Source organism: Streptomyces sp. NPDC058086 (genome assembly GCF_042885015.1).
In the GTDB taxonomy this organism is placed as follows: Bacteria; Actinomycetota; Actinomycetes; order Streptomycetales; family Streptomycetaceae; genus Streptomyces.
The window spans coordinates 62,517-147,818 of sequence record NZ_JBHVST010000018.1; the positions used below are offsets into that span (position 1 = coordinate 62,517).

The 85,302-nt window shown below is 69.3% G+C and carries 76 protein-coding genes, 1 tRNA gene and 2 pseudogenes; 33 read left to right on the forward strand and 46 right to left on the reverse strand.

Features of this window, described 5'->3' with window-relative positions; all coding sequences use genetic code 11:
• The first annotated feature begins 436 nt into the window (after positions 1-436).
• From acs to ACFVWD_RS16850, 5 genes are all read left to right on the forward strand, one after another.
• Positions 437-2,437, forward strand: coding sequence for an acetate--CoA ligase (gene acs, locus ACFVWD_RS16830; RefSeq protein WP_389596832.1), 2,001 nt, complete (start codon positions 437-439; stop codon positions 2,435-2,437).
• Between the two features lie 631 nt (positions 2,438-3,068).
• Positions 3,069-4,466 carry a Na+/H+ antiporter NhaA gene (gene nhaA, locus ACFVWD_RS16835; protein WP_389596834.1) on the forward strand — a complete coding sequence of 466 codons (1,398 nt, stop codon included), beginning with the start codon at positions 3,069-3,071 and terminating at the stop codon, positions 4,464-4,466.
• 205 nt (positions 4,467-4,671) lie between these two features.
• Positions 4,672-5,148 carry a phage holin family protein gene (locus ACFVWD_RS16840; protein ID WP_389596835.1) on the forward strand — a complete coding sequence of 159 codons (477 nt, stop codon included), beginning with the start codon at positions 4,672-4,674 and terminating at the stop codon, positions 5,146-5,148.
• Positions 5,145-6,095 (forward strand): alpha/beta fold hydrolase, encoded by a 951-nt coding sequence (locus ACFVWD_RS16845; RefSeq protein ID WP_389596836.1) that lies wholly within the window; start codon positions 5,145-5,147, stop codon positions 6,093-6,095. Before ACFVWD_RS16840 ends, ACFVWD_RS16845 begins: the two co-directional genes overlap by 4 nt.
• Before the next feature lie 150 nt (positions 6,096-6,245).
• Positions 6,246-6,425 carry a hypothetical protein gene (locus ACFVWD_RS16850; protein ID WP_075033566.1) on the forward strand — a complete coding sequence of 60 codons (180 nt, stop codon included), beginning with the start codon at positions 6,246-6,248 and terminating at the stop codon, positions 6,423-6,425.
• Positions 6,426-6,458: 33 nt separating this feature from the next.
• Here ACFVWD_RS16850 and ACFVWD_RS16855 read toward each other — a convergent pair whose 3' ends face one another.
• From ACFVWD_RS16855 to nth, 3 genes are read right to left on the reverse strand one after another with little or no spacing between them, the layout of a single operon-like run.
• Entirely contained in the window at positions 6,459-7,658 is a 1,200-nt protein-coding gene (locus ACFVWD_RS16855; RefSeq protein ID WP_389596838.1) for a MarP family serine protease, read from the reverse strand.
• Positions 7,659-7,671: 13 nt separating this feature from the next.
• Positions 7,672-8,532, reverse strand: coding sequence for an NUDIX hydrolase (locus tag ACFVWD_RS16860; RefSeq protein ID WP_389596839.1), 861 nt, complete (start codon positions 8,530-8,532; stop codon positions 7,672-7,674).
• 52 nt (positions 8,533-8,584) lie between these two features.
• Positions 8,585-9,613 carry an endonuclease III gene (gene nth, locus ACFVWD_RS16865; protein ID WP_389596933.1) on the reverse strand — a complete coding sequence of 343 codons (1,029 nt, stop codon included), beginning with the start codon at positions 9,611-9,613 and terminating at the stop codon, positions 8,585-8,587.
• 435 nt (positions 9,614-10,048) lie between these two features.
• On the opposite strand from nth, the gene ACFVWD_RS16870 reads away from it, so the two are divergent.
• Entirely contained in the window at positions 10,049-10,723 is a 675-nt protein-coding gene (locus ACFVWD_RS16870; protein ID WP_006382668.1) for a Crp/Fnr family transcriptional regulator, read from the forward strand.
• A gap of 154 nt (positions 10,724-10,877) precedes the next feature.
• Here ACFVWD_RS16870 and ACFVWD_RS16875 read toward each other — a convergent pair whose 3' ends face one another.
• The 4 genes from ACFVWD_RS16875 to ACFVWD_RS16890 form a co-directional block, all read right to left on the reverse strand.
• Entirely contained in the window at positions 10,878-11,708 is an 831-nt protein-coding gene (locus ACFVWD_RS16875; RefSeq protein ID WP_389596840.1) for an MBL fold metallo-hydrolase, read from the reverse strand.
• Positions 11,705-12,574, reverse strand: coding sequence for an NUDIX hydrolase (locus ACFVWD_RS16880; RefSeq protein WP_389596841.1), 870 nt, complete (start codon positions 12,572-12,574; stop codon positions 11,705-11,707). Before ACFVWD_RS16880 ends, ACFVWD_RS16875 begins: the two co-directional genes overlap by 4 nt.
• A 108-nt stretch (positions 12,575-12,682) precedes the next feature.
• Entirely contained in the window at positions 12,683-13,153 is a 471-nt protein-coding gene (locus tag ACFVWD_RS16885) for a RidA family protein (RefSeq protein ID WP_389596842.1), read from the reverse strand.
• A complete protein-coding gene (locus tag ACFVWD_RS16890; RefSeq protein WP_075033571.1) occupies positions 13,150-13,311 on the reverse strand; it encodes a DUF4177 domain-containing protein in 162 nt (53 codons plus the stop codon). The genes ACFVWD_RS16885 and ACFVWD_RS16890 overlap by 4 nt, the downstream gene beginning before the upstream one ends.
• Before the next feature lie 94 nt (positions 13,312-13,405).
• On the opposite strand from ACFVWD_RS16890, the gene ACFVWD_RS16895 reads away from it, so the two are divergent.
• Together ACFVWD_RS16895 and ACFVWD_RS16900 are read left to right on the forward strand one after the other, a co-directional pair.
• Positions 13,406-14,383: an ArsA family ATPase gene (locus ACFVWD_RS16895; RefSeq protein ID WP_389596844.1), complete on the forward strand. Its 978-nt coding sequence runs from the start codon at positions 13,406-13,408 to the stop codon at positions 14,381-14,383.
• Entirely contained in the window at positions 14,380-15,813 is a 1,434-nt protein-coding gene (locus ACFVWD_RS16900) for an ArsA family ATPase (protein ID WP_389596845.1), read from the forward strand. Before ACFVWD_RS16895 ends, ACFVWD_RS16900 begins: the two co-directional genes overlap by 4 nt.
• Positions 15,814-15,956: 143 nt before the next feature.
• On the opposite strand, the gene wblA is transcribed toward ACFVWD_RS16900, so the two are convergent.
• Positions 15,957-16,295 carry a transcriptional regulator WblA gene (wblA, locus tag ACFVWD_RS16905; RefSeq protein WP_028799159.1) on the reverse strand — a complete coding sequence of 113 codons (339 nt, stop codon included), beginning with the start codon at positions 16,293-16,295 and terminating at the stop codon, positions 15,957-15,959.
• A gap of 408 nt (positions 16,296-16,703) precedes the next feature.
• Between wblA and ACFVWD_RS16910 the strand changes: the two genes are divergently transcribed.
• The gene (locus tag ACFVWD_RS16910; RefSeq protein WP_389596847.1) at positions 16,704-19,007 is read left to right on the forward strand and encodes a transglycosylase domain-containing protein; all 2,304 of its coding nucleotides are present in this window, start codon (positions 16,704-16,706) and stop codon (positions 19,005-19,007) included.
• 318 nt (positions 19,008-19,325) lie between these two features.
• On the opposite strand, the gene ACFVWD_RS16915 is transcribed toward ACFVWD_RS16910, so the two are convergent.
• A complete protein-coding gene (locus ACFVWD_RS16915; protein WP_067374383.1) occupies positions 19,326-19,790 on the reverse strand; it encodes a GatB/YqeY domain-containing protein in 465 nt (154 codons plus the stop codon).
• Positions 19,791-19,942: 152 nt separating this feature from the next.
• Here ACFVWD_RS16915 and ACFVWD_RS16920 point away from each other — a divergent pair, with 152 nt between their 5' ends.
• From ACFVWD_RS16920 to ACFVWD_RS16930, 3 genes are all read left to right on the forward strand, one after another.
• On the forward strand, positions 19,943-20,869 hold the full coding sequence (locus tag ACFVWD_RS16920) for a metallophosphoesterase (protein WP_389596849.1): 927 nt from the start codon (positions 19,943-19,945) through the stop codon (positions 20,867-20,869).
• Positions 20,870-21,140: 271 nt separating this feature from the next.
• Positions 21,141-21,941 (forward strand): Pr6Pr family membrane protein, encoded by an 801-nt coding sequence (locus ACFVWD_RS16925; protein WP_389596851.1) that lies wholly within the window; start codon positions 21,141-21,143, stop codon positions 21,939-21,941.
• A 28-nt stretch (positions 21,942-21,969) separates the two neighbouring features.
• Positions 21,970-22,043, forward strand: a tRNA-Pro gene (locus ACFVWD_RS16930).
• 83 nt (positions 22,044-22,126) lie between these two features.
• Here ACFVWD_RS16930 and xerC read toward each other — a convergent pair.
• The 16 genes from xerC to ACFVWD_RS17010 form a co-directional block, all read right to left on the reverse strand.
• Positions 22,127-23,308 carry a tyrosine recombinase XerC gene (xerC, locus tag ACFVWD_RS16935; RefSeq protein ID WP_389596853.1) on the reverse strand — a complete coding sequence of 394 codons (1,182 nt, stop codon included), beginning with the start codon at positions 23,306-23,308 and terminating at the stop codon, positions 22,127-22,129.
• A gap of 73 nt (positions 23,309-23,381) precedes the next feature.
• Entirely contained in the window at positions 23,382-23,591 is a 210-nt protein-coding gene (locus ACFVWD_RS16940) for a helix-turn-helix domain-containing protein (protein ID WP_382288220.1), read from the reverse strand.
• A 181-nt stretch (positions 23,592-23,772) separates the two neighbouring features.
• Positions 23,773-24,918 carry a DUF3631 domain-containing protein gene (locus ACFVWD_RS16945; protein WP_389596854.1) on the reverse strand — a complete coding sequence of 382 codons (1,146 nt, stop codon included), beginning with the start codon at positions 24,916-24,918 and terminating at the stop codon, positions 23,773-23,775.
• Positions 24,915-25,268, reverse strand: a complete 354-nt coding sequence (locus ACFVWD_RS16950; RefSeq protein WP_389596856.1) for a hypothetical protein — start codon at positions 25,266-25,268, stop codon at positions 24,915-24,917. The genes ACFVWD_RS16945 and ACFVWD_RS16950 overlap by 4 nt, the downstream gene beginning before the upstream one ends.
• Positions 25,265-26,179: a bifunctional DNA primase/polymerase gene (locus ACFVWD_RS16955; protein WP_389596857.1), complete on the reverse strand. Its 915-nt coding sequence runs from the start codon at positions 26,177-26,179 to the stop codon at positions 25,265-25,267. Before ACFVWD_RS16955 ends, ACFVWD_RS16950 begins: the two co-directional genes overlap by 4 nt.
• Before the next feature lie 88 nt (positions 26,180-26,267).
• On the reverse strand, positions 26,268-26,777 hold the full coding sequence (locus ACFVWD_RS16960) for a hypothetical protein (RefSeq protein ID WP_389596858.1): 510 nt from the start codon (positions 26,775-26,777) through the stop codon (positions 26,268-26,270).
• 19 nt (positions 26,778-26,796) lie between these two features.
• Positions 26,797-27,264 (reverse strand): hypothetical protein, encoded by a 468-nt coding sequence (locus tag ACFVWD_RS16965; protein ID WP_389596859.1) that lies wholly within the window; start codon positions 27,262-27,264, stop codon positions 26,797-26,799.
• 14 nt (positions 27,265-27,278) lie between these two features.
• On the reverse strand, positions 27,279-27,473 hold the full coding sequence (locus ACFVWD_RS16970) for a hypothetical protein (RefSeq protein WP_389596861.1): 195 nt from the start codon (positions 27,471-27,473) through the stop codon (positions 27,279-27,281).
• Positions 27,474-27,493: 20 nt separating this feature from the next.
• Complete coding sequence (locus ACFVWD_RS16975; protein ID WP_389596863.1) at positions 27,494-27,745, reverse strand: hypothetical protein; 252 nt, start codon at positions 27,743-27,745, stop codon at positions 27,494-27,496.
• A 140-nt stretch (positions 27,746-27,885) separates the two neighbouring features.
• Positions 27,886-30,120, reverse strand: coding sequence for a cell division protein FtsK (locus ACFVWD_RS16980; protein ID WP_389596865.1), 2,235 nt, complete (start codon positions 30,118-30,120; stop codon positions 27,886-27,888).
• A gap of 84 nt (positions 30,121-30,204) precedes the next feature.
• Positions 30,205-30,414 (reverse strand): hypothetical protein, encoded by a 210-nt coding sequence (locus ACFVWD_RS16985; RefSeq protein ID WP_389596867.1) that lies wholly within the window; start codon positions 30,412-30,414, stop codon positions 30,205-30,207.
• Between the two features lie 74 nt (positions 30,415-30,488).
• Entirely contained in the window at positions 30,489-31,427 is a 939-nt protein-coding gene (locus tag ACFVWD_RS16990; protein WP_389596869.1) for a hypothetical protein, read from the reverse strand.
• Positions 31,424-32,326, reverse strand: coding sequence for a DUF2637 domain-containing protein (locus ACFVWD_RS16995; protein ID WP_389596870.1), 903 nt, complete (start codon positions 32,324-32,326; stop codon positions 31,424-31,426). Before ACFVWD_RS16995 ends, ACFVWD_RS16990 begins: the two co-directional genes overlap by 4 nt.
• Positions 32,323-32,769 (reverse strand): Pycsar system effector family protein, encoded by a 447-nt coding sequence (locus ACFVWD_RS17000; protein ID WP_389596872.1) that lies wholly within the window; start codon positions 32,767-32,769, stop codon positions 32,323-32,325. The genes ACFVWD_RS16995 and ACFVWD_RS17000 overlap by 4 nt, the downstream gene beginning before the upstream one ends.
• A complete protein-coding gene (locus tag ACFVWD_RS17005; RefSeq protein ID WP_371645990.1) occupies positions 32,766-33,032 on the reverse strand; it encodes a DUF6284 family protein in 267 nt (88 codons plus the stop codon). The genes ACFVWD_RS17000 and ACFVWD_RS17005 overlap by 4 nt, the downstream gene beginning before the upstream one ends.
• A gap of 123 nt (positions 33,033-33,155) precedes the next feature.
• Positions 33,156-33,320, reverse strand: coding sequence for a hypothetical protein (locus ACFVWD_RS17010; RefSeq protein ID WP_389596873.1), 165 nt, complete (start codon positions 33,318-33,320; stop codon positions 33,156-33,158).
• Between the two features lie 366 nt (positions 33,321-33,686).
• Between ACFVWD_RS17010 and ACFVWD_RS17015 the strand changes: the two genes are divergently transcribed.
• Complete coding sequence (locus ACFVWD_RS17015; protein ID WP_389596874.1) at positions 33,687-34,082, forward strand: GntR family transcriptional regulator; 396 nt, start codon at positions 33,687-33,689, stop codon at positions 34,080-34,082.
• 216 nt (positions 34,083-34,298) lie between these two features.
• On the opposite strand, the gene ACFVWD_RS17020 is transcribed toward ACFVWD_RS17015, so the two are convergent.
• Positions 34,299-34,877 (reverse strand): flavoprotein, encoded by a 579-nt coding sequence (locus ACFVWD_RS17020; protein WP_206697734.1) that lies wholly within the window; start codon positions 34,875-34,877, stop codon positions 34,299-34,301.
• Positions 34,859-36,094: a helix-turn-helix domain-containing protein gene (locus tag ACFVWD_RS17025; RefSeq protein ID WP_382020360.1), complete on the reverse strand. Its 1,236-nt coding sequence runs from the start codon at positions 36,092-36,094 to the stop codon at positions 34,859-34,861. Before ACFVWD_RS17025 ends, ACFVWD_RS17020 begins: the two co-directional genes overlap by 19 nt.
• Positions 36,095-36,624: 530 nt before the next feature.
• Here ACFVWD_RS17025 and ACFVWD_RS17030 point away from each other — a divergent pair.
• Positions 36,625-37,566, forward strand: coding sequence for a hypothetical protein (locus ACFVWD_RS17030; RefSeq protein WP_389596875.1), 942 nt, complete (start codon positions 36,625-36,627; stop codon positions 37,564-37,566).
• Positions 37,567-37,584: 18 nt separating this feature from the next.
• Here the strand turns inward: ACFVWD_RS17030 and ACFVWD_RS17035 are convergent, their stop codons facing one another.
• From ACFVWD_RS17035 to ACFVWD_RS17050, 4 genes and pseudogenes are all read right to left on the reverse strand, one after another.
• Complete coding sequence (locus tag ACFVWD_RS17035; RefSeq protein ID WP_389596877.1) at positions 37,585-38,739, reverse strand: hypothetical protein; 1,155 nt, start codon at positions 38,737-38,739, stop codon at positions 37,585-37,587.
• Positions 38,736-39,263 (reverse strand): DUF4365 domain-containing protein, encoded by a 528-nt coding sequence (locus ACFVWD_RS17040; protein ID WP_389596879.1) that lies wholly within the window; start codon positions 39,261-39,263, stop codon positions 38,736-38,738. The genes ACFVWD_RS17035 and ACFVWD_RS17040 overlap by 4 nt, the downstream gene beginning before the upstream one ends.
• A gap of 627 nt (positions 39,264-39,890) precedes the next feature.
• Positions 39,891-40,217, reverse strand: a pseudogene (locus tag ACFVWD_RS17045) (transposase); the annotation flags it as partial.
• A 249-nt stretch (positions 40,218-40,466) separates the two neighbouring features.
• On the reverse strand, positions 40,467-43,388 hold the full coding sequence (locus ACFVWD_RS17050) for a BTAD domain-containing putative transcriptional regulator (protein WP_389596881.1): 2,922 nt from the start codon (positions 43,386-43,388) through the stop codon (positions 40,467-40,469).
• Between the two features lie 418 nt (positions 43,389-43,806).
• Between ACFVWD_RS17050 and ACFVWD_RS17055 the strand changes: the two genes are divergently transcribed.
• The 3 genes and pseudogenes from ACFVWD_RS17055 (at position 43,807) to ACFVWD_RS17065 (ending at position 46,329) form a co-directional block, all read left to right on the forward strand.
• Positions 43,807-44,319, forward strand: a complete 513-nt coding sequence (locus ACFVWD_RS17055) for a hypothetical protein (protein ID WP_389596883.1) — start codon at positions 43,807-43,809, stop codon at positions 44,317-44,319.
• 706 nt (positions 44,320-45,025) lie between these two features.
• Positions 45,026-45,526: pseudogene (locus ACFVWD_RS17060) on the forward strand (hypothetical protein); the annotation flags it as partial.
• Between the two features lie 332 nt (positions 45,527-45,858).
• A complete protein-coding gene (locus ACFVWD_RS17065) occupies positions 45,859-46,329 on the forward strand; it encodes a GNAT family N-acetyltransferase (protein ID WP_389596885.1) in 471 nt (156 codons plus the stop codon).
• A gap of 279 nt (positions 46,330-46,608) precedes the next feature.
• Here the strand turns inward: ACFVWD_RS17065 and ACFVWD_RS17070 are convergent, their stop codons facing one another.
• On the reverse strand, positions 46,609-46,683 hold the full coding sequence (locus ACFVWD_RS17070) for a 50S ribosomal protein bL37 (RefSeq protein ID WP_100661309.1): 75 nt from the start codon (positions 46,681-46,683) through the stop codon (positions 46,609-46,611).
• Between the two features lie 592 nt (positions 46,684-47,275).
• A complete protein-coding gene (locus tag ACFVWD_RS17075; RefSeq protein ID WP_389596887.1) occupies positions 47,276-48,061 on the reverse strand; it encodes a calcium-binding protein in 786 nt (261 codons plus the stop codon).
• Positions 48,062-48,332: 271 nt separating this feature from the next.
• On the opposite strand from ACFVWD_RS17075, the gene ACFVWD_RS17080 reads away from it, so the two are divergent.
• The 3 genes from ACFVWD_RS17080 to ACFVWD_RS17090 all read left to right on the forward strand — a co-directional run bounded on the left by ACFVWD_RS17080 (position 48,333) and on the right by ACFVWD_RS17090 (position 52,180).
• Positions 48,333-49,751 (forward strand): hypothetical protein, encoded by a 1,419-nt coding sequence (locus ACFVWD_RS17080; RefSeq protein WP_389596889.1) that lies wholly within the window; start codon positions 48,333-48,335, stop codon positions 49,749-49,751.
• Positions 49,752-49,887: 136 nt separating this feature from the next.
• Positions 49,888-50,565 carry a TetR/AcrR family transcriptional regulator gene (locus ACFVWD_RS17085; protein WP_389596891.1) on the forward strand — a complete coding sequence of 226 codons (678 nt, stop codon included), beginning with the start codon at positions 49,888-49,890 and terminating at the stop codon, positions 50,563-50,565.
• A gap of 94 nt (positions 50,566-50,659) precedes the next feature.
• Positions 50,660-52,180: an MFS transporter gene (locus tag ACFVWD_RS17090; RefSeq protein WP_389596893.1), complete on the forward strand. Its 1,521-nt coding sequence runs from the start codon at positions 50,660-50,662 to the stop codon at positions 52,178-52,180.
• 65 nt (positions 52,181-52,245) lie between these two features.
• On the opposite strand, the gene ACFVWD_RS17095 is transcribed toward ACFVWD_RS17090, so the two are convergent.
• Genes ACFVWD_RS17095 through ACFVWD_RS17120 form a run of 6 tightly spaced genes read right to left on the reverse strand, consistent with a single transcriptional unit; the run spans position 52,246 to position 60,039 of the window.
• Complete coding sequence (locus tag ACFVWD_RS17095; RefSeq protein ID WP_389596895.1) at positions 52,246-53,361, reverse strand: zinc-binding dehydrogenase; 1,116 nt, start codon at positions 53,359-53,361, stop codon at positions 52,246-52,248.
• Positions 53,358-54,164: a phytanoyl-CoA dioxygenase family protein gene (locus ACFVWD_RS17100; protein WP_389596897.1), complete on the reverse strand. Its 807-nt coding sequence runs from the start codon at positions 54,162-54,164 to the stop codon at positions 53,358-53,360. Before ACFVWD_RS17100 ends, ACFVWD_RS17095 begins: the two co-directional genes overlap by 4 nt.
• 51 nt (positions 54,165-54,215) lie before the next feature.
• Positions 54,216-54,974, reverse strand: a complete 759-nt coding sequence (locus ACFVWD_RS17105; RefSeq protein WP_389596899.1) for an SDR family NAD(P)-dependent oxidoreductase — start codon at positions 54,972-54,974, stop codon at positions 54,216-54,218.
• A complete protein-coding gene (locus tag ACFVWD_RS17110; protein WP_168494062.1) occupies positions 54,958-55,929 on the reverse strand; it encodes a TauD/TfdA family dioxygenase in 972 nt (323 codons plus the stop codon). The genes ACFVWD_RS17105 and ACFVWD_RS17110 overlap by 17 nt, the downstream gene beginning before the upstream one ends.
• Positions 55,926-56,120 (reverse strand): MbtH family protein, encoded by a 195-nt coding sequence (locus tag ACFVWD_RS17115; protein ID WP_389596900.1) that lies wholly within the window; start codon positions 56,118-56,120, stop codon positions 55,926-55,928. The genes ACFVWD_RS17110 and ACFVWD_RS17115 overlap by 4 nt, the downstream gene beginning before the upstream one ends.
• Positions 56,121-56,124: 4 nt before the next feature.
• Positions 56,125-60,039, reverse strand: a complete 3,915-nt coding sequence (locus ACFVWD_RS17120; RefSeq protein WP_389596902.1) for an amino acid adenylation domain-containing protein — start codon at positions 60,037-60,039, stop codon at positions 56,125-56,127.
• A 301-nt stretch (positions 60,040-60,340) separates the two neighbouring features.
• On the opposite strand from ACFVWD_RS17120, the gene ACFVWD_RS17125 reads away from it, so the two are divergent.
• Positions 60,341-61,132, forward strand: a complete 792-nt coding sequence (locus tag ACFVWD_RS17125; RefSeq protein ID WP_389596904.1) for a BTAD domain-containing putative transcriptional regulator — start codon at positions 60,341-60,343, stop codon at positions 61,130-61,132.
• 40 nt (positions 61,133-61,172) lie between these two features.
• Here the strand turns inward: ACFVWD_RS17125 and ACFVWD_RS17130 are convergent, their stop codons facing one another.
• Positions 61,173-62,957: a phosphatidylglycerol lysyltransferase domain-containing protein gene (locus ACFVWD_RS17130; protein ID WP_389596906.1), complete on the reverse strand. Its 1,785-nt coding sequence runs from the start codon at positions 62,955-62,957 to the stop codon at positions 61,173-61,175.
• A gap of 395 nt (positions 62,958-63,352) precedes the next feature.
• On the opposite strand from ACFVWD_RS17130, the gene ACFVWD_RS17135 reads away from it, so the two are divergent.
• The 8 genes from ACFVWD_RS17135 (at position 63,353) to ACFVWD_RS17170 (ending at position 73,230) form a co-directional block, all read left to right on the forward strand.
• A complete protein-coding gene (locus tag ACFVWD_RS17135) occupies positions 63,353-63,721 on the forward strand; it encodes a hypothetical protein (protein ID WP_389596907.1) in 369 nt (122 codons plus the stop codon).
• 365 nt (positions 63,722-64,086) lie between these two features.
• The gene (locus ACFVWD_RS17140) at positions 64,087-64,797 is read left to right on the forward strand and encodes a DUF5819 family protein (RefSeq protein WP_389596908.1); all 711 of its coding nucleotides are present in this window, start codon (positions 64,087-64,089) and stop codon (positions 64,795-64,797) included.
• Positions 64,794-65,843 carry a hypothetical protein gene (locus ACFVWD_RS17145; protein ID WP_389596910.1) on the forward strand — a complete coding sequence of 350 codons (1,050 nt, stop codon included), beginning with the start codon at positions 64,794-64,796 and terminating at the stop codon, positions 65,841-65,843. Before ACFVWD_RS17140 ends, ACFVWD_RS17145 begins: the two co-directional genes overlap by 4 nt.
• Positions 65,836-67,086 carry a M23 family metallopeptidase gene (locus ACFVWD_RS17150; RefSeq protein WP_389596912.1) on the forward strand — a complete coding sequence of 417 codons (1,251 nt, stop codon included), beginning with the start codon at positions 65,836-65,838 and terminating at the stop codon, positions 67,084-67,086. Before ACFVWD_RS17145 ends, ACFVWD_RS17150 begins: the two co-directional genes overlap by 8 nt.
• A gap of 115 nt (positions 67,087-67,201) precedes the next feature.
• Entirely contained in the window at positions 67,202-69,184 is a 1,983-nt protein-coding gene (locus tag ACFVWD_RS17155) for a protease pro-enzyme activation domain-containing protein (RefSeq protein ID WP_389596913.1), read from the forward strand.
• Positions 69,181-70,611, forward strand: coding sequence for a phytoene desaturase family protein (locus ACFVWD_RS17160; protein WP_389596915.1), 1,431 nt, complete (start codon positions 69,181-69,183; stop codon positions 70,609-70,611). Before ACFVWD_RS17155 ends, ACFVWD_RS17160 begins: the two co-directional genes overlap by 4 nt.
• A gap of 116 nt (positions 70,612-70,727) precedes the next feature.
• Entirely contained in the window at positions 70,728-71,159 is a 432-nt protein-coding gene (locus ACFVWD_RS17165) for a (2Fe-2S) ferredoxin domain-containing protein (protein ID WP_389596917.1), read from the forward strand.
• 112 nt (positions 71,160-71,271) lie between these two features.
• Positions 71,272-73,230: an NAD-binding protein gene (locus ACFVWD_RS17170; protein ID WP_389596935.1), complete on the forward strand. Its 1,959-nt coding sequence runs from the start codon at positions 71,272-71,274 to the stop codon at positions 73,228-73,230.
• Positions 73,231-73,529: 299 nt separating this feature from the next.
• On the opposite strand, the gene ACFVWD_RS17175 is transcribed toward ACFVWD_RS17170, so the two are convergent.
• Positions 73,530-75,386, reverse strand: coding sequence for a prolyl oligopeptidase family serine peptidase (locus tag ACFVWD_RS17175; protein WP_389596919.1), 1,857 nt, complete (start codon positions 75,384-75,386; stop codon positions 73,530-73,532).
• A gap of 153 nt (positions 75,387-75,539) precedes the next feature.
• Between ACFVWD_RS17175 and ACFVWD_RS17180 the strand changes: the two genes are divergently transcribed.
• Entirely contained in the window at positions 75,540-76,376 is an 837-nt protein-coding gene (locus tag ACFVWD_RS17180; protein WP_389596921.1) for an SURF1 family protein, read from the forward strand.
• Here ACFVWD_RS17180 and ACFVWD_RS17185 read toward each other — a convergent pair.
• From ACFVWD_RS17185 to ACFVWD_RS17200, 4 genes are all read right to left on the reverse strand, one after another.
• Positions 76,346-77,575: a hypothetical protein gene (locus ACFVWD_RS17185; RefSeq protein WP_389596923.1), complete on the reverse strand. Its 1,230-nt coding sequence runs from the start codon at positions 77,573-77,575 to the stop codon at positions 76,346-76,348. The genes ACFVWD_RS17180 and ACFVWD_RS17185 overlap by 31 nt on opposite strands.
• Positions 77,572-78,147: a SigE family RNA polymerase sigma factor gene (locus ACFVWD_RS17190; protein ID WP_389596937.1), complete on the reverse strand. Its 576-nt coding sequence runs from the start codon at positions 78,145-78,147 to the stop codon at positions 77,572-77,574. The genes ACFVWD_RS17185 and ACFVWD_RS17190 overlap by 4 nt, the downstream gene beginning before the upstream one ends.
• Positions 78,148-78,944: 797 nt before the next feature.
• Positions 78,945-80,003, reverse strand: a complete 1,059-nt coding sequence (locus ACFVWD_RS17195; protein ID WP_389596924.1) for an aspartate-semialdehyde dehydrogenase — start codon at positions 80,001-80,003, stop codon at positions 78,945-78,947.
• 34 nt (positions 80,004-80,037) lie between these two features.
• Positions 80,038-81,315 carry an aspartate kinase gene (locus ACFVWD_RS17200; protein ID WP_101399547.1) on the reverse strand — a complete coding sequence of 426 codons (1,278 nt, stop codon included), beginning with the start codon at positions 81,313-81,315 and terminating at the stop codon, positions 80,038-80,040.
• 298 nt (positions 81,316-81,613) lie between these two features.
• Between ACFVWD_RS17200 and ACFVWD_RS17205 the strand changes: the two genes are divergently transcribed.
• Positions 81,614-82,411, forward strand: a complete 798-nt coding sequence (locus tag ACFVWD_RS17205) for a response regulator transcription factor (RefSeq protein ID WP_389596925.1) — start codon at positions 81,614-81,616, stop codon at positions 82,409-82,411.
• Complete coding sequence (locus tag ACFVWD_RS17210; protein ID WP_389596927.1) at positions 82,408-83,703, forward strand: sensor histidine kinase; 1,296 nt, start codon at positions 82,408-82,410, stop codon at positions 83,701-83,703. Before ACFVWD_RS17205 ends, ACFVWD_RS17210 begins: the two co-directional genes overlap by 4 nt.
• On the opposite strand, the gene ACFVWD_RS17215 is transcribed toward ACFVWD_RS17210, so the two are convergent.
• The gene (locus ACFVWD_RS17215) at positions 83,669-84,169 is read right to left on the reverse strand and encodes an SgcJ/EcaC family oxidoreductase (RefSeq protein WP_389596929.1); all 501 of its coding nucleotides are present in this window, start codon (positions 84,167-84,169) and stop codon (positions 83,669-83,671) included. The two genes, ACFVWD_RS17210 and ACFVWD_RS17215, sit on opposite strands and share 35 nt — an antisense overlap.
• Positions 84,170-84,372: 203 nt before the next feature.
• On the opposite strand from ACFVWD_RS17215, the gene ACFVWD_RS17220 reads away from it, so the two are divergent.
• Positions 84,373-85,080 (forward strand): TSUP family transporter, encoded by a 708-nt coding sequence (locus ACFVWD_RS17220; protein ID WP_389596939.1) that lies wholly within the window; start codon positions 84,373-84,375, stop codon positions 85,078-85,080.
• Positions 85,081-85,302 lie beyond the last annotated feature (222 nt).

The window sequence follows — 85,302 nt, forward strand, 5'->3', positions numbered from 1 at the left end:
GCGGGCTGTTTTTCTTTCTTTGGGGGGGCCTGTTTTTTTGGGCGCCCCCCCTCTTCCCGGCGCCGCGCGTGGCCCCGGGGGGGGGGGCGCGGCCCCGGTTGGTGGGGCGCGCACCACGCCGTACGTATGGATGCGGCGGGTATATAGGCGCAGGGCGCCCTTGCGGGGGCCGAGCGCGGGGGCCGGGTGTGAGGGCCGGCGTGGGGCCGGGTGTGAGGGCCACGACACGCCCGGGCGCCGCATGTGTCATGGCGTCCACGTGGGGGGCGGTCGCGGGATTGGTTGGCGGGTGAACCCGCGTGTCTGTCCGTACGTGGCTCGGAGTGCGTACCCCATGCGTGCCTGGTACGTGCTTCTGAAGGGACCTCAGCTCCTCGACAGGTCTAAACCAATTTGAGATCGGCCCTTGTCATCGAGGCCCCCGGTCTGATGAGCTGTGGCCTGGGACACAACGGACACCCTGGGAAAGGGAGATGTCGTGAGCAACGAAAGCCTGGCCAACCTGCTGAAGGAAGAGCGCAGGTTCGCGCCGCCCGCCGACCTGGCGGCGAACGCCAATGTCACCGCGGAGGCGTATGAGCAGGCCAAGGCTGACAGGCTCGGCTTCTGGGCCGAGCAGGCCCGCCGGCTGACCTGGGCCACCGAGCCGACCGAAACGCTGGACTGGTCGAACCCTCCGTTCGCGAAGTGGTTCGCCGACGGAAAGCTGAACGTCGCGTACAACTGCGTCGACCGGCATGTGGAGGCCGGGAACGGCGACCGGGTCGCCATCCACTTCGAGGGCGAGCCGGGTGACAGCCGGGCGATCACCTACGCCGAGCTGAAGGACGAGGTGAGCAAGGCCGCCAACGCACTGATCGAGCTGGGCGTCGGGAAGGGCGACCGGGTCGCCGTCTATCTGCCGATGATCCCCGAGGCCGTCGTCGCGATGCTGGCGTGTGCACGGATCGGCGCGGCGCATTCTGTCGTCTTCGGCGGATTCTCCGCGGACGCGATCGCCACGCGCATCCAGGACGCGGACGCCAAGCTGGTCATCACCTCCGACGGAGGTTACCGACGTGGCAAGCCGTCCGCGCTCAAGCCGGCCGTCGACGACGCGGTGAACCGGGTCGACGGGGTCGACAAGGTGCTGGTGGTGCGGCGCACCGGGCAGGAGGTCGACTGGACCGAGGGCCGCGATGTGTGGTGGCACGAGATCGTCGAGCGGCAGTCGGCCGAGCACACGCCGGAGGCGTTCGACGCCGAGCAGCCGCTGTTCATCCTCTACACCTCCGGGACCACGGGGAAGCCGAAGGGCATCCTGCACACCTCGGGCGGGTACCTCACGCAGGCCTCCTACACCCATCACGCCGTCTTCGACCTCAAGCCGGAGACCGACGTGTACTGGTGCACGGCCGACATCGGCTGGGTCACCGGGCACTCGTACATCACGTACGGGCCGCTTTCGAACGGTGCGACGCAGGTGATGTACGAGGGGACGCCGGACACGCCGCACCAGGGGCGGTTCTGGGAGATCGTGCAGAAGTACGGGGTGACGATTCTCTACACGGCGCCCACCGCTATCCGTACGTTCATGAAGTGGGGGGACGACATCCCCGCGAAGTTCGATCTCAGCAGCCTGCGGGTGCTGGGGTCCGTGGGTGAGCCGATCAACCCCGAGGCGTGGGTCTGGTACCGCAAGCACATCGGCGGCGACCGGACCCCCATCGTGGACACGTGGTGGCAGACCGAGACCGGCGCGATGATGATCTCGCCGCTGCCGGGGGTCACCGAGACCAAGCCGGGGTCGGCGCAGCGGCCGTTGCCGGGGATCTCGGCGACCGTGGTCGACGACGAGGCGCGGGAGGTTCCCAACGGGGGTGGCGGGTACCTGGTGCTCACCGAGCCGTGGCCCTCGATGCTGCGCACGATCTGGGGCGACGACCAGCGGTTCCTCGACACGTACTGGTCGCGGTTCGAGGGGAAGTACTTCGCCGGGGACGGGGCGAAGAAGGACGAGGACGGGGACATCTGGCTCCTCGGGCGGGTCGACGACGTGATGCTCGTGTCCGGGCACAACATCTCGACGACCGAGGTCGAGTCGGCGCTCGTCTCGCATCCTTCGGTCGCCGAGGCGGCGGTGGTCGGTGCGGCGGACGAGACGACGGGGCAGTCGATTGTCGCGTTCGTGATTCTGCGGGGGACCGCTTCCGCGGAGGATGCCGGGCTGGTGGCGGATCTGCGGAATCACGTGGGGGCGACGCTGGGGCCGATCGCCAAGCCGAAGCGGGTGTTGCCGGTGGCCGAGCTTCCCAAGACTCGGTCCGGGAAGATCATGCGGCGGTTGTTGCGTGACGTGGCGGAGAACCGGGAGCTGGGGGATGTCACGACGTTGACGGACTCCACGGTGATGGATCTCATCCAGGCGAAGCTGCCGGCGGCGCCGAGCGAGGACTGAGGGTTTCCCCCACCCGTCCCTTTTGAGTGTGGGGGCACTAAGTGCCCCCACACCCCCCAACCTCGCGGGGCTCCGCCCCACACCCCAACCCCTGCGGGGCTCCGCCCCTGCACCTCACGCAGGGCTCCGCCCCACACCCCCATACGTCGCGACGCTCCGCCCCGTGCCCAGCGGCGCCGGACTCCGCGCGCACCTCGCACAGGGCTCCGCCCTCTCATCTGGGGGCTCATGAGGTCTCCGGCGCGTCGGCTATCACCGCTCCGGCCTCCCCTCCGCCCCTCTGGGCCTCGCGTCGCGTCCGTTACCCGGCCGTGGGCCCGCTCCCCGTACGCCGTGTCCCGGGCAGGCTCTCGCAGGTCCGTGCGGCATGACCGTGGGCCATCATGTCCAGCCCTCATTGTGTCCAGCCCCCGTTGTGTCCAGCTCTCGTTGGTGCCGAGGCGCGCCCCGCACGTCCGCGCGGGCGCCCATCCCCCTTGCGCACCATATGTTCGCAATGCGAAATATCTCGCTGTAATGGCAAGGTAAAGTAGTGACCTCAGGGTGTGCCGGGAAGTCTGGTCGGCGGTGTCGTCAGCGATCCCGTGTGGCGGCCGTCAGCGAGCAGCCGTAACGACCCGGAGGTCCCGCCGTGGCCACGCCCAGCGCCAACAACCGCAAGCTCCTCGGGCGCCTGTCCCTGCCCGAGCGGAACTTCGTCGCGGAGGCGTTGCGGACCGAGACCGTCGGTGGGGTGCTGCTGCTCGTCGCGGCGGTTGCCGCGCTGGTGTGGGCCAACACGCCACTTCGGGACAGTTACGTCGCCATCAGCCACTTCCATCTCGGGCCCTCCGCGCTCGGGCTGAACCTGTCCGTTCAGCACTGGGCGGCGGACGGACTGCTGGCCGTGTTCTTCTTCGTCGCCGGTATCGAACTCAAGCGCGAGCTGGTGGCGGGGGATCTACGGGATCCGAAGGCCGCGATACTGCCCGTCGTCGCGGCCGTGTGCGGAATGGCCGTGCCCGCGCTGGTCTACACCCTCACCAATGTGATCGGGGGCGGATCCCTCGGTGGGTGGGCCGTACCCACCGCCACCGACATCGCCTTCGCCCTCGCCGTACTCGCCGTGATCGGCACCTCCCTGCCGTCCTCCCTGCGCGCCTTCCTGCTCACCCTCGCCGTCGTCGACGACCTGTTCGCGATTCTCATCATCGCGATCTTCTTCACCGACCACATCGACTTCGGCGCGCTGGGCGGGGCCGTCGTCGGGCTCGGCGTGTTCTGGGTACTGCTGCGCAAGGGCGTACGCGGGTGGTACGTGTATGTGCCGCTCGCGCTCGTCATCTGGGGGCTGATGTACAACAGCGGCATCCACGCCACCATCTCCGGCGTCGCGATGGGGCTGATGCTGCGCTGCCACCGGCAGGAGGGCGAGGAGCACTCACCCGGGGAGCACATCGAGCATCTTGTCCGGCCCCTTTCCGCCGGGCTCGCCGTGCCGCTGTTCGCGCTCTTCAGCGCCGGGGTCGTCGTCTCCGGCGGGGCGATCGGTGACGTGTTCACGCGGCCCGAGACGCTCGGTGTCGTGCTGGGGCTCGTCGTCGGGAAGGCCGTCGGCATTTTCGGGGGGACCTGGCTGGCGGCCCGGTTCACCAGGGCCTCGCTCAGTGAAGATCTCGTCTGGCCCGACGTCTTCGCCGTCGCCTCCCTCGCCGGAATCGGCTTCACCGTCTCGCTCCTCATCGGCGAACTCGCCTTCAAGAACGACCCGGTACTCACCGACGAGGTCAAAGCCGCCGTACTGATCGGCTCGCTCATAGCCGCCGTACTCGCCACCTCGCTGCTGAAGGTACGCAACGCCAAGTACCGTGCGCTGTACGAGGCCGAGGAGCTCGACGAGGACAGCGACGGCATCCCCGACATCTACGAGCAGAACAACCCGGCGTACCACCTGCGGATGGCCGAGATCCACGAACGGAAGGCCGCCGAGCACCGAAGGCTTGCCGAAGTGGCGGGCGGGGCAAGCGAGGAGAACGACGGTCCGGCATGATCTGAGCAGAACCGGATGGTCAGAACCAGATGGTCAGGACCGGACAAGTCAGGACCGGACAGTCAGGACCGAACGGTCGGCAGTGGAGGGTACGGACGCTGGAGCAGCCAGGGCCGTGCCGGCACCGTTGGCAGCCAGACCGTAGAGATCAGCCCGTAGAGATCAGCCCGTACAAAGCAGGCACATACAGAAGAGGGAGTCCGCGATGAGCGCACCCGACGGCAGCCCGGTCGGCGCCGAACGCAGCATCGGCCAGTTGTTCGCCTCGGCGACGACCGAGATGTCCGCACTGGTGCACGACGAGATCGCGCTGGCGAAGGCGCAGCTCAAGCAGGACGTCAAGCGCGGCGCGGTCAGCGGCGGCGCGTTCTCCGCGGCCGGAGCGGTGCTGATCTTCTCCCTCCCGATGCTGAACTTCGCCCTGGCGTACGGCATCCGGACCTGGAGCCACTGGAATCTCGCGATCTGCTTCGTCCTGTCGTTCGCCGCGAATGTGCTGGTCGCCGCCGTCCTCGCGCTGATCGGCCTGGCCTTCGCAAAGAAGGCGAAGAAGGGCAAGGGCCCGCAAAAGGTCGCCGCCTCGGTCAAGGAGACCGCGGGTGTGCTCCAGAACGCCAAACCGCATCCCCGGACCGTCCCTGTAAGTGACGCGGTCGAGGTTGTGGCACGCTCGACGTCATGACGGACCCCGCCACCCCTTCGGCGCAACCCACCTCAGTCGTGCGGCTCGACGTCCCCGGCGGGAGAGAAGTGACCCACCGGGACGTCGCCGCCAACGGCGCCCGCTTCCACATCGCCGAGATGGGCGACGGGCCGCTCGTCCTGCTGCTGCACGGCTTCCCGCAGTTCTGGTGGACCTGGCGCGGGCAGATGGTGGCGCTCGCGGACGCGGGCTTCCGGGCCGTGGCCATGGATCTGCGCGGCGTCGGCGGCAGCGACCGCACGCCGCGCGGTTACGACCCCGCCAACCTCGCGCTCGACATCACCGGGGTCGTACGGTCCCTCGGGGAGCCCGACGCCGCGCTGGTCGGACACGACCTGGGCGGCTATCTGGCGTGGACGGCGGCCGTGATGCGCCCCAAGCTCGTCCGCCGGCTCGCCGTGTCGTCCATGCCGCATCCGCGGCGCTGGCGCTCGGCCATGCTCTCCGACGTCAAGCAGTCGGCCGCGGGTTCGTACATCTGGGGGTTCCAGCGGCCCTGGATCCCGGAGCGCCAACTCGTCGCCGACGAAGGCGCCCTGGTGGGCCGTCTGGTACGGGACTGGTCGGGGCCACGACAGCCGGACGACGAGGCCGTGGAGACGTACCGCCGCGCCATGTGCATCCCGTCGACGGCGCATTGTTCGATCGAGCCCTATCGGTGGATGGTCCGTTCGATGGCACGGCCGGACGGGATCCAGTTCAACCGGCGCATGAAGCGGCCGGTTCGGGTGCCGACGCTGCATCTGCACGGATCGCTCGATCCGGTGATGCGGACGCGGAGCGCGGCCGGTTCCGGGGAGTACGTCGAAGCGCCGTACCGTTGGCGGCTGTTCGATGGTCTCGGACACTTCCCCCACGAAGAGGACCCCGTGGCGTTTTCAACCGAATTGGTCAACTGGTTGAAGGATCCCGAGCCCGACCGGTGACCCGTCGGTGACTGTCCGATTGCGGCCCGTGGCCCGCCCGGTATGCGGACGGGAACGCCTGTCCTACGAACAGCCAAATGCCTCGCGCATAGGCCAATTGGGGGGCTCGGACGCGGTTATCGACCTTGGGGCAGGGGCACACGTCGGGGTATGGGCTGGACGCACGACTACAGTGACGCACCACGCAACCGCCGCTCGGCGACGGGCCTGAGCTCCCATCAGAGGGGCACCCCGCAGTTGCCGGGCGCGGACCCCCAAGTGGGGATCCCGCGCATTTTGCGCCGCCGGGCCCGCTGGGTCTCGGTACGGCTGCGTCACCCACGAGGCTGAGCCCCCGCACACCGCCGCGCGTCACCCTTCTTCTCAGAGCGCGCAGCTGTCGCTGTCCACCTGCTGATCGGCCGTACGGCCCTTGGTGGCGTCCGGCTGGACCTCGTCCGCTGTGAGCGCGTACCCGGTGTTGGCGTCGTCGAGGGACTTCGCGAAGACCACTCCGTACACCTTGCCGTCGGGCGTGAGCAGCGGGCCGCCAGAGTTGCCCTGGCGCACGGTCGCGTAGAGCGAGTAGACGTCGCGGCGCACGGTTCCGCGGTGGTAGATGTCCGGGCCGTTGGCCGTGATGCGGCCGCGCACGCGCGCGGGCTGGACGTTGTACGCGCCGTTCTGCGGGAAGCCGGCGACGATCGCGTTGTTGCCGCTGGTCGCGTCCTTGGCCGTGAACTGGAGGGCGGGCGCGCGCAGGTTCGGTACGTCGAGTACGGCGATGTCGCGCTCCCAGTCGTACAGGACGACCTTGGCGTCGTACTTCCTGCCCTCGCCGCCGATCTGGACGGTGGGCTCGTCGACCCCGCCGACCACGTGCGCGTTGGTCATCACACGGCGGTCGCCGAAGACGAAGCCGCTGCCCTCAAGGACCTTGCCGCAGCTCTGCGCGGTGCCCATCACCTTGACGATGGACTTCTGGGCGCGGGTGGCGACGGGGCTGTTCGCGAGCGCCGGGTCGGGGGGCCGGACGTCGGTGATGGGTTCGTTGGCGAACGGGCTGAAGACCTGCGGGAAGCCGTTCTGCGCGAGGACCGAGGAGAAGTCGGCGAACCAGGTGTCGGCCTGGGACGGCAGGGCGCTGGAGACGCCGTGGAGCACCTTGGAGCCGCGGACCTCCTTGCCGAGCGTCGGCAGCGTCGTGCCCGCGAGGGCCGAGCCGATCAGCCAGGCGACCAGGAGCATCGCGACGACATTGACGAGGGCGCCGCCGGTCGCGTCCAGGGCGCGGGCCGGGGACCAGGTGATGTACCGGCGCAGTTTGTTGCCGAGGTGGGTGGTGAGGGCCTGGCCGACGGAGGCGCAGACGATCACGACGATCACCGCGACCACGGCGGCGGTCGTACTCACCTTGGTGTCGTCGGTCAGGGCACCCCAGACGACAGGAAGCAGATAGACGGCGACGAGGCCGCCGCCCAGGAACCCGATCACCGACAGGATGCCGACGACGAAGCCCTGGCGGTAGCCCACGATCGCGAACCACACGGCGGCGACCAGCAACAGGATGTCCAGCACGTTCACGGGGGCCACCCTGTCATGCGCGCCAGTCGAGCGGGACCTGCTTCTCGCGGTCCCAGGGCAGCTCCCAGCCCGCGTAGTGCAGCAGACGGTCGATGATCCCCGCGGTGAAGCCCCAGACCAGGGCCGATTCGACCAGGAATGCCGGACCTCGGTGACCGCTGGGGTGCACGGTCGTCGCACGGTGGACGGGGTTCGTGAGATCCGCCACGGGGACCGTGAAGACCCGGGCCGTCTCGGCCGGATCGACCACGCCGACCGGGGTCGGCTCGCGCCACCAGCCCAGGACCGGGGTGACCACGAAACCGCTCACCGGGATGTAGAGCTTCGGCAGCACGCCGAAGAGCTGGACGCCGCTGGGGTCCAGCCCGGTCTCCTCCTCCGCCTCCCGCAGCGCGGCCCGCAGCGGTCCGTCGGCCTTCGGGTCGCCGTCCTGCGGGTCGAGGGCGCCGCCGGGGAAGGAGGGCTGCCCCGCGTGCGAGCGCAGGGAGCTCGCACGCTCCATCAGCAGCAGTTCGGGGCCGCGGGCGCCCTCGCCGAAGAGGATGAGAACGGCGGACTGCCGCCCCGCGCCGTTCGACGGCGGCAGGAAGCGGCTCAGCTGGAGCGGCTCCACGGTCTCGACGGCGTGCACCACCGGGTCGAGCCAGGCGGGCAGGCCGTCCTTGGTCACCACGACCTGGCCGTTGTGCGAGTCGGGACCATCGTGTGTGCGGTGGTGCGCGCCGGGTCCGTCGTACGTGCGGTGTGTGCCCGTCTCGTTCCGCGTGCCGTGTGTGCCCGTCTCGTCTTGCGTGCCGCGCGTGCCCGTCCCGTTCTGTGTGCGGTCTGTGTCCGGCTCGTCGTGCCTGCTGTGCGTGTTGCTCGCGTGCGTCATCGCCACCCCCGTTCTGTTCTCCCCAACGCCGGGCGGCGCCGTGTTCGTTCCGTCATCCGGCGCCCAGTGCGGGTGCCGGGATGCCGCCCGCGTCCAGGTAGGACTGCGGCGGGTTGAGGCGTTGGCCGGGGAAGCCGCCCTTCTCGTACTTCAGGAGCTTGCGCGCCTTCTCCGGGTCCGTCTCGCCCTCCCCGTACGCGGGGCAGAGCGGGGCGATGGGGCAGGCGCCGCACGCGGGCTTGCGGGCGTGGCAGATGCGACGGCCGTGGAAGATCACGTGGTGCGAGAGCATCGTCCACTCGCTCTTCGGGAAGAGCGCGCCGACGGCGGCCTCCACCTTGTCCGGGTCGGTCTCGTCGGTCCACTGCCAGCGGCGCACGAGCCGGCCGAAGTGGGTGTCCACGGTGATGCCGGGGCGCCCGAAGGCGTTGCCGAGGACCACGAAGGCGGTCTTGCGGCCTACGCCGGGGAGCTTGACGAGGTCTTCGAGGCGGCCGGGGACCTCGCCCCCGAAGTCCTCCATCAAGGCCTTGGAGAGCCCTATCACCGACTTGGTCTTGGCCCGGAAGAAACCGGTCGGACGGAGGATCTCCTCGACCTCCTCCGGATTCGCCGCGGCGAGGTCCTCGGGCGTGGGGTACTTGGCGAAGAGCGCCGGAGTCGTCTGGTTCACCCGCAGGTCGGTCGTCTGGGCCGACAGGACCGTGGCGATCACCAACTGGAAGGGGTTCTCGAAGTCCAGCTCCGGGTGGGCGTACGGGTACACCTCGGCGAGCTCGCGGTTGATGCGGCGGGCGCGGCGCACGAGAGCGGCGTGGGACTCGACAATCGCCTTCTTGGGGGCAGCTTGGGCGGGGGCCGCCTTCTTGGCCACAGCCTTGGCAGGCGCCGCCTTCTTGGAAGCGGCCGTCTTGGCAGGCACCGCCTTCTTGGAAGCGGCCGTCTTGGCAGGCACCGCCTTCTTGGAAGCGGCCGTCTTGGCAGGCACCGCCTTCTTGGAAGCAGTCGCCTTCTTGGAAGCGCTCGCCCCCTTCTCGGACGTGGCTGTCGCCTTGCTGGACGTGGTCGCCGCCTTCTTGATCGTGGCCGTCGCCTTCTTGGCCACGCCCGTCGTCTTCCCGGTCGTGGCTGTCGCCTTCTTGGCAGACTTCTTCGCGGCCTTCTTCGCGACCGGCTTCACCGGCGTCGAATTTGTCGCTTTTGTCGTTTTCATACTTCCGGCGGGACTCTGTTCGCCCACAGCGGAATCGCGACGTACAACCACCCGCCCAGCCCCCTTGGCCTGTGCTCTCACCGGCGATTTGGACACCCGGCCAGCCTAAAGCCCCCCACCGACATCCGCCCCGGACCCAGAAGATCAGCCCCCAATTGGCCCCCTGCCGCACTGCCCGGCACGCCAGTGCGGCAGACTTGTGACTGATCACACTGTTTGGACCGTCCAGCAAGATGGGGAACACGGTCCCCTGGTATCACGGGGGAACAAGATCCCCTGAGCAGGTCGACAAGGAGAGAACTCGTGGACGACGTTCTGCGGCGCGCCCCGCTCTTCGCGGCGCTCGATGACGAGCAGGCCGCGGAGCTCCGCGCCTCCATGAGTGAGGTGACCCTCGCACGCGGCGACGCTCTCTTCCACGAGGGCGACCCCGGGGACCGCCTCTACGTGGTCACCGAGGGCAAGGTGAAGCTTCACCGCACCTCACCCGACGGCCGCGAGAACATGCTGGCCGTCCTGGGCCCCGGTGAGCTCATCGGCGAGCTGTCGCTGTTCGACCCGGGTCCGCGCACGGCGACCGCCACCGCGCTGACCGAGGTCAAGCTGCTCGGCCTCGGCCACGGCGACCTCCAGCCCTGGCTGAACGCGCGGCCCGAGGTGGCTGCCGCGCTGCTGCGCGCAGTCGCCCGGCGCCTGCGCAAGACCAACGACCAGATGTCCGACCTGGTCTTCTCGGACGTGCCCGGCCGCGTGGCCCGCGCGCTCCTGGACCTCTCCCGCCGCTTCGGCGTGCAGTCGGAGGAGGGCATCCACGTCGTGCACGACCTGACGCAGGAGGAGCTGGCCCAGCTGGTCGGCGCGTCCCGCGAGACGGTCAACAAGGCGCTCGCCGACTTCGCGGGCCGCGGCTGGCTCCGCCTGGAGGCCCGCGCGGTCATCCTGCTGGACGTGGAGCGCCTCGCGAAGCGCTCGCGCTGACCGCACCGCGCGCCGGCTTTCGACGCACCTGAAGGGCCCCGCTGCACAGCGGGGCCCTTCTCGTATCGCCGGTTCCCGTGTCGCCGGTTCCCGTGTCGTCGGTTCCCGTGTCGTCGGTTCCCGTGTCGTCGGTGTCGCCAGGGCGCCCGAACGTCTAGATGAGGCCGTGTTCCCGGAGGTAGTCCATCTGCGCCCGGACCGACAGCTCCGCCGCAGGCCACAGTGAGCGGTCAACGTCCGCGTACACGTGCGCGACGACCTCGGCCGGCGACCGGTGGCCGTTCTCGACCGCCGTCTCGACCTGGGCCAGGCGGTGAGCGCGGTGGGCGAGGTAGAACTCGACGGCGCCCTGGGCGTCCTCCAGGACGGGCCCGTGCCCCGGCAGCACGGTGTGCACGCCGTCGTCCACGGTGAGGGACCTGAGCCGCCGCAGCGAGTCGAGATAGTCGCCCAGACGGCCGTCGGGGTGGGCCACGACGGTCGTACCGCGGCCGAGGATGGTGTCACCCGTCAGGACGGCCCGATCGGCCGGGAGATGGAAGCACAGCGAGTCGGCGGTGTGGCCCGGAGTCGGTACGACACGCAGTTCGAGGCCGCCCACGGTGATGACGTCCCCGTGCGCCAGTCCCTCGTCCCCGAGCCGCAGCGCCGGATCCAGCGCCCGCACCTTTGTGTCCGTCAGTTCCGCGAACCGCCCGGCGCCCTCGGCGTGATCGGGGTGCCCGTGCGTCAGCAGGGTCAGCGCCACCCGCTTCCCCGCCTTCTCGGCGGTGTCCACGACATTGCGCAGATGTACGTCGTCCAGGGGCCCGGGGTCGATCACCACCGCCAGGTCGGAGTCCGGCTCGGAGACGATCCAGGTGTTGGTGCCGTCCAGGGTCATCGCGGACGCGTTGGGCGCGAGCACATTGACGGCGCGCGAGGTGGCGGAGCCGGAAAGGACCCCGCCTCGCGGCTGGCCGGGGAGGGCTGCGGCGTCGGTCATGCGGGGGCTCCACCGGTCGGGATGTGCTTGGTGAACTCGTCGTGGCCCGGCCAGGCGAGGACCACTTCGCCGTTCTCCAGGCGGGCCTTGGCCAGGACGGGGGTCAGATCACGGGCGGGCGCGGCGGCGAGGACGTCGGCGGCGCTGTCGTACGGGATGAGCTGGCGCAGGGTCGCGACCGTCGGCGGCATCATCAGGAGCTCGCCCTTGTCGTACCCGTCCGCCGCGTCCGCGGGGCGGATCCAGACCGTACGGTCGGCCTCCGTGGAGGCGTTGCGGGTGCGCTGGCCCTCCGGGAGGGCGGCCACGAAGAACCAGGTGTCGTAGCGGCGGGTTTCGAACTCCGGGGTGATCCAGCGGGTCCAGACGCCCAGGAGGTCGGACCTGAGCACGAGTCCGCGGCGGTCGAGGAACTCGGCGAAGGAGAGGTCGCGGGCGACCAGGGCCGCGCGGTCCGCCTCCCAGTCTTCGCCGGTGGTGTCGCCGACGACGGTGTCCGGGGTGGGTCCGGCCAGCAGAACGCCGGCCTCCTCGTACGTCTCGCGGACCGCCGCGCAGACGACGGCCTGGGCGGACGTCTCGTCGGTGCCGAGCCTTTTCGCCCACCACGCGCGTGTGGGGCCCGCCCAGCGGATCTGGTGCTCGTCGTCGCGTGGGTCCACGCCGCCGCCCGGGTACGCGTACGCGCCTCCGGCGAAGGCCATGGAGGCGCGTCTGCGCAGCATGTGCACCACGGGGGTGGTGGGAGTGTCCTTGAGCAGCATGACGGTGGCCGCGCGCTTGGGGAGTACCGGGGTCAGCGTGCCCTCCGCGAGCGCGCGGATCCGCTCGGGCCACTCCGGTGGATACCACTGCCCATTCGCCATGGCCGGAGGCTATCCCGAGCCGGGCGAATGTTCGAGGGGCCCATGGGGATCTCCGGGCCGGGGGCGGGGGCGGCGGGGGCGAAGAAAACCGCCGCCGGTCCCGACCGCCTACACCGCCGTCAGCTCCACCTGGATCTCGACCTCGACCGGGGCGTCCAGCGGGAGGACGGCCACGCCGACCGCGCTGCGGGCGTGGACGCCCTTGTCGCCCAGGGCCGCGCCCAGGAGCTCGCTCGCGCCGTTCAGGACACCGGGCTGGCCGGTGAAGTCCGAGGCCGAGGCCACGAAGCCGACGACCTTCACGACGCGCGCGATGCGGTCGAGGTCGCCCGCGACGGACTTGACCGCGGCCAGCGCGTTCAGTGCGCAGATGCGGGCCAGGTCCTTGGCCTCCTCGGCCGTGACCTCCGCGCCCACCTTGCCGGTGACCGGAAGCTTGCCGTCCACCATCGGCAGCTGCCCCGCGGTGAAGACGTACACGCCGGACTGCACGGCGGGCTGATAGGCGGCCAGCGGCGGAACGACGCCCGGCAGCGTCAGACCGAGCTCCGCGAGCTTCGCCTCGACGGCGCCGCTCATGCCGACTTCTCGCGCTTCAGGTAGGCCACCAGCTGCTCGGGGTTGTTCGGCCCGGGCACGACCTGGACGAGCTCCCAGCCGTCCTCGCCCCAGGTGTCCAGAATCTGCTTCGTGGCATGGACGAGCAGCGGCACGGTTGCGTATTCCCACTTGGTCATGTCGCCGACTGTAGTCGTTGCCGCGAGGGCCTCGCGCGCACGTTGTCCACAGCCTCCTGCGTAGTACGGCGGCGGACTGGTTAGGCTCGAAGACGTGAGCAGGCTCCAGGTCGTCAGCGGCAAGGGCGGTACCGGCAAGACGACGGTAGCCGCGGCCCTCGCGCTCGCCCTCGCGACCGAGGGCAAGCGCACCCTCCTCGTCGAGGTCGAGGGCAGGCAGGGCATCGCGCAGCTCTTCGAAACAGAAGCGCTGCCCTACGAGGAGCGGAAGATCGCCGTCGCTCCAGGGGGCGGGGAGGTGTACGCCCTCGCCATCGACCCCGAACTGGCCCTTCTGGACTACCTCCAGATGTTCTACAAACTGGGCGGCGCCGGCCGCGCCCTGAAGAAGCTCGGCGCCATCGACTTCGCGACCACCATCGCGCCCGGTCTCAGGGACGTGCTCCTCACGGGGAAGGCGTGCGAGGCCGTCCGCAGGAAGGACAGGAGCGGGCGGTTCGCGTACGACTACGTCGTCATGGACGCGCCACCCACGGGCCGCATCACCCGCTTCCTGAACGTCAACGACGAGGTCGCGGGACTCGCCAAGATCGGGCCGATACACAATCAGGCGCAGGCCGTGATGCGCGTCCTGAAGTCGCCGGAGACGGCGGTGCACATGGTGACGCTGCTGGAGGAGATGCCCGTCCAGGAGACCGCGGACGGGATCGCCGAGCTGCGGGCGGCGAAGCTTCCGGTGGGACGGATCATCGTGAACATGGTGCGGCCCGCGCTCCTGGACGACGTCGACCTGGAGCTCACGGCCGCCGTCGCGCGCAGCGCGATCGCCAAGTCGCTCTCGGCGGCCGGGCTCGGCGGCGCCCGCCGCGGCGGGAACGCCGAGCGGCTCGTCGGACCCCTCCTGGAACAGGCCGAGGAGTACGCCGAGCGGCACACCCTGGAGCGCGAGCAGCGGGCCGTCCTGACCGAGCAGGACCTCCCACTGCACGAACTTCCCCTGCTCGCCGAGGGAATGGACCTGGCGGGCCTGTACGAGCTCGCCACGGAATTGCGCACTCAAGGGATCTCATGAGTCTGGACCCGGCCCGCGTACTCGACCTCGACCCACTGCTCGACGACCCCGACACCCGCATCGTGGTGTGCTGCGGTTCGGGCGGCGTCGGCAAGACGACCACGGCGGCGGCCCTGGGGCTGCGCGCCGCCGAACGGGGCCGCAAGGTGGTCGTTCTCACCATCGACCCGGCTCGCCGGCTCGCCCAGTCGATGGGCATCGACTCCCTCGACAACGTCCCGCGCCGTGTGAAGGGCATCGACGACTCCGCGGGCGGCGTGCTGCACGCCATGATGCTCGACATGAAGCGCACGTTCGACGAGATCGTCGAGGCGCACGCGGACGGCGAACGGGCGGCCGTGATCCTGAACAACCCCTTCTACCAGTCGCTTTCGGCGGGCTTCGCGGGCACGCAGGAGTACATGGCGATGGAGAAGCTGGGGCAGCTGCGGGCGCGGGACGAGTGGGACCTGATCATCGTCGACACGCCGCCGTCCCGCTCGGCGCTCGACTTCCTGGACGCGCCCAAGCGGCTCGGGTCCTTCCTCGACGGACGGCTGATCCGGCTCCTGACGGCCCCGGCGAAGCTGGGCGGGCGTGCGGGGATGAAGTTCCTGAACGTCGGGATGTCGATGATGACCGGCACCCTGGGAAAGCTGCTGGGGGGACAACTCCTGAAGGATGTGCAGACGTTCGTGGCGGCGATGGACACGACGTTCGGGGGCTTCCGTACGCGCGCGGACGCCACGTACAAGCTGCTTCAGGCGCCCGGGACGGCGTTCCTGGTGGTGGCAGCCCCGGAGCGGGACGCGCTGCGCGAGGCCGCGTACTTCGTGGAGCGGCTGGCGGCCGAGGACATGCCGTTCGCCGGTCTCGTACTCAACCGGGTGCACGGCAGCGGTGCCGCCCAGCTGTCCGCCGAGCGGGCGCTCGCGGCGGCGGAGAACCTCGATGCCGAAGCTGCGGAAGATCTTGAATCCACGGCTGTAGAAAATCTTGACGACGCCCGCATTGTGGATCAGGAGGGCGGGAAAGCTGGACTTCGTAACTCTCCCGACACGTACGGCAGTTCAGAATCTCCCGCTTCCGAGACATCAGCTCCCGACGGCTCCGAAGGTCCAGCCGGCTCCGACGGTTCCGATGAAGGCTCCCCCGCCGCCACGGACAGCACAGACGCCACGGACAGGACCGACGCACCGACCGACACGACGCCGCACGGGCACCGGACCGTCGAACAACTCACCGCAGGCCTGCTGAGGCTGCACGCCGAGCGCATGCAGCTGCTCTCCCGCGAGCAGCGCACGCGTGACCGTTTCGCCGCGCTCCACCCGGAGGTGGCGGTTGCCGAAGTGGCCGCGCTGCCCGGCGACGTACACGATCTCGCAGGACTGCGGGACATCGGAGAACGGCTCGCGGCCAACCGGCCGGAGCTGCCTGAAACCGGCGCCTGAGCGGCGCCGTCCACGGGCCCGGGGCCGGCCCTGAGTCATGAACTCGTGGCCGGGCCTGAGATGGCCTGAGGCGAGTGGGTCCGAGGCGGGAGGTGGGTCCGACGCGGGCCGAGGTGGCCCGCGGGACGCCTTCCGTGGCGCCCTCAGCCCACCGCCGCGTAGCGCTCGTACACCTCTTCCTCGTCGAGGGGCAGCAGGCCCGCGCCGCGCTCGTACTCCGTACGCGCGGTCTCCAGCAGGCGACGCCACGAGGTGACGGTGGGACGCCTGCGCAGCAATGCGCGACGCTCCCGCTCCGTCATGCCACCCCACACGCCGAATTCGACGCGATTGTCGAGCGCATCGGCGAGGCACTCCGTGCGTACCGGACATCCGGTGCACACTGCCTTCGCCCTGTTCTGCGCTGCTCCTTGAACGAACAGTTCATCCGGATCGGTAGTGCGGCAGGCCGCCTGCGCACTCCAGTCGGTTACCCAGCCCATACCGGCGCCGTCCTCTCCCGAATCGAGGCTCCCCCACGGCGGCAGCGGCATATTCACCGCCGCCAGTTGAGGACGTTACGGAAGGCAGGCACAGCGCAACACCCCCTGCGGGCCCAATCTTGAATGGCCCGAACGGACTATGCGTAAGCGGCAGATCACCCGGGGGAGTGAGCGGCGGACATACGTGAGTATCCCGGCAAACCGGGATAGTTCAGTTGAGTCACAACGGACGCCAGGTGACGCATGAGGCTGATTCGGACACGACCTCCCCAAAAAAGTTGGGGAACCTCCGGAACGATTCGGGGTCGCCGGACGTATTGATACGTGGCCATACTGCTGTGACAGTTGAGAGCAGCTTAGGCCAAGGCATATACGCGTGTCCGGCGAATGAGAACGTAGGCTGCCCCTATGCCAAAGAAGCGCTCGGGCGGTGGTCTGTCGCCAACGCAGCAGGCCGCCAAGTTCCTCGGTGTCAGCGTGCTCGCTGGAGCAGTCATGGCCGGAATCGCGCTGCCCGCAGCGGGCGCGCTCGGTCTCGCGGCCAAGGGTTCCGTCCAGGGGTTCGACGAGATTCCCGACAACCTGAAGAGTCCCGCGCTGAGTCAGCGCACCACCATCCTGGACCGCAAGGGCGGTCAGATCGCGACGGTCTACTCGCGCGACCGCACGGTGGTCGACCTCAAGGACATCTCGCCGTACATGCAGAAGGCGATCGTCGCGATCGAGGACTCCCGCTTCTACCAGCACGGCGCGATCGACCTGAAGGGCGTCCTGCGCGCCCTGAACCAGAACGCGCAGAACGGCGGGGTCGCCCAGGGCGCCTCCACGCTCACCCAGCAGCTGGTGAAGAACTACTTCGTGGAGGAGGCCGGCGACGACCCGACGAAGGTCGCCCAGGCCACCCAGCAGACCCTCGGCCGCAAGGTCCGCGAGCTCAAGTACGCGATCCAGCTGGAAGAGAAGCTCGGCAAGAAGAAGATCCTCGAGAACTACCTGAACATCACGTTCTTCGGCGAGCAGGCCTACGGCGTCGAGGCCGCCGCCCAGCGTTACTTCTCCAAGCCCGCCAAGGACCTGAACCTGGAGGAGTCGGCGATGCTCGCGGGCATCGTCCAGTCGCCCAGCCGGTACGACCCGGTGAACGACGAGGCGGAGGCCACCAAGCGCCGCAACACCGTGCTGCAGCGCATGGCCGAGGTGCACGACATCTCGCAGCAGGAGGCCGACAAGGCCAAGGAGGCGAAGCTCGGCCTGAAGGTCAGCCAGCCGAAGAACGGCTGCATCACGGCGGTCAAGGGCGCGAGCTTCTTCTGCAAGTACGTGGAGAACGTGTTCCTCAGCGACCCGGTCTTCGGCAAGACCAAGGAGGCCCGGGCAAAGGTCTGGAACCAGGGCGGCCTGACCATCCGTACGACGCTCGACCCGCAGGCGCAGCAGTCGGTGCAGTCCTCGATCAAGTCCCACGTCAACAAGTCGGACTCGGTCGCCACGGCGGCCACCCTGGTCGAGCCGGGCACCGGAAAGATCGTCGGCATGGGCCAGTCGAGGCCGTACGGCTACGGGAAGAACGAGACGGAGTACAACTACTCGGTCGACCGTGACATGGGCGGTTCGAACTACGGCTTCCCGACCGGTTCGACCTTCAAGCCGTTCGTGGCCGCGGCCGCGCTGGAGGAGGGCCGGCCGGCGACCCAGCAGTACCCGTCGCCGTACGAGATGGCCTACCCCAGCCCCGTACAGACGTGCAGCAGCAAGCCCTGGACCAACCTGACCAACGAGAAGCTGTCGAACGAGAGCACCGAGGAGAAGGGCCCGTACGCGCTGAAGACGGCGATGGCCAAGTCGGTCAACACCTACTTCGTGCAGATGATCTCGGACATCGGCATCTGCCCCGTGGTGAAGATCACCGACAAGCTGCACGTCGTGCAGGGCAATGGCGACAAGCTGCCCGAGGTGCCCGCCATCACCCTCGGCTCCAAGGGCATCTCCCCGCTGACCATGGCGAGCGCGTACGCCACCTTCGCCTCCCGGGGCATGTACTGCACGCCGATCGCCATCGAGTCGATCACCCAGAAGGCCGACGGCAAGGAGAAGTCGCTCGAGGTCCCGAAGTCGACGTGCTCGCGGGCCATGTCCGAGAAGACCGCGGACACCGTCAACACGCTGCTCCAGGGCGTGATCGACTCCGGTACGGGTCAGCAGGCCGGCCTCTCCGACCGCGACAACGCCGGTAAGACGGGTACGACGGACGAGCGCAAGAACGCCTGGTTCGTCGGGTACACGCCGAACCTGTCGGGCGCGGTCTGGGTCGGCAGCCCCAAGCAGAACGTCAAGATGACGAACATCCGCATCGGCGGCGTCTACCACGACCTCGTCTACGGCGGTCAGGTGCCCGGCCCCATCTGGAAGGACGCCATGACCGGCGCCCTCTCGGGCAAGGACTCCCCGTCCTTCAACCTCGTCGACATTCCCGACGAGAAGCCCAAGGACAACGGCCACGGCCCGGGCGACGGGAACAACGGCGACAACAAGGGCAACGCGAACGGTGGGAACACCACCAACGGCAACACCATCAACGGGAACACGATCAGCGGCAACACCATCAGTGGCACCACCGGTGACACGAACGGTGGCGGGTTCCCGACGCCTACGTTCTCGATCCCCTCGGGCTTCATTCAGGGTCAGAACGGCAACGGGGGTCGTCACGGGTAACCCACCCCGTCACGCCCGCTGACAGAGAGCGGCACCGCACAGTCGTCGGCCTCGGCGCTCCCCCGGTCGGGGGGAGGGCCGAGGCCGACGGCTTTCGGTGGGCGGGCTGGTACGGGTACGGGTGCAGGTACTTGTACTGGTGCAGGTACTCGTACGGGTGCAGGTACTCGTACGGGTGCAGGTACTCGTACGGGTGCAGGTACTCGTACGGGTACGGGTACGGGTACGGGTTCTGCGTCTGCTACTGGTGCTGGTCGTCTACTGCTGCTACTGGTTCCGGTCGTCTACTACTGCTACCGGTTCTGGTCCCTCTTGGGCTCAGCCCGCGAGCAGCTTCTTGACCACGGCGGCGACACGGCCGCCCTCGGCCTGCCCCGCGACCTTCGGGTTCACGATCTTCATGACCTGACCCATGGCGCGCGGCCCCTCGGCACCCGCCGCCCTGGCCTCCTCGACGGCCTGCCCGACGATCTGCTGGAGCTCCTCGTCGGACAGCTGCTTGGGCAGGTACGCGGCGAGGACTTCCCCCTCCGCCTTCTCCCGCTCGGCCGACTCGGGACGCCCGCCCTGCGCGAAGGCGTCCGCGGCCTCGCGGCGCTTCTTCGCCTCGCGGGTGATCACCTTCTGTACTTCGTCATCGGAGAGCTCGCGCTTCGTCTTGCCCGCGACCTCCTCCTTGGTGATCGCGGTGAGGGTCAGCCGGAGCGTCGCGGAGCGGAGCTCGTCGCGCTCCTTGATGGCGGCGTTGAGGTCTTCCTGCAGCTTCGACTTGAGCGTGGTCATGCCGTCGATTGTCGCAGGTGTGGTGCGGCGGTCGCCTGCTGATTTCAGCGCCGTGCCCGGGACGCGCCGTCGATGGGCGTGAGGCTGTCCACAGGTTCGAGGTCGTCCACAGGGGTGCACGCGGAGCTGACGGGGTCTGACACGATGGACGTATGCGCGCGCGATACGGAGTACCCCTGGGAATCACGGCGGTGGGCGCCGCCGGACTGTTGTACGCGGCGGGTTTCGAGGCCCGCTCGTTCCGCCTCCGACGGGTCACGGTCCCGGTCCTGCCAGCAGGCATGCGGCCGCTCCGCGTCCTCCAGGTCTCCGACATCCACATGGTGAGCGGCCAGCGCAAGAAGCAGCGCTGGCTGCGCTCCCTGGCCGGGCTGCGCCCCGACTTCGTCATCAACACCGGGGACAACCTCTCCGACCCTGAGGGCGTCCCCGAAGTCCTGGACGCCCTCGGCCCGTTGATGGAGTTCCCCGGTGCGTACGTCTTCGGTTCGAACGACTACTACGGCCCCAGACTCCGCAACCCCGCCCTGTACTTGCTGGAGAAGTCCCATGGCCGTCACGGTCTGAACGGCAACAAGCCGGTCGTGGGCGCCATCCACAACCCGTGGGAGGACCTGCGCGACGGCTTCGACACGGCGGGCTGGCTGAACCTGACGAACACCCGGGGGGTGCTCAAGATAGAAGGCGCCGAGATCGAGCTGACCGGCCTCGACGACCCGCACATCAAGCGGGACCGGTACGCGCGCGTGGCCGGCGGGCCGTCGGAGTCGGCCGACTTCTCGATGGGCGTGGTCCACGCCCCGTACCTGCGTACGCTCGACGCGTTCACGGCGGACGGCTACCCCCTGATCCTGGCCGGTCACACTCACGGGGGCCAGCTGTGCCTCCCCTTCTACGGCGCCTTCGTCACCAACTGCGACCTGGACACGGACCGCGTGAAGGGCCTGTCCACGCACACGACGGAGGGGCAGACGTCGTACATGCACGTCTCGGCGGGCTGCGGTACGAGCCGCTACACGCCGGTACGGTTCGCATGCCCCCCGGAGGCGTCACTGCTGACGCTGGTCGCTAGGCAGTAGGTCGGACGGCGGTAGGTCGGACTGAAGCGGGTCGGCCGGAATGTGCGGCGGTCGAGCGTGGGGGGCGATCGGAAGCGGCGTCCAGTGCGGCGGCGACGGGCAGGTCGATCGGGTCGTTCGGGTCAGCCGCGTCGTTCGGGTCGTGCGGGTCGTGCGGAGCGTTGATATTGCTGCTGCTGTTGCTGTTGCTGGGGTGCGAGTCCACGCTCGGCCGTCACCCACCCGGGTGACCCATATCGCCCGATTCACCCCCCGCGCTTAGCGTGGGGACATGATCGCCCCGCTCCCCAGGGACATACCCGACCTGCCCGCGATACCGGGCATCCCTTCGCCGACCCCCTTCATAGTCCCGGCGACGGCAGTGGTGGCCCCCGTGCGTCGCCCGCTGGTGGCCATCTTCCGCCTCCTGATCGCCCTCGTCGCGGCCGCGGGCGTGGCCATCGAGATGCGCCTGGGCAGTCCGCTCCACGTGCTCAGCTACTTCACCATCCAGGCCAACCTGCTGGTGGCGGTGGTCTTCGCCGCCTCGGCCCGGCGGGCATGGACGGCGCGTCGCCCGCTGCCCGCGGTCCTCACCGGCGGCACGCTGCTCTACATCTCGATCACGGGCCTGGTCTACCACCTGATCCTGGCGGACCCGTCCAGCGGCTTCTCCATGACCGGGGGTATCGCCCCGCCCACCGGCTGGCAGGCGGTGGCGAACCAGATCCTGCACACGGCGACCCCCATCGCCGCGGTGATCGACTGGCTCCTGCTGGCCCGTCCGGCGCCATTCGCCATCCGGCATGCGACGACGTGGCTTGTCTACCCCCTCGCCTACCTGGTCTTTTCTCTCGTCCGCGGAGCGATGCTGCCGCCGGGCACCCCGGCGCGCTACCTCTACCCCTTCGTGGACGTCGACCGGCACGGCTACGTGGGCATCCTCGGCAACACCGCGATCCTCGGCGTCGCCTTCTACGCCCTCGCCCTCCTCGTCATCGCTCTGGACCACGTCCGCCCCGACCCGTACCGCTACCGCGGCCGACGCCCCGAAAACCGGATTTCGTCTCCGGCCACCAGTGGGCTAAAGTAAACGACGTCGCCGCGAGAGCAGCGACAATCGGGGTGTAGCGCAGCTTGGCAGCGCGCTTCGTTCGGGACGAAGAGGTCGTGGGTTCAAATCCCGCCACCCCGACGCTGGTCAGAGGCCAGGTAGTAAATTTACTACCTGGCCTTTGTCGTGCCCGGGGGGCCAAACAGGGGGCCAAAGGGTTCGGGTCAAGCCCCGAGCGCGTCCGCCTCTCTGTCGTCATCGGCAAAGATCTCGTCCATCGCTTCGGCCCCCTCAGTGATCACCGGACGGAGCTGCTTCCGGTAGACCGCTTCCGTCGTCGCCTGGCTGCTGTGACCGACCAGGAGCGCGATCCGCTCCAGCGGGATCCCATGATCCGAGAGCAGGGACACGAAGCTGTGCCGGAGCTCCCGCGGCGTCCACTCCGGCTCCAGTCCAGCCTTCTTCACGATGGCCTTGAAGTCGCGTCGGACGTTGGCGGCGTCGAGCGGCTCGCCGCTCCGGGTCGTGAAGACTCGGCCGGCCGGACTCCACTCCATCCCCTTCGACGCCCGCTCCTGCTTCTGCCACCTCAGATGCTCTTCGAGGACCTCGACGACCTGCTTCGGCAGTGCGATAGTCCGGCGGCTCTTCCTGGTCTTGGTCTCGCCATGCTTGCGCACCGAGCGCCACACCGCGACGTGGGGCGGCACGCCCTCCTGCGGCGACAGGTAGACGTGATCCCAGGTGAGCGGTCGCGCTTCCTCCGTGCGAACGCCGCTGAGAAGCGAGACCACGAGATAGGCGTACAGCCGTGATCCGCGCGCGGCGGCCAGTACAGCCTTCGCCTGCTCCAAATTCAGAGCTTTGCTCTGACGACCGGGTCGCCCCTCCGGCACGGTCACCAGAAGCGCCACGTTCCGCACGGCCTTGTCCCTGCGCTGAGCATGCTGGATGGAACGGCGCAGGACAGCGAGCAGGTCCCGGAGGCTCCGAGTCGCAAGCCATTCGGCCCTGTCGTCCAACCAGTCGTCGACGTCGTCCGCGCTTAGGTCCTTCAGCTTGGCCTTGCCGATCAGCGGAATCAGGTGCTTGTTCGCCAGTGTGCGGTTCTTACTGACGGTCTGGTCATCGCGCCCCTTCAGGCCGCGTTCGAGCCAGTCGTTCACCGCTTCCGCCACGGTGTAATTGGCGGGCGACTTAACGCCGGTCTGCATCTCCTTCTTCAAGTCCCGGATCTTCGTCCGGACTTCGGTCTTCGTCTTGCCGTACACCTTCGGTCGGCGGCGCTTGCCATTCGGGGCGTGTCCCAGAGAGACAGCCCCCACGAATCGGTTCTTCGCCGGGTCCCAATAGATCGTGTCCTCACCGTGGCCTGCCCTGCGGGCGCGCTTCGGGGTCTCGGTCATGCTGCGGTGCGCCTCCAAGAAGCAGGTCCGCACCCTGAAGGGTGCGGCCCTGCTGAGATGGGTGGTGGGGAGTTCAGGCGGTGGCTTCTGCCTCGCGCTTGAGGAGTTCGACGTACTTCGCGATGTACTCAGGCGGCACGAGTCGGCGACGACCGATGCGAACGGTCTGGAGTCGTCCGAGACGTATTTCCTCGTAGACCATCGAGCGGCCAATCCTGAGAGCTTTCGCAGCCTCTTCGGGCCGGTAGAGGAGTTGTTCAGCCGGTGCAGTGGCGGTGCTCATGCGGTGGTGTGCCTCCTCGGCGGGGAGTCGGGGGCTCGTGACCCCCTCCCGTCAGGTCCGCTACATCCGCTACCGCCGCTACCGCGCAGGTCAGGGGCCTGTTCGAGGTAGCGGGAAGGGGTAGCGGTAGCGGCGGGGTAGCGGGTGGCGATGCCGGTTGCCGCTACCCCGTCGCTGCTGGTCAGGCGGTGTTTTCCATGCCGAGTAGCGGAGGTAGCGGACTTTCCGGGGGTGGGGGGCAGTAGCGGGCCCATGCGTCCCAGAGATCTGCGGCGTAGTAGCCCTTGAGGACGCTTCCGGCGGTCTTGATGTTGCGGGAGGCGATGGGCTCGTTGTCGCCGGTCATGTACTCCGAGAGCATCTTCGACAGGCGCCGGTTGTCGAGCGGCTTGCCCTGGAGATCGGCCCAGGGTGCGTCGTCGAGGGCGTTGAGCCGGTCGAGGATGGCGATCGTGGGCAGGCGGTCGATGCCGACCATGACGTGATCACGCAGGTCGGTCAGCAGCCGGATACCGAGACTGCCTTTGTCGTTGGCCCTGGACGCGGTCACCAGCGCGACGCATGCCGCGCGGGCCCGTTCGGGCCAGTCGCCGCCGGCCGCGTCGGCGATGGCGAGCAGGGATTCCCACACGTCGGCGGGCCGGTCGGTGACGCCGTCGGGCATGTCGGGCCAGGCGCCCATGACGAACCCGCGGGCGTGTTCGGCCCATTGGGCGAGGCGGTCACGGAGCTTGTGTCCCTCTGCTTCGTGGATGCGGGCGCGGAAGGCTTCCACGCGTTCGTTGCGGGCCCGTCGGCGCATGCGGATAACGATGGAACGGGTCATGATCGTGTCGGGCAGGTTGCCGAGTCCGGCGACCGCGACCCCGCAGTACGAGGGGAACGCCTGGACGGTCTGGTTGCCGCCGTCGCCGATGCACCGGTAGGTGACGCCGGTGCGGCGGTGTCCGGCGTTGAGGAACCCGCGCAGTTCCTCGTTGTCGCCGGCCTTGGGACCGAAGACGGTGTCGATTTCGTCGAACAGAATCGTGGGCCGGCCGTTCGGATTGGACACGGACCGGAACAGGGCGGCGGCGGACGCGTTGACGGCCGTCATGGGCTCGGGAACGAGGGTTTCCACGACTTCCAGCGCCCGCGACTTCCCCGAGCCCGGCTCCGGGGATAGGAACGCGAGGCGCGGGGTGGAGTCGAAGCAGTCGAGCAAGTGAGCGTGCGCGTCCCACAGCGCGACGGCGACGTAGGCGGCCTCGTGCGGGAAGACGTTGAAGCGGCGGTGGAAGGTTTCCACCTCGTTGAGCAGCGCGGCCCCGTCGATGGTGTCGGTCATGCGGCGGTCCTCCCTTTCTGGGGAGTGCGGAGCGGGCAGGTGTCGCGGTGGGCGGTGTGGTCCTCGATCAGGGCCAGTACGCGGGCTTTGCCGACGGCGCTGCGGTTCCTGCCGCACAGGCATTTCGAGGTGGCGGTCGGTACGGCTCCGCGCGGGGCGCAGATGTGCAGCCACGCGACGGGGTAGCGGCCGTCTCCGGTCTGCGGGTCAGGGCGAACGGCAATGGGGACGCCTTCGGCGACGCCCTTCGGCTCGCCCACGGCCGGAGTGTCCACAGGCTGTGGAGCGGCGTGCGGCGTGGTCGTGGTGGGGGTGATGCTCTTCAGAGGGGGGCCGGAAGGGGCGGTCATGCCGCGTCCCGCCGGCGCTGGTTGTGGGCGATGGACCAGTTGAGGGCGCTGCGGAGGGTGGCGCGGCACTGGGACGGCGGCAGTCCCACCGCCTCGCCTGCCTCCTGAAGAGCCTGCTCGACCTCGTGCCGGGGGAGGTCGCCCCACGCGATGAAGCGCCCCATGGCGCGCGCTGCCCGGAACAACCTCGCCTCGCGCTGGCCGAGTTGGGCTCCGGAGACGTTGCGGACCTCGTTGCCGAGCGCGGTATCCGCGTATCGGCGGGATTGTTCCGTTACGGGCGCTGCGGGGGCCTGTACGGGCTTGGGGGCCGGTTTCAGGATGCTCAGCAGCCACGAGGGCAGAGAAGCCGCCACGGGGCCGCTGACGGCTTCGTAGGGTCCGGCGGGGGTGATGCTGCCCGCGGCGACGACGTAGCCGCCCCATGCTCGGGTGTCGACCAACGGGGCGATCGTTCCTGCCGTGTTGGTCAGCCGCACCCCGGACGGCGCGGTGAAGTACAGGTGCTGGCCGCCGCTCGCGGTCCGGGTCCGGTAGGTGTCGGGGACGGCGTGGCCGGTGCGCTCGCAGAGCGCCTCAAAGGTCGCCGCGCCGTCAGGCGCGTCCCCATTGCCGTTGTCCTTGGGCATGTCGAGGTCGACGACCAGCAGCCCGGAAGGACCGGTAGCGATACCGACGTTGAACGCGCCCTGCGACCAGGTGGCGCGGATGCGCTCGGGGTCGGTTGTCGCGCGCTGCTCCCACTTCCGGTGGCCGCCCTCGCACGCTCCGGTGACCGGGCAGGTGGCCTCTCCGTGGAGGGCGGGGCGCTTGGTGCCGGGACGGAGCGGGAACACGTGCCAGTCGCGGTCGGCAGCGTTCAGCGCGGCGGCGAGTAAGGCCTCTCGCCGATTGTCGGTCGGTTGGGTCATGCTGGAGACCTCCACAGGTCTGTAGTGGGCAGGTGGACAAGGGCGGCCCCGGTTCTTTGGCGAGATGCGGGGGCCGCCCTTGGCGTAGCTACTGGTTCTGGGCCCAGAGGGCGTATTCCTGGCGGACGTAGCCGCACGGTTCGGCGGCGGCCCTCGGCTGCACCGCCCGGACCGGTCCGTCGTGGTGACCGCCGTTGCCGTCGCGGTCGTAGTCGACGAGCCGGCGAGCCGCTTCCGTGGCCACCTCGTCGGCGTCGCCCGTGATGCCGTCCTGTTCGTCGCGCAGCGCGATGCGGTCCAGCAACGCGGCCTTGCGCAGCCAGTACTCACGACCCGAGACCTCGCCGCTCGGCTTGTCGACGGCCGTACCGACGGTCCATCCGATCTCGCGGACGACGCTCGGGGCGAACGCGTACGCCGCTTCCGGAGTGGGCCACGGTCCCGGGTCGGCGCGGTGGTCGGCCCTGACGTAGAAGCGGTGCTGCTTGCCGTCGCGGGTGGGGCAGACGGTGACGGTGCCGGTCGTGAAGGTCTTGTCCAGTGCGGCGACGATGCGGTCGGTGTCGGCCGGGTCGCAGATGATGCGGATGTCGAACATGGTGCTCCTCTCGGGTTGGTCAGCCGTGGAAGTGGTTGCGCTTGAAGACGGCCTTGCGGATGTTGACCGTGGTCCCGCCGCGGTGGCCGCTCGCGCCGAAGACCTGCACGGCGACCCAGCCGCCGAAGATGACGGCGGCGAGGATGATGAGCTGGTGAATCAGCACGGCGAGTGCAGCGATGAACGTGGTGAGCAGCACCAAGCCACCGCACACCGCGCCGAACCCGATCCCCCCGAGCGCGATGTTCACCGCCGCAGGGGAGACAGCCGGCTTGGCGGCGACCGGTTCGGGCTTGGCTGACTCGATGGCGTAGCCGGTGACGACGCGGCCGTCGGGCAAGACGATGCTCGCCACGGCCGGGATGGCGTCGAGGTGCACGGGCACGAGCGGCATCGTGTGCGCGGAGGTGATCGGGGCGGGGTGGTGGACTTCCACGGCCGTCGGCTCGTATCCGGCCGGGCGGTGGTACGCGGTGGGTTCGTTCACGTCCTGGTCTCCCTTCAGCGGCCGGCGCCAGCGAGGGCGCCGGTGACGGCGGTGACGAGTTGGTTGACGGTGTCGCCGGCTCCGGTGCCGGCGAGGTAGAAGCCGAAGAGCACGGCGGCGACGGCCGCGCCGGCACCGAGCGCCCGGAAGCGCAGCAGCAGCGCGAGCACGGCGGCGAGCAGCAGCACGAGCGGGATGGTGATGACCATGGGTCCTCCCCTGGGGGTGGTCAGCGGGTGCCGGCGCGGTAGGTGCGCGCGGCGCGGTTGTAGATCCAGCGGCCGATGCGTATGCGCTTGCCGGTGGCCTGGCAGCGGCGGCAGTCCTTGCCGCGCTTGAGGCGTCCCTTGCGGTCGGTCTTGAAGGCGTGGCCCATGCCGTCGCACTTGCGGCAGTCGCCGAACGGGCTCAGCCAGCACTTGGCGCTGTAACTGAATGTGACGGTCAGCAGGAAGGTGGTAGCGAGGACGGGAAGGCTCATCAGGGGCCTCTCGGGCGGGTTTCGAGGGTTTTCGCAGGTGGGCCGCTAGGTGCTAGCGACCTGATCAGGGGCGATTTTGGTCGCTAGCAGGGTTGCTACCGGTAGCGACCCCTGCCGCTACCGGTAGCAACCCCTGGGACCTATCCGGCGTCCCGCTTCTTGTTGCGCTCCGTAATCGCTGTGGCGAGGTCCTCGCGCTTGATTCCGCGCTTGTTGACCTGTTCGCCGTCGATGCGGCGGCTGATCTGAAGCGTGCCGACGCCGAACGGCTTGAGGGCGTTGGAGAGGGCTTCGGCCTTGGGCTTGGGCTCCAGCTCGGCCCATGCGCCGTAGGCCTCGGGGCGCAGGTCGGCGAGGCGGTCGACGATGGTCTCGGACCACACCTTGGCTTCGCCCTTGCCGAGCACCTGTGCGACGTCGTCCAGGATGGTGGCGGACACTTCCGGGGCCGGGGCTTCGCCGGCCGCGTCGCCGGAGAGCGTGCCCTCGGCCTCGCGCAGCGCGGCGGCGCGGGTCAGGATGCGTTCGGCGTCGCGGCCGTCGGCGAGGTAGGTCCGCACGATCCCGGAGTCGTCGGACATTCCCTTGAGCAGGCCCACGCCCTTGTGGGACTTGAGCAGCTTGGACGCGTCCAGACCCTCGGAGTACGAGCCCGCACCGAGGATGGTGTCGGAGACCTGGTAGGCGCCGACGCGCAGCGCGAACCGCGCTTGGTGCTGGTCGCGCAGCTCCGAGGGGCACGCCTTGTCGTCCGGCTTCTGCGTGGACGTCATGACCGAGACGCCGACCGCCGGGGCGACCCGGGCGAGGTAGACCAGGAGAGAGAGGATCTCCTTGCCGTGCTCGGGGTGCTGCAAGTACTCCTGCACCTCATCGATCACGAACAGGATCAGGGGCATGTTCAGCTTCTTGTCCCGGCTGATCTCCGGGGTGAGCTTGCCCTCCGGGCAGACGTGCAGCGGCAGTTCGGAAAGCCGGTGGTACCGGTCCTCCACGTCCGCCTTCAACTCGCGCAGCGAGGTCAGCAGATGCCCCACCGGGTCGAACCCGTTCTTCGGCACGATGCCGAACGCGATGCGGTGGGCGACCAGCGCGAACTTGCGCCAGTCCGGCGACGCCTTCCCGTCGAACACGTACAGACGTACGTACGGGTCCAGCGCGGCAGCAAGCGCGATCGTGCGGGCAGAGAACGTCTTGCCCTGCCGAGGGACGGCGCCGACCAGCAGAGACAGCCACAGCAACGTGGCCATGACCGGGTTGCCCCGCTCGTCCACACCCCACGGGAACGGCTTCCAAAAGTCCACCCGAGTCGCCCCCAGCAACGGCGACTTGCCGGACGGAACGGCGAGCGGGTCACGGTCGGCGATCCAGTACGACACCCGCCGGCCGCTCGTCTCGTCCTTGTCCAGGAAGAGCTGAGTGGGCGCGATGTCCATGCCGGACGCGAGCCGGGCATGAGCCTTGACGGCATCCTCGAACGTCTTGCCGTACGGCAGATCCACCACGACGCGCCACCCGTCGCCGTCCCGACCGATCGGCCGGGGGAACGCAATCGACTGATCCTTGGTCGTCAGTCCGGACGCCTCATGAGCGCGGATGACGATGTCCGAGGACAACCTGCGCTTGCGGAACGTCACCTTGGCCATGTCGATCAGCGGCCGGTCCGCCGGGGCGCCGACCACACCGAGCGTGGTGGTCAGTGTGGCCACGGCCAGCAGGAGCAGCCACGACGGCGCCATGACGAACAGCGTCAGGGCGGCGGCGAGGCCGACGAACCCGGCGATCGTGGCGACGATCCCGCGCAGCCTCACACGGTCGTTGCGCTGCCGCGACAGCTTCAGATACTCGGCCGCGTCGTCAGCGGCCACGGCCGCGAGACGCAGGGGCTTGCCTTCCGAGTCGAACACCCACCGGCCGATCGCGGCCGACCAGCGCCACGCACCGCGCGGCGAGTACCACAGCACCTTCGGCGTGTAGATGCACGGCAGACGAACCGCGTGGAAGCCGACCACGGCAGAGTAGTGGCGGACCGCCCACCTGCGGACGGCTTTGCGCTGGTCGGGCAGCTTCACCCAGTCCGGCAGCACCGCAAACCGCGCCTTGTCCTTGGCCTCCATCCACTCCGCCACCGAGGGCGGGTAGACCTCCCGTGGCGGGTCGACCGTGGCACCCTCGGTGAGTCCTTCGGCCTCGGGGTCGTCGGTGTCGGGGAGTTCGGCCTCCCACTCCCCCGGCTTCACCACGCCCTCGGCAGGCAGCTCCGGGGCGGGGGCCGGGTCGGTGTCCTTCTTGAGCGGGAACGGCAGCACGTCGGCCGTCCGCTCGCCGGTGTCCTCCGGCTCGTCGGGGGGCGTGAATACGGTGGTCTCGGTCACGATGTATCTGCTCCTTCACGGGAGTCGAGGGCCCGACCGGTTGCTGTGGAAGGTGGGCGGTCGGGCCCAGCGGCGAGGGGTGGTTCAGGCGGGCAGCAGCGCGATGTCCGCGAGGCGGCCCTTGCAGCCGTTGGCGCCCAGCCAGGCGCCGATGTCGCGCAGGGCCCGGGCGCGGCAGTAGCCGTGCGGGCCGGTGACAGTGCCGGAGGCGAACGCGCGGCCCTGGCCGGGCACGGTCACCCACGCGTGCCAGGAGTAGGCGACGACGTGTGAGGCGTTATTGGTGCTGGTCACGGCGGTACTCCTCGGTGGTCAACGTGTTCAGGCAGCGCGCTGTTCGTCGTCGGGGTAGGCGCAGGGCACGCACATCAGGCGGCCTCGGGGTCGCTTCCGCGGCAGGACCAGGGCGAACAGCCGAGCGCGGCGCCGTCTTCGGCTTCCGCGTCGGCCGCGGCGTCGAACAGGTCGCCTTGCCGGTCGGCCCACTCACGGCGGGTCACGTGGTCGATGGGCGCCTGATCCAGCGGCAGCAGGCTGCGGTGCAGATACGGCTTGGCCTTGATGCCCCTCAGCTGGGTGTCACGGAGTTGCCGGTCAAAGTCGACCGCGTCCGCCCACTCCTCTGGGTAGTCGTCGCGCAGCTCGCGCCACTGCCGGTTGCCGTGGAAGGGGCAGCCGATGCACGCCGACTTGGGCGTCTCGCCCCAGCCGTGCGAACGCAGGTAGCGCAGGCAGTCGCTGCGCGTCCAGCCCTCACGGCCGTCCGCGGCGCCGTCCAGGTCGAGCAGCGGGAAGGCGTTGCGCAGGTACTTCACGCTGGCGTCCTTGGCCCGCTCGAACTCATCCCGGCTGATGCCGATGGCCTGCTCGACGAACACTCCCCGCGGTACCGGCTTGGGGTGCGGATAGCCGAGCATCGTGCGCACTGCGGCCTTGATGGGCTTGACCTTGTATTCCTCTGTGCACTGGCGCCGTACCATCGCGGCCCGTGTGCCCTCGCGGTCGATGACGAAGACCGGGATGCGGACGAACGAGCCGGGGTTGAGGGAGTCGGCGCGCAGGTTGCCGCTCACCCGCTGGGCATTGCCGCCCTCCACGCGCACGCGGTGGATGGGGATACCGGCGGGCTGGGCAATCTCGCGCTCCAGCCGGTCAAGGTGTTCGTAGACGCGGGCCGGTTCCCATCCGGTGTCCGCGAAGATTGCGGCATCCCACTTCGGCAACCGGCCCTCAGCCGCAAGCATCAACAGCGTGGTGGACTGCACCCCCGCACCCAGCGAGAGCACCCGTAGCCGCGGCGCCGTCATGCCGTCACCTCCTCACCCTGCGCGGCCCGATCGGCCCGCAGGGTCTCGCGCAGCGTCCGGGCGTTCTTCGGCGACGTGTGCACCGCGAGCCGGATCCCCTCGGCTGTCAGCTTCGCGTCCGGCCAGTCGGCGGTCACCGTGCGTGCTTCGGCGAGCAGTTGATCCGGCGTGCGCTTGGGTTGGCTCGATCGGGCAACCTCGGGAACCCGACCCGTCGCCCGGCGAGGGCGAGTCGACTCGGCCGCGGCCACCGGGCGCCGCTCGATCGCGGGGGCGGGAGTCGGGGCGGGGGTGGTCGGGACGGGCTTGAGGGGGAGAGTCGACTTCACGAACTCCACGGCCACCGGATCGGACATCCGCACCGAAGCCACGGGAACGGGCTGCGGGGTCGATTCCGCGAGGTCAGCCGTAGACCGATTACTCATGGTCTCGGACGATTCCTCCGCATTCGCGACCGGAGTGGGGATCGGGGCGGGGCGGTGGTGCAGCACCTTCGCGACCAGATCCGAGCCGAAGTAGATCGACCCGACCGGAAGCGAGGTGGCCAGCAGCACGAGCGCCCAGTTCGCCGGATCCCAGTCCGCGAGCCGTCCCCAATCGACCGTCCGGCCGTGCAGCTCGGGAACGAGCCCGTGGACGTAGTTGAGGACCAGCGAGGCGAGCGTGTAGGTGCCCAGCACCCGCAGCGCGAACGTCCGGTCACGGCCGGCCAGAACGAGAGTGGCGACCAGGGCGAGGGCCATGAGGCCGTCGACCACGAACGGGTAGAGCGTCGCGGCGGTGTGGTCCGCACCGATGGCGTTGGCGATGTCCCGCAACGCGTTCCACGAGACCCGGAACGCCATCGCGACGACCGCGACCAGCGCCGTCACCAGCAGGATCCTGCCCGTGCGGTTCATGCCGCACCCCCGAGGGCGAGCAGGGCCGCGAGGATGAGCAAGGCGCCGCCCGCGCGGGTCAGATGAACCGCGCGCCGCAGACCGGTGAACTTGGCGACGGCGATCCGGGACAGTCCCGCGATGTCCGCGGCCTGGTCGCCGGCGAGGGTGGCGCTGATCTCCTCGGCCGTGAGCGTCGCCCACAGCGGGAAGCCACGGCCACCGCCCAGGTTCGGCCGGACCGCCCGCAACAGCAGATCAGCCGCGGCGACCAGCAGCCCCATCCCGAGCCCGCCCACGACGTATGCGGGGACGGTCAGCGGGACGTCCTTGGCGACCGTCCACGATCCGGCGAGGACGGCGCCGACGAACGCCAGCAGCAGGCCGGTCTTGGTGTCGGTCCGCGCGATCTCCGCCTTCACCTCAGCGTGCGCGGCGGCGAGGTTCCCTTCTGGGGCGCTCACGCTCCCACCCCCGGAATGCGCATCGTGGTCATGTTCGCCAGCGCGAGGCGAGCGGTCAGCACCTTGCGGCGGGCCCGGCGGATGCGCCGCTGGTCCAGCTCGGTGGGGGTGCGGTCCAGCGTGATGATCTGCGCGTCCAGCAGCTCGACTTCCGCCCGGATCACGGGCATCTCGTGTGCGATGGCGTCCAGCTCTGCGAACGTCGGCTCGCGGTCGAACTCGTCGGCGGTAACAACCGCCTGGTCAGCACCGATGTGCTTCATGGGTCGTGGTTCCTCTCAGGGTGGTACGGCCCGAAAGCGCCCCCGGAGCAGCAACTCCGGGGGCGCGCGCCGTTGGTGGTGAAAAGCCGCGTGAACCGCGACGGTGAAGTGAGCTAGGCGGTCCTACTCGCCGTCGGTGTCCTCGGTGCTGGCGCCGCCGCCCATGACCACGTCGCCGTGGACGACGCCGCCGGACACGGCCACCTGATCGCCCAGGACCACGGAGCCGCCGAACGTGATGTTGCTGTCGCCGAAGTTGAAGACGGCGCCGCTCTTGCTGTCGCTCATGTGCTTCTCCTCTGTGCGTTGCGGACTTCCGCAGCGAGCTGCGGTGGATGGGTGGTCTCTCTTTCGGGGACGCGGCTGCCGGTTCAAGGAACAGCTCGCTAGGGCCCCGTTGTAGGCAGAAACCTTCTGCCATCCGGACTGCCAAGGGATCGCCTGAAACAGGCGACTGTCCGGTGCCCTCCCCCCGTCCGATGCGGGGCTCCTGGTCGTGCGGTCTTGCAGGTCAAGCAGTTGCGAACACAGCCGGTGAAGCCCTTCCGGGCCGCTCGTTCCGACGCAAGTTCAGATTGACCTAGGTCAATCTAACTGTCAAGGGGATCCACTGGAGGAGCTGAGATTGACCTAGGTCCGGTTATTCTCGAAGCCATGGACCAGAGCCCCGAAGCGCCCAAGCAGACGCCCACGGCCAAGGAGATTGCGGCGGAGTACCGCGAGAAGATCACGGGCCCCGACCGCGAGTACGCCCCGGGCGACCAGCTCCCCGCAGCCCGCAAGCTCGCCAAGGAGCTTGGCGTGCAGCTCATGACCGTTCAGAGCGCGTTCGGTCAGCTCCGCGATGAGGGGCTGGTCCTCACTCAGCAGGGCCGCGGAACGTTCGTCCGCGATCCTTCTGTGCCCCTCGGCACAGAGCCGGGTAGCAGCCCGGCATTCACTGCCTTGGCGGCAGAGCTCAGCACGATTCACGACGCCCTCCACCTACTCGGTCAGCGTCTGGATCGGCTTGAGCGGCTTGTGGGTAGCGAGACTCCACCGTCGCAGTGAGTTCGTCCGCGCGCCTCAGCAGGCGTTCGACCTTGACGCGCGCCTCGCTCAAACTCGCCTTAATGAAAGCGAGTTCAGCAGGAGTCATGCCTTCCAGCTCGCCGCTTCGCTCATTGATCCCTGGCATGCCAATGAGCATGTGGCCGGGAACGGCAGAGGACCCGGACAGACTGTCCGGGTCCTCTTTCGTTGCAGGCTAGGAGGGTTGACGACTCGTCACCGAGTGGCCTCGTCCACTGCGTCCAGCACTGCCGCCCACGGGAGCTCACGCCCCGCCGGCGCTTCTCGTGGCTCGTACAGCGGCCACACGTCGGGGCCGTAGACGACGTGCACGCCTCCAGCCCGGAGGGTGTCGATGTGGCGCTGCCATGCCGGGTGGCGGGCGTGCGCCGCGTTCACCCGCGGGAAGACAACGACGGGCAATCCGAGAGTGCCGATAGCCTCGCCCACCTGCGTCAGTGCCTGGTTGTCCATCAGGCCCGTCGCAAGCTTGGCCACCATATTGGCCGATGCGGGGGCGACCACGTAGCAGTCAACCGGCGGATGCGGTCGAGTGTCGCCGGGCAACCGCGGCTCGTCGCGCACGGGGAGACCGGTCAGCTTTTCTAGCCGCTCAACCTCGCCGCTCAACCGCAGCCACTGCCCCGCAGTCGGCGTCAGCGTGACGGCCACCTGCCATCCCCGCTCCATCGCGGGCTCAACGAGACCGGTACGCAGTGCTTCTACGCCTCCAGCCGCGGACCCGACGACTCCGAGCACCCCGCGCTTGCCTGAACTCACTGCACCGCCCTGCACCGTTGAGCCATCACGAACACCTCGGACGAACGGGAGCCACCAGTAACTGGAGACTGTTTGATCAGGTCCCGCAGTGTCTCGCGCACCCTGGGATTGTTGCGTACGAGCTGCGGCGATGTGCGCTCAGCGGTACGCAGCTCCGCGAACGCCTCATCGCCTTGTCCGGCGAGCGACAGGGCTCGCGCAAAGTCGATTCGGTGCGACACGCTGCGCTCCTGCGGCATGTGGTCCACGTTGATCCGCCCGTGTTCCACGACGTACGACACGTTGTCGAGGTCCAGCTCAACAGACAGGCGGTGGAGCAGGACGTTCGTGGGGCCAAAGCCGGTCTGCCAGTAGTTCTCATCCGACCCGAGGTCGTCCGCAAGTTCTTCGGCTCGGTCCAACAAGCCCGTTGCGGTGGGACGGTCCTGGTGGCGTGCTGCCGCCACAGCGGCGCGCAGATGAATCATCCCCAGCAGGCTCAGTGCCGCCGGGTCGCTCTCAGCGACCCGCGACGACAGCCATGCTGCGGCTGTGTTGCCCAGCTCCAACGCGTCGTCATACCGCCCGTTGGCCAGCAGGGCGTGTGTGCCGGACCGGGCGGCCGACGCCAACACAAGCGGGTCGTCCGACTCGTCCGCAGCCCGCATCGCGCGCTCGGCAGCAAGCCATGAGATGTCCGACTCGCCGATCTTCGCGAGCGTCGTTGCTGCGAGGTGGTGCGTCCGAGCCGACACCGCCCAGCAGTCGCTACGGTCCTCACCGCGGCGCGCCGCTCGCTCCTCAAGCTCCTGCGCCGTCTGGAGAAGCGCGGGAAGAGCGGCGATGACGCTGCCAAGTCGCCCACCCTGGTAGTCGTTCCATGCTTGCTCCACACGCACAGCCACGGGGGCGGGCGTCGGGAGCTGCACCTCGGCTTCACGGCCGAAGAGCAAGCGCGACAGGCGCCGCGGGCTCATGAGCGCGTCGCGCACGGCCGGCACGTCGTCCTGCTGCCTCTCGTCCTCTACAAGCACGGTCTGACCGAGCAAGTCTCCGAGGGGCACGCGCAGGATGCGCGACAGCTCAGCGAGCATGTCGATACGGGGCGGCTTCCGGCGCCCAGTTTCGATCTTGGCCAACCAGTCAGTGCTGTAGCCGACCAGCCCAGCCAGAACCTCTTGCGTGTAGCCGCGGCGCTTACGGTAGAACGCGATCCGCTCGCCGATGCTGAGGTGATCTCCGAGACCACGCATTGCGTGCTGCCTCCTGCTGGTTGGGGGCCGGTTTCACGGTACAGAGCCGGTGACGAGGCGGGTAGTTCGCCTTGCTCACCGTTGCAGCCAGTACAAGCGTGACGCGCCCAAAGCGAAGAGACCCGGACACAGTGTCCGGGTCTCTGATCTCGTGTTTCCCGCTCGCCGATGCGCAACGCAGAAGCCCGCGTCACTCTGGGCGTCACTGCGGCACGCGAGGGACTTGGAGCAGGCACTCACCATGGGCGAACGGGCCCTCGAAGGGGATCGGCAGTCGGTGCCATCGCTCATCATGACCAGCCGGGAGCTAGCTGCCGAGATGAAGCGCCGGTATGCCGCAGAACCTGCAGCGCGGGACTACCTCGCACGACTGCATGCCGTCGGCCAAGAGAAGCCCGGGTTCCTACCTCAGTGAACGCTCACGACGGCACTATGCAGGATCGGGAACAGGAACTCGCTCTGGAAGATCTCTAGCAGCCCGCGGAGTAAATCTGCTGCAGGCACGGGGCGAGCGCCGGTACCGTCTCGACATGGCATCTTCGCTCACCTTCGACAACCTTCTCGCTGGGGCTAGGAAGTTCGCCGATTCCGCTTTGGATGCGCACGCCCACGACGACGACGAGGTTTTCGTCCTTCACGCCGGTGTAAGCATCGAGCGGCTAGCCAAAGCGGCATTGGCTAAAACCACTCCCTTCCTCCTTATGGAGATGAAGGGAAACGACGACATGCTTCTTCATTTCGCGGGTCTGCAGGAGACGCCCCGCGTGCGCACGATTGGGGCATCCGGAGCCATCGCGAGGCTCAAGAAGATGGGCTGCTTGCCGCAGCGGGATTCTGAGCTGGACGATCTGATCGAGTTGCGAAACGGCGTCGCCCACTTTGAGGCGGGAACACCGAACGACTCGGACCCCCTTGCCACCTTCGCTCGCGTGACGAATCAACTGCTCGATCACCTCCAGATAGATCATCAGGAGTATTGGGACAACTGGATCGACATCGTGAGGATCGCCATCAACGAGTTGATCGAGAAGGTGGAGCGAGATGTATCCCGCCGAATCCAACAGGCTCGCTATCGGCTCGAAGAACGCTTCGATGATCTCCCGGACGGGTCCCTTCTTTCTTTCGCATCCCTCAAGGAGAGAAGTACCCACTATGGGGTTTGGATCGACAACAACAGCGATCTCGTAATTAATCACCGACGCCCCTGCCCAGCATGTGATCACGCTGGTGTCCTGGTAACCGGTCGGCCAGTAATGATCAGCCAGAATGGTCCTGGGATGGCCGAGGCAGTCCAATTCTGGTGCGGGGTCTGCGACCTCGCGCTCGAAGGCGCAGAGGCACTTAAGGCTGCGGGCTTCGACATAGAGGTTCCGCTGGTCAAAGAGGACGGCAGTCGCCTCTTCACGCCAGAGAACGAGATTCGGATGCATAGCGCTCTTCCGCAATCCGCCCTCAAGCCCACAATCACCTAGTGAGAACTAGAGATATTTTCAGGGTACTTCCGGACGGACAATGAACCCTGACGGGTTTTGCAGAAGATACCTGTTACCGCGCCTGACGAGGCTTCCGGTCACTGACACGGTGGCACCACTCTCATGGGCGCGAGTTGCTAGAGAATAGTCATCCTCGGTCAAATCGAGCCAGACGCGGCGCAGGCGATCATTCATGCCACCTTCGATGATCCCCGCGATGCTAATTTCACCCGCCCCGAGTGCGCCTTCCCTGTGAAGCCTGACCACTGCACCCACAACTGTGACGTCGTCTTCTGGAGCCGCAGCCCTCATCTCTTGAGCAGCCTCGCGCAGGACAACTACCTGATCCCGGTTCAGACTGATGGGCTCCGTCGGCTCGACCGGACGCGACAAGGCCCAGGAGAAATCGATTCGCGCTTCCCCTCCTTCTCTCGAAGTAAATCCAGAAATAGCCTCACAGAGGTTGGCATTGACGCCCTTTTCCGCACGGCGCGTAAAGGCATCGATTCCCTCTCGCCGTTGAATAATGTCATCAGCAGCCCAAACAGCTTCTCGCGTGGCTTCCATAAGCTTGAGGGAGACGCGGCGCTCAAACGGCTGACTCAACAACCTTATCTGCGGGTGATCGATCTCGATCTCGGTCTGCCCAATTCGCGGGGGCACCGGAATGTAGACGGTGAGGATATAGCTGCCCTCGAAGGTCGGCCCCAGGCGCACAGTGCGCATAAATTCTAGAGCCTTAGTCGGCTTACGAGCAGGTTGAACCAGTCGAGGTTGATCGGCGCTCTCCGACACGGCCCCAGCCAGGACCCATTGCCGCAGACTCTCAAAAGCCTTCACACCTTCATCGATTGGCGTGGTCCCAGGGTCGGCATCCGGGTCCGTGTGCACGTACTGCACATCCGCGTCGGAGATGGAGATCTCAAGGGAGATTTGGGTCTCGCTCCTCCCCTCAGCAGCGGAAAGAGTCTTGAGCAACTGTCGAATGTAAGACAGGTAGCCCCGCATCTGCCGATGCCGGGGCACGAACGCTTCGTAAGACTCGTCATGGGATACCCACAGAGTCCCACCCTGATCTTCCTGCGGGAACCAGCCGCGGGATGCCAAATAGAGGGAGATACGTTGCGGATCACTCGCTTGAGCGAAGTGAAATCCTCCAAGGTCGGTAATCATCCCGCAACCCTCCCTTCTTCCGGCGCATCGCCTTTAACTAAGCGAGTCAAACTTTCAACGGTGAGCAAATTCCCCTTGGGGACATGAACTGATTTACTCGACTGAAGGTCCGGATCAACAGGATCGCGGTCCATTAGGTCGACCCAATAAATGGCGTGGTGGAAATTACTCGACAGTTCGCTCGAGAGTACATAAGCAGCTTTCGAAGCAGGCGTGTGAGCCAAGAAGAGGTAGCGCCTGGTCGGCAGGTCCACACCCACTCGCCCGATCAAGTCATTGTAGTTCTTCACGGGGATTGGATAAGAGAAAGAATCCCCCACATAGGTAGGATTGCAACAAGACTTCACTTGCGCTTCGATCAGCGGATATCGCATCGTCTGGACTTTCCCAGGAAAACCGATCTGGATGTCGACACCATCAACATCGAGACTTCGCTTTCCTGGGTTCAGGCCCGCCGCGCAAGAGAGCGCCCAGACGAGTCCTTCAGCAAAGTGCCCCTGCCAAACCTCGCTGTTCAGCCCCACCCATTGCCCCCTTGCCGCAGATCGCAGCACTACCCCTTGACTGACCATAGTCATCGAAGGATGACGATCAGCGCAACGGGGCTGGAAGACAAGAAAGGATGATCTTGCCATCTGGGGCTCCGACCACGGCACTACCTCTTGGACTGATGGCACCCCAGTGTGGCGGTTCCTTTTGCTTCTCGCGCGCTCGCACCGGGCCTGTCACTCCTTCGGGCGCAGACGGCTATGTGCGTGTCGCCACTCAGCCGTCCCCCTCCCTTCGACACGCAGTCAACTGAGGTCGGATGGCTAGTCACCAGGGCGGACGCTCGGTCAGAGTGCGACAGGCAGGGGGCCAAACAGGGGGCCAAATGAGGCAGCCGCGCGGAGACCGTCCCGGACGCTAATGGACGATGCCGGAGCCGAACGGGCAGGTCAGTGAACGCGAAGCAAGGTCACGACGGGTGCCGATCGCGTTCGGGACGAAGAGGTCGTGGGTTCAAATCCCGCCACCCCGACAGCTGAAACACCAGGTCAGGCCCGGTTTCCGGAAACGGAAACCGGGCCTGATGCGTTCCCTGGACCGTCTTGGGAGTGAGCGGGGAGTGGATCATTACACGCACCCAGGGGGCACCATAAAATTGGGCGACGCAGCCAGTTGCTCACATCCACCGCAAGCATGATCCGCCCGTCGGCCGCCCGCGGCAGCGGCGTGGAGGCAAGGAGCCTGCGCAGGCGGCGCGGCTCCAGCCAGCCGTGATTGACCGCGTCGTACATCGCCCCGTGTCCACGCCGGTGCTCGGCCGTGAGCGTCAGCTCGGCCGGCGATGTCACCGGACCGTCCGCACACAGCACCGCGTCGGTGAGCTCGAAGAGCGCATCCGCCCGGGTGTAGAGGCAGTCGTAGAACTCGACACGAAACCGGGTGGTGCTGGTGCGGAACGTGCGGGTGATGAAGCTGGCGGACCGCCGCATCCTGGTGGACTCGATGGCCGGGGACTCCGTGGTGACAGCGGAGGCGGTGAGCGTCCCGTCGTCAACGGCGCGCAGCAGGAGCCGTGCGGTGTCGTTGTCAACGTAGACACCCGCGGCCTCGGGGTCGGTGGTGTCGACGCCCTTGTCCGTCTCGGAGCCGCGGAGGAAGCGCAGCATCTGGTCGGGCCCGACGGGGCCTTCGAAGCTCTCGGGCAGCGCACGCCAGACGGCACGGCGGACCCCGCCAGGTCACGGCGACGATGGTGGCGCTGTAGCCTTCGTCTGGTTCACGTCGCCGATCGTCTGCCATAACCGCAGCGCCCGCCCGCGGTGCTGGTGCGCCAAGTCGTGGACGCCGGCGGCGGCGTCCAGGTCGCCGATCAGTTGCCAGCACGCGGCCTCGTCCTGGCGGTCGCCGTGCCGGTGGAACAGGTCCGCCGCGCGTTCCAACGCCGGGCTCGCCCGGTCCCGGTCGTGCTGACCGGCGTAGACGCGGCCGACTTCCAGCAGCGTGTACGCGGCGCACCGCTCGTCGGCCAGTTCCTCGAAAGTGGCCAACGCCTGCCACAGGCAGCGCAGCGCCTCGTCCGGATCACCGCGCCGATCGTGCAGCCGGCTGAACCGCCGCAGCACGACCGCCACCCGATGCCCGTCGTCGAGCGCCCTGGCCTGCCGCAAGGCCCCGTCGAACCAGGACTCCGCCTCGTCGAGTTCGCCCTGCATGAGCCGCATCACGGCCATCGAACAGGACAGCTGCGCTTCGAGGTGCCGGTCGCCCTCACCGACCGCGATGGCCAGCGCCTGCTCGATACGATCGACGGCTTCGTCGTAACGACCCTGCACCCGGCTGACCGTGCCCAGCATCGCCACCGACAACGCCTCGCCGCGCTTGTCCCCGCCGTCCTGGCACAGCCCGACGGAGGACTCCAGGGCACGGGTCGCCCCGTCGAACTCGTCTCGGTAGATGTGCAGCTGGCCAAGTCCGCGCAGCAGCACCGATGCGCCGCGCACGTTGCCGGCGGCCTCGGCCGCGTCCAACGCGATCCGGTGCCCGTGCTCCCAGTCCTGATACAGGCACCGGTGGTCGTAGTAGGTCACCGGGCCGGCCGCCAGCTCCCAGGCCAACTCGTCCAGTCCCCAGTCCACGGCCAGTTTCACCGCGCCGAGCAGGGTGTCGCGTTCCACGTCGAACCAGCCGACCGGGTCGGCCATCAGCCGGTCCACGACCGTGTCGGGTAACGACCGGCGCGGCGCCGAACCGGACTCGCCGACCAGCAGCCCGGCCGGCAGCCGATCGGTGCCGCGCCCGGCCAGATCGAGCCAGGCGGACAGCACCCGGACAATCGCGTCCCTCTTGTCCGCCGCCGGCAGCTGGGCGGCGATCTCCACGGCACAGGTCCTGATCAGGTCGTGCAGCCGGTAGCGCGGCTGGCCGATGGCGTCGGTGGCGGTCAGCCGCACCAGGCTGGCGTCGACCAGGGTGTCCAGCACCTCCTCGGCGTCCGAGCGGTCCAGCAGCGGGCCGAACACCCAGCCGGGCAGGGTGTAGGCGCCGAGCAGACCCAGCAGGCTCAGCGCGCGCACCGCGTCGGCCGGCAGCAGCCGCAAGCTCAGTTCGACGCTGGCTCGCACGCTGAGATCCCCGATCCTCAGCTCGGCCAGCCGCCGGGACTCGTCCTCGATCCGTTCCCGCAGCACCCGCAGCGACCAGGCCGGGCGGCCGGTGAGCTTGGCGCTGGCGATCCGGATCGCCAGCGGCAGGTTGCCGCAGCAGTCGAGGATCGCGTCGGCCTCCGCCGGTTCCCGCTCGACCCGCCGCCGCCCGACGATGCCGGTGAACAATTCCCGCGCCTCTGCCGGGCTCAGCACGTCCAGGTCGATGTGCCGGGCGCCGGGAAGTTGCGTCAGCAGAGTGCGGCTGGTGATCAACACGGCACAGCCGTCGGCCCCCGGTAGCAACGGCAGCACTTGATCGGCGTGACCGGCATCGTCCAGCACCACCAGCATCCGGCGGTCCGCCAGCAACGACCGGTAGAGCGCGGCCCGTTCGGACAGGCCGTTCGGGATCGCGCTGCCGGCGATCGAGAGTGCACGCAGCGCCTCGGCCAGCATCAGCGCCGGGCCCCGCGGCTCGTCCGATGTCCCGGCGAGGTTGAGGTAGAGCTGGCCGTCGGGGAAGGCGGCGCTCGCCAGCCGCGCGGCGTGCGTCACCAGACAGGACTTGCCGACACCGGGACCGCCCACGATGACGGCCACCGGGGCCCGGTCCGGCGCCGACGCGTCGAGTAATCGGGCGACCTGGGCCAGCGCGTCGGCTCGGCCCACGAAGTCGGGTACATCGAGCGGCAGTTGACGCACCGGCATCGCCATAACCGGTTCGGTGGCCGCCGCGCCAGGACTTTCCGGTCGTGTGTCCGAGGGACCGCTCGCAGGGGCAGAGGCCGCCAGGGCGGGATCGGCGACCAGGATGCGCCGATGCAGCGCCTGGATCGGCGGGGTGGGGTCGACGCCGAGTTCGCCTGCCAGTGTCTGGCGCAGCCGCTCGTACACCTGCAGCGCCTCGCCTTGTCGCTGGCACCGGTAGAGGGCGACCATCAAGTGTTCAGCGACGTGCTCGTCGTAGGGGTGCTCGCGTAGCAGGGCGGTCAGCTCCTCGATGACCTCACGATGACGCCCCAGGTCGAGTTCGATGCTCAGGCACTGTTTGTGCGTGGCCGCGCGTTTCTCGTTCAGCCGTGCCGCATCGAGCTCCAGTACCCGGCTGGAGATGCCGACCAGGGCGTTACCGCGCCAGCAGGCCAGCGCGCGCCGCAGCGCGACAGCTGTCTCGAACGGGGCCTTGTGCCGTTCGGCGAGGTACCGCTCGTGGTCGAACTCCAGTAGGTCGAGCTGATCCGGGGCCAGGTGGATCTGGTAGCCGCCGCGCCGCGTGCTGATCAAGGAGCCGGGTGCTCCGCACGCGGCAAGGTTGCGGCGCAGCCCGGAGAGAGCGTCCTGGACCTGGCGGACCGCGGTGGCGGGTGTTTTCCCGTCCCACATCACGGCGACGAGCCGTTCCCTGGCGACGACGTTGTTGGCGTCGACCAGAAGCGCGGCCAGCATCTTGGCCTGCCGCGGTCCGTCGAGCCGGACCTCGCGCCCGGTGATCTGGGCGTGTAACGGCCCCAGCACGCCAAATCTCATGTTCCCCCCGGCACTTCACAATCAGCGCCGATTCCCTGGCTGACCTGGCACTAGGACGAATCTAGGACGGCCGACGGACCCGTGTCCATAGCGTCACCGTGGGGCACTCAGCCGTTCCCGTGCAACGAAAGGAACAGCAATGAAACGTTCGGTCAAGGCAGTAGTGGTGGTCGCGACGACGGCCGTCGCCACTGTCACCTCTACCGGAGTGGCCCAGGCCCATGGCTGACCGATGGGTTGGTAGGACCGCGGCTTCTCACCGGCCAAGCGGCAACGCCCAGCCGAGGCAGCACGGTCGATCTGAGCCGAAGTTCGTCACCGACGCAGGAGTGCGCCGGATGAGGAACGAGGCTCACGCTCGTTGGTCTCGCGAACTACGCCAAAGCGTCGACACTGGAAGGTACTTATGAGTTTCAAGAAGGCACTCACCGTCTCGGCAGCCGTTGCGGCCTCCCTGGCCGGCAGCCTCCTCACCGCGTCCGGCGCCCATGCCGCCACCCCGTCGTCCAGCACCGTCGTCTCCCCGGCGTACAGCGCACACGCGTGCCGGTCATGGACTACGCACGACTACGCGTACGTCACCGGCAACGTCTGGATCGACTCCTGCTACTACGTCGAGAACAACGGTTACACCATCTCCGCCACGATCCCGTTCGAAAACTACTCCACCAGCACCGTCGAGTACTGCGCGCACGCGATCGACGTCAACACCGGCCGCTGGGCTCACGACTTCGGTTGCGACTACCCGACCAACGCCTCGTCCGGTACGGCTTACCCGGGAAGGTACGGTGGAGCGGCCGGGTACAGCCAGTACTGGAATGCGCCGGCGGGCACCTACGTGGTCTCGGCCGGGTTCTGGCTCAACGGCCATTACTACGGCGACGTACAGAGCCCGAGGACCACCATCGGAGCGCACTAGCCCCACCAGGGCCGAGCGGGCGCCGTTCCGAGGCACAAGGCTGGTGGCCGCCCGCCCGTTCAGCAAAGGGTCCTGGCCTGAAGACGCCGTCCTAGCGCCGCTGGCGAGGCGATCGGCGAGAACCTCCACAAGGGCCTGACGCCTCGCCCCCTACAGCCTGTCCTGTGACCACCGTGCCCTGCGTGGCACGGTGGTCACCGGCTACGGGCCCAAACGCGCCTCGTACGACAAGTAGTGACTGCCAATCAGCCCAAGCCGGGGTGACATCCCCTTCAGGGGGTTCCTCCGCCTGTACGCCCCCCCACACACACACCGCACCGTTCGGCGCCGACGCGGATCGAGGAGAGGCGGGATCCTTGGTCGACGCGACAGCGGTCCGGATGTGACCGGCTCCACGGATCTCTCAAGCTCACGCGACGAGACCGGCGCCACCGGCCCGCAACTCAAGCGGAAGCTGACCGAAAACACGCGGCGCCATGAGTTGTCTCTCCGAGCGCTGATCTGGTGACCTGTCCGTACGCTGCGCGGTTGGTCCGCTACTGCGTCGTGACCCTGCCAGCTGTGGCTCCCGTCGACGAGGTTCCGGCACCTGACCAACGCCTTAACCGCAGGTCAGCCATATAAGTTGAGTTTTCCGGTCCGGATGTCGAGGTGTGGGGGGAAGTAAGGGGTGGAGGCCTTGAGTTCCGACTCAGGAAGTGACTGACGGCGGGCCAAGAACGTGCCTGCCCAGTTCGCCGTCCTCACAGCGGTGTCGCAGGTCCTGATCCCTGAAGCACGGCGCTCGCGGCCCGCCCCGGTGTCCAGAGGCCTGTACGACCTGGCCCAGTGGCAGCGCCGGTGGGAGCGCGCGGTGGCCGACCTCATCGGCGACCACGCCGCGACATCCGCGGAAGAGGAGGCGCGACACCAGGCCGAAGCCCCGACTGTTCCGGGTGTGTGCCCATACCGGGGGCTGGCTTCGTACCGTCATCATGACGCCCGCTGGTTCTTCGGCCGAGAGCGGAGTACGGATGCCCTCATCGCTCAGCTCCACGCAGCCGAGAAGACGGGTGGCCTGGTCATGCTCGTGGGCGCCACAGGGGCGGGAAGATCCTCCCTGCTGAACGCGGGCCTGGTGCCCGCACTGCAGATTCGAGGAGGCCTTCACCCTCTGCTGGCCGGCGACCACGGGGACGAAGAGGTCGTGGGTTCAAATCCCGCCACCCCGACAGCTGAATAGCAGTTCAGAGGGCCCTTACCGGATCGGTAAGGGCCCTCTGGCGTTGCCGCGTGTCTATCTGCGTACCCCCACACACACGATCACGTCATGGCCGGGCCGCATACACGGGCGTCATTGCAGACTGTGCCCCTTGCGTGTCTCGGACGTGGTCACAGCCCGGCGTGCCAGTCCCGCTTCAGATCGCCCGTGTCGAATACGCTGCGAAGACGTCCAGTCCGGCGTCCTCGACAACGCGTACGCACAAGGGAATGCCGCCCGGTGGCGGCTCTTCACGTCGGTCCGGATGGCGCGGCTGCCGGATGCGGAAGGGGTGTGGCATGAGGTCCCCAGGTGTGCATCTACGGGAGATCACCGACGCCAACCGGGATGCCGTTCGTGCCCTCCGGGTCCGACGGGACCAGAAGCAGTTCGTCGCCTCCGTGTCCAGGTCGCTCAAGGAGGCGGCAAAGAAACCGGAGGCCAATCCCTGGTACCGCGCCGTATACCGTGGCGACGAGCCAGTCGGTTTCGTGATGCTGTCGTGGAAGCCGCCGGCCGGTCTTTTCAAAGGGCGGCACTTCCTCTGGCGCCTCCTCATCGACAAGCGGTACCAGCGGCGAGGGGTCGGCCGGGAGGCGCTCACGCAGATCGCCGCCCTGGTTCGCGCGGACGGCGCCACCGAGCTGCTGACCAGCTACGAGCCCGGTGACGGCGAACCGTGGCCCTTCTACCAGAGGTTCGGGTTCGAGCCCACCGGGGAGACGGACGACGGTGAGATCGTGCTGCGGCTGACCTTCCCCGCCGGGTGAGCTCACATGGGAAACCGCGGACGGTTTTGACCGCCCGCGGTCGCATCACGAAGAAGCTGGTGGGCAGGCACCTGGAAGTCGATGCCCCGTGCGCGCAGGTTCGAACGTTCCCTGCCCGACCCCCTGGCCGACCTTGGAAGGGCGCGCTGTCTCCAAGAGCCGGCCTCGGTCTCGTCGGGTCCGGCTCTTGCCGTGCTCCCGCACCGCTGCGGGATCCCGGTCCTTGGCCTCAATCCGGGCGGCGAGGACATGGGACCCGCAACCGTCTGCTCGGTTGGATCAGGCGTTGGGACGCTTGCCGTGATTGGCCTTCTTCTTCTTACGGGCCCGTCGCTTGTTCCCTCGCTTGGCCATGGTGCATATCTCCCTAATCCAGTACTTTCTACGCCTTCGCCAGTCTAGATTTGGAGCGGCGTGTCCGCATCAGCGGTGCCGCGGGTACAGCGCCCACATACCGGCGCTCCGCCACCCCGGAGCAATCACTGGCCTCTGTCGAACGCGCGTCGAAGCCGCCCAGGCCGAGTGATCGTTCCCTGGGCCGTCTCCGGGCCGTGCTAGGCCCTGTCGTCAAATTCCCGTCTGCCCCGCGACGCCATGCACGGCCCGCCCTCCGGGCGGACGACGGGAATGTGACGACAGGACCTAGGCCGCCCGAGGACACTCAACGGAGACCAGCAGTGACAGACGAGCCACAGCCGCCGGCAGCTAACCCCCGCAGAGCAGTACGGGCGGCTCGCCGCTGTGCTGGAGAAGGACCACGCGGTCCCCGGCGCAGCCGCGATCTTCGACCAAGCGCTGTCGTGCGGGCCGGCCACGACTGTCGCTCACCAGTGGCCCGGGCAGTCTCACCGGATCGGTGAGGGCCCTCTGGCGTTCGATCGACGTCGACGACTCTCCACGATCGACCTGATCAGGGTGAGGAGACTCGACCGCTCTCAGTACGTGGCTATCGGACGTCCACGAAGTCGCCGGCCGCGTTGACCGCCGGAGTCGTCGTCGTGCCCGCGAAGCTGTAGCGGAAGTAGCCGTCGGTGGAGGCGATGACGGTCGTCTTGAGGTTGCCCGTCGAGTTGGTCTTGATCGTCTTCACCGTGGTGTAGGTGTTGCTGCCCTTCTTGCGGAACTGCAGCTTCACCGACTGGTTCGTGTAGCCGTGGTACTTGTTGTCCTCCCAGTTGGCCCGGGAGAGCTTGCCGGTGACCGTGATGGTCTTGCCCTTCTTCACCGGCTCCGGCGAGGCGTTGACCGTCAGCGTCGAGTAGCGCTGCACCTTGAACGTGGTGGCCGCGTCCCGGTGGATGTAGTCGTAGTCATGGGCGGAGACCAGCGTGGCGAGGTCCCAGGTGGCCGCCGCGCTGTTGTTGACGAAGCCGGTCGCCGCCTGGGGGTCGAAGGTCAGCGTGCCCGTGCAGGTCGACGTGGTGGCGCTCGCCTTGACGCACGTGATGTCGCCGTCGTCGTACCAGATCTGCGCGAAGTTCGGCTTCGGACCGAAGGCGCTGATGTAGGTGGTCTCGGCGATGCCAGAATCGTCCGACGCGGTCACGGAGACCTTGGCGGTCACCACCTTGGTGGTACCGACCACGACCGGCTTGCCGCCGTTGACGACGACCTTGTCGATCGTGATGTTGCCCGAGCCGCCGTCTTCCGCCTGGGCGGCGGTGGCACCGAATGCGGGGGCGACCAGCACGACGCTGGTGCCGAGCAGGGCAAGGCGCGTGGTTGCGCGCATGGATGTCCCCCTATGGAGTCCTGGTTGATCACAGGGAGCGTACGGCGTTGGCCAACGGTTCACCACGGTGTTGTTTCGACGCAGGAGGGGCCGGTGAGGGTGACGCATCCCCCTGTGCGCTACGGTAACTCGCTTTTGTCGCGCACCTATGGGGGGTTTGATGCGACGAACCACAGCAGCCGCGAGTGTCGTCACCGTACTCGTGCCGCTTCTCCTGGCCGGCGCTTCCACGGCGTCGGCCGCAGCCAAAGGGTCAATCACCGTAAGGACGTTGGACCGGAGCGGCAAGCCGGTTTACGCCCAAGTGGCGGTCTACAACACGAAAACGAACGACTTCCGCTACATCGACAGCAACAAGGCGACGTCACTGCCCAACGGCAGCTACGAACTCGTCACGTCCTTCACCGACGCCGGGGATGACGGCGCCACCGTCGGCGGCCACAGTGTGACGGTCTCCGGGTCCACGAAGACCACGTTCGACGCCCGGAAGGGCCGCCCGGTCAACGTCTCGCTCAGCCCGAAACCGGGCGGCGGATACGACCACACGGTCAGCGCGTACGTCTGCGCCTCCGACAACAGCCCCGCCACCATGGGCATTTCGGCGGAGGCAGGTGACCTGTACGTCATCCCGACGAGCAGCAAGGCGTACGAGGTGTCCTACGGCACCGCGTACCAGCCACAGTCGGCGACCGGCGGGGACTTCTGGCTGGCCTCCGCCACGCACAGGGGCGGCGTGCCGTCCGGGGTGTCCGCGACACTCAAGAAGTCCGGGCTGACCACCCTCAAGGTGTCTGCCCGTTCCGGCCCCGACAGCGGACAGGCGCAGTTCTCGTTCAGCTACCAGTCGACGGGCGGCGACGGCTGCTCGATGTCCACGAACTCGCTCTGGTTCCAACGTGACCTGCCCAACTCCTTCAGCGTCCACCTCCCGCCGGGCGAGTGGAACGTGGGCCAGCAGAGCCACGACTTCATCTACGACGGGTTCCACAAGTACGCGGCAGGCAGGACGACCTCGCTGGCTCTCGGCCACGCGGTCTGGGGGCCTGGCGGGCGGCTGCCCAACACCTGGTATCACCAGCTGTACTTCGGGTCCATCAACATGTTCGCCGACCCCACCCTTCCTGCCGGCGGGACGCTGGCCGCCGGCACCGTGAAGCTGACCCACGCGGGCAAGACGCTCTACTCGCACAACTACGGACGAGGGGAGGACGTCGACGGGCAGCCACGGATCCCCGGTGCGGGCTGGTACACGCTCAGTGAAACCGGTCATCGCAGCCTGCCGTCCGGTTCGCTGTCGACCGACTCCAGCCTCAGCCTGCACTTCTACGCGGATCCCAGCAAGAACCAGCAGATCCGGGACTACATCACCCGGTTCTGGCCCGAAGCGCTCAACAGCAGGAACCAGGCGGCTCCCGGGTCGACCACGACCGTCGCCCTGGGTATACAGCGCAACGGCACGGACGACAGCACGGTGCGTCAGTTGTCGGACAGCGTGAAGTCCGTGCATGCCTGGTACACCACCGACAACGGCGCCCACTGGCACGCCGCCACCGCGAAGCTGTCCGGCGGCAAGTGGACCATCGCCGTCCACAACCCGGCCTCCGGCCACGTCGGCCTGCGCTCGACGGTCACCGACACCCACGGCGACAGCTCGACGACCACGGTGTACAACGCGTACGCCGTCAGCTGAAGGCTCCCGGACCTGCCCCCTGTCACACGGGCCGGTCCGGACGCCACAGCCCGGCTCCCAGGTTCAGTACGCGATGAACTAAATATATGGCGCATTCAATACACAGTGCATTCAATACACTGTGTATCGTGAATCCGTGAGTACACCAGACGCCGTGCCCGGACGAGAGACCCGCCCGCCCCGCCGCCGCGTGCACACCCGTGCGCGGCTGCTGGAGTCGGCTGAACGCGTCATCGTGGAGCACGGCTACGCCCAGACGACGATCGAGGACCTCTGTGCCGCCGCGGGGTACACGCGAGGCGCGTTCTACTCCAACTTCAGCGGCAAGGACGACCTGGTCCTCGCGCTCTTCGATCGCCACTCGGCGGACCGTCTCGACCAGTTGGAACGGCTGCTCGACGGGTCCGGTGCCGTCTCGGCCGAGGGCGTGGCCCGGGCGTTGCTGGAGGTCGACGCGCTGGAGCGGAACTGGATCCTGCTGTTCCTGGAGTTCCGCATCCACGCCGCCAGGGATCCGCGGCTCGGCGCCAAGCTGGACGAACACGACCGAGCCGTCCGGGACGCCCTGGCAGAGCTGCTCCAGCGGTGCTGTCCCGGGGTGGCCCGCGGGGTCGCGCCGGTCGGCGGGGTCGCGGCCACCCTGCTCGCCATCCGTGAGGGCATCCTCGCGCGGACGGCGGGCGAGGGACCGGGTGCGCGGGAAGCGCTGGAGGCCGCGGTCGCGACGCTCTCGGCGATCCTTCCCGAACTCGGCATCGCGCCGGCCCCCGCAGCCCCGGAGCCGGAGTCAGCAGCCCCGGAGCCGGAGTCGTAGGGCGCGCGGGCATCGCCCTGCACATGGCTTGACGTCAGGGGCACCGGTCACGGGCCGGCGCCCGGTTCCCCCTACTTCCGCGAGGGATCACACAATGCAAGGGACGCCGCCCCGTCCGGACGCCGGACGGGCAGACTCCCGGCGCTGGAAAGCGCTGATATTCATCGCACTTGCCCAGCTGATGGTCGTCCTCGACACCACGGTCGTCAACATCTCCCTGCCGTCGGCGCAGCACGACCTCGGTATCTCCGACGGCAACCGCCAGTGGGTCATCACCGCCTACTCGCTGGCCTTCGGCGGGCTGCTGCTCTTCGGCGGCCGCATCGCCGACCTGGTCGGGCGCCGCCGTATGTTCATCATCGGCCTCGTCGGCTTCGCGGGAGCCTCCGCGCTGGGCGGTGCGGCGGTCGGCACGGCGACCCTACTGGCCGCCCGCGCGCTGCAGGGAGTGTTCGGGGCTCTGCTGGCGCCGGCCGCCCTGTCCCTGCTGGCCGTGACGTTCAGCGAACCGAAAGAGCGTGCCAAGGCGTTCGGCATCTACGGTGCCGTCTCCGGTGGCGGCGGCGCGCTCGGACTGATCCTCGGCGGTGTGCTCACGCAGTATCTGAGCTGGCGCTGGGCGCTGTACGTCAACATCCCCTTCGCGGTCGCCGGGATCGTCGGCGCCGTGACCGTGATCCGCGAACCCGCCGATCGGCCCCCGAGGTCCCGGCTGGACATCCCCGGAGTCCTGCTGGCGACCGCTGGTCTGGTCTCGCTCGTCCTCGGCTTCTCACAGGCCGAGACGCACGGGTGGCACGCGAACGTCACCGTGACTCTGCTGGTCGCCGCGGTGCTCCTGCTCGCCGTGTTCGTCGTGGTCGAAAGCAGGGTCGCGACGCCGTTGCTCCCCCTGCGGGTCGTCACCGACCGCAACCGCGGCGGGGTGTACCTCTCCCTCGGGCTGTCCGTCATCGGGATGTTCGGCCTCTTCCTCTTCCTCACCTACTACCTGCAGGTCGTGAAGGGCTACACCCCCTTCGCCACCGGACTCGCCTTCCTCCCGATGATCGTCGGCATGGTGACCGGGTCCACCCAGATCGGCTCCCGGCTGATGAACGTGCTGCCGCCCCGGCTGCTGATGGGCACGGGCTTCCTGGTCTCCGCCCTCGGCATCCTGATGCTGACCCAGCTCCGGGTCGAGAGCTCGTACGTCTCTGTGGTGCTGCCCGCCCAGGTGCTGCTCGGGCTCGGCATGGGAACGGCCTTCATGCCCGCGACGAGTCTGGCCACGCACCATGTGCAGCCGCAGGACGCCGGCGTGGCCTCCGCCATGGTCTCCACCTCGCAGCAGGTCGGCGGTTCGATCGGGACCGCGCTGCTGAACACCGTCGCGAGCAGTTCGGGCCACCGCTGGGCCGCCCGGCACCTTCGGCAGGCCCGGTCCCTCGGCAGGACCGGCTACGCCAATCACGCCGCTGTCCACGGGTACACGGTCGCGACCTGGTGGGCCGTGTCGATCCTCGGCATCGCCGCGCTGGCCGCCTTCACCCTCATCGACGCCCCCCGCCAGGACACCGGCCCGTCCGCCGCGGCCGACACGGAGAAGACGGCAGCGCCCGTCCTGCACGGCTGAGGCAGGACGAAGGGGTTCCTCCCGGTGGCCCGGGTGGAACCCCTTCAGTGCGACACCTCCACCGCTCAGCCGGTGAAGACCGCCTTCATCACCGATCCGCCGGCCACCCGTGCCAGCGCCTCGGCATGGTCGCCCAGCGGGAACACCGTCACCAGCCGGGCGAGATCGAAGCGCGCCGTCAGTGCCGGGAGAAGCTTCACGTACTCGACCAGGTGCGCTCCGGAGAACGCCCAGGAACCGATCACGTCCAGCTGCCGGAAGACGATCTGGTGCGGGTTGAGCACCGTGTCACCGGCGTCCGTGTACTGGCCGATCACCAGGTAGGAGCCCCCGCGCCGGACCAGGGAGAGACCCTGGGCCACCGCTGCGGGCACTCCCGCACACTCGATCACCAGATCGGCGCCGAGCCCACCGGTCGCCTCCAGCACCTCGGCCGGCACCTCCTGGGGTGTTGCCGCGCCGGCGATGTCGATGTGCACGTCGCCGATGCCGGCCTCGGCCGCCAGTCGCAGCCGCTCCGCGGGGCCGCCCACGATGATCACCTTGCCCGCGCCGGAGAGCTGGGCCAGTGCCGCGGCCGCGAGGCCCACCGGCCCGCTGCCCTGGACCAGGACCGTCTCGCCCAGCCGGACCGGCCGACGCTCGTGGAGGGCGTGCACCACCGTCGGACCGGCACAGGCCAGAGACATCGCGGCCACCTGATCGACCCCTGGGTCGAGTCTGACGACCGTGGTCCCCGGACGCAGCACGATGTGCTCGGCCCAGGCCCCCGAAAGAGCCGGTTCCTCCGCCGTGGAGCGGTTCACGCCGTAGGTGCGGCGCTGCTCGCACAGCGTCGGCTCCCGGTACTGGCGGCAGGGGACGCAGACGCCGCAGGCGATGGAGGAGGCCCACATCACCGCATCCCCCACCCGCAGCGGCCGACCGGCCGCGTCCACGCCGGTGCCGGGGCCCAGCTCGTGCACCACGCCGAGACCTTCGTGGCCGAGCACCAGCGGGGTGGGCACCGCGAGGTGGCCCTTCTGAAGGTGCAGATCGGTTCCGCACACCCCGCCATAACCACAGGCCACCACCAGCCCGCCCGCAGGGGCCGGCGGCAGGTCGAACTCCCGCAGCTTCAGGGGCTGGTCGAACTCCTCCAGGACCAGGGCACGCGACCGCGCCACGGGTCGCGCGGTCATCGTGCGGCTCCGTCGAGGGATGCGAGGAACGTCTCCTCGAGGGGCACCAGCGGCCGGGTGTCGCGCAGGACCACGTGTTCCGGGCGTGGTTCACCGGGCCAGCTCGGCAGGTTCGTGGTGTCGTTGTAGGTCGCGATGAGAAGCCGACGGGGGAAGGGGGACATGTTCGGAGCCGAACCGTGCACGATCTCGGGGGAGAAGAAGACCAGCGAGCCCGCCGGTCCCTTGGGGCTGGTCATGCCGTGCGTGGCCACCAGGTCGGCGAGCTGCTCGGCGGTGAGCGCGATGTCGTCCGGGTCGAGGTGCAGCTCGGACTTGGCCCCCTGGCGGCGGTCGTCGCGCACCAGGCCGGCGCGGTGGGAGCCGGGGACGAAGATGACCGGGCCGTTGAACTCGTCCACGTCGTCGAGGAAGACACCGACGTTGATCTGGCGGGGGGCGGGCAGGTTGTCGGCAATCCGCCAGGCGACGTAGTCCTGGTGCCACGACCAGCGTTCGCCGCCGAAGGCCGGCTTGGCGTTGATCTTGAACTGGTAGGGATAGACGTCCTCGGTCAGCAACCGCCGGACCGGCCCCAGGACCCGGGGGTCACGCAGCAGCGCGGCGTACTCCGGTTGGCGCTGGTGGGAGGCGTAGACGGCCCGCACCGCGGCACCGTCGTCCTCGACGATCCGCTGGGGTCCGGGGACCTCGCAGTCGCGCTCGAACGCCGTACGCAGGGCCGCCACTTCGGCGGCGGTGAGTGCGGACTCCACCAGGAGGAAACCGTCCTCGTGGTAGCGGTCGATCTGTTCCTCGCTCATCAATTCTTCGCTTCTCTCGCTGTGTTGAGGATGGGCCCGGCGCAGTGGCGCTCAGCCCATGAAGTGGCCGCCGTCGACGACCAGTTGCTGGCCGGTGAGATAGCGGCTCCGATCGGTCACCAGGAATTCGAGGGCGTCGGCGACGTCCGTCACCGTGCCGATCCGCCCGAGCGGGATCTGGCCGAGAACGCGCCGAAGTGGCTCCGCCTCGTCCAGCCGGTACCGCTCGACTACCTCGGGTGTGTCGGTGAAACCGGGGATCAGCGCGTTGACCCGGACCGCCGGCGCGAGTTCCAGCGCCAGACACCGGGTGAGCTGGAGCAGCCCGGCCTTGCTTGCGCAGTAGTTGGCCCCGTTCGGCCGCGGCCGGATGGCGGTGGTCGCGCCGATGTTCACGATCGATCCGCGGCCTGCCGCCACCATCGCCGGGGCCAGCGCCCTGGTGAGGTGGAACGGCCCGGACAGGTTGGTGGCGATCACCTGGTCCCAGTCCTCGTCGGTCAGTTCCAGGAAGGGCCGGTCGCGGTTGACACCGGCGTTGTTCACCAGGACGTGCGGCGCGCCGTGGGCGGCGAGGATGCGCTCGCAGCCCGCCCGGACCTCGGCCGGGCGGGTCAGGTCGATCCGCACGGCTTCGATGCCGTCTCCGCGCTGCCCGGCGGCCGCACGGGCCGCCCGCTCATCTCCCCGGTAGAGAGCGAGGACGTGGTATCCCAGGGCGCTGAGCCGCCTGGACAGCTCCAGTCCGATGCCGCGGGTGCCGCCGCTCACCACGGCCGTGCGGGCGGCCACCTCAGAACGGCCGGTCACCGGCGATGGCCGCACGGTCCACGACACGGCGGTGGGGGTAGTAGTCGGACGTGGCGTAGTGCTGCACCGCGCGGTTGTCCCAGAACACCACGTCCCCCGGCTGCCAGCGGAAACGCACCTGGTACTCGGGGTACTGGACCTGCCGGAACAGGTACCGCAGCAGTTCCTCGCTCTCCGCGGGCTCCAGCCCCTCGATGTGGGTGGTGAAGATGGAGGTGACGAAGAGGCTCTTGCGTCCTGTCCTCGGGTGGGTCCGCACCACCGGATGGGCGACCGGCGGGAACAACTCCTGGAAGTGCCGACGCTGCTCGTCCGTCAGCAGGTCGCGGTAGTTCGCCGACGGTGTGAAGTCGTGCACCGCCCGCAGGCCCTCCAGGCGCCTCTTCACCTCGTCGGGCAGGTTGTCGTAGGCCGCACCGGTGTCGGCGAAGAGCGTGTCGCCCCCGGCCTCGGGCATCTCCACCATCCGCAGGACCGCGCCGAGCGGCGGGTTGGGGATCCAGGGGAAGTCGTGGTGCCAGACGTTCTCGAAGCCGGGGTTGGCAGCGCCCTTCTCCAGGCGGACGACGTCCTGGGAGGCGCCCTTGGGCAGGAACGGGTGCTGGTCGATCTCGCCCCAGTTGGCGGCGAAGGCCCGCTGCTGCTCGTGGGTGAGTTCCTGCCCGCGGAAGAAGAGGACCTTCCACTCCAGCAGGGCACGGTCCAGTTCCTCGAAGACCTCCGGGGCCAGCGGTTCGGACAGGTTCAGGCCCTCGATCTGCGCACCCAGCAGTGGGCCGTAGGGACGCACCGAGAAGTGCCCGTACGGTCCGCCCTGCCGGCCCTCGGCGAGGCGCCGGAGCAGCCTCGGCCCGTGGTGGTCCTCGCGGCCGTCGATGCCGTGCCGCACCAGCGCACGGATGCGTGTCAGTTCCTCGGTGTCCTTCGCTGCTTCGTCACTCAGCGTCGTGGTCATGTGGTTTCGTGCTCCAGTCGGTCGGCCGGGTGATGATCGATGTGGTCCAGGCACTCCTGGCGGGTGCCGGCGGGGCGGGCGACGGCCCAGCCGGCGGGGATGTCGACGAAGGCCGGCCACAACGAGTGGTGGCCTTTCCCGTCGGCCAGGACGAGATAGGTCCCGTTCGGGTCGTCGAAGGGGTTCGGCACGGGTTCAGCTCCCCACGGAGTCGCGGCCGAGGGCCGCTCTGTGCAGGTGATCGGCGAGTACGGGCCCCAGTTGCGCGAGGGCTTCGGGCGTGGTCATGCGGTGATGGGTCACCGTCACGTCATGCGTGCGGATCTCGCCGTCCACGTACGCCCGCCAGGCCTGCGGGGAGGTGCGGCCGGCCTCGTAGGGATCGGTCGGGTCGGACAGCGCGGCGGCGAAGAAGAGCAGATCACCCCGGAAGCGGCCGGGTGTGTACGAGGTCATCAGACGCAGGTCGTGCAGGAAGACCTCGTGCAGACACCTGGTCGGCACCTCGTCCGGCAGCTGCTCGGCGCCGCCGAACACAAGCCTGACGAAGGCGCGTTCATCGATCTCGGGCACCGGTCCCACGGCACTCGGGCAGGGGTAGGAGTCCAGCACGGCCAGCAGCGCCACCCGTTCGCCCGCCGTCTCCAGGGCGGTCGCCGCGGCATGCGCCACCAGCCCGCCGAAGGACCAGCCGAGCAGGTGGTAGGGCCCGTTGGGCTGCACGGCCCGGATCTGCTCCAGGTAGTCGGAGGCCATCTCCTGGACGCTGCCGGGCATCCGACCGGAGTCCGTGAGCCCGCGCGCCTGCAGGCCGTACACCGGCTGGTCGGGCCCGAGATGGCGGAGCAGGCCCTGGTAGGACCAGCTGATGCCGGCGGCGGGAGGGAAGCAGAACAGCGGCGGACGGCCGCCCCGACGGCGCAGCGGCAGCAGCGGTGCCAGGGGCCCCTCGTCGGCAGCCGCGGCGGTCATCCGGCGGTCCAGTGCCGCCACCGTCGGGGCCTCGAACAGGTCCCGGACGCTCAGATCCACCCGGAAGTCGGCCCGGATCCGGGCGAGCAGCCGGGCCGCCAGCATCGAGTGGCCGCCGAGCTGGAAGAAGTCGTCCTCCACGCCGACCCGGGCCACTCCCAGCACCTCGGCGAAGTGTCCCGCCAGGGCCTTCTCCCGCGTGGTGCGCGGGGCACGGGTGGGGGTGGTCGCGGTGAAGTCGGGTCGGGGCAGGGCCCGGCGGTCGAGCTTGCCGTTGGGGGTCAGCGGGAACGCGTCGAGCACGACCACGGCGGCCGGCACCATGTGCCTGGGCAGCCGCTCCGCCACATGCTCGCGGACGGCCGCCGGAGCCGGTGCTCCCCCGCTCTGCGCCACCACATAGGCGACCAGACAAGCGGCTCCCGAGGGGTCGTCACGGACGACGACCTCGGCCTGGGTGACGCCCGGACAGCCGGCGACGGCGTCCCTGACCTCCGCCGGTTCGATCCGGACACCCCTGATCTTGACCTGGTGGTCGGTACGGCCCAGGTACTCCAGATCGCCGTCGGGCAGGCGGCGGACCAGGTCGCCCGTGCGGTACATCCGGCTCCCGGGCTCGCCGAAGGGGTCGGCCACGAAGCGTTCGGCCGTCAGTGCCGGACGATTGAGGTAGCCGTGGGCGAGTGCCTCACCGGCCAGGTAGAGCTCGCCCGGAACACCCGGCGGCGCCAGACGCAGTCCACCGTCCAGGACGTGCCCCGACACGTTGGGGATCGGCCGGCCGATCGGCACGGAGGAGGGCCAGTCGGCGGTGTCGGCCGGCAGGGTGTAGGCGGTGACCAGGTGGGTCTCGGAAGGACCGTAATGGTTGTGCAGTCGCCGGTTCGGCACCCGGCGGCAGAACTCCCGGACGGCGCGGCCGGGTACGAGGGCCTCGCCGCCCTGGGCGAGCACCCGCAGCGCGGGAAGGTCCCGGTCCTGTGCGACCGCGGCCTCGCAGACCGCCTCGATCACCAGGTGGGGTGCGAAGAGTTCGTTGATCTGCTGCTCGTCCAGCCACTTGGCCAGGCGGTCCGGGTCGCGTCGGACGTCGTCGTCCGGAATGACCAGGGTCTTGCCGAAGAGCAGCGCCGAGGTGATCTCCTGCACCGACACGTCGAAGCTGAGTGCGGTGAACTGGGCCGTCCTGGAGTCGGGAACCCGCGGAAGGTCGTCGTCGTGCCACCTGAGCAGGTTGACCAGGGAGCCGGTGGGCATCACCACGCCCTTGGGAGTCCCGGTGGTGCCCGAGGTGTAGATGACGTACGCGGTGTGCCACGGCTCCAGCCGGCCGAGCCGGTCCCGGTCGTCCACCACGGCACCGGACCGGTGCCGGAGTGCCTCGGCGGTCTCGGGCCCGTCGACCACGAGGGTGCGCACGCCGGTCTCGGGCAGGCCGGCGAGAACCCGTGTGGTGGTGAGCAGCAGCGCGGGCGCGGAGTCCCGCAGCATGAAGGCGATCCGCTCCACCGGGTACTCCGGGTCGACGGGAAGGTACCCGGCTCCGGCCTTCAGGATGGCCAGCAGGGCGACGACCATGTCGGCCGACCGGGATGCCGCCAGGGCCACGATTCGGTTCGGGCCGGCGCCTTCGGCGATCAGCAGCCGGGCGAGACGGTTCGACGCGAGGTCGAGGTCCCGGTAGGTCACGGCCCGTCCGTCGCAGTCCAGCACGGCCGTCGCCGTGGGGGTGCGTGCCGTCTGGGCGGCGAACAGTTCGGGCAGCGTGGTCTCGTGGTACTTGAGGCGGTTGGCGTGGGACTCGGCGAGCAGTTCGGCGCGCTCCTCCTCGGTGGCCAGGTCGATCAGACCGACCGCTCGCTCCTGGGCGTTCGGCGCGGTGAACGCCCTGAGCAGTGCCAGGAAACGGCGGTGATGGGCGGCCAGTCCGTCGGGCCGGTACAACTCGGGATTACCGACCAGGTCGATCCGCAGTCCGGAGCCGTCGGAGCGGTCGTAGGCCGTGACGGAGAGGTCGTCGACCGGTCCCTGGGTGAGGTTGTGCGCCTCGGCCCGGTGCCCGGCGAATTCCAGGTCGTAGTCGAAGGACATGATGTTGACCTGAGGGCCGGTCAGGAAGCTCTCCTGCGGGCGCAGTCCGAATGACCGGGAGAGGGACTCCCCCCGGTGGCGCTGGTGCCGGAGCAGTCGGCGGAACTCCCGGGAGACCTTGCGTATCAGGTCGAGCACGGACTCCTCGGGGCGCACCTCCACGTGCAGCGGCAGGGTGTTGGAGAGCATGACCGGCACCGTGCGGAGTTCGGCGTCCGGCCGGGCCGCCACCGGCAGGGTGAGGACCACGTGCCGCTCCCCTGTCGTCTTGTGCAGGTAGGCGACGGTGGCGGCGATCAGCAGCACCGACCAGTGCGTGCGCGCCTGCCGCGCCGCGGTACGGAGCCGGGTGGTCTCGGCGGCGGAGAGCCGGCCCGTCTCGGTCAGGTTGTGGTCCGGGGCGCGGGACGGGGTGCCGGCCAGCCGGGTCGGCCTCAGCGCCTCGGCGAACCGGTCGCCCCAGTGGGCCTGGTCGGCCGCGCACGCGTCCGATTCCCGGTACCGGCGCTCGTTCTCCAGAAGCGTGCGCAGGCTGCCGTACGGTGCCGGCGCCGGGTCGCGGCCTGTGACGGCGGCGCTGTAGAGCTCGGCGACCCTGAGGGAGATCAGTGCGCCGCTGTGCCCGTCGGCCAGGATGTGATGAGCACTCAGGTACCAGACGAAGTGTTCGGGCCCGAGTCGGAACAGGGCGTACGAGAAGAGGGGACCGGTGGACAGCGGCAGCCGACGGGCCAGGTCGGCGCGCATCCAGGCCTTGGCCGCCGCCATGGGATCGTCCTCGGTGCTGACGTCGAGAACGGGGAAGACCCAGTCGCCGGCCAGGTCGGCGGTCTGCCAGGGCACGCCTTCGCATTCGCCGAACCGTGTCTGAAAGGGTTCGGCCTCGGCGATGGTCCGCCGGAGTGCGGCTTCGAACTTCTCCGCGTCGATCGGTCCGCGGATCTCCAGGTATTCACCGATGCGGGACTGCTGCCCTTTCGGATTCAACTGCTCGGCCAACCATATCTCATGCTGGGCAGCCGAAATTGGCAGACGTGTGCCGTCCAACTCTTTCCCCCGTAAATCACGTTGTGCAGATATTTCAGAGACTAGACCGCACCGCTAAACTCCCCCATACGCCGGACCAGCCGCATTTCATGCGTCCCGCAGCACATATTCCACAACGATGGCGTACGTCACATCCGATCGGCCCGGTCGCCCCGGGGCTCAAGTCGCGGTGAGAGTCGAGCCAATTCTCGGCAAAAGGGAGACCTCGAACTTGCCTGGCGTCCGGCGCGCCACCGAAGATCATCCTTCGGCGGGATTGACCAACCTGCCGTCATGGAAAACACGCCGACGGGGGATAGAAATGGACTTCCACATACTCGGGCCACTGGAGATCGCGGCGGCCGACGGCTCCGTCACACAGGGTCCCGGCGCCCTCAAACAGCGGGCGCTGCTGGCGCTGCTGTGCCTGAACGCCGAGCGAGTCGTCTCCACCCAGCAATTGACCGACCTTCTCTGGGCGGACAACCCGCCACGCACCGCGGCCACCGCTCTGCAGGTCTACGTGTCCCGGCTGCGCAAGCACCTGTTGGCGCTGGGCGCGGACCAGGCCGTCCTTGCCACGCGGGCTCCCGGTTACGTCCTCGACCTGGGCCCGCGGCACGAACTGGACCTGCGCCGTTTCGAGTCCGATGTGACCAGGGCCCACCGGCTGAACGCCATCGGCCGGACGGCGGAGGCCTCGGAGCTGCTGGCCTCCGCCATCGCGCTGTGGCGCGGGCCTGCCCTCGCCGACGTCCGCGGCCTGCCCATGCTGGACGATCTGGGCCACCAGCTGGACGAGAAGCGGAATTCCGCTCACGAGCTGTGGGTGGAAACCGAACTCCGGCTCGGCCGGAACGCCTGGGTGATCAGTGAGGCGTACGGTCTGCTCGCGGACCAGCCGTTGTGGGAGAACCTCTATCTCTATCTGATGGTGGCTCTCTACCGGAGTGGCCGCACCGCCGATGCACTCGGCGTCTACAACACCCTCCGGAGCAAGCTCGTCGAAGGGCTCGGCATGGAACCGAGCCTCCGGCTCCGGCAGGTGCAGCGGGCCGTTCTCTCCCGGGCCTCCTGGCTCGAGGACAAGGCAGCCCTTCCGCTGGTCTCGTAGAGGTTCACACGCCCGAACCGGGGACGTCCGTTCCGCCGCCTCAGACCGCGGGCCGGACGTCCTCGGCGGGCGTGAGGGTGGTGGTTCGCCTGGCGCGGGCGGCCCGGGGCAGTTCGAGGGTGATGAACGCCTCCGCCCGCATGACGGCGAGCCCGATCCTGGGCAGATCGCGTGCCCGCGGATACACCAGGAACCGCGGCTCCCAGCGCGGCTGGAATTTGGCGTTGAACTTGTAGAGCGACTCGATCTGGAACCAGCGCGAGGAGAAGACCAGCAGTCCGCGCCACACGCGCAGCACCGGTCCTGCGCCGAGTCGCTCACCCCTGGCCAGGGCCGAGCGGAACATCGCGAAGTTCAGTGACACGCGACGCACGCCCATCTGCTGCGCCGCCTGCAAGGCCGCGACGATCAGCAGCTCGTTGAGGCCGGGGTCGGCGGAGCGGTCGCGTCTCATCAGGTCCAGGGAGATGTCCTCGGGCCCCCAGGGCACGAAGTGCAGGATCGCCTTCAGGTCGTCGCCGGCCGGGTCCTCCCCCGCCGCCTCATCGGGTGCCTTGTGGGCGGTGACGACGACGCACTCGTCGTCCGCGGGATCCCCGAACCGGCCCAGCGCGGTGGAAAATCCGCGCTCCACGGTGGTTCCCCGCCAGCGTGCGGCGGCGTCACCGATCCGTTGCCGCTCCGTCTCGTTCAGTTCGGCGACCCGGCGGACCCGGCAGACGTAGCCGCCCCGCTCGATCCGCTTCACCATCTGCCGGACGTTGCGCATGGCCCGTCCGGACAGCGAGAAGTCGGCCGTGTCGACCACCGCCTCGTCGCCCAGCTCCAGCGCGTCCAGCCCGGTCTCCCTGGCCCAGATCTCCCCGCCGGTCTCACTGCAGCCCACCACGGCGGGCACCCACGCGTGCTCGCGGGCCTCGGTCATGAAGGCGTTGATCGCACCGGGCCAGGCCTCGACGTCTCCGAGCGGGTCGCCCGAGGCCAGCATGACGCCCGAGACCACCCGGTAGGCGATCGCCGCCTTGCCCGAGGGGGAGAACACCACGCTCTTGTCGCGCCGCAGAGCGAAATAGCCCAGGGAGTCACGGGCGCCGTAGCGGTCGAGCAGCGCCCGCACGCACGACTCGTCCTCGGCGGTCAGTTCCGGTTCCGGCGTCTCCGGGCGCAGTGCCAGCCAAGCGCTGGTCAGCGCGGTCAACAGGCCCAGTGCGCCCAGCGAGTAGCCCACCAGATCGGCGACCCGGACGGAGGTGTACCCGACCGGCCCCTCGACGCCGAACAGCCCGTACAGCACGTGCTCCAGCCGTTGCGGAAAGGTGTACGACCGGCGCTCGCTCGACGGGTGGACGCTGACGACGAGCAGGCCGAGCAGGACGCTGAGCCCGCCCAGGCCGAGGAGACTGGCAAGTGCTCTCAGGCGGGTACGCGGATCGGCCTTGGCGTAGAACTCGCGCCGGTGGACCAGGATCAGTCCCAGCAGGACCAGCGCGATGAGCGCCGTGGGCAGCTCATGGCGGTGCAGCAGATGGAGTGCCGCGCTCGTCGGAAGCAGCACCACCACCGCACGCCAGGCGCGACGCTTGCGGCGGCGCAGCGCGTGGGCCAGCAGGACCAGCAGCAGTCCGCTCGTCAGTTGGCCCACCGCCGCCAGCGTGCTCACCCCGCCGGGAAGGTCACCGAGCCAGCTGTGCACCCGGGAGTGCCGGAAGCCCGGGAAGAGGGCACTCACCAGGTCCAGGACACCGATCAGCCGGCAGATGTGCCCCGCCGCTCTCGGAACCCATGGCCGTCCGTTCCTATAAAGCTCTTTCACGCTCCAAACCATAGAGGCCGAGCAGACCTTATTTCCTTGTCCTGCCAGTCCATTGAGGGCTGCGTTAGCGCGGGTTTAGTTTCCCCCCGAAGAACCCATCGCAGAGTAAAGATTGTGCAGCGCGGCCATTACCTTGAAGCCTTGCGGAGAGTACGGGTGGCAATAAACCCTCTCGAATTGAGCTTCACCTGAGGTCGATTGAGCTTTATCTGAGGTTGGAGGACTTAACTCCGCTTCACGGCCATGTATTTCGTTGAGTGTCGCGCCGAGTCGTGGCTAGCATGAACTCACTCCCCGGTTGCTCAAGGCCTTTGCGTGCCGTGATGAGCCATGGAGAAAAGTGCGCACTTGTCTGCGAATCGATTCGCGCACCCAGCTGAAATTTTCACCACTCGAAGGGAATCACCATGAACGGCAAGCGTGCCGTCGCCGGTGCGGTGATCGCGGCTCTCGCCGCGGTCGGCACCGCGGGTCTCACCACTTCCAGCGCGTCGGCTGCCTCCCTGCCGCAGCACAAGGCCGCCGCCCAGCACTCGATCGCCACCGCCCAGGTCCTCGGCAAGGGCGTGCAGCCGCAGTTCTGGCACGGGATAGCCCAGAGCGTCGCCGCGGCGACGGCCGTCAAGGCGACCGAATGGGTCACGACGAAGCTCCCCAAGTCCAGCGACTCGTCGTCGTCCAGTGAATCGTCGTCGTCCTCCAGCGGTGGTCCTGCCATCAGCGGCAAGACCCTGCACGGAGTGATCCCGGGCGACACGGTCTACGACGCCAACTGACCCGGCGCGTCCGAAGTTCCACACCGCCGCACGATGTGCGGCAGCGCGACTCCCACCGGCGTCGGCCTCCCACCGGCGCTGCGTGACCTGTGGCGCCGGCTGACATCCGGCGCAGAGGAGCCGCGGCACCGTCTGGTCGGCGGGGCCGCTCGGCCTACGGCATCGACCGACCATCGACGCCGGATGGCATGAACACCACATGACCAGTGGTGCGAAGTGACATGCGGTGTCGGGTGACCACCCACACCGCTCGGCCCTCCAGTGCCGGGGCGGGGCGCCCCGCCCCGGCACGCAGTGCCGCGCGCATCTATCCCTTTTCCGAATCAGCCGACCTGGACGTCGGCCCCACCTGGATGTGGACAGCGATGAGAGTTCTCGCGCGTTCGCGCGCATCGGAGGGAGCACCCCGGACGGCAAGCGGTCCGCTCCCGCTCAAGGTACGGATCAGTGCGCTGACCGCTCTCGCGGCCGTGGCGGTGTACTGCGTGTGCTGCCTCGTGTACAACGCCCCGGACTCCCCGGCGAAGGACCGTGTCAAGGGCCCCGTCATGGCTTTCATGGAGCCGGCCTTCTGGCAGGACTGGCAGCTCTTCGGACCCACTCCCGGAAACAGCGACGACCTCATCTACCTGCGCGCCCGGATGAGGCTCCCCGGCTCGGGAAAGACCGTCGTGACGAGTCCCGTCGAAATCGAGCAGGCCATCGACAGATCACCACGCGACTTCCGCGTGAACCCGACGAAGCTTCCCGGCGTGCTTCTCGCGTTCGACGCCGACGCCAACCGGTATGCGGGCATCGCGAACAAGTTCCAGAAGCTGCCCGCAGCCGAGCGCGACGCCGCCCGCAGACGTCTCGATGAACAGTTCAAACCGGCCTTCGAGGAGATGCAGCGATTCTTCTCCGTACAGGCGAAGACGCTCTACCCTGACGCGCAGATCATTGCCGTCCAGACGACCTTCAAGACCCGCCCCGTCGTTCCGTTCTCGGCGCGGTACGCACAGCCCAGGCCGCGGCAGCACGAGCATGGTGTCCTGGCGACGTCGTGGCTGCCCTACGTACCGGGGGTGGCGGCGTGACCGGCGTGTTGGCCCTGCTGAGCAGGGGATGGCAGGACGGCACGGCTCGGCTGGACGCCGTACTGCTGCGCTTCGCGACCAGGAAACACCGGCTCATCGGAGTCGCGATGCTCCGTGTCGTCATCGGCTTCGCCACCCTTCTGTACTGCCTGTCCGACTACTCGAAGCGGCGCTTTCTGTGGGGGCCGGACTCCTACAACTCGATCTCCACGGCGAAGGCCGCGCTGCCCCGCTGGGGCTTCTCGATCTTCCTGTGGAGCCATTCCACGCTCTGGTTCGAGATCGCCTACCACGCCGTGATCGTGGTCGCCCTGGCCTTCATGATCTTCGGCGGCCGCGTGCTCACCCTGGCGCAGGCCGTGATGATGTGGTCGCTGCACAACCGCAATCAGGACATCCTCGAGGGCGGTGACAACCTCGCCCAGATCCTCATCCTGTTCTTGGTCTTCACCGTCTCCAACGCCTACTTCGCGCCCGGCGCAAAGCAGCGGCGCGCGAGGATGCGGGAGCGGGAACAGCCGACGATCTCCACCGTGCTCCACAACCTGGGTGCCTTTCTGATCGTCTTCCAGACCGCGGTGCTGTACTTCGCCGCCGGCTACTGGAAGATCACCGGGAAGATGTGGCAGGACGGCGTGGCCATGTACTACATCAGCCGGATCACCGGCTTCGAGATGTCGGCGAAGTACGCGCACCTGATGGGCAACGCCATCGTGGGCACCGCCGTCTGCTACTTCACGATCTTCATCGAACTCGCGCTGCCCTTTGCGATCCTGTCCGCCCGCCCATGGGTCCGGAAGGCCAACACGGTGGCCCTGGAGGGCATGCACGTGGGCATCATGGCCTTCATGGGCCTTGTGTGTTTCGGGCTGTTGATGATCGGCGCGGACTGCACCTGCTTGCGGGACGACGACTACCGTTCGCTCGCGCGGCGCTTCCGGTCCGTCAAGGAACGCATCCTGCGGCGTGGTTGGTCACCGCTGCCCGCGCGCGGCATGACCCCCGTGGCGATGACGGCCGGGCAGGACGGTGCGGCCGATGCGTGACACGACCGGGGAACCGACGGACAACCGATGGACGGGGCGGTCGGACCTCGGCCCGGAGAGTGCCGCTGCGGGTGCCCTGTACAGGTTCCTGACCGCCGAGCCCGCCGACCGGGAGCATCTCGCGCCGCGCGTGGTCACCGCCGTGGGCCGCGCACGCCTCGACGAGATCATGGACACCACGCTCGCACGCATCGGAGACGTCACCGGCGTACGTGACAGCCCCGACGGCCTGGTGGTCGAAGGCACCATCGGCCAGGCCCTCGCCTTCGCCACCTCCAGAGACGGCCTGAAGCTCGACGAACTCCTGATCCGCCCGGGTGCGTACCGGCCACCGCGCCTTCGCATCCCACCGATGGCACGCGGGGTACTCGGGTGGATTGTCATAGCGCTGTTGCTCGCCGTGCGCATCGGGGCGTGCTGGGAAGCGCCCTCCCGCATCGCCTGGTGCGGTCGGCTGCTCATGGTGGCGGCCGGCTACGTGGTCCTGGAGGGCAGGTTCAGCCCGGCTCGGTTTCCGTGGTGGATTCGCCGGCCCGTGGAGGCCGGGGCGCTCGTCGCTCTCCTCTCCGCGTGGCGTCTGCCCGGACTGCCCGTCTCGGGTGGCGATGCCGCCGAACCGATCGTGGGCGTCGTCCTGGTCGCTGTTCTCGGAGGGTTGCTGATCCGGGCACGGCGTCACCGCTGGGGAACGGCCGTCTCCCGCCCCCTCGTCTTCCCCTTGCAGGGCGGCCGTTGGCACATCGCGCAGGGCGGCGGACGCGGCCTCAACCACCATTTCACCTTCCGCGAGCAGCGCGGTGCCCTGGACATCGTCCAGGTCGGCCCAGGCGGTGCACGGGCGCGCCACCGTGCCCGAAACGAAGGCGTGCACGGCAAGAACGAGAGCTACCTCGTGTACGGGCAGCCGGTACACGCACCGTGCGACGGCACCGTCGTCTCCGCCGCCGACCACGTCGACGACCAGGAACCCGGCACCATCCGCTACCAGCCCCTCTACGGCAACCACGTGTGGATCGACTCGGGCGCCGAGATCGTCAAACTCGCCCATCTGCGCCCCGGCACCGTGACCGTGACCAAGGGTGACACCGTGCACGCGGGGCAAGTGGTCGGCGAGGTCGGCAATTCCGGCAACAGCACCGAGCCCCACCTGCACATCCACGCCGAACGCGACGGCCTCGGCCTTGACTTGGAGTTCCAGGGCATCTCGGGTCCCCTGTGCCGGGGCCGGACCGTCCGCACCTAGGCCCTGTCGTTCAGTTCAGCAGCCACGAGCCCGGTACGGCGAGACGCCCGTGCCGCGCCCCCTCGTTCTGCTCTGCGCGCCGTCCGGCGCGCCCACACCAAAGGGTCTGCATCCCGTGCCTCTCCATGCCCCCATACGCCCGCTGCGTCGCCTGCGCGGCTCCGTCGTCGCGGCTGCCTGCGCCGCGCTGCTCGGCACCGCCGGCTCCCTTCCCGCCGCCCACGCGGCCGACCGGCACCCTCTCGTGGGATCCCGGCCCGCATATGCGACGCGGACCGCCGACACGGGCCCCGTCCCCGCCGGTAGTCACGTCAGCGCGCGTCTCTACCTCAACTCCCGTGACCCGCAAGGGCTCGTGGCGTTCCTGCGCGGCATCAGCGACCCCCGCGGCCCGCACTACCGGCACTACCTCACCCCGGCGGAATACCAACGGCGCTTCGGCCCGACGGACCGTCAGGTCCGGACCCTCACGGCATGGCTGGGCGGGTCCGGATTCACCGTCACCGGCCGAACCTCCCACTACCTGACGATCGAAGGGCCCGCCCGCGCCGTCCGGCAGGCCTTCGGCACGAGCCTGCACGGCTATCGCACCGGCCGCGGCACGAGCGACGCCCCCGCCGCCGACCTCAGTGTGCCCGCCTCCCTCGGCGCCACCGTGCTCGGCGTGTCCGGCCTGTCCACCCCCGCAGCGGCCCACCCCCTGTCGACCCCCGCGCCGGCTCTCGACGTACCCGCCGACGACGCCGTCTGCTCCGGCCACTTCGGGGAGAAGCCCGCCACGCGTCTGCCCAAGGCGTACGGCAGGACCGCCACGTACGCGCCGTGCCCCTACACCCCCGCCCAGCTCCGCCACGCCTACGGCGCGGGCGCCAAGGGTGCCACCGGGCGCGGCTCCACCATCGCCGTCGTGGACGCCTACGGATCACCCGACATGCTCACCGACGCCGACCGCTACGCCCGGGCCACCGGCGATCACGCCTTCCGGCCGGGCCAGTACCGCCGGCACGTCACTCCCGGCGACTGGCACATCGACGACGCGTGCGCGTCCCCGCGCACCTGGGCCGGCGAACAGGCTCTCGACATCGACCTCGCCCACGGCCTCGCCCCGGACGCCAACGTCCTCTACGTCGGTGCGAACTCCTGTCTCGACAACGACCTGATGGACGCCGAGTCGTACATCATCGACGGCCGCCGGGCGGACGTCATCTCCAACTCCTGGGCCGAGATCATCCACTCCAGTCCCGGGCACCTCACCCCCACCCTCATAGCCGCCTGGAACGTGCTGTTCGAGCAGGCCGCCGCCGAGGGCATCGGCGTCTACTTCGCCGCGGGGGACTGCGGCGACTCCTCGCCCGAGGCCGCCCAGACCGGCGTCAACTGCGATCCGAAGACCGTCCGGGCCCAGGCCGACTTCCCCAGCGGCTCCCCGTGGGTCACCTCGGTCGGCGGCACCACCCTCGCCCTCGACCGGCACGGCGACTACGCCTGGGAGACCAGCATGGGTGACGGACTGTCCGTTCTCACCGACAAGGGCAGGGCATGGGGGCCCGTCCCCGGCGTCTTCGCCTTCGGAGGCGGAGGGGGTGCGAGCGACTTCCCGCAGCCCTGGTACCAGCGCGGCCGCGTCCCCGGCGGCACCGCACACCGCACGACGCCCGATGTGGCGCTCGAAGGCGACGGGGCCCTGCCCGTCCTCGTCGGACTCACCGACGCCGGGGCCTACCACCTCGTCGGATTCGGCGGCACGTCGGCGGCCGCGCCCGCCTTCGCCGCCGTACAGGCCGATGCGCAACAGGCCTCCGGACACCGGCTCGGCTTCGCCAACCCGCTCCTGTACGCCCTTGCCCGGTCCCGCGCCCACGTCTTCCACGACGTCACCGACCGGCCCGCGAACGCCGGCGCGCAACCTCTCACCGTGGTACGCGACGAGGGCCCCGCCGTCGACACCTCCACGGGCGCACAGCGCTATCTCCTCTACACCCTCGGCCACGACTTCGGACTCCACGCCGGCCGCGGCTACGACGACGCCACCGGTCTCGGCTCCCCCGACACCGGCTACCTGCGCTGGTTCCAGCACACCAAGGGCACGCTGAAGTGACCGTCGACGCCTTCGTCGTGGGAGCGGGGCCCAACGGCCTCGCCGGCGCCGTCACGCTCGCCCAGGCGGGCCTTTCCGTGACCGTCCTGGAGGCCGCGGCCACCATCGGCGGCGGCACCCGCAGCGGCGAGCTCACCGTGCCCGGCCTGCTCCACGACCACTGCGCCGCGGTGCATCCCATGGCCGTCGCATCGCCCTACCTGCGCACCCTCGGCCTGGACCGCCACGGACTGCGCTGGGAGTACGCCGAGACCGACCTCGCCCACCCCCTCGACGGCGGCCGGGCGGCCGTACTCCGGCGCGACCTGGACGCGACCGTACGCGGCCTCGGCGCCGACGGCCCGGCTTGGCGTCGGCTGTTCGCGCCCCTGACCGCGCACTACGACGCCCTGAGCGAAGACCTCATGCGCCCCTTGGCAGCCCTGCCCCGCCACCCCGTCCTCACGGGCGGGTTCGGGCTGCTGGCGGCCCACCCGGCGCAGTGGACCCTGCGTCGATGGCGCGGGAAAGCGGCCCGAGCCCTGTTCGCGGGGGTCGCCGCCCATGCGCTGAGCCCGCTCACCGGCCCGGGCAGCTCCGCCATCGGACTCATGCTCACCGCCGCCGCGCACCGCCATGGCTGGCCCGTCGCCCGCGGAGGTTCGGAGGCCATCGCCCATGCGCTCGCCGCCCGTCTCGTCGAACTCGGCGGCACCATCGAAACGGGCACCCCCGTGCGTTCCCTGCGGGACCTTCCCCCCGCCCGCACGGTCCTGCTCGACCTGGCTCCCCGCGAGGCGGCGAAGGTGTGCGGTCCGCGTCTTCCCGCCCGCGTCCGACGCGCGTACACCCGCTACCGGCACGGGCCCGCCGCGTACAAGGTCGACCTGGCGGTGGAGGGAGGCGTTCCCTGGCGTGCCGAGGTGTGCCGCACGGCGGGCACCGTTCACCTCGGCGGAACCGCGGAGGAGATCGCGGAGGCCGAACAGGCGGTCTCCCGCGGGCGGATGCCCCGGCATCCCTTCGTACTGGTCGCCCAGCAGTACCTCGCCGACCCCGGTCGCTCGGCCGGCGACGTCCACCCCGTCTGGGCGTACGCACACGTCCCGCACGGCTACGACGGGGACGCGACGGCCACCGTCCTGGAGCGCATCGAGCAGTACGCCCCCGGACTGCGCGACCGCGTCATCGGCCTGAGCGCCCGCTCCCCTGCCGCCCTCGAGGCGTACAACCCCAACTACGTCGGCGGGGACATCCTCAACGGCGCCAACTCCCTCACCTCTCTCGCGTTTCGCCCACGCCTGACCCCCGATCCGTACGCCACGGGAATCCCCGGCGTCTATCTCTGCTCGGCGGCGACGCCGCCGGGGGCGGGCGTACACGGCATGTGCGGGCACAACGCCGCGAGATCGGCGCTACGGAAACTCGGAGCGGCCGTGGCCGTCTGAGCTGTCTGGCGGCGGACCGATCCGTGTGGACGAAGAGGTCGTGGCGGTATGGCCTGTGGGTTCGTCAACTATCGTCTGCGGCTGTAGACGTACGTTCGACAAGGAGAGCCGATCCGTTGAACCGAGCCTCGGCCGACAGGCCTCGTACGGTGGCGATCGGTGCCGCCGGGTCGCGGCCCTGCACGCTGGTCGTCTGCCGTGGGTGTTGTTGTGGCAATCCGCGGAAGTATCCCGACGACGATCACGCCTGGCAGCTGGAGCGGTTGCGGGCCGGGGCCGAGGCGTCCGGGGGGCGGTTCGTGGTGCGGACCGTGGACTGTCTCGGGCCCTGCGACCAGGCCAACGTCGTGGTCGTACAGCCTTCGGGGGACGCGCGGCGCAGGGGTGCGCGGGCGACCTGGATCGGGTTCGCGATGGGGGACGACTGCACCGAGGAGCTGGTGAGTTGGGCGTCCGCCGGAGGGCCGGGGGTCGCCGAACCTCCGGTCGCGCTGGAGTTGCAGTTCGTCCGGCCGCCGCGCGAGGCACGGGCCCGTACGCGCCGCTGAGGCGGTGCCGGCCCGTCGGCCGCCCTCTGGAACCACACCTCCCGGTACGGCACTCTTCTTCCTCGTGGGGACCCTTCCGTATCAAAGCCCGTCGACCGACACGACCGCGCACATGGTGGTGGCCGGGGACGACGCCCTGGCGCACCGGCTGGCCGCCGAACTGCGGGGTGTGTACGGCGAACGGGTGACCCTCGTCGTGCCGCCCACCCAGCGCAGCGTGCGGCCGCCTGTGGTCGGGCGGGCTCGGGGCTCGACGCTGTTCGACCGGATGTCCGCGGCGGTGAACCGGGCCGCGGGCAACGGGGAGGGGCCACAGGGGCCGCCCAACCGGACGGCCGAACCCGCCGGTTCCGAGCGGGTGTTGGAGGCCACCGAACTCACCGAGGCCGTACTCGCCGAGGCGGGCGTGGAACGGGCCGCCGCCCTCGCACTCGTCCATGACGACGACGAGACCAACATCCGGGCCGCGCTCACCGCGCGCCGCCTCAATCCGCGGCTGCGGCTCGTCATACGGCTCTACAACCGGCGCCTCGGGCAGCACATCGAGGAACTCCTCGATCAGGCTTCGGCGTTGGCCATGGCCGTGACCGATGGCGAGGGGGACGGTGGCGGGGGGAGCGGGGGGCTCGGGTTCGACGCGTCCACCACCGTGCTGTCCGATGCCGACACCGCCGCGCCCGCGCTCGCCGCGACCGCCGTCGCCGGGACCAGCAAGGTCGTCCAGACCGATGGATTGATGCTGCGGGCGGTGGAGCGGCCGCCACCGGGGCCCGGCGAGGTCGCCGATCCTGGGCTGTGCACGCTCGCGCTGCTGTCCGCCACCACCAACGACCCCGCCGGGGCAGACGGTTCGGAGAGCAGCGGGTCACACGGCCCTCGACTGCTGCCCGACGAGCGGGCCGTGGCGGCGGCCACCGGGCGCGGGACCGTCGTCCTGGAGACGGTGTCGTACGCCGCGTCCGCGCCGTCCGCGGGGCGGCGCAGTGTCGTGCCCTTCGGCTCGCTGCTGTCGCGGCGGCTGCGCTGGTCGTTCGCCGGGCTGGTGGGGTGCGTGGTCGGGCTGGCGGTCGCGTCGATGCTCGTCACCGGGGAGCCCCCGCTGCAGGCGACCTATCTGACGCTGCTCGATCTCTTCGCCATCAACAACCCCGCCATCGGGGAACCCATCGGGCGGCAGATTCTTCAGCTCTTCTCCGGGCTCGTCGGGTTGTTGCTGCTGCCTGTGCTGCTGGCCGCCGTGCTGGAGGCGCTCGGTACGTTCCGCAGCGGGTCCGCGTTGCGCAAGCCGCCGCGGGGGCTGTCCGGGCATGTGGTGCTGCTCGGGGTCGGGAAGATCGGGACGCGGGTGTTGACGCGCCTGCGTGAGCTGCACATTCCGGTGGTGTGTGTCGAGGCCGATCCGGAGGCGCGAGGGCTGGCGCTGGCGCGGCGGTTGCGGGTGCCGGTGGTGTTGGGTGACGTCACGCAGGAAGGTGTGCTGGAGGCCGCGAAGATTCATCGGGCGCATGCGCTGCTCGCGCTGACCAGCGCGGACACGACGAACCTGGAAGCCGCGTTGTACGCCCGTACCGTGCGGCCCGATCTGCGGGTCGTGCTGCGGTTGTACGACGACGACTTCGCCACCGCCGTGTACCGGACCCTGCGGGCCGCGCATCCGCAGGCGCTGACCCGCAGTCGTAGCGTGTCGCATCTGGCCGCGCCCGCGTTTGCCGGGGCCATGATGGGGCGGCAGATCCTCGGGGCGATTCCGGTGGAGCGGCGGGTGTTGCTGTTCGCGGCCATGGTGGTGGGTGGGCATCCGCAGTTGGAGGGGCGGACTGTGGGGGAGGCGTTTCGGGCGGGGTCGTGGCGGGTGCTTGCGCTGGATACGGCTGCGTCGGGGGGACGGCGGGGTGGTGGACCGGTGTCCGCCGCGGGGGGCGGTGGGGGCGAGCGGGGTGGTTCCGGGCTGGTCTGGGATCTTCCCGCCACGTATGTGCTTCGGGCGGAGGACCGGGTGGTGCTGGCTGCGACTCGGAGGGGGCTGGCGGAGTTGTTGGGTCGGCGGCGGCGGGAATCGGCGGGCACGTAGGTTTTTTGTCTCCGGGGGGGGGCGGGGGTGTCCGGCTCTGGTGCGGGGAGTGGGGTGGGGTGGGGGGGGATTTTCTTCGCCCCCACCGCCCCTACCCGTCCCATCCCTCCGGGGCTCCGCCCCAGACCCCACCAGGGGGCTCCGCCCCCGGACCCCTGCGCCCCCGGACCCTTGCGCCCCTGGGGCTTCGCCCCTGTTGTTGCCCGGGTCCTTTTGACTGCGGGCCCGTGGGGGCTGGGCGCGCAGTTCCCCGCGCCCCTGACGGGGCGCGTCCAAAACCCTTCCCTGGCGGGGCGGGCTTACTGGGGCAGGTGTCTGTTTGCGAAGTCGAGTTCGAGTTTTACCTGCTTGATGCGTTCGTCGACGACCAGGGAGCCGTGGCCCGCGTCGTAGCGGTAGACCTCGTGGATGGCGCTGCGGGCGGTGAGGCGGCCTACGTAGTTGTCGATCTGGCGGATGGGGCAGCGGGGGTCGTTGACGCCGGCCGAGATGTAGACGGGGGCCTTGACCGCGTCGACGTAGGTGAGGGGGGAGGACGCCTCGAAGCGTTCGGGGACCTCCTCGGGGGTGCCGCCGAGGAGGGTGCGGTCCATCGCCTTCAGGGCTTCCATCTCGTCGTGGTACGCCGTCACATAGTCGGCGACCGGGACGGCCGCGATGCCGAGGGTCCACGCGTCCGGCTGCGTGCCGAGGCCCAGGAGGGTGAGGTAGCCGCCCCAGGAGCCGCCGGTGAGGATCAGGCGGGCGGGGTCGGCGAGGCCCGACGTCACCGCCCATTCCCGGACCGCCTCGATGTCTTCGAGTTCGATCAGGCCGACCCGGTGCTTGAGGGCGTCCGTCCACTCGCGGCCGTAGCCCGTGGAGCCTCGGTAGTTGATCCGGACCACCGCGTACCCGTGGTCCACCCAGGCTGCCGGGCCCGCCGCGAACGAGTCGCTGTCGTGCCAGGTCGGGCCGCCGTGGATGTCGAAGACCGTGGGCAGGGGGCCCGTCGTGCCCGCCGGCTTCTGGATGAGCGCGTGGACGCGGCCGCCGGGGCCCTCCACCCACACGTCCTCCACGGGGACCGAGCCCGGGGACTTCAGACCGGGGGGATCGAGGACGACCTCGCCCGTCGTCGAGCGGACCACGGACGGCTCGGCCGCCGAGGACCACAGATACTCCACGGTTCCGTCGGGGCGGGCCGTCGCCCCGGAGACCGTGCCCTGCGGGGTGGGCACCTGGACCAGCTCGCGGGACGCCAGGTCGTAGCGCCACAGGTCGCTGCGGGCCTCGAAGCTGTGGGCGATGAGAAGGGCCGAACCGTCGGGGTACCACTCGGCCGCCACGTCGCCCGGGAGGTCCAGGGCCAGGTCCGTCTCCTCCCCCGTCGCCACGTCCCACACCAGCGGCTCCCAACGGCCACGCCGCTGATGGCCGATGAGGAGGCGGGTGTCCCCGTCGACCGGGGCGAAGCCGAGCACTTCCAGGCCCAGCTCGACCGTGCCGCCCTTGGTGTCGTCGAGCTCGGCGACCGTCGAGCCGTCCGGGCGCAGCACCCGCAGCGCCGAGTGCATCGCGTCGCCGTGCTCGGTGTGCTCGACGGCGATCAGGGAGCCGTCGTGCGAGAGGTCGCCGACGCCCGCCGACTCCCGGTGACGGTAGATCTCCACCGGCTCCTCGCCGAAGCGGACCACGTGGATCGTCGAGCCGTCCTCGTCCGTCGAGCGGCCCACGACCGCGGTGCGGCCGTCCCTGCCGATGGCCAGGCCCCCGGGGTAGGAAGGCTCCAGGCCCGGAGCAGCAGGGGCGTCGACACCGTCGGCACCATCGACGGCATCGACCGTGTCCGTGGTCTTGGGAGCGACGAAGCGTTGGCGGCGCCAGATGCCGAACTCGTCGCCGTCCTTGTCGTCGAACCACCAGATCCACTCGCCGTCCGGGGAGAGCACCCCGTCCGTCGTACCGTTCGCCCGGTTCGTGACCTGGCGCTGCTCCCCCGTCCCGCGGTCCCACGCGTACAGCTCGTACGTCCCCGTCGCGTTGGAGACGAACAGCGCGCGGTGCGGGGCGTCCTCCGCCCAGTCGGGCAGCGACACTCGCGGCGCCCGGAAGCGCTTCTCCCAGTCCGGCATGGCTGCCTGCCGCTGCTCGATGGACCCGTTGCTCTCAGTCATGGCCCCATAGTGCCTGGCCCGACCGACCCCGCGCTGGCGAGGTCCCCAGCCTGTGGATAACTTCGCCGATCGCGCCGGGTGAACTCCGGGAAAGCACCGGCACGAGGGGCCCCGAAGCCTCGGCGTCGAGCGCGGCACCGTACCTTTGAACTCGTGTACCGGTTCCTGCTGACGCCCCGCTGGTGGGGGATCAACGTCTTCGTGCTGTTGGCCATCCCCTTCTGCATCTTCATGGGGTCCTGGCAGTTGAGCCGGTTCGAGGCGAGGGTGCAGGACCACCGCGCGGCCGGTGAGCAGGCCGCCGCGGCCAAGACGGAGGCCGCCCGTCCGCTTGCCCGGCTGCTGCCCGTGAGCACGGAGACCTCCGGAAAACAGGCCACCGCGACCGGCCGGTACGGCAAGCAGCTCCTCGTGCCGGGCCGCGAGCTCGACGGTGAGCCCGGGTTCTACGTACTGACGCTGCTGCGCGTCGACGGCGGCAAGGCGCTGCCCGTCGTACGGGGCTGGCTGCCCGGAAGCGCCGACCCGGCGAAGGCGCCCGCCGCCCCGACCGGTGAGGTCACCGTCACGGGTGCGCTCCAGGCGTCCGAGAGCCCGGGGGCGAACGGCGTCACCGCCGCTGGGGGTCTGCCCGCAGGACAGACCGGCGCGATCAGCTCGGCGTCACTGGTGAACCTGGTGCCGTACGAGGTGTACGACGCCTGGATCACCCTCGCGAAGGCCGACAGCGGGATGCGTGCGGTGCCCGCGACCGCGCCTCAGGGCACCGGCCTGGACCTGAAGGCGTTCCAGAACCTCGGTTACACCGGTGAGTGGTTCGTGTTCGCGGGCTTCGTGGTCTTCATGTGGTTCCGGCTGCTGCGCCGCGAGGCGGAGTTCGCGCGGGACGCGGAGCTGGGAATCGTCCCGGACCATGACGAAGAAGAAGCCACGGTCGCCGAACCCGCCGCCGACGCCCCTCAGGACGCCGACAACATCCCCGTCCGGTAGATCGTCCCGGCGCACGCGTTGGACACGGTCGTCGTGGCCGTCGCCGCGCCCGTCTCCGCCGTGTACGACACGGTGACGCTGCCGTCGGCCAGGCCGCCGTCCTCCGTCACCATCTGGGTCGAGGTGCCGGTGCCACCGGTGTCCGTGGCGGTGCCGCCCGTGCCGGTGGCGCCGTCCGTGGTGGTGGTCGGGGTCGGCGAGGGCTGTCCGCCGCCGGTGGTCGGACAGGTCTCCGAGGGCACCCAGGCGAACTTCACGACGTACGAGGCGCTCGGCTTCAGCACCACCGAGGCGACCTCCGTGGAGGGGTCGGGCAGCCCGGTGGCCGCGTCGCCCGCCACATGCGTCACCACGCTGATCTTGGCCGAGTCCGCGGCGCCCTGCGCGAGGGTGCCGACCGCGCCCGCGCCGCTGACGGTGCAGCTGGTGGCGGAGACGTTCGAGAGGGTGAAGGAGCCGTAGACCACGCCGGTGGCGTCCGGGGTGCCGACGGCACTGGTGGCCCCGCCGAGCTGCGCCGGTGTACACGCAGGCGAGATCGCGGCCGAGGCCGAGGGACCGGGGCCGCCCGTGGCCGACCCGGTGTTCGCCCCCTTGCCCTTGTCGGGCGTGCCGGTCTGGCTGCCCTTGCCCTTGTCCTTGGTGGTACCGGAGCTGCCGCCCGCGGAGCTCTCGCCGCCGTCGGGGCCCTTGCCCTGGCTGGTGCCGCCCTGGGCCTGTGAGCTGTTGCCCGCTATGGACGGGTCGGCGTTCGACCCGGAGGCGTTCGAGACGTGCACGAGGGCGGGGACGGCGGTGCCGATGAAGAGCGCGGCGGCGGCCACGCCGACGATGGCCTGACGCTTGCGGGCCCGTCGTGCGGGGACCGCGCGGCGCAGGTGCTCCAGCGTGCCGTCGGTGGGTTCGATCTCCTGGACGGCCTGGTGCAGCAGCCGGCGCAGCGCCAGCTCGTCCGAACCGAACCCGTCGGAGCCCAGTACATCAGGGTCCAGTGCATTCGGGCCCAGTACATCCGGGCCCTGTGCGTCCGGGCCCTGCGGGTGGGGGCCGTTTGCGTCGGGGCCGTGGTTCACAGTTCCGTTCCCAGCTTGCTGCTCGTGCTCGTGCTCTTGCTCGTCTTCGGCGGGCGTGGACCGGTGTGTCGGCTCATGCCACTCATAGGGCTCGTGTCGGTCGTGGTTGTCGCGTCGCTGGCTCATGCCGGGGCCTCCATGGCGACACGGAGCGCGGCGATGCCGCGCGAGCCGTACGCCTTGACCGACCCGAGCGATATGCCGAGGGTCTCGGCGACCTGGGCCTCGGTCATGTCCGCGAAGTAGCGCAGGACGAGGACCTCGCGCTGGCGGCGCTGGAGGCCCTTCATCGCCTTGATCAGGGCGTCGCGCTCCAGCTGGTCGTACGCGCCCTCCTCCGCGCTCGCCATGTCGGGCATCGGCTTCGAGAGGAGCTTGAGGCCGAGGATGCGCCGGCGCAGCGCGGAGCGCGAGAGGTTGACGACGGTCTGCCGCAGATACGCGAGCGTCTTCTCGGGGTCCCGGACGCGTTTGCGCGCCGAGTGCACCCGGATGAAGGCCTCCTGGACGACGTCCTCGCAGGAGGCGGTGTCGTCGAGCAGGAGTGCCGCGAGGCCCAGCAGCGACCGGTAGTGGGCGCGGTAGGTCTCGGTGAGATGGTCGACCGTGGTGCCGGCGGCCATGCTGTCTTCAGCGCTGTCGCGCTGACTCGGTATGCGGGCGGGCCGCGCTGCAGGCATGGGCGCGATCACCGGCATGCCGGGGCTGCGGAGTCGGCGGGGTGGACGCAGGGGCGTGCCCCTGGTCTGTACCGCGGTGAATTCGAGAACCTCTGCCACGCCAGTTGGACACGCTTCCCCCCGTCAGGGTTGTACGCGACAGGCATCACATTCGCTTCAGGGTTCACACCGGCCGAAGCGCCCGCTCCCACGCACCCCACGACACGCGTCCCCACGCAGCCCACGACACCCGTCCCCACGCACCGCACAACGCCCGCCCCCACGCGCTCCACAAGACCCGCCCCCACGCACCTCGCAACGCCCACCGGACCATGTGCCGGAACGCCTGCCGACGCGACCGGTAGCGCGCCTGGCAGTGCATTGAATGCCCTCATGCGTACTAGCTCATCCCCTATGCCCCGTTATGCCGTGCCGCCCCCGGGCACCCGTTTAGGGCGACCGCAAAGACGCTCCCCGCCCTCCGCGCGGTTGCGGAGAACGGGGAGGGAAATCTTCGAACGCCAAGCGGGTCCTGTACAAGTGGTCCGGACCATTATTCCGGCCACACAACTGACACAGATCCTACAAACGAATCCGGTGATGGCCAGGGAGATTTTGCCCCGCGGGCACCCTGAACAGCGAAACTTACCGGCCATGCAAGACGAGTCCCGGACACACGCCGCCGAAATCGGTTCGCGACGAGGGCAGTTGCCTCCGTAGCCTTCGACCATGGACATCCGCCGTACGCCACCGCGTGGAGCCCCCGTGCCGGGGCGGCGGCGTGCCCGAGTGATTCCGTTGAATCCGCGCGCACGCCGCTCCCCTGACGCGGCTGTCTAGAACAGCTCCGCCGCCACCAGTTCCGCGATCTGGGCCGTGTTGAGGGCGGCGCCCTTGCGGAGGTTGTCGCCGCAGACGAAGAGTTCGAGGGCGGTCGGGTCGTCGAGGGCCCGGCGGACGCGGCCCACCCAGGTCGGGTCGGTGCCGACGACGTCCGCGGGAGTGGGGAACTCCCCGGCGGCCGGGTTGTCGAACAGGACGACTCCGGGCGCGGTGGCCAGGATCTCGCGGGCCTTGGTCACGGTGACCCTGCCCTCGAAGCGGGCGTGCACGGTGAGGGAGTGCGTGGTCACGACCGGGACGCGGACGCAGGTCACGGCCACGGGCAGGCCCGGCAGCCCGAGGATCTTGCGGGACTCGTCCCGCACCTTCATCTCCTCCGAGGACCAGCCGTCCTCGCGCAGCGACCCGGCCCACGGGACGACGTTCAGCGCCACCGGCTCCGGGAAGGGACCCGTGTTGTCGCCCACGACCCGGCGTACGTCACCGGGGGTGGTCCCCAGTTCCGTACCGGCGACGAGGGACAGCTGCTGGCGCAGGGTGTCGACGCCCGCGCGCCCCGCACCGCTCACCGCCTGGTACGAGGAGACCACCAGCTCGCGCAGGCCGAACTCGGCGTGCAGCGCGCCGAGCGCCACGATCATGGAGAGGGTGGTGCAGTTCGGGTTGGCGATGATCCCGCGCGGGCGCACACGCGCGGCGTGCGGATTCACCTCGGGGACGACCAGCGGCACGTCCGGGTCCATCCGGAACGCGCCCGAGTTGTCGACCACGATCACGCCCTTGGCCGCGGCGATCGGCGCCCACTGCGCGGCCACCTCGTCGGGGACGTCGAACATCGCGACGTCGACACCGTCGAAGGCGGCCTCACTGAGCGCCACCACCTCGACCTCCTCGCCGCGCACGGCCAGCTTGCGGCCGGCCGAGCGCGGGGAGGCGAGCAGACGGATCTCGCCCCAGATGTCCGCGTGCTGGGACAGGATCTGGAGCATGACCGTGCCGACGGCCCCGGTCGCACCCACGACCGCCAGGGTCGGTCCTGCGAGCCTGCTCATCAGCGGCGGCCAGTGCCGCCGTACGAAAGGACGGTCATCGTCCGGTGCCTCCGTAGACGACGGCCTCGTCGCTGTCGGAGTCGAGCCCGAAGGCGGTGTGCACCGCGCGGACGGCCTCGGGGACGTCGTCGGCACGCGTGACCACCGAGATGCGGATCTCGGAGGTGGAGATCAGCTCGATGTTCACCCCCGCGTCGGACAGCGCCTCGAAGAAGCCGGCCGTGACACCCGGGTTCGTCTTCATGCCCGCGCCGACGAGCGAGATCTTGCCGATCTGGTCGTCGTAGCGCAGCGAGTCGAAGCCGATCACGTTCTTCGCCTTCTCCAGGGCGTCGATGGCCTTGCGGCCCTCGGTCTTGGGGAGGGTGAAGGAGATGTCCGTCAGACCGGTGGAGGCGGCGGACACGTTCTGGACGACCATGTCGATGTTGATCTCGGCATCGGCGATGGCGCGGAAGATCGAGGCGGCCTCGCCCGGCTTGTCCGGGACACCGACGACCGTGACCTTGGCCTCGGAGGTGTCGTGAGCGACACCGGAAATGATGGCCTGCTCCACCTTCTGGTCCCCTTGCTTGATCGGTGCGCTGCTGACCCAGGTGCCCTGAAGCCCGCTGAAGGACGAGCGCACGTGGATCGGGATGTTGTAGCGGCGGGCGTATTCCACACAGCGGTGGAGCAGCACCTTGGAGCCGGAGGCGGCGAGCTCCAGCATGTCCTCGAAGGCGATCCAGTCGATCTTCTTCGCCTTCTTCACCACCCGCGGGTCGGCGGTGAACACGCCGTCCACGTCGGTGTAGATCTCGCAGACCTCGGCGTCCAGCGCCGCGGCGAGCGCGACGGCCGTGGTGTCGGACCCGCCGCGCCCGAGCGTGGTGATGTCCTTCTTGTCCTGCGAGACGCCCTGGAAGCCGGCGACGATGGCGATGTTGCCCTCGTCGAGCGCCGTCCGGATACGGCCCGGCGTGACGTCGATGATCCGCGCTTTGTTGTGGACCGAGTCGGTGATGACGCCTGCCTGGCTGCCGGTGAAGCTCTGGGCGCTGTGGCCCAGGTTTTTGATCGCCATCGCCAGCAGGGCCATGGAGATCCGCTCTCCGGCGGTCAGCAGCATGTCGAACTCTCGTCCGCTTGGCATCGGAGATACCTGCTCGGCGAGATCGATCAGCTCGTCCGTCGTGTCGCCCATCGCGGAAACGACCACGACCACCTGGTGGCCGTTCTTCTTCGCTTCCACGATTCGCTTGGCGACGCGCTTGATGCCCTCGGCATCGGCTACGGAGGAGCCTCCGTACTTCTGCACGACAAGGCCCACGTGCGCTCCTCGCTCAATCCGTCTCTGCACCGCACAACTGCGGTCGGCTCAGTCTAACGAGCGGCCGGATTTCCCTTCCGGAGTATCGAATCGTGAGATGTCCCGCTCACGACGTGATCACTCCGGACCGTCAAGGTCCACCGGGAGTCCACCGGAGTCGTCAGATCCACCGGTTTCGGCAGGGTTCCTCCGGCCGCTCCGAGCGGCACCTGCCCGCCCACACGCCCCGCCACTCCGGAAAGTGCCCCGTGTCACACGACACCGCCGTGTCTTAACTCTCAAGCACTAAGGTTCGGCTGTGCGCGTACTCCTGGTGGAAGACGATCAGCCGGTCGCCGAGTCACTGCGGCGCGGGCTGCTGCGCTACGGCTTCCAGGTCGAGTGGGTGACGACCGGCCACGCGGCGCTGGCCCACCAGGGCCCGTACGACGTCGTCCTCCTCGACCTCGGCCTGCCCGACACCGACGGCCTCGACGTCTGCAAGGCGCTGCGGACCCGCGGTGACGTGCCGATCATCGTGATCAGCGCGCGCAGCGACGAGACCGACCGGGTGGTGGGCCTGGAGATAGGCGCCGACGACTACGTCTCCAAGCCCTTCGGCGTACGGGAGGTCATCGCGCGGATAAGAGCGGTGATGCGGCGCGTCCGGCCCCGTACGGAGACCTCGGCGGGCCCCGACCGGTACGGGCCCCGGCTCACCGTCGACCGCAAGGCCGCCCGGGTCCGCCTGGACGGCGTCGAGGTGGCGCTCGCGCCCAAGGAGTACGACCTGCTCGCCTTCCTCACCGAGGAGCCCGGCGCGCTGATGTCACGCGAACAGATCATGGAAGCGGTCTGGGACGCGAACTGGTTCGGCCCGACGAAGACGCTCGACGTCCATGTCGCCGCACTGCGGCGCAAGCTCGCGGGGGCGATCACCATCGAGGCGGTACGGGGGGTCGGGTTCCGTCTGGAGGTCGTACGCGATCCGGTGCCGGACTCGAAGACGACCCCGGACCCGGGCTCGGTCCCGGACCCGGCCTCGGTCCCGGATCCGGCCTCGGTCCCCGGCCCGCAGTCGGCCCACGCCCCGGATCAGGGCGCGCCCGGCTCATGATCCGGCAGCTCATCGTCAGTTACGTCCTGCTGGTGGCCGTCGCGCTGACCGCGTTCACCGTGCCGGTGGCCTTCACGCTGACCTCGCAGCTGCGCGGCGACACCGAGGCCTCGGTGCGCCGGGAAGCGACCACGATGGCACTCGTGCTGGCGCAGGACGATCCCGCCTCACGGGCCGCGCTGAACCGGCTGGCGACCGCGTACGCCGATCAGACGCCCGGCCATGTGGACGTGCTCCCGGCCTCCGGCACGGACGGGACGGACACGGCGCGCTGGGGCGACGGCGCGCTGCGGGTGACGGTTCCGGCGATCAGGGACAACCACATCGTGGGCGCGGTGCGCGTCACGTACCCGACCTCCGATCTGACCGCCCGGCTGTGGCGGATCTGGGGCTTCCGGGCGATCCTCGCCGTCGGTGTGCTGGCGGTGGCCGCCGGGCTCGGCGCGCTGGTGGCGCGCCGGCTGACCCGGCCGCTGCGCCAGCTCAACGAGATGGCGAGCAAGTTCGGCGACGGGGATCTGACCGCGCGCTCGCCGGTGACCGGACCGCCGGAGACCCAGCGCCTGGCCCGCACCCTCAACTCGGGCGCGGAACGCCTGGACACCCTCATCGACTCCCAGCGGATCTTCGTCGCCGACGCCTCCCACCAGCTCCGTACCCCGCTCACGGCCTTGCGCCTGTCCCTCGACAACATCGCGGACGGGGTCGAGGACGAGTTCGTGCGCGAGGACGTGGACCAGGCCACCGCCGAGGTCGTCCGGATGAGCCGGCTGGTGAACGGGCTGCTCGTGCTCGCCCGTGCCGAGGCGAAGGTCTCGGCGGCGGAGGCGCTGCCGCTGCGGGAGCTGGTGGAGAACCGGCTCACGGTGTGGCGGCCGGCCGCCGAGGAGCGCGGGGTCGCCATCGCGCAGGACGGGGATCTCGGCGGCCGGTCGCTCGTGCTGGCCAGTCCCGGTCACCTCGACCAGGTGCTGGACAACATCCTGTCGAACGCCCTGGAGGTCTCCCCGGACGGTTCGGTGATCACCGTGAAGGTGGCGGTCCGCCCCGACGAGATGGTGCTCTCGGTGCTGGACCAGGGCCCCGGCATGTCCGACGCGGAGAAGGCCCGCGCCTTCGACCGCTTCTGGCGCGGTCAGGGCCTGACCGGGCGCTCCGGCTCCGGGCTCGGCCTCTCCATCGTCAAACAGCTGGTGACGGACGACGGCGGGACCGTGGCCCTGCGCGACGCGCCCGGCGGCGGGCTGTGGGTGGCCGTCAGCCTTCGGGCATCACCGAGGAGTGGTGGTTGACGATCAGCCACTTGCCGCCGCGCTTCTCGTACTCGTACGTGTAGCGGGCCTCGACGGTGCGCTTGGCGCCGGTGTCCGGGTCGGTGAGCGTGAACTCGTACAGGCCGGTGTCGATGGCGGAGTTCTCGTCGAGGACGTTGACGATCGTCTCGATCTTCTTGCCGACCGGCTTGTTCTCGAGGAAGTGCTCGAAGTAGTCGACGATCTCGGCGTGCGTGTCGCGGATCTTGTTGGAGACGGTGGGCAGCAGGACGGCGTCGGAGGCGTAGCGGTCGGCCACCTTCTCCGGGTCGCCGGTCTTCAGCGCGGCGTTCCAGCCGTCGAAGAGCGCGGCGATCCGCGCCTTGGTGGGCGGCTTCTGCGGGGCCGCGCTGGCCGACGTGCCGATCCCGACGCCCACGGCGCCCGCCGCGACGAGGGTGGAGACGGTGATGACGGCGGCGCGCTTGCGTATCCGGCGCTTCATGAAAACTCCAGTGCGGTGGGGGTACTTGCGGGTGCTCCGCTTGCTGTGGGAGCGACTCCAGCCTCTCTTCGCGCCGGTTAGGGGCCGTCCAGCGGACGTGCAGGACTGATCCAACTCACGGCCAACTCACGCTGTGCGAGGGGGCGGTGACGGGCGTGTGGGGGTGCCGGGTGGGGTAAGGGGCGTGAGTGACGGGCGAGTTGATGCTGGGCGGGATCGTGCTGTTGGGGTCCTGTGTGCAATGGCTGACCGGGATGGGCTTCGCGCTCGTCGCCGTGCCGGCGCTGGTGCTGCTGCTCGGGCCGGCCGAGGGTGTCGTCCTCGCGAACTGCGTCGCCGGGGCGATCTGTGTCGTGGGGCTGGCCGGTGGGTGGCGGCGGGTGCGGCCGCGCGCCATGGTGCCGTTGTGCCTGGCGGCGGCGCTCACCGTGCCGGTGGGCAGCTGGGTCGCGCGGCGGCTGCCGCCGGCCGCGCTGTTGGTTTTCATGGGCGCGCTGGTGACGGTCGCCGTGGTCGTGGTCATGCGGGGCGTCCGGCTGCCCGCGCTGCGTGGCACGCGGGGTGCGGTGGCCGCGGGGGCGGCGGGCGGGTTCATGAACTCGGCGGCGGGGGTGGGGGGTCCGCCGGTCTCCCTGTACGCCCTCAACGCGGGGTGGACGGTGCGGGAGTTCGTGCCGAACGCGCTGTTCTACGGGGTGGTGGTGAACGCCTTCTCGGTGGCCTCGAACGGCGTTCCGCACCTGGGGCCGACGCGGTGGGGGGTCGTGGGGACGGGGATGGTGGTGGGGGCGTCGATCGGGAGGGTGCTTGCCGATCGGGTGCCGGAGCAGCGGGCGCGGGGGCTGGTTCTGTTGCTGGCGTTGGCCGGCGGGCTCACCACGTTGGGGAAGGGGCTGTGGGGGTTGGGGTGACCTGTGGTGGGGCCGCCGCCTAGTGCCTGTGGGGGGCGTCTGGTGCCTGTGGTGGGCTCGCCTGGTGCCGGTGGTGGGCTCGCCTGGTGCCTGTGGTGGGCTCGCCTGGTGCCTGTGGTGGGGCGGGGCCGTGGCGGTGCGTCGAGCCCGTCGCCGCTGGATCAGACGTGGGCCGGGCAAGGGAGCCGCTGCTCGATCCGAACGTAAGCGACGGGCTTGCGA

What these genes read in the sequence shown, in the direction of transcription:
- ACFVWD_RS16840 (WP_389596835.1), top strand. Translation starts at nt 4,672, where the DNA reads ATGAGCGCACCCGACGGCAGCCCGGTCGGCGCCGAACGCAGCATCGGC.
- ACFVWD_RS16845 (WP_389596836.1), top strand. Translation starts at nt 5,145, where the DNA reads ATGACGGACCCCGCCACCCCTTCGGCGCAACCCACCTCAGTCGTGCGG.
- ACFVWD_RS16850 (WP_075033566.1), top strand. Translation starts at nt 6,246, where the DNA reads ATGGGCTGGACGCACGACTACAGTGACGCACCACGCAACCGCCGCTCG.
- ACFVWD_RS16860 (WP_389596839.1), bottom strand. Translation starts at nt 8,532, where the DNA reads ATGACGCACGCGAGCAACACGCACAGCAGGCACGACGAGCCGGACACA.
- ACFVWD_RS16875 (WP_389596840.1), bottom strand. Translation starts at nt 11,708, where the DNA reads ATGACCGACGCCGCAGCCCTCCCCGGCCAGCCGCGAGGCGGGGTCCTT.
- ACFVWD_RS16880 (WP_389596841.1), bottom strand. Translation starts at nt 12,574, where the DNA reads ATGGCGAATGGGCAGTGGTATCCACCGGAGTGGCCCGAGCGGATCCGC.
- ACFVWD_RS16885 (WP_389596842.1), bottom strand. Translation starts at nt 13,153, where the DNA reads ATGAGCGGCGCCGTCGAGGCGAAGCTCGCGGAGCTCGGTCTGACGCTG.
- ACFVWD_RS16890 (WP_075033571.1), bottom strand. Translation starts at nt 13,311, where the DNA reads ATGACCAAGTGGGAATACGCAACCGTGCCGCTGCTCGTCCATGCCACG.
- ACFVWD_RS16900 (WP_389596845.1), top strand. Translation starts at nt 14,380, where the DNA reads ATGAGTCTGGACCCGGCCCGCGTACTCGACCTCGACCCACTGCTCGAC.
- wblA (WP_028799159.1), bottom strand. Translation starts at nt 16,295, where the DNA reads ATGGGCTGGGTAACCGACTGGAGTGCGCAGGCGGCCTGCCGCACTACC.
- ACFVWD_RS16910 (WP_389596847.1), top strand. Translation starts at nt 16,704, where the DNA reads ATGCCAAAGAAGCGCTCGGGCGGTGGTCTGTCGCCAACGCAGCAGGCC.
- ACFVWD_RS16915 (WP_067374383.1), bottom strand. Translation starts at nt 19,790, where the DNA reads ATGACCACGCTCAAGTCGAAGCTGCAGGAAGACCTCAACGCCGCCATC.
- ACFVWD_RS16920 (WP_389596849.1), top strand. Translation starts at nt 19,943, where the DNA reads ATGCGCGCGCGATACGGAGTACCCCTGGGAATCACGGCGGTGGGCGCC.
- ACFVWD_RS16925 (WP_389596851.1), top strand. Translation starts at nt 21,141, where the DNA reads ATGATCGCCCCGCTCCCCAGGGACATACCCGACCTGCCCGCGATACCG.
- xerC (WP_389596853.1), bottom strand. Translation starts at nt 23,308, where the DNA reads ATGACCGAGACCCCGAAGCGCGCCCGCAGGGCAGGCCACGGTGAGGAC.
- ACFVWD_RS16940 (WP_382288220.1), bottom strand. Translation starts at nt 23,591, where the DNA reads ATGAGCACCGCCACTGCACCGGCTGAACAACTCCTCTACCGGCCCGAA.
- ACFVWD_RS16945 (WP_389596854.1), bottom strand. Translation starts at nt 24,918, where the DNA reads ATGACCGACACCATCGACGGGGCCGCGCTGCTCAACGAGGTGGAAACC.
- ACFVWD_RS16950 (WP_389596856.1), bottom strand. Translation starts at nt 25,268, where the DNA reads ATGACCGCCCCTTCCGGCCCCCCTCTGAAGAGCATCACCCCCACCACG.
- ACFVWD_RS16955 (WP_389596857.1), bottom strand. Translation starts at nt 26,179, where the DNA reads ATGACCCAACCGACCGACAATCGGCGAGAGGCCTTACTCGCCGCCGCG.
- ACFVWD_RS16960 (WP_389596858.1), bottom strand. Translation starts at nt 26,777, where the DNA reads ATGTTCGACATCCGCATCATCTGCGACCCGGCCGACACCGACCGCATC.
- ACFVWD_RS16970 (WP_389596861.1), bottom strand. Translation starts at nt 27,473, where the DNA reads ATGGTCATCACCATCCCGCTCGTGCTGCTGCTCGCCGCCGTGCTCGCG.
- ACFVWD_RS16975 (WP_389596863.1), bottom strand. Translation starts at nt 27,745, where the DNA reads ATGAGCCTTCCCGTCCTCGCTACCACCTTCCTGCTGACCGTCACATTC.
- ACFVWD_RS16990 (WP_389596869.1), bottom strand. Translation starts at nt 31,427, where the DNA reads ATGACGGCGCCGCGGCTACGGGTGCTCTCGCTGGGTGCGGGGGTGCAG.
- ACFVWD_RS16995 (WP_389596870.1), bottom strand. Translation starts at nt 32,326, where the DNA reads ATGAACCGCACGGGCAGGATCCTGCTGGTGACGGCGCTGGTCGCGGTC.
- ACFVWD_RS17005 (WP_371645990.1), bottom strand. Translation starts at nt 33,032, where the DNA reads ATGAAGCACATCGGTGCTGACCAGGCGGTTGTTACCGCCGACGAGTTC.
- ACFVWD_RS17010 (WP_389596873.1), bottom strand. Translation starts at nt 33,320, where the DNA reads ATGAGCGACAGCAAGAGCGGCGCCGTCTTCAACTTCGGCGACAGCAAC.
- ACFVWD_RS17015 (WP_389596874.1), top strand. Translation starts at nt 33,687, where the DNA reads ATGGACCAGAGCCCCGAAGCGCCCAAGCAGACGCCCACGGCCAAGGAG.
- ACFVWD_RS17025 (WP_382020360.1), bottom strand. Translation starts at nt 36,094, where the DNA reads ATGCGTGGTCTCGGAGATCACCTCAGCATCGGCGAGCGGATCGCGTTC.
- ACFVWD_RS17030 (WP_389596875.1), top strand. Translation starts at nt 36,625, where the DNA reads ATGGCATCTTCGCTCACCTTCGACAACCTTCTCGCTGGGGCTAGGAAG.
- ACFVWD_RS17035 (WP_389596877.1), bottom strand. Translation starts at nt 38,739, where the DNA reads ATGATTACCGACCTTGGAGGATTTCACTTCGCTCAAGCGAGTGATCCG.
- ACFVWD_RS17055 (WP_389596883.1), top strand. Translation starts at nt 43,807, where the DNA reads ATGAGTTTCAAGAAGGCACTCACCGTCTCGGCAGCCGTTGCGGCCTCC.
- ACFVWD_RS17065 (WP_389596885.1), top strand. Translation starts at nt 45,859, where the DNA reads ATGAGGTCCCCAGGTGTGCATCTACGGGAGATCACCGACGCCAACCGG.
- ACFVWD_RS17075 (WP_389596887.1), bottom strand. Translation starts at nt 48,061, where the DNA reads ATGCGCGCAACCACGCGCCTTGCCCTGCTCGGCACCAGCGTCGTGCTG.
- ACFVWD_RS17090 (WP_389596893.1), top strand. Translation starts at nt 50,660, where the DNA reads ATGCAAGGGACGCCGCCCCGTCCGGACGCCGGACGGGCAGACTCCCGG.
- ACFVWD_RS17095 (WP_389596895.1), bottom strand. Translation starts at nt 53,361, where the DNA reads ATGACCGCGCGACCCGTGGCGCGGTCGCGTGCCCTGGTCCTGGAGGAG.
- ACFVWD_RS17100 (WP_389596897.1), bottom strand. Translation starts at nt 54,164, where the DNA reads ATGAGCGAGGAACAGATCGACCGCTACCACGAGGACGGTTTCCTCCTG.
- ACFVWD_RS17110 (WP_168494062.1), bottom strand. Translation starts at nt 55,929, where the DNA reads ATGACCACGACGCTGAGTGACGAAGCAGCGAAGGACACCGAGGAACTG.
- ACFVWD_RS17125 (WP_389596904.1), top strand. Translation starts at nt 60,341, where the DNA reads ATGGACTTCCACATACTCGGGCCACTGGAGATCGCGGCGGCCGACGGC.
- ACFVWD_RS17130 (WP_389596906.1), bottom strand. Translation starts at nt 62,957, where the DNA reads ATGGTTTGGAGCGTGAAAGAGCTTTATAGGAACGGACGGCCATGGGTT.
- ACFVWD_RS17135 (WP_389596907.1), top strand. Translation starts at nt 63,353, where the DNA reads ATGAACGGCAAGCGTGCCGTCGCCGGTGCGGTGATCGCGGCTCTCGCC.
- ACFVWD_RS17140 (WP_389596908.1), top strand. Translation starts at nt 64,087, where the DNA reads ATGAGAGTTCTCGCGCGTTCGCGCGCATCGGAGGGAGCACCCCGGACG.
- ACFVWD_RS17150 (WP_389596912.1), top strand. Translation starts at nt 65,836, where the DNA reads ATGCGTGACACGACCGGGGAACCGACGGACAACCGATGGACGGGGCGG.
- ACFVWD_RS17170 (WP_389596935.1), top strand. Translation starts at nt 71,272, where the DNA reads ATGGTGGTGGCCGGGGACGACGCCCTGGCGCACCGGCTGGCCGCCGAA.
- ACFVWD_RS17175 (WP_389596919.1), bottom strand. Translation starts at nt 75,386, where the DNA reads ATGACTGAGAGCAACGGGTCCATCGAGCAGCGGCAGGCAGCCATGCCG.
- ACFVWD_RS17185 (WP_389596923.1), bottom strand. Translation starts at nt 77,575, where the DNA reads ATGAGCCAGCGACGCGACAACCACGACCGACACGAGCCCTATGAGTGG.
- ACFVWD_RS17190 (WP_389596937.1), bottom strand. Translation starts at nt 78,147, where the DNA reads ATGCCGGTGATCGCGCCCATGCCTGCAGCGCGGCCCGCCCGCATACCG.
- ACFVWD_RS17195 (WP_389596924.1), bottom strand. Translation starts at nt 80,003, where the DNA reads ATGAGCAGGCTCGCAGGACCGACCCTGGCGGTCGTGGGTGCGACCGGG.
- ACFVWD_RS17210 (WP_389596927.1), top strand. Translation starts at nt 82,408, where the DNA reads ATGATCCGGCAGCTCATCGTCAGTTACGTCCTGCTGGTGGCCGTCGCG.
- ACFVWD_RS17215 (WP_389596929.1), bottom strand. Translation starts at nt 84,169, where the DNA reads ATGAAGCGCCGGATACGCAAGCGCGCCGCCGTCATCACCGTCTCCACC.
- ACFVWD_RS17220 (WP_389596939.1), top strand. Translation starts at nt 84,373, where the DNA reads ATGCTGGGCGGGATCGTGCTGTTGGGGTCCTGTGTGCAATGGCTGACC.